General features: G+C 66.4%; 104 protein-coding genes, 4 tRNA genes and 2 pseudogenes. 58 read left to right on the plus strand and 52 right to left on the minus strand.

From position 1 onward, the window contains the following. Positions 1–138: 138 nt before the first annotated feature. From rnt to BW38_RS14055, 16 genes are all read right to left on the minus strand, one after another. Positions 139–723, minus strand: coding sequence for a ribonuclease T (gene rnt, locus BW38_RS14125; RefSeq protein WP_032951815.1), 585 nt, complete (start codon positions 721–723; stop codon positions 139–141). Between the two features lie 291 nt (positions 724–1,014). Then, positions 1,015–1,536 (minus strand): DoxX family protein, encoded by a 522-nt coding sequence (locus tag BW38_RS14120; RefSeq protein WP_032975651.1) that lies wholly within the window; start codon positions 1,534–1,536, stop codon positions 1,015–1,017. Positions 1,537–1,559: 23 nt separating this feature from the next. Then, positions 1,560–2,315, minus strand: coding sequence for a putative DNA-binding domain-containing protein (locus tag BW38_RS14115; RefSeq protein ID WP_032975729.1), 756 nt, complete (start codon positions 2,313–2,315; stop codon positions 1,560–1,562). Further along, entirely contained in the window at positions 2,308–3,183 is an 876-nt protein-coding gene (locus BW38_RS14110; RefSeq protein ID WP_032975652.1) for a DUF692 domain-containing protein, read from the minus strand. Before BW38_RS14110 ends, BW38_RS14115 begins: the two co-directional genes overlap by 8 nt. Then, positions 3,170–3,520 (minus strand): hypothetical protein, encoded by a 351-nt coding sequence (locus BW38_RS14105; RefSeq protein ID WP_025875386.1) that lies wholly within the window; start codon positions 3,518–3,520, stop codon positions 3,170–3,172. Before BW38_RS14105 ends, BW38_RS14110 begins: the two co-directional genes overlap by 14 nt. Positions 3,521–3,700: 180 nt before the next feature. Beyond that, complete coding sequence (phoU, locus tag BW38_RS14100; RefSeq protein ID WP_025875384.1) at positions 3,701–4,408, minus strand: phosphate signaling complex protein PhoU; 708 nt, start codon at positions 4,406–4,408, stop codon at positions 3,701–3,703. Positions 4,409–4,472: 64 nt separating this feature from the next. Next, positions 4,473–5,303 carry a phosphate ABC transporter ATP-binding protein PstB gene (gene pstB / locus BW38_RS14095; protein WP_025875381.1) on the minus strand — a complete coding sequence of 277 codons (831 nt, stop codon included), beginning with the start codon at positions 5,301–5,303 and terminating at the stop codon, positions 4,473–4,475. Between the two features lie 19 nt (positions 5,304–5,322). Further along, positions 5,323–6,186, minus strand: coding sequence for a phosphate ABC transporter permease PstA (gene pstA / locus BW38_RS14090; protein ID WP_032951813.1), 864 nt, complete (start codon positions 6,184–6,186; stop codon positions 5,323–5,325). Further along, entirely contained in the window at positions 6,186–7,154 is a 969-nt protein-coding gene (pstC, locus tag BW38_RS14085) for a phosphate ABC transporter permease subunit PstC (RefSeq protein WP_025875378.1), read from the minus strand. Before pstC ends, pstA begins: the two co-directional genes overlap by 1 nt. Before the next feature lie 82 nt (positions 7,155–7,236). Next, entirely contained in the window at positions 7,237–8,325 is a 1,089-nt protein-coding gene (gene pstS / locus BW38_RS14080) for a phosphate ABC transporter substrate-binding protein PstS (protein ID WP_025875376.1), read from the minus strand. Positions 8,326–8,806: 481 nt separating this feature from the next. Next, entirely contained in the window at positions 8,807–9,826 is a 1,020-nt protein-coding gene (gene pstS, locus BW38_RS14075) for a phosphate ABC transporter substrate-binding protein PstS (RefSeq protein ID WP_025875374.1), read from the minus strand. Between the two features lie 136 nt (positions 9,827–9,962). Beyond that, entirely contained in the window at positions 9,963–10,742 is a 780-nt protein-coding gene (locus BW38_RS0120590) for a hypothetical protein (RefSeq protein ID WP_051584949.1), read from the minus strand. Positions 10,743–10,852: 110 nt separating this feature from the next. Further along, the gene (locus tag BW38_RS14070) at positions 10,853–12,064 is read right to left on the minus strand and encodes an OprO/OprP family phosphate-selective porin (protein ID WP_025875370.1); all 1,212 of its coding nucleotides are present in this window, start codon (positions 12,062–12,064) and stop codon (positions 10,853–10,855) included. A 196-nt stretch (positions 12,065–12,260) separates the two neighbouring features. Beyond that, the gene (gene nth, locus BW38_RS14065) at positions 12,261–12,950 is read right to left on the minus strand and encodes an endonuclease III (protein WP_032975653.1); all 690 of its coding nucleotides are present in this window, start codon (positions 12,948–12,950) and stop codon (positions 12,261–12,263) included. Next, a complete protein-coding gene (locus BW38_RS14060) occupies positions 12,950–13,303 on the minus strand; it encodes a hypothetical protein (RefSeq protein WP_032975654.1) in 354 nt (117 codons plus the stop codon). The genes nth and BW38_RS14060 overlap by 1 nt, the downstream gene beginning before the upstream one ends. 4 nt (positions 13,304–13,307) lie before the next feature. Next, positions 13,308–14,102: an enoyl-CoA hydratase-related protein gene (locus tag BW38_RS14055; protein WP_032975656.1), complete on the minus strand. Its 795-nt coding sequence runs from the start codon at positions 14,100–14,102 to the stop codon at positions 13,308–13,310. Positions 14,103–14,268: 166 nt separating this feature from the next. Here BW38_RS14055 and BW38_RS14050 point away from each other — a divergent pair, with 166 nt between their 5' ends. From BW38_RS14050 to BW38_RS14040, 3 genes are all read left to right on the plus strand, one after another. Further along, the gene (locus BW38_RS14050) at positions 14,269–14,970 is read left to right on the plus strand and encodes an FKBP-type peptidyl-prolyl cis-trans isomerase N-terminal domain-containing protein (RefSeq protein ID WP_025875366.1); all 702 of its coding nucleotides are present in this window, start codon (positions 14,269–14,271) and stop codon (positions 14,968–14,970) included. Between the two features lie 129 nt (positions 14,971–15,099). After that, entirely contained in the window at positions 15,100–15,903 is an 804-nt protein-coding gene (locus BW38_RS14045; protein WP_032975658.1) for a CoA pyrophosphatase, read from the plus strand. After that, a complete protein-coding gene (locus tag BW38_RS14040) occupies positions 15,900–16,799 on the plus strand; it encodes a sulfurtransferase (RefSeq protein WP_032975659.1) in 900 nt (299 codons plus the stop codon). The genes BW38_RS14045 and BW38_RS14040 overlap by 4 nt, the downstream gene beginning before the upstream one ends. 175 nt (positions 16,800–16,974) lie before the next feature. Here BW38_RS14040 and BW38_RS14035 read toward each other — a convergent pair whose 3' ends face one another. Next, on the minus strand, positions 16,975–17,541 hold the full coding sequence (locus BW38_RS14035; protein WP_032975661.1) for an N-acetylmuramoyl-L-alanine amidase: 567 nt from the start codon (positions 17,539–17,541) through the stop codon (positions 16,975–16,977). A gap of 72 nt (positions 17,542–17,613) precedes the next feature. Here BW38_RS14035 and BW38_RS14030 point away from each other — a divergent pair, with 72 nt between their 5' ends. Both BW38_RS14030 and rlmKL read left to right on the plus strand, forming a co-directional pair. After that, the gene (locus tag BW38_RS14030) at positions 17,614–18,141 is read left to right on the plus strand and encodes an alpha/beta hydrolase (RefSeq protein WP_025875362.1); all 528 of its coding nucleotides are present in this window, start codon (positions 17,614–17,616) and stop codon (positions 18,139–18,141) included. Positions 18,142–18,285: 144 nt separating this feature from the next. After that, entirely contained in the window at positions 18,286–20,424 is a 2,139-nt protein-coding gene (gene rlmKL, locus BW38_RS14025; RefSeq protein WP_032975732.1) for a bifunctional 23S rRNA (guanine(2069)-N(7))-methyltransferase RlmK/23S rRNA (guanine(2445)-N(2))-methyltransferase RlmL, read from the plus strand. A gap of 121 nt (positions 20,425–20,545) precedes the next feature. Here the strand turns inward: rlmKL and BW38_RS14020 are convergent, their stop codons facing one another. The 7 genes from BW38_RS14020 to BW38_RS13990 all read right to left on the minus strand — a co-directional run bounded on the left by BW38_RS14020 (position 20,546) and on the right by BW38_RS13990 (position 29,346). Further along, positions 20,546–20,875, minus strand: coding sequence for a DUF3325 domain-containing protein (locus tag BW38_RS14020; protein WP_032975662.1), 330 nt, complete (start codon positions 20,873–20,875; stop codon positions 20,546–20,548). Continuing rightward, positions 20,872–22,500 carry a PepSY-associated TM helix domain-containing protein gene (locus BW38_RS14015; protein WP_032975663.1) on the minus strand — a complete coding sequence of 543 codons (1,629 nt, stop codon included), beginning with the start codon at positions 22,498–22,500 and terminating at the stop codon, positions 20,872–20,874. Before BW38_RS14015 ends, BW38_RS14020 begins: the two co-directional genes overlap by 4 nt. Next, positions 22,497–22,817 carry a DUF3649 domain-containing protein gene (locus tag BW38_RS14010; protein WP_032975664.1) on the minus strand — a complete coding sequence of 107 codons (321 nt, stop codon included), beginning with the start codon at positions 22,815–22,817 and terminating at the stop codon, positions 22,497–22,499. Before BW38_RS14010 ends, BW38_RS14015 begins: the two co-directional genes overlap by 4 nt. A gap of 108 nt (positions 22,818–22,925) precedes the next feature. Further along, positions 22,926–25,151 carry a TonB-dependent siderophore receptor gene (locus BW38_RS14005; RefSeq protein ID WP_032975665.1) on the minus strand — a complete coding sequence of 742 codons (2,226 nt, stop codon included), beginning with the start codon at positions 25,149–25,151 and terminating at the stop codon, positions 22,926–22,928. A gap of 488 nt (positions 25,152–25,639) precedes the next feature. Further along, positions 25,640–26,926 (minus strand): DUF445 family protein, encoded by a 1,287-nt coding sequence (locus BW38_RS14000; RefSeq protein WP_025875354.1) that lies wholly within the window; start codon positions 26,924–26,926, stop codon positions 25,640–25,642. Between the two features lie 119 nt (positions 26,927–27,045). Next, complete coding sequence (locus BW38_RS13995; RefSeq protein WP_032975668.1) at positions 27,046–27,930, minus strand: hypothetical protein; 885 nt, start codon at positions 27,928–27,930, stop codon at positions 27,046–27,048. Positions 27,931–27,993: 63 nt separating this feature from the next. After that, positions 27,994–29,346: an aspartate aminotransferase family protein gene (locus BW38_RS13990; RefSeq protein WP_032975670.1), complete on the minus strand. Its 1,353-nt coding sequence runs from the start codon at positions 29,344–29,346 to the stop codon at positions 27,994–27,996. A 154-nt stretch (positions 29,347–29,500) separates the two neighbouring features. Here BW38_RS13990 and BW38_RS13985 point away from each other — a divergent pair, with 154 nt between their 5' ends. Continuing rightward, the gene (locus BW38_RS13985; RefSeq protein WP_032975672.1) at positions 29,501–30,997 is read left to right on the plus strand and encodes an aldehyde dehydrogenase; all 1,497 of its coding nucleotides are present in this window, start codon (positions 29,501–29,503) and stop codon (positions 30,995–30,997) included. A gap of 6 nt (positions 30,998–31,003) precedes the next feature. Here BW38_RS13985 and BW38_RS13980 read toward each other — a convergent pair whose 3' ends face one another. Further along, a complete protein-coding gene (locus tag BW38_RS13980; RefSeq protein WP_235189913.1) occupies positions 31,004–31,657 on the minus strand; it encodes a hypothetical protein in 654 nt (217 codons plus the stop codon). A 147-nt stretch (positions 31,658–31,804) separates the two neighbouring features. Between BW38_RS13980 and BW38_RS13975 the strand changes: the two genes are divergently transcribed. Beyond that, a complete protein-coding gene (locus BW38_RS13975; protein ID WP_025875343.1) occupies positions 31,805–33,085 on the plus strand; it encodes an MFS transporter in 1,281 nt (426 codons plus the stop codon). Here BW38_RS13975 and BW38_RS13970 read toward each other — a convergent pair whose 3' ends face one another. Then, a complete protein-coding gene (locus tag BW38_RS13970) occupies positions 33,086–33,547 on the minus strand; it encodes a bacteriohemerythrin (protein WP_025875341.1) in 462 nt (153 codons plus the stop codon). 85 nt (positions 33,548–33,632) lie between these two features. After that, positions 33,633–34,976 carry a diguanylate cyclase gene (locus tag BW38_RS13965; RefSeq protein ID WP_032975733.1) on the minus strand — a complete coding sequence of 448 codons (1,344 nt, stop codon included), beginning with the start codon at positions 34,974–34,976 and terminating at the stop codon, positions 33,633–33,635. Positions 34,977–35,234: 258 nt separating this feature from the next. On the opposite strand from BW38_RS13965, the gene BW38_RS13960 reads away from it, so the two are divergent. After that, positions 35,235–35,564 (plus strand): hypothetical protein, encoded by a 330-nt coding sequence (locus tag BW38_RS13960; protein WP_235189914.1) that lies wholly within the window; start codon positions 35,235–35,237, stop codon positions 35,562–35,564. 82 nt (positions 35,565–35,646) lie between these two features. On the opposite strand, the gene BW38_RS13955 is transcribed toward BW38_RS13960, so the two are convergent. Continuing rightward, complete coding sequence (locus BW38_RS13955) at positions 35,647–37,257, minus strand: MASE1 domain-containing protein (RefSeq protein ID WP_235189915.1); 1,611 nt, start codon at positions 37,255–37,257, stop codon at positions 35,647–35,649. Between the two features lie 198 nt (positions 37,258–37,455). Beyond that, positions 37,456–38,694 carry an FAD-binding oxidoreductase gene (locus tag BW38_RS13950; RefSeq protein ID WP_235189919.1) on the minus strand — a complete coding sequence of 413 codons (1,239 nt, stop codon included), beginning with the start codon at positions 38,692–38,694 and terminating at the stop codon, positions 37,456–37,458. A 200-nt stretch (positions 38,695–38,894) separates the two neighbouring features. Between BW38_RS13950 and BW38_RS13945 the strand changes: the two genes are divergently transcribed. The 3 genes from BW38_RS13945 (at position 38,895) to BW38_RS13935 (ending at position 42,248) form a co-directional block, all read left to right on the plus strand. Then, a complete protein-coding gene (locus BW38_RS13945) occupies positions 38,895–39,656 on the plus strand; it encodes a gamma-glutamyl-gamma-aminobutyrate hydrolase family protein (RefSeq protein WP_032975676.1) in 762 nt (253 codons plus the stop codon). Next, the gene (locus BW38_RS13940) at positions 39,653–41,047 is read left to right on the plus strand and encodes a glutamine synthetase family protein (protein ID WP_025875326.1); all 1,395 of its coding nucleotides are present in this window, start codon (positions 39,653–39,655) and stop codon (positions 41,045–41,047) included. The genes BW38_RS13945 and BW38_RS13940 overlap by 4 nt, the downstream gene beginning before the upstream one ends. A 91-nt stretch (positions 41,048–41,138) precedes the next feature. Beyond that, positions 41,139–42,248 carry a polyamine ABC transporter substrate-binding protein gene (locus tag BW38_RS13935; RefSeq protein ID WP_032975677.1) on the plus strand — a complete coding sequence of 370 codons (1,110 nt, stop codon included), beginning with the start codon at positions 41,139–41,141 and terminating at the stop codon, positions 42,246–42,248. On the opposite strand, the pseudogene BW38_RS13930 reads toward BW38_RS13935, so the two are convergent. Then, positions 42,245–43,582 (minus strand): annotated as a pseudogene (locus tag BW38_RS13930) (NAD(P)/FAD-dependent oxidoreductase); the annotation flags it as partial. The gene BW38_RS13935 and the pseudogene BW38_RS13930 overlap by 4 nt on opposite strands. 399 nt (positions 43,583–43,981) lie before the next feature. On the opposite strand from BW38_RS13930, the pseudogene BW38_RS13925 reads away from it, so the two are divergent. From BW38_RS13925 to BW38_RS13895, 7 genes and pseudogenes are all read left to right on the plus strand, one after another. Continuing rightward, positions 43,982–45,088 (plus strand): annotated as a pseudogene (locus BW38_RS13925) (HlyD family secretion protein); the annotation flags it as partial. Continuing rightward, positions 45,085–46,641: a DHA2 family efflux MFS transporter permease subunit gene (locus BW38_RS13920; protein WP_032975680.1), complete on the plus strand. Its 1,557-nt coding sequence runs from the start codon at positions 45,085–45,087 to the stop codon at positions 46,639–46,641. The pseudogene BW38_RS13925 and the gene BW38_RS13920, both read left to right, overlap by 4 nt. Next, positions 46,641–48,194 carry an efflux transporter outer membrane subunit gene (locus BW38_RS13915; RefSeq protein ID WP_051584955.1) on the plus strand — a complete coding sequence of 518 codons (1,554 nt, stop codon included), beginning with the start codon at positions 46,641–46,643 and terminating at the stop codon, positions 48,192–48,194. Before BW38_RS13920 ends, BW38_RS13915 begins: the two co-directional genes overlap by 1 nt. A 110-nt stretch (positions 48,195–48,304) precedes the next feature. After that, on the plus strand, positions 48,305–49,441 hold the full coding sequence (potA, locus tag BW38_RS13910) for a polyamine ABC transporter ATP-binding protein (RefSeq protein ID WP_032975681.1): 1,137 nt from the start codon (positions 48,305–48,307) through the stop codon (positions 49,439–49,441). Next, complete coding sequence (locus BW38_RS13905; RefSeq protein ID WP_032975682.1) at positions 49,438–50,370, plus strand: ABC transporter permease subunit; 933 nt, start codon at positions 49,438–49,440, stop codon at positions 50,368–50,370. The genes potA and BW38_RS13905 overlap by 4 nt, the downstream gene beginning before the upstream one ends. Then, positions 50,367–51,209 (plus strand): ABC transporter permease subunit, encoded by an 843-nt coding sequence (locus BW38_RS13900; protein WP_025875316.1) that lies wholly within the window; start codon positions 50,367–50,369, stop codon positions 51,207–51,209. The genes BW38_RS13905 and BW38_RS13900 overlap by 4 nt, the downstream gene beginning before the upstream one ends. A 63-nt stretch (positions 51,210–51,272) precedes the next feature. After that, a complete protein-coding gene (locus tag BW38_RS13895; RefSeq protein ID WP_032975683.1) occupies positions 51,273–52,637 on the plus strand; it encodes an NAD-dependent succinate-semialdehyde dehydrogenase in 1,365 nt (454 codons plus the stop codon). An 89-nt stretch (positions 52,638–52,726) separates the two neighbouring features. Here BW38_RS13895 and BW38_RS13890 read toward each other — a convergent pair whose 3' ends face one another. The 7 genes from BW38_RS13890 to BW38_RS13865 all read right to left on the minus strand — a co-directional run bounded on the left by BW38_RS13890 (position 52,727) and on the right by BW38_RS13865 (position 59,051). Then, on the minus strand, positions 52,727–53,761 hold the full coding sequence (locus BW38_RS13890) for a magnesium and cobalt transport protein CorA (protein WP_051501564.1): 1,035 nt from the start codon (positions 53,759–53,761) through the stop codon (positions 52,727–52,729). A gap of 6 nt (positions 53,762–53,767) precedes the next feature. Further along, positions 53,768–55,009 carry a DUF4105 domain-containing protein gene (locus tag BW38_RS13885; protein WP_032975684.1) on the minus strand — a complete coding sequence of 414 codons (1,242 nt, stop codon included), beginning with the start codon at positions 55,007–55,009 and terminating at the stop codon, positions 53,768–53,770. Further along, a complete protein-coding gene (locus tag BW38_RS13880; protein ID WP_032975685.1) occupies positions 55,006–55,887 on the minus strand; it encodes a transporter associated domain-containing protein in 882 nt (293 codons plus the stop codon). Before BW38_RS13880 ends, BW38_RS13885 begins: the two co-directional genes overlap by 4 nt. 64 nt (positions 55,888–55,951) lie before the next feature. Continuing rightward, the gene (locus BW38_RS13875; RefSeq protein ID WP_032975686.1) at positions 55,952–56,503 is read right to left on the minus strand and encodes a hypothetical protein; all 552 of its coding nucleotides are present in this window, start codon (positions 56,501–56,503) and stop codon (positions 55,952–55,954) included. Positions 56,504–56,620: 117 nt separating this feature from the next. Continuing rightward, complete coding sequence (ybeY, locus tag BW38_RS13870; RefSeq protein ID WP_032975687.1) at positions 56,621–57,106, minus strand: rRNA maturation RNase YbeY; 486 nt, start codon at positions 57,104–57,106, stop codon at positions 56,621–56,623. A gap of 56 nt (positions 57,107–57,162) precedes the next feature. Further along, positions 57,163–58,029, minus strand: a complete 867-nt coding sequence (locus BW38_RS0120595) for a hypothetical protein (protein WP_235189917.1) — start codon at positions 58,027–58,029, stop codon at positions 57,163–57,165. Positions 58,030–58,067: 38 nt separating this feature from the next. Next, positions 58,068–59,051, minus strand: a complete 984-nt coding sequence (locus BW38_RS13865) for a PhoH family protein (RefSeq protein ID WP_032975688.1) — start codon at positions 59,049–59,051, stop codon at positions 58,068–58,070. 364 nt (positions 59,052–59,415) lie between these two features. On the opposite strand from BW38_RS13865, the gene BW38_RS13860 reads away from it, so the two are divergent. Genes BW38_RS13860 through BW38_RS13850 form a run of 3 tightly spaced genes read left to right on the plus strand, consistent with a single transcriptional unit; the run spans position 59,416 to position 62,425 of the window. Continuing rightward, complete coding sequence (locus BW38_RS13860; RefSeq protein ID WP_032975689.1) at positions 59,416–60,372, plus strand: HlyD family efflux transporter periplasmic adaptor subunit; 957 nt, start codon at positions 59,416–59,418, stop codon at positions 60,370–60,372. A gap of 20 nt (positions 60,373–60,392) precedes the next feature. Further along, positions 60,393–61,316 (plus strand): ABC transporter ATP-binding protein, encoded by a 924-nt coding sequence (locus BW38_RS13855; protein WP_032975691.1) that lies wholly within the window; start codon positions 60,393–60,395, stop codon positions 61,314–61,316. Further along, a complete protein-coding gene (locus BW38_RS13850) occupies positions 61,313–62,425 on the plus strand; it encodes an ABC transporter permease (RefSeq protein ID WP_032975692.1) in 1,113 nt (370 codons plus the stop codon). The genes BW38_RS13855 and BW38_RS13850 overlap by 4 nt, the downstream gene beginning before the upstream one ends. Positions 62,426–62,518: 93 nt before the next feature. On the opposite strand, the gene miaB is transcribed toward BW38_RS13850, so the two are convergent. Beyond that, complete coding sequence (gene miaB, locus BW38_RS13845; RefSeq protein ID WP_032975693.1) at positions 62,519–63,937, minus strand: tRNA (N6-isopentenyl adenosine(37)-C2)-methylthiotransferase MiaB; 1,419 nt, start codon at positions 63,935–63,937, stop codon at positions 62,519–62,521. Positions 63,938–64,097: 160 nt separating this feature from the next. After that, a complete protein-coding gene (locus BW38_RS13840; protein ID WP_032975694.1) occupies positions 64,098–64,718 on the minus strand; it encodes a glutathione S-transferase in 621 nt (206 codons plus the stop codon). A gap of 80 nt (positions 64,719–64,798) precedes the next feature. Here BW38_RS13840 and BW38_RS13835 point away from each other — a divergent pair, with 80 nt between their 5' ends. The 7 genes from BW38_RS13835 to BW38_RS13805 all read left to right on the plus strand — a co-directional run bounded on the left by BW38_RS13835 (position 64,799) and on the right by BW38_RS13805 (position 70,915). Further along, the gene (locus tag BW38_RS13835) at positions 64,799–65,767 is read left to right on the plus strand and encodes a WYL domain-containing protein (protein ID WP_032975695.1); all 969 of its coding nucleotides are present in this window, start codon (positions 64,799–64,801) and stop codon (positions 65,765–65,767) included. Between the two features lie 46 nt (positions 65,768–65,813). Continuing rightward, positions 65,814–66,752 carry a lytic transglycosylase domain-containing protein gene (locus BW38_RS13830; RefSeq protein ID WP_032975696.1) on the plus strand — a complete coding sequence of 313 codons (939 nt, stop codon included), beginning with the start codon at positions 65,814–65,816 and terminating at the stop codon, positions 66,750–66,752. A gap of 231 nt (positions 66,753–66,983) precedes the next feature. Next, the gene (gene petA, locus BW38_RS13825; protein WP_025875286.1) at positions 66,984–67,604 is read left to right on the plus strand and encodes a ubiquinol-cytochrome c reductase iron-sulfur subunit; all 621 of its coding nucleotides are present in this window, start codon (positions 66,984–66,986) and stop codon (positions 67,602–67,604) included. Beyond that, positions 67,604–68,863, plus strand: coding sequence for a cytochrome bc complex cytochrome b subunit (locus BW38_RS13820; protein WP_025875284.1), 1,260 nt, complete (start codon positions 67,604–67,606; stop codon positions 68,861–68,863). The genes petA and BW38_RS13820 overlap by 1 nt, the downstream gene beginning before the upstream one ends. Further along, the gene (locus BW38_RS13815; protein ID WP_025875282.1) at positions 68,856–69,605 is read left to right on the plus strand and encodes a cytochrome c1; all 750 of its coding nucleotides are present in this window, start codon (positions 68,856–68,858) and stop codon (positions 69,603–69,605) included. Before BW38_RS13820 ends, BW38_RS13815 begins: the two co-directional genes overlap by 8 nt. A 134-nt stretch (positions 69,606–69,739) precedes the next feature. Then, positions 69,740–70,375 carry a glutathione S-transferase N-terminal domain-containing protein gene (locus BW38_RS13810; protein WP_025875280.1) on the plus strand — a complete coding sequence of 212 codons (636 nt, stop codon included), beginning with the start codon at positions 69,740–69,742 and terminating at the stop codon, positions 70,373–70,375. An 84-nt stretch (positions 70,376–70,459) separates the two neighbouring features. Continuing rightward, complete coding sequence (locus BW38_RS13805) at positions 70,460–70,915, plus strand: ClpXP protease specificity-enhancing factor (protein ID WP_032975698.1); 456 nt, start codon at positions 70,460–70,462, stop codon at positions 70,913–70,915. 37 nt (positions 70,916–70,952) lie between these two features. Here the strand turns inward: BW38_RS13805 and BW38_RS13800 are convergent, their stop codons facing one another. From BW38_RS13800 to BW38_RS13785, 4 genes are all read right to left on the minus strand, one after another. Further along, the gene (locus BW38_RS13800) at positions 70,953–71,303 is read right to left on the minus strand and encodes a DUF3301 domain-containing protein (RefSeq protein ID WP_025875275.1); all 351 of its coding nucleotides are present in this window, start codon (positions 71,301–71,303) and stop codon (positions 70,953–70,955) included. 69 nt (positions 71,304–71,372) lie between these two features. After that, complete coding sequence (locus BW38_RS13795; protein WP_032975700.1) at positions 71,373–72,353, minus strand: DUF2272 domain-containing protein; 981 nt, start codon at positions 72,351–72,353, stop codon at positions 71,373–71,375. A gap of 112 nt (positions 72,354–72,465) precedes the next feature. After that, positions 72,466–73,317: a carboxylating nicotinate-nucleotide diphosphorylase gene (gene nadC / locus BW38_RS13790; protein ID WP_032975701.1), complete on the minus strand. Its 852-nt coding sequence runs from the start codon at positions 73,315–73,317 to the stop codon at positions 72,466–72,468. Beyond that, the gene (locus BW38_RS13785; RefSeq protein WP_025875269.1) at positions 73,314–73,583 is read right to left on the minus strand and encodes a Trm112 family protein; all 270 of its coding nucleotides are present in this window, start codon (positions 73,581–73,583) and stop codon (positions 73,314–73,316) included. Before BW38_RS13785 ends, nadC begins: the two co-directional genes overlap by 4 nt. 58 nt (positions 73,584–73,641) lie before the next feature. Here BW38_RS13785 and purE point away from each other — a divergent pair, with 58 nt between their 5' ends. Continuing rightward, positions 73,642–74,145: a 5-(carboxyamino)imidazole ribonucleotide mutase gene (gene purE, locus BW38_RS13780; RefSeq protein WP_025875268.1), complete on the plus strand. Its 504-nt coding sequence runs from the start codon at positions 73,642–73,644 to the stop codon at positions 74,143–74,145. After that, positions 74,142–75,290, plus strand: a complete 1,149-nt coding sequence (locus BW38_RS13775; RefSeq protein ID WP_032975702.1) for a 5-(carboxyamino)imidazole ribonucleotide synthase — start codon at positions 74,142–74,144, stop codon at positions 75,288–75,290. The genes purE and BW38_RS13775 overlap by 4 nt, the downstream gene beginning before the upstream one ends. Positions 75,291–75,506: 216 nt before the next feature. On the opposite strand, the gene BW38_RS13770 is transcribed toward BW38_RS13775, so the two are convergent. Beyond that, positions 75,507–76,085 carry a superoxide dismutase gene (locus tag BW38_RS13770; protein ID WP_032975704.1) on the minus strand — a complete coding sequence of 193 codons (579 nt, stop codon included), beginning with the start codon at positions 76,083–76,085 and terminating at the stop codon, positions 75,507–75,509. A 119-nt stretch (positions 76,086–76,204) separates the two neighbouring features. Between BW38_RS13770 and grxD the strand changes: the two genes are divergently transcribed. The 11 genes from grxD (at position 76,205) to BW38_RS13715 (ending at position 89,608) form a co-directional block, all read left to right on the plus strand. Further along, complete coding sequence (gene grxD, locus BW38_RS13765; RefSeq protein WP_025875264.1) at positions 76,205–76,525, plus strand: Grx4 family monothiol glutaredoxin; 321 nt, start codon at positions 76,205–76,207, stop codon at positions 76,523–76,525. Then, positions 76,522–77,319: an SDR family NAD(P)-dependent oxidoreductase gene (locus BW38_RS13760; RefSeq protein WP_025875262.1), complete on the plus strand. Its 798-nt coding sequence runs from the start codon at positions 76,522–76,524 to the stop codon at positions 77,317–77,319. The genes grxD and BW38_RS13760 overlap by 4 nt, the downstream gene beginning before the upstream one ends. 208 nt (positions 77,320–77,527) lie before the next feature. Continuing rightward, positions 77,528–80,764 (plus strand): TonB-dependent receptor, encoded by a 3,237-nt coding sequence (locus BW38_RS13755; RefSeq protein WP_032975706.1) that lies wholly within the window; start codon positions 77,528–77,530, stop codon positions 80,762–80,764. Positions 80,765–81,016: 252 nt separating this feature from the next. Next, positions 81,017–82,405 carry a nucleotide 5'-monophosphate nucleosidase PpnN gene (gene ppnN / locus BW38_RS13750; protein WP_025875258.1) on the plus strand — a complete coding sequence of 463 codons (1,389 nt, stop codon included), beginning with the start codon at positions 81,017–81,019 and terminating at the stop codon, positions 82,403–82,405. 172 nt (positions 82,406–82,577) lie between these two features. Continuing rightward, the gene (locus BW38_RS13745; protein ID WP_032975708.1) at positions 82,578–83,093 is read left to right on the plus strand and encodes a GspH/FimT family pseudopilin; all 516 of its coding nucleotides are present in this window, start codon (positions 82,578–82,580) and stop codon (positions 83,091–83,093) included. Next, entirely contained in the window at positions 83,090–83,587 is a 498-nt protein-coding gene (pilV, locus tag BW38_RS13740; protein ID WP_025875254.1) for a type IV pilus modification protein PilV, read from the plus strand. The genes BW38_RS13745 and pilV overlap by 4 nt, the downstream gene beginning before the upstream one ends. Positions 83,588–83,595: 8 nt before the next feature. After that, entirely contained in the window at positions 83,596–84,753 is a 1,158-nt protein-coding gene (locus BW38_RS13735) for a PilW family protein (protein WP_032975709.1), read from the plus strand. A 5-nt stretch (positions 84,754–84,758) separates the two neighbouring features. Next, complete coding sequence (locus BW38_RS13730) at positions 84,759–85,280, plus strand: PilX N-terminal domain-containing pilus assembly protein (protein WP_032975710.1); 522 nt, start codon at positions 84,759–84,761, stop codon at positions 85,278–85,280. A gap of 13 nt (positions 85,281–85,293) precedes the next feature. Then, on the plus strand, positions 85,294–89,055 hold the full coding sequence (locus tag BW38_RS13725) for a PilC/PilY family type IV pilus protein (RefSeq protein ID WP_032975711.1): 3,762 nt from the start codon (positions 85,294–85,296) through the stop codon (positions 89,053–89,055). Positions 89,056–89,078: 23 nt separating this feature from the next. Continuing rightward, positions 89,079–89,486 carry a type IV pilin protein gene (locus tag BW38_RS13720; protein ID WP_032975712.1) on the plus strand — a complete coding sequence of 136 codons (408 nt, stop codon included), beginning with the start codon at positions 89,079–89,081 and terminating at the stop codon, positions 89,484–89,486. A gap of 45 nt (positions 89,487–89,531) precedes the next feature. Next, a tRNA-Asn gene (locus BW38_RS13715) sits at positions 89,532–89,608 on the plus strand. Between the two features lie 52 nt (positions 89,609–89,660). On the opposite strand, the gene BW38_RS13710 is transcribed toward BW38_RS13715, so the two are convergent. Beyond that, on the minus strand, positions 89,661–90,155 hold the full coding sequence (locus BW38_RS13710; protein ID WP_032975713.1) for a GspH/FimT family protein: 495 nt from the start codon (positions 90,153–90,155) through the stop codon (positions 89,661–89,663). 176 nt (positions 90,156–90,331) lie between these two features. Between BW38_RS13710 and uvrB the strand changes: the two genes are divergently transcribed. The 3 genes from uvrB (at position 90,332) to BW38_RS13695 (ending at position 92,710) form a co-directional block, all read left to right on the plus strand. Next, complete coding sequence (uvrB, locus tag BW38_RS13705) at positions 90,332–92,356, plus strand: excinuclease ABC subunit UvrB (protein ID WP_032975714.1); 2,025 nt, start codon at positions 90,332–90,334, stop codon at positions 92,354–92,356. A gap of 107 nt (positions 92,357–92,463) precedes the next feature. Beyond that, a tRNA-Val gene (locus tag BW38_RS13700) sits at positions 92,464–92,538 on the plus strand. Between the two features lie 97 nt (positions 92,539–92,635). Further along, positions 92,636–92,710 (plus strand) — tRNA-Val (locus tag BW38_RS13695). A 112-nt stretch (positions 92,711–92,822) separates the two neighbouring features. On the opposite strand, the gene BW38_RS13690 is transcribed toward BW38_RS13695, so the two are convergent. The 5 genes from BW38_RS13690 to BW38_RS13670 form a co-directional block, all read right to left on the minus strand. Next, positions 92,823–93,155: a hypothetical protein gene (locus BW38_RS13690; RefSeq protein ID WP_032975715.1), complete on the minus strand. Its 333-nt coding sequence runs from the start codon at positions 93,153–93,155 to the stop codon at positions 92,823–92,825. Positions 93,156–93,417: 262 nt separating this feature from the next. Further along, positions 93,418–93,612, minus strand: coding sequence for a hypothetical protein (locus BW38_RS13685; RefSeq protein WP_032975716.1), 195 nt, complete (start codon positions 93,610–93,612; stop codon positions 93,418–93,420). Between the two features lie 31 nt (positions 93,613–93,643). Next, positions 93,644–93,835: a hypothetical protein gene (locus tag BW38_RS13680; RefSeq protein WP_032975717.1), complete on the minus strand. Its 192-nt coding sequence runs from the start codon at positions 93,833–93,835 to the stop codon at positions 93,644–93,646. A gap of 65 nt (positions 93,836–93,900) precedes the next feature. Next, positions 93,901–94,095, minus strand: a complete 195-nt coding sequence (locus tag BW38_RS13675; RefSeq protein WP_025875233.1) for a hypothetical protein — start codon at positions 94,093–94,095, stop codon at positions 93,901–93,903. Between the two features lie 11 nt (positions 94,096–94,106). Then, complete coding sequence (locus tag BW38_RS13670) at positions 94,107–94,676, minus strand: TlpA disulfide reductase family protein (RefSeq protein WP_025875231.1); 570 nt, start codon at positions 94,674–94,676, stop codon at positions 94,107–94,109. Positions 94,677–94,783: 107 nt separating this feature from the next. Here BW38_RS13670 and BW38_RS21995 point away from each other — a divergent pair, with 107 nt between their 5' ends. Then, positions 94,784–94,924: a hypothetical protein gene (locus BW38_RS21995; protein ID WP_162887621.1), complete on the plus strand. Its 141-nt coding sequence runs from the start codon at positions 94,784–94,786 to the stop codon at positions 94,922–94,924. Between the two features lie 8 nt (positions 94,925–94,932). Here the strand turns inward: BW38_RS21995 and BW38_RS13665 are convergent, their stop codons facing one another. Beyond that, positions 94,933–95,220 carry a hypothetical protein gene (locus tag BW38_RS13665; RefSeq protein WP_025875229.1) on the minus strand — a complete coding sequence of 96 codons (288 nt, stop codon included), beginning with the start codon at positions 95,218–95,220 and terminating at the stop codon, positions 94,933–94,935. Between the two features lie 39 nt (positions 95,221–95,259). After that, positions 95,260–96,027 carry a MipA/OmpV family protein gene (locus BW38_RS13660; RefSeq protein WP_025875227.1) on the minus strand — a complete coding sequence of 256 codons (768 nt, stop codon included), beginning with the start codon at positions 96,025–96,027 and terminating at the stop codon, positions 95,260–95,262. Between the two features lie 144 nt (positions 96,028–96,171). Here BW38_RS13660 and BW38_RS13655 point away from each other — a divergent pair, with 144 nt between their 5' ends. From BW38_RS13655 to BW38_RS13595, 13 genes are all read left to right on the plus strand, one after another. Continuing rightward, positions 96,172–96,843, plus strand: a complete 672-nt coding sequence (locus tag BW38_RS13655) for a response regulator transcription factor (RefSeq protein ID WP_032975718.1) — start codon at positions 96,172–96,174, stop codon at positions 96,841–96,843. A gap of 1 nt (position 96,844) precedes the next feature. Further along, positions 96,845–98,188 (plus strand): HAMP domain-containing sensor histidine kinase, encoded by a 1,344-nt coding sequence (locus BW38_RS13650; protein WP_032975720.1) that lies wholly within the window; start codon positions 96,845–96,847, stop codon positions 98,186–98,188. Between the two features lie 70 nt (positions 98,189–98,258). Next, positions 98,259–100,676: a DNA internalization-related competence protein ComEC/Rec2 gene (locus tag BW38_RS13645; protein WP_032975721.1), complete on the plus strand. Its 2,418-nt coding sequence runs from the start codon at positions 98,259–98,261 to the stop codon at positions 100,674–100,676. A gap of 3 nt (positions 100,677–100,679) precedes the next feature. Further along, positions 100,680–101,342: a MotA/TolQ/ExbB proton channel family protein gene (locus BW38_RS13640; protein WP_025875219.1), complete on the plus strand. Its 663-nt coding sequence runs from the start codon at positions 100,680–100,682 to the stop codon at positions 101,340–101,342. A gap of 3 nt (positions 101,343–101,345) precedes the next feature. Further along, a complete protein-coding gene (locus BW38_RS13635) occupies positions 101,346–101,768 on the plus strand; it encodes a biopolymer transporter ExbD (RefSeq protein ID WP_025875217.1) in 423 nt (140 codons plus the stop codon). Further along, positions 101,765–103,513 carry a lipid A export permease/ATP-binding protein MsbA gene (gene msbA / locus BW38_RS13630; RefSeq protein WP_025875215.1) on the plus strand — a complete coding sequence of 583 codons (1,749 nt, stop codon included), beginning with the start codon at positions 101,765–101,767 and terminating at the stop codon, positions 103,511–103,513. Before BW38_RS13635 ends, msbA begins: the two co-directional genes overlap by 4 nt. Then, complete coding sequence (lpxK, locus tag BW38_RS13625) at positions 103,513–104,532, plus strand: tetraacyldisaccharide 4'-kinase (RefSeq protein WP_032975722.1); 1,020 nt, start codon at positions 103,513–103,515, stop codon at positions 104,530–104,532. The genes msbA and lpxK overlap by 1 nt, the downstream gene beginning before the upstream one ends. A 75-nt stretch (positions 104,533–104,607) precedes the next feature. After that, positions 104,608–105,381 (plus strand): 3-deoxy-manno-octulosonate cytidylyltransferase, encoded by a 774-nt coding sequence (gene kdsB / locus BW38_RS13620; RefSeq protein ID WP_025875212.1) that lies wholly within the window; start codon positions 104,608–104,610, stop codon positions 105,379–105,381. After that, the gene (locus BW38_RS13615; protein WP_032975723.1) at positions 105,378–105,866 is read left to right on the plus strand and encodes a low molecular weight protein-tyrosine-phosphatase; all 489 of its coding nucleotides are present in this window, start codon (positions 105,378–105,380) and stop codon (positions 105,864–105,866) included. Before kdsB ends, BW38_RS13615 begins: the two co-directional genes overlap by 4 nt. Further along, on the plus strand, positions 105,863–107,275 hold the full coding sequence (locus tag BW38_RS13610; protein WP_032975725.1) for a nhl repeat protein: 1,413 nt from the start codon (positions 105,863–105,865) through the stop codon (positions 107,273–107,275). Before BW38_RS13615 ends, BW38_RS13610 begins: the two co-directional genes overlap by 4 nt. Further along, the gene (gene uvrC, locus BW38_RS13605) at positions 107,272–109,116 is read left to right on the plus strand and encodes an excinuclease ABC subunit UvrC (protein ID WP_032975728.1); all 1,845 of its coding nucleotides are present in this window, start codon (positions 107,272–107,274) and stop codon (positions 109,114–109,116) included. Before BW38_RS13610 ends, uvrC begins: the two co-directional genes overlap by 4 nt. 17 nt (positions 109,117–109,133) lie before the next feature. Then, positions 109,134–109,760, plus strand: coding sequence for a CDP-diacylglycerol--glycerol-3-phosphate 3-phosphatidyltransferase (pgsA, locus tag BW38_RS13600; RefSeq protein ID WP_025875200.1), 627 nt, complete (start codon positions 109,134–109,136; stop codon positions 109,758–109,760). 262 nt (positions 109,761–110,022) lie between these two features. Then, a tRNA-Gly gene (locus BW38_RS13595) sits at positions 110,023–110,098 on the plus strand. Positions 110,099–110,133: the final 35 nt, after the last annotated feature.

Genomic DNA, 110,133 nt, shown 5'->3' on the forward strand with positions numbered 1-110,133 from the left:
GCACAGGGGCGTGAGCCGCATGGATGCGGCGACCGAGCTTACAGGGATGTACTTGCAGCGTCCCCTGCGCAGTCCACCCGCCCGGCCCGCCCAGGAATCGCTGTCAGCCCGCCACGAGGGGCTCCGCCGTTGGCTGCTTCACCGCGGCCAGGCGTTGGCGATCGTGCAGAACAACCGCGCCGTCTGCTCGGTGTCATACACCGCGCTGTGCGCCTCGTTGGCATCCCAGCCCAGCCCGGCCGCCGTGGCCGCGCGTGCCAGCACCGTCTGGCCATAGGCAATGCCCGCCAGGGTGACCGTGTCGAACACGCTGAAGGGGTGGAAAGGGTTGCGCTTGTGCCCGGTACGGGCCACCGCGGCGTTGACGAAGCCGAGATCGAAATGCGCGTTGTGGCCGACCAGGATCGCGCGCTGGCAGCCGTACTTCTTCATCGCTGCACGCACCGGAGTGAAGACGTGGTCCAACGCCGCCTTCTCTTCCTTGGCCAGCCGGAACGGGTGGTCGAGGATGATGCCGGTCACTTCCAGCGACTTCGGGTCGATCTCCAGTCCCTCGGCCGGCACCACGTGGGCGCTGGCGGTCTGGCCGGGGTAGAGCAGGCCGTTCTCGTCCATCTCGATCGGCACGGCGGCGATTTCCAGCAGCGCGTTGCGCTGGCTGTCGAAGCCGCCGGTTTCAACATCCACCACCACCGGCAGGAAGCCGCGGAAGCGTTGTGACATCGCGCGCTGCGCCTGGGGTACGTCGGAAACAGGGAGGGCGGCAGGTGCGGAAGTGGGGTCGGTCATGTACGGATTCTAGCAGAGCGACCCTGAGCGCCCGGGATCCCGGTAGGTGCCAGCCTTGGTTGGCACCCTGCGCGCCGACCAAGGTCGGCATCTACCGGACCGCGCGGCGTGCGCCGACCAAGGACGGCATTTACCGGACGGCGCGGCGTGCGCCGACCACGGCGCCCGGGATCCTGGTAGGTGCCAACCTTGGTTGGCACCCTGCGCGCCGACCAAGGACGGCGTCTACCGGAGCACAGGCCGCGCCGTGGGGCCCGACGGATACCACCGCGCCAGCACCGCATCCACGCTCAGGCGCCCAGCACCGGTGAACAGCAGCGGCAACAGCATCGCCATGAACAGCACCGGCAGTTTGAAGTTGCCAAAGCCCTGATCGCTGATCGCATAGCCCATCGCCAGATCGCCCAGCGAGCTCCATTCGGCCGGCCAGTGCACCGCGTACGTTGCCACAGCCGTCAGCACCAGCAGGCTGGCGGCGGCAAAGCGGGTGCCGAAGCCCAACAGCAGGCACGCTGCGCCCACCAGTTCGAACCAAGTGGCCAATTGCCAGTTCAGCGCAGCGGGCAGCTGGTCGAACGGAAACGGGAAGGCATCCTGCAGATCGGCGAACCAGTTCTGCCCGTGCAGCTTCTCGCGCCCGGATTCGAAGAATTCCCAGGCAAGCAGCAGGCGCAGGCCAAGCGGGGCCAACCACGGGGCGAAACGGTCCAGCTGGCCGCGTGCGGCGGCCAGGGTCGGGGTCTTCATCGGTGTATCTCCTGGAAGGGGCGTCAGGGTGAAGCGGGGAGCGGACCGATCACGCCAGCACGCAGGAACTGCTGCAGCAGGTGCGCGCCAGGGGCGGCCAATGTCCCAGGATCGAGGTGGTGCAGGGCGGCCAGTTGCTGCAGCTGTTGTTGGCCGGTGGCCCCGGGGGACTCGCCGATCAGGGTCAGCAGATGCACCGCCAGGCTGGTCAGTGTGGCAAAGCGCACCGCTCCATCGGCATCACGCCGTACCAGCAGGCCGGTGGGCTCTGCCGGTGGTTGCGACGGTGCATATTCGCTACCCAGCTGATGCACCGGCCAGCGGTACAGCAGTGGCCAGGCCAGCGGTGAGCGGCGCAGCGGCACCTGCAGCGGATCGATGTCGCCCGGTTCCGGCAGCGGATCGGCCTGCAGCTGGTACAGCGCGGTCTCCACCCACTCGTAGTGGGCCAGTTCGGCAAGCGCCGGATGCGGCAGCTCCGGTTGCACCTGCAGCCACTGCACGAACTCGGCAGCCAGCTCGGTGAACAACGGGGTGTGGCAATGGTGGCTGGCGAAATAGTGGCGCACCAGTGCACGCCAGTCCGGTTCGCCCAGCAGGCGCACGCAGACCGGGAAGCCATTGCTCAACAATCCCAGCAGATTGTTGAACAGCAGGCGTTCGTACACAGCCACCCGACGCGGATCCATGCCGGGCGGCGCCGGTACCTGCGCCGGGTCGCGCAGGTGCGCGGTGAACGCGTGCTGCTGCGCACGCAGGCGTTCGGAGGCGTCAGCCATGGGCGGCTCCGGCATGCGCGGCCTGCAGGCGGTGGATGGTCTGCAGTTCGCCCCGCAGCTCGGCGTAGGGCGGGAAATTGAAGTCGCGTTCGAGCAGGGTAGGGCGTGGGCCGATGCGGGCGTAGGTGCGTGCCAGCAGGTCCCACACCGGGTCGATCACCGGGCTGCCGTGGGTGTCGATCTTCAGGTCCGGCGCCTCGTCCAAGTGCCCGGCCACGTGCAGGCAGACGATGCGTTGTGCGGGCAGGCCGGCGATGAAGGCATCGGCGTCGTAGCCATGGTTGCAGGCATTGACGTAGACGTTGTTGACGTCCAGCAGCAGATCGCAGTCGGCCTCGGCCAGCACGGCAGTGGTGAAGGTCAGTTCGTCCATCGTCGGGTCCGGCGCCAGGTAGTACGACACGTTTTCCACGGCGATGCGGCGGCCGAGAATGTCCTGCACCCGCGCGATGCGGGCAGCGGTGTGGCGTACCGCTTCATCGGTGAATGGAATCGGCAGCAGGTCGTACAGGTGGCCCTCGTCGCTGCAGTAGCTCAGGTGTTCGCTGTACAGCGGCACTTGATGCTGGTGCAGAAACGCACCCACCTGCGCCAGCAGCTGGGTATCCAGGGGCGCACTGCCGCCCAGCGACAACGACAGGCCGTGGCAGCTCAGCGGATGGCGCGCCGCCAGTTCGGCCAACGCGTCACCTGCGGGACCACCGACAGCGATCCAGTTCTCCGGCGCGCATTCGAGGAAATCGAAATCGCCGGCCGGTGCATCGCGCAGGTCCTGCAGCAGGGCACGGCGCAGGCCCAGGCCCACGGCCGCCGCAGGAAGCGGCGACCGCGGGTGGACGACGCCGGCGCGGACGTCAGTGCTTGCCACCGCACTTGCCTTCGCCGCACTTGCCTTCGGCCGACTTCTTGTCACCGCCGGTCTTGGCCTTGGTGTCCGCACCGGCCGCTGCCTTGCCCTTGTCGCCGCCGCACTTGCCTTCAGCACTCTTGCCATCGGCGCCACACTTGCCTTCGGCATGCTTGGCCGCATCGGCGGATTTTGCATCGGTCGCCTTCGCATCGGTGGCCTTGGCCGCCTGGCCGGCCACCAGGTAGCCCTGGGCGAGGTCGGTCATGCTCAGTGCCGAGGCGGAGGCGGTCATGCCGAGGCCTGCGGCCAGGGCGGTGGCGGTCAGCAGGGACAGCGTCTTGTTGGAGGTGCTCATCGGTCGTGCTCCTGGGTGGTGGGCGGGTGCCCGTGGTGAAGCGATGGTGCAGCGATCCTACTCAACGAATCCTCGCCGGGAATTCAAATTTTCGTGAGAAGTATTGCAGCGCCAACAAAAAGGCCGCTGTCACGAGGACAGCGGCCACCCTGGAGTCGAATCCGGTGTTGCAGTGCAGTATCAGATATCGCCCGCGCTGGAGGTCTCGTCCCGCTTCTGGCGCGGCGGCAGCGGCTGTTCGCCGTGCACCAGGAACCACACGTTCTCGGCGATGTTGGTGGCATGGTCGCCCACGCGCTCCAGGTTCTTGGCCATGAACAGCAGGTGGGTGCACGGGGTGATGTTGCGCGGGTCTTCCATCATGTAGGTCAGCAGCTCGCGGAACAGCGCGGTGTACTGCGCATCCAGGCGGGCGTCGTCCTCGCGCAGTTCCAGCGCGGCATCGGCGTCGTTGTCGCGGTAGGCGGCGATGGCGCGGCGGACCTGCTGTGCGGCCAGGCGGCCGAGGGCGCGCAGGCCCTGGATCTGCGGCAGCGGCGGCACCTTGCCCAGCGCGATCGAGCGCTTGGCGACGTTGGCCGCGTAGTCGCCGATGCGTTCGATATCGGCCGGAATGCGCAGGCCGGCGAGGATCTCGCGCAGGTCGCGGGCCATCGGGCCACGCAGCGCCAGACGCATCACGTCGTGGCTGATCTGCTGTTCCAGCGAATCGATCGCTTCGTCGTTGGCGATGATGCGATGGGCGGCGTTCTCATCGCGCTTTTCGATGACGTCCATCGACGCCTCCAGCTGGGCGACGGCCATCTCGCCCATGCGCACGATCTCGGCCACCAGGCGCTGCTGCTCTTCGTCGTAGCTTTTGACGATGTGGTCGTTGGGAAGGTTCATGTTCTGCAATCCAGGTAGAGCCAGGCGCGCCTGGCTGGGACAGGTGGCGAAGCGTCAGCGTCGATCAGCCGAACCGGCCGGTGATGTAATCCTCGGTCTGCTGCTTGGACGGCTGCGAGAAGATCACTTCGGTGCGGTCGTGTTCGATCAGGTCGCCCAGGTACATGAAGGCGGTGTAATCGGACACGCGCGCGGCCTGCTGCATGTTGTGGGTGACGATCACGATGGTGTACTCGTGCTTGAGCTCTTCCACCAGCTGCTCGATGCGGCTGGTGGAAATCGGGTCCAGCGCCGAGGTCGGCTCGTCCAGCAGCAGCACCGACGGGCGCAGGGCCACGGCACGGGCGATGCACAGACGCTGCTGCTGGCCACCGGACAGGCCCAGCGCGCTCTGGTTGAGCTTGTCCTTCACTTCGTCCCACAGCGCGCCCTGGCGCAGCGCGTGCTCGACACGGTCGGCCATGTCCGCCTTGGACAGCTTCTCGTGGTGGCGGATGCCGTAGGCCACGTTCTCGAAGATGGTCATCGGGAACGGCACCGGCTTCTGGAACACCATGCCGACCTTGCTGCGCAGGCGGTTCATCGGGTACTTCGGCGACAGGATGTTCTCGCCGTCGAGGATCACCTCACCGCGCGCTTCCAGCTTCGGATACAGCGCGTAGATGCGGTTGAAGATGCGCAGCAGGGTCGACTTGCCGCAACCGGAGGGACCGATCAGCGCGGTCACGCGCTTTTCCGGGATCTCCAGGTTGATGCCCTTCAGGGCGTGGAACTTGTCGTAGTAGAAGTCCAGTCCACGCGCGGCGAGCTTGACCGGGGCCGGAGCGTGCAGGTTCTCGTGCGAGGCCGGCACGACGATGCGCTGCATCGGCACGGCGTTGGAAAGGTCGTTCATGGCGGTATCCACGGAAAGGTCAGTCATGGGAGATACGGTTGCGCAGCAGGATGCCGCGCGCAGAGAGGCTGACCAGCAGCACGAACACGGTCAGCACCAGCGCGCCGGCCCAGGCCAGCACCTGCCAGGATTCGTACGGGCTGCCGGCGAACTGGTTCATCACCACCGGCACCGAGGCCATCGGCTGGAACACGTTGCTGTTCCAGTACTGGTTGCCGAAGGCGGTGAACAGCAGCGGTGCGGTCTCGCCGGAAATGCGGGCCAGCGCCAGCAGGATGCCGGTGATGATGCCGGCCGAGGCACTGCGGTACAGCACCTGCACGATCACCTTCCACTGCGGAATGCCCAGCGAAAGCGCGGCTTCGCGCATCTGCGAAGGCACCAGGCGCAGCATCTCGTCGGTGGTACGCACCACCACCGGCAGCACGATGAAGGCCAGCGACAGTGCACCGGCGAAGGCGGAGAAGCTGCCGCCGGTCTGCATCACGTACAGGGTGTAGACGAACAGGCCCAGCACGATGGACGGGGCCGACAGCAGGATGTCGTTGACGAAGCGGACCACGGTGCCGGCCTTGCGGGCGTTGCCGTACTCGGCCAGCCAGGTGCCGGCCAGCACACCCAGCGGGGTGCCGATGCCGATCGCCAGCGCACACATCACCGCACTGCCGAAGAAGGCGTTGGCCAGGCCGCCTTCCTGCATCGGCGGCGGTGTCATCTTGGTGAACAGATCCAGGTTGATGCCGGCCAGGCCCTTGGAGGCCAGGGTGAACAGGATCCAGCCGAGGAAGAACAGGCCGAACAGCGCGGTGGCGCAGGACATCGCGATGGCGATGACATTGCCGATGCGGCGGCGCAGGTACAGGGAGTCAGCGGTGCTGGACATCAGTTGCCCTCCTTGCGGGACAGGCGCATCAGCATCAGGCGGGCGATGGCGAGCACCACGAAGGTGACGATGAAGAGGACGAAGCCGAGCAGCAGCAACGCCGAGCGGTAGGTTTCAGTGGCTTCGCCGAAGTCGTTGGCGATCAGTGCGGCGATGGTGGTGCCCGGTTCCAGCAGCGACGGCGACAGGCGCACGCTGTTGCCGATCACGAAGGCCACCGCCATCGTCTCGCCCAGTGCGCGGCCGAGGCCGAGGAACACGCCACCGATCACCGCCGAGCGGGTGTAGGGCAGCACGATGTCCCAGCTCACCTCCCATTTGGTGGAGCCCAGCGCGTAGGCCGATTCCTTCAGGCGGGTCGGCACGGTCAGGAACACTTCGCGCATCACCGAGGAGATGAACGGGATGACCATGATCGCCAGCACGAAGCCGGCGGTGAGCATGCCGATGCCCAGCGGCGGGCCCTGGAACACCGGGCCGATGATCGGCCATTCGCCCAGGGTTTCGTTGAGGAACGGGGTGACGTACTCGGTCATCACCGGCACCAGCACGAACAGGCCCCACATGCCGTAGATGATCGAGGGAATGCCCGCCAGCAGTTCGATGGCGGTACCGACCGGGCCACGCAGCCAGCGCGGTGCCACTTCGGTGAGGAAGAAGGCGATGCCGAAGCTGACCGGCACGGCGATGACCATCGCGATCAGCGCGGTGACCAGGGTGCCGTAGATCGGGGCGAGGGCGCCGAACTTGTTTTCGACCGGATTCCAGTCGGAGGAGAAGAAGAAGCTCAGGCCCTGCATCTGCAGAGCGTGGCGACCACCCCACAGCATCGACAGTGCGGCGCAGGCCAGCGCGATCAGGACGAAGATGACGGTGCCGACCAGCACCCATCGGAACAGTTTGTCGTTGCGGGCATCACGCGTGTCACGCGTGGACGGGGCGGCTACAGGCTGGGCGATGGCATTCATGGGGACGGCAGGGCCAGGAAGGGGCGGGGCAGCACGATGTGCAGGAGACGGTGCCCGCACGTGGCGGGCACCGTCGGGTCCATCACTTCAGTTCGGTCGCCCAGTAGGCTTCGATCTGCTTGACCAGCTCGGCCGGCAGCGGCACGTAGTGCAGTTCGTTGGCCTGGGTCTGGCCGCTTTCGAAGGCCCACTTGAAGAAGGCCAGCGCATCCTGGTTGCGCTTGGCATCCTTCGGCTTCTTCTGCATCAGCATGAAGTTGGTGGCGGTGATCGGCCACGCCTGCTCGCCCGGGGCGTTGGTGATGACCAGGTTGAAGTCCTTGGCGCTGGCCCAGTCGGCGCTGGCGGCAGCGGCGGCGAAGGTTTCAGCGTTCGGCTGCACCCAGGTGCCGGCCGCGTTCTGCAGCGAGGTGTACGGCATCGCGTTCTGCAGGGCATAGGCCAGTTCGACGTAGCCGATCGAGCCCTTGATCTGCTTCACGTAGGAAGCAACGCCTTCATTGCCCTTGCCACCCACACCGTCCGGCCACTGCACCGAGGTGCCTTCGCCGACCTTGCTCTTCCACTCCGGGCTGACCTTGGACAGGTAGTTGGAGAAGTTGAAGGTGGTGCCCGAACCATCCGAACGGTGGACGATGGTGATCTTGCCGTCCGGCAGGGTCACGCCCGGGTTGGCGGCGACGATGGCCGGGTCGTTCCAGGTCTTGACCTTGCCCAGGAAGATGTCGGCGAGCAGGGCGCCACTGAGGCGCAGCTTGCCGGCTTCCAGGCCGTCGATGTTGACCACCGGCACCACGCCGCCGATGGCCGACGGGAACTGGGCCAGGCCGGCCTGGGCCAGCTCGTCGCTGCTCAGCGGCTTGTCGGACGAACCGAAATCAACGGTGCCGGCCTTGATCTGGGCGATGCCACCACCGGAACCGATCGACTGGTAGTTGATCTTCGCGCCGGTGGCGGTGTTGTAGTCGGCCGACCACTTGGACACCAGCGGGAAGATGAAGGAGGCGCCGGCACCGGAGACCTCAGCGGTCACCTTGTCGCCGGCAGCGGCCGGAGCAGCGGCGCCGTCAGCGGCCGGCTGCTGTGCGGCCTGCTTGTCGCCACCGCAGGCAGACAGGCCCAGGGCGATGGCCAGGGAAAGGGCGGCAAGGCTGGCCGAGTGCAGTTTCATGGTCACTCCATAGCGGGGTAGAGCCGACGGTGTCGGCGGATGCGGCTATGAAATGATGTTTTTGTTACAGCCGTATGACGTCCATGACAGAGGTGTCCTGGATCACGTTCTGGCAAGGGTTTCGCGGGATTCACGGTTGGCTGCCGGGTCGGCTGACAGCCCCAACTGCGCTTCTGCGCGGTCCCCAGCGCGGCGGAGGGCCGGGTAACCGTTGCCCCCGCTCCTGCCTTCCATGACCCCACCGCGCCCCGATGAACCATCAGGCGGCGATGGGCCGAGCCTACAAGGACGTACTTGCGGCCGTCCTGCGCAGCCCGGCCCATCGCCGCAGCAACTCATCAACGGAAGCGCAGCGCCTTTCACGACCAACCCTACAAAGAAGAAGAGCGCCGGACCCCGAAGGATCCAGCGCCCGGTGGGGCCGGCGGGGGAGAGAGGACCCGCCGGCCCCGTTCCTGCGGGGGAACGCCTTGCAACGAACTCAGTACTTCAGGTTCTGCGTCCAGTAGGTCTCGATCTGGCGCACCAGCGCGTCCGGCAGCGGCACGTAGTCCAGCTGCTTGGCCTGCGCATCGCCATTCTTGTAGACCCAGCGGAAGAACTCCTGCGTGGCCTTGGCGCCCGCCACGTTCTTCGGCTGCTTGCGCACCAGGATGAAGTTGGTGGCGGTGATCGGCCACGCATCAGCGCCCGGGGCGTTGGTCATCACCAGGTAGAAGTCACGGGCGTTGGCCCAGTCGGCGCTGGCCGCAGCGGCCGAGAACGAGGCGTCCGACGGCTGCACGATCTTGCCGGCCGCATTCTTCATCGCCGCGTAGGACATCTTGTTCTGCAGCGCGTAGGACAGTTCGACATAGCCGATGCCGCCCTTGATCTGCTTCACGTAGGCAGCAACGCCTTCGTTGCCCTTGCCGCCGATGCCGGCCGGCCACTGTACCGAAGTGCCTTCACCGACCTTGCTCTTCCACTCCGGGCTGACCTTGGACAGGTAGTTGACGAAGTTGAAGGTGGTGCCCGAGCCGTCCGAACGATGAACGATCGTGATCTTGCCGCTGGGCAGGGTCAGGCCACTGTTGAGGGCGGCGATGGCCGGGTCGTTCCAGGTGGTGATCTTGCCCAGGAAGATGTTGGCCAGGGTCGGGCCGTCCAGCTTCAGCGCGCCGGGGGCGACGCCAGCAACGTTGATCACCGGCACCACGCCACCGATCACCGACGGGAACTGGGCCAGGCCGGCGGCAGCCAGCTCTTCCGGCTTCAGCGGCGCGTCGGACGAACCGAAGTCCACGGTCGCTGCCTTGATCTGGGCGATACCACCGCCGGAACCGATCGACTGGTAGTTGACCTTCTTGCCGGTAGCGGTGCTGTAGTCGGCCGACCACTTGGACATCACCGGGTAGATGAACGAGGCGCCCGCGCCGGTGACATCGGCGGCGTTGGCGGCGAACACGGACGACGCGGCCAGAATGGCGACGGCGGCGCGCGACTTGAAGGCGTGGATCACGGGAGAGACTCCTGGGGTGGTCGAGGGGCGGCTGCCCGACGTTTCGGTGCACATTCCATAACGGTTCCATGACACGCCCGCGTCTGTCATATGACGCGAACGTGACAGCCGTCATGGCGGTGCCCAAGCCCGCCCTTCAGAGCCCGCGCAGCGCCTCCGGAACGGCATAGCGACCGTCGCGGGGCTGCAGTGTCCAGCGCTGTACGGGTGCCGTGGTGTCGGTGGCATGGCAGTCGTCACCGGCGGCGACGCTGATCGTATCGGTGCGTTTTTCGCGCACCACGATCGGCGCCAGGCCAGCGGCATTGGCACTGCCCATCTCCAGCGTGCGCTCGAAGCGGCTGAACTCGCCGGCGCAACGCGTATCCCATTCGCCGCGACTGCCACTGACGGCCAGCGGGGCAAGCACCCGGCGCAGCTGCCGGCCCTCGCGTACGAACAACTGCAGTTCGGTCTGCGCGAACGGGTTGGGTCCTGAGCTGCCGCTGTAGTCCATGCGCACGCCGAACGCGCGGGTGGCGGGGTCCAACTGCCAGCGTGCTGTGTCCAGGCGCAGGCCGGTAAAGCGCAGCGCATCACTGCTGACCGCATCGGCCACGCGGGTCCAGGCCAGCGGCTGGCCACTGGCGGTATCGATCAGCAACAGGTCCAGGTCGCCACCGCGCACGTCTTCCGAGGCGGGGGCGGTCCATTGGGCGACGGCCAGCAGGGTCGTGCCGGGCTGCGCGGGCCACGCGCGGCAGGCCGTGCTGTCCGCATCGGTGAAACGTGCCGTGACCGGCAGCGCGCCGGCCGGCAACTGCCGATACGCGGCCTCACGCACGGTATCCGCATCGTCACAGGCAAACGCAGTGGCGGGCAGGGCAGCGAGCAGGACACCGCAAAGCAGGCGGCGCAGGCGGAGCGAAGAAGGCATCCCGAAGGTCCTTGTCGACAGGGCAGGGCATCATCGCGCGGCCACCGCCTGCCCACAACGACGAAGGCACGGCCTGGGCCGTGCCTTCGTTCGAACGCGTGCTTCCGGTATTACCAGAAGAACTGCGCGCGGGCTTCCAGGATGTTCGGATCGTCGTTGACGAAGCCGCGGGCGGTCGAGCTGTACTTCTTGCTGTCGACCATCACGTAGTTGAGCATCAGCTTGAAGTTCGAGCGCCAGTACCAGTTCGCGCCGACAGTCCAAATGTCCATCTTGCCGCCGAGCACGCCATCGACGATCGGCGGACGGCCGGCCACCGGATTGGCGGCGAGGTTGCCGTCGTTCAGATCCATGTGGTCATAGCGCACGCCCAGCTGCCACTGGCCGCCGGCCGGGTTGTTCGGCAGGCCGGTGCCCGGGGTGCCGCCCTTGTAGCTCCAGCTTTCGCCGGTGACATTCCACACGCCGCTGACGTAGTAGCCGTCGGTGGTGTAGTTGTCATGGGCGTAACGCTTGGCCTTGCTGGTGTAGTACTCGGCCTGGGCCTTGAACGGGCCCTGGAAGTACATCGCCTCGGCGCCGATGGTGCTGACGCGGTCGGTGTCGGTCATGTTGCCGCCATCGACCAGGCGCGCGGTGGCCAGGTCGGCGTTCGGGCGGGCACGCACGCGCAGGGTGTCTGCGTCGGTGTCGTAGTCGACGTAGCTCAGGCCGAAGTGCAGGACCTGGCCCTTCTCGTTGATCGGGGCCCAGGTGCCACGCGCGCCGTAGCCGCTGCCGTGGGCCAGGTTGCGGGTCAGTTCGCGGCCGAAGGCGCTGGCGGTGACCGACCAGTTGTCCTGGCCGTAGCTGTAGGCACCGCCCAGGCGACGGGCGACAGCGTAGGTGTTGGTGACCGCAGCCTTGGAGATGAAGTCGTTGTTCTTGGTGCTGGACAGTTCTTCCAGGCTGTTGGGCTGCTTGAACTGGCCGACCTGGATGAAGTGGTTGGCGTTGCCCAGCAGCTTGTACTTCACGTTGGTGTCGAGGAACTTGTCGGCCTTGGCGTCGTAGCCCACGACCCATTCCACGTTGCCCGGGCCCTTGCCCTTCAGCACCAGCTCGGCGCGACGCAGTTCGAATTCGCTGTTCTTGCCGTTGCCGGCGTCACCGCCGTTGAGGTCCACGACGTCATTGTCGTACCAGTTGCCGTCGGCCTGGACCAGGCCTTCGAAGGTGATTTCCGAACCGCCGATCACATCGATGGCGACTTCGGCGTGGGCGGCCGGCACGTACAGCGCAGCAGCCACGGCGATCGTCAGGAGCTGGTGATGCAGTTTCATGGAGAGGAGCCTTGCAGGCAGGTGGGAAGATGCGCGCAGGCTAAAACGTGAAGATTGCGTAAATGTGACAGTTCGCGCACGGCGGCGATCCGCCGCAGGCCCCGTCACGGCTGGGCCTGCCATTGAAACCGGTTACGTATGACGCGCGGATTGCGCCCCGGTTGCAGTAGATCCACGCCATGCGTGGATGGCGCCGTCACTCCGCGGGGGTCTTGTCCTTGAACCGGCACAGGTCGGCAATCACGCAGCCCGGGCAATCCGGTTTGCGCGCTTTGCACACGTACCGGCCGTGCAGGATCAGCCAGTGGTGCGCGTCGAGCAGGAACTCGGCGGGAATCGCTTTGACCAGTCGATCTTCGACTTCGCGCACGTTCTTTCCGGGCGCAAGTCCAGTGCGGTTGGCGACACGGAATATGTGCGTGTCCACCGCCATCACCGGTTCGCCGAAGGCGGTGTTGAGCACCACGTTGGCGGTCTTGCGGCCGACACCGGGCAGGGCTTCCAGTGCGTCGCGATCGCGTGGCACTTCGCCATCGTGCTTCTCAAGAAGCAGCGCGCAGGTGGCGATCACGTTCTTCGCCTTGGCGTTGAACAGACCGATGGTGGCGATGTACTTCTTCAGTCCCTCTTCGCCCAGCGCGAGGATCTTCGCCGGCGTGTTGGCAACCGGGAACAGGCGTCGGGTGGCCTTGTTGACGCCGACGTCGGTGGCCTGTGCAGACAGCGCGACCGCCACCAGCAGTTCGAACGGCGAGCTGTATTCCAGCTCGGTCTTCGGATGCGGATTGAGCTCGCGCAGGCGGGTGAACATTTCCACCACGTCGGCACGCGGCATCGTACCGCCGCGGCGCGCAGGTGCGCGCGCGGTCTTCTTCGCGGTCGCCATTACTGCTCCTTGCCGGCGGCGCGGGCCTTGGCCCGGGCGAGGATGGCGGCCGCGGCGGCAGGCAGGGCGGGTTTGACGTCCGGTGCCGGCGCGGGCGTCCGGCGCGCATCACGCTCGGCCTCGCGGCGGGCCAAGCGCACGGCGCGTGCGCGGAAGCGTTCGCGCGCCGCCCATGCACGCTGCAGTTGCAACTGCATCTGGCACAGGCGGTCGGGCAGGTCCGGATGATCGGGCAGCAGCCGCTCATCGCCAGCGCGCACGACGTAGTCCATCAGTCCAGCCTGCAGCGCACCATCGGGATCGTCTGCCTGGACCCGGGCGAACAGCAGCACGGGGTTGGGTCGGGATGCCATGGCGTCAGCGGTTCTGGAAGGCGGGGGGGCGGCGCTGCAGGAAGGCGCTGGTGCCTTCGCGCATGTCCTCGGTGGCGAACAGCAGGCCGAACTGCGTACTTTCGTATTCCAGGCCGGCTTCCAGGCTGCATTCGCCGCCCACGTGCACCGCGTCGAGCAGGCCACGCAGCGCCAGCGGCGCCGACTGTGCCAGTTGCCGGGCCAGGGCCTGCACGCGGGCGTCGAGCTCGGTGGCGGGCACCACTTCGTTGACGATGCCCAGGGCCAGCGCGCGTGCGGCGTCGATCGGGGTGCCCAGCAGGCACAGTTCCAGCGTGGCCGCACGGCCACACAGGCGCAGCAGGCGCTGGCTGCCGCCGAAGCCGGGAATCAGGCCGAGGTTGATCTCCGGCTGGCCGACTTTGGCCGAATCGGCGGCGATGCGCAGATGGCAGGCCATGGCCAGTTCCAGCCCGCCGCCCAGCGCAAATCCGTTCACCCGGGCGATCACCGGCTTGGGCATGCGTTCGATGCGGCGCATCAGGGCCTGGCCGAGCAGGGAGAAATCACGTCCCTGAACCGCGCTCAAGGTGTTCATTTCCGCGATGTCGGCCCCGGCCACGAACGCCTTGGGGCCAGCCCCGGTCAGTACCACCACCCGTACCGCCGGGTCGGCGGCGGCGTCGCCAAACGCCTCGGCCAGCGCCTGCAGGGTGGCGGCATTGAGGGCGTTGAGCTTGTCCGGGCGTTGCACGGTAATGGTGCGGACGGCGCCATCATCGCTGACGTCGACCGGGTGGGGAGCGGGGGCCTCGACCACGGGAAACTCCTGGAACGTTAAAAAAAAGTGAGATTGAACTCTGTAAACGCAGACAGGTCATAGCCTGCGTGGTGAGTAGCGGTTACACGTTGTGGCCGTTATCCTAACCCGTCGCCTCAGGGCGGCGCAGAACGTCCCTGAGTTACCACCCCTGGAGAACTGTTTGATGAAGTTGCGTTCTATCGCGGTCGCCGTCGCGGCCCTGGCCCTGACGGGCAATGCCTTCGCCCAGGACATCGCGTCCGAGAAGGGCAAGCTGAGCTACTACTTCGGTTACGACTACGGCAACAACCTGGCGGAGCTGACCGGTCGCGGTGAGCAGCTGGACATCAACTCGGTGGTGAAGGGCCTGCAGGACGCCTACGCCAAGAAGCAGCCGGCCATTACCGCCGAGCAGCTGAAGCCGGCCGTTGAAGCGTTCCAGAAGCGCGAGCAGGGCCGTGCCCAGGCCGCCAAGGCCGAGTACGAAAAGGCTGCTGCCGAAAACAAGACCAAGAGCGATCAGTTCATGGCGCAGAACAAGGCAAAGGCGGGCGTGCAGACCCTGCCGAGCGGCGTTCAGTACCGTGTGATCGAAGCCGGCAAGGGTGCCAAGCCGACCCAGGCCAGCACCGTGCAGCTGGAAGTGGCCGGTCCGTTCCCGTACGGCCAGCGCCCGACCGAAGCCCGCCCGGCCCAGCAGATTCCGTCGATCAAGGTCAGCGAAGTCGAAATGAAGGCCATGCGTGAGACCCTGCTGCAGATGCCGGCAGGCTCGAAGTGGGAAGTCTCGCTGCCGCCGGATCAGGCCTACGGCGCCGACCCGCGCACCCCGTTCCCGCCGAACGTGGCTGTGCAGTTCGAGATCAAGCTGATCAGCGTCAAGTAAGAAGAAACAGCGTCAACATCAACGCGCCGGTGAACCCACCGGCGCGTTTTTGTTTCTGCACCACGCTGCAGCCGTGCGGGGCCCATCCCAAATTCAGCCCATTCGCGCTACTGTTGACCGGTGCAAATAATGGAAGAAACGGCGCGTGCTGTCGCAAGCCCCTGCATCAACGTCTGCAAGCTGGATCGCAACCGGCTCTGCGCCGGGTGCGGGCGGCATATCGACGAAATCGCACGGTGGTCGTCGATGAGCGACAGCGAACGCGGCCACATCCTGCAGCGTGTGCTGCCCCTGCGCCAACAGCTGCAGCAGTCGCTGCGAGGGTCGTTGGCCGATCATGAGCGGCTGCTGCGCGCGCTGCATCCGCTGGCCGAACCGCCGGCAGGTGACGGCTGGAACCGCAGTGAACTGGATGACCTGCTGCCTCCGGGCCCACCGGTCGAGGCGGCGGTGTTGGCTGGCATCGTGCCGCGCGCCAACGGTGCGCAGGTGATCCTGACCCGGCGTACCGAAACCCTGCGGCAACATGGTGGCCAGGTTGGCTTCCCCGGTGGCCGTACCGAGCCCGATGATCGCGATGCGCTGGCTGCCGCACTGCGCGAAAGCCAGGAAGAAATCGCGTTGGCGCCGACACAGGTGCAGGCATTGGGATATCTCGATCCGTTCGTGACCATCACCGGCTACCGGGTGACCCCGGTGGTGGCAGTGATCGATCCGGATTTCGTGGCGGTCCCGCAGCCCAGCGAAGTGGCCGAGGTGTTCGAAGTGCCGCTGGACTATCTGATGGCCGCCGACAACCTGCGCCAGGTCGAAATCAACCATCGCGGCCGCGTCCGCCATGTCCTTGAATATGGCTGGCCCGGCCAGCGCATCTGGGGCGCCACCGCGGCCATCCTGTACAACCTGCGTCGCCGCCTGGAGCAAGTGCAATGAAGCCGATCGACCCGCCGTGGACCACCCTTGTCGATGTTGCGACCCTGGCTGCGGCCTTGGGCGATGGGGTACGCGTGGTCGATGCCCGCGCGACCGCAAGTACCGTGCGCGTGGTCGACGCGCGTGCATCGCTGGCCGACCCGCAGGCGGGCAACAGCCTCTACGCGCAGGGACACATTCCCGGCGCAGTGCATGCCGATCTCAACCGCGACCTGTCCGATCTGACGCGGGTGGGCCATGGCCGCCACCCGTTGCCCGACAGCGATGCGTTCGCCGCACGACTGGGGCAATGGGGCATCGGCACCGACACGCAGGTGGTGGTGTATGACGGCAGCGATGGCAGCATGGCCGCCGCGCGCCTGTGGTGGCTGCTGCGCCTGATCGGGCATGCGAACGTGGCCGTACTCGATGGCGGCATCGCCGCGTGGCAGGCCGCCGGCCAGCCGCTGGCGACCGGCAGCAGCCAGGTCATCGCGTTGCCCGCGTATCCGGGGCGCTTCGATGGCAGCCAGGTTGCCAGCGCGGACGAGATCGAATCACGCCTCAAGCATGCGCCGGGCTGGCTGGTCGATGCCCGCGCGGGCGAGCGGTTCCGCGGTGAGGTGGAGCCGCTGGACCCGGTCGCCGGCCATGTACCGGGCGCGGTCAATCGCCCGTTTGCGTTGAACGTGCTGGACGGCCGCCTGCGCGATGCACAGGAACTGCGTGCCGAACTGCAGGGCGTGATCGGTAACCAGGACCCGCAACGCGTGGTGCTGATGTGCGGCTCGGGCGTGACCGCCTGCCACCTGCTGCTGGCGATGGAAAGCGCGGGCCTGTCCGGCGCACGCATCTACGCGGACTCATGGAGTGGCTGGGTCAGCGACAGCAGCCGCCCGGTCGCCACCGGCGCCTGAGCAAAGCGGGTTGGTCGATTTGACGTTCATCCACGCATGGCGTGGATCCACGTGTCGACCAAGGTCGACACCTACCAACAGCCGCGGGACCCACCCCGCCATCCCACCGAATGCCAGCTTTTGACGTTGACGTTGACGTTGCCTGTGCGGGTGCAGGGCGCAGCCCTGCCGGCGCTTACTCCAACCCCTGCAACGGCACCTTCGCCAGCACCCGCGCCCACGGGAACAACGGGCCCGGATCACGCTTGCGCGCCACGGTCACCGCCGGGTCATCACTGGCCGGCACCTGCTCCAGGTCCAACTGGTCATGTCCGGCAATCCGCCGCAGCGACGGGTAACGAGCCACCAGTGCCTGCAGCAACCGTTCCAGCGCCAGCAGCTGCGCTTCGGTGTACGGCTCGTCCATCGCCTGGTGGCGGCTGTCGAGCCAGTGCGGGTAGCGCCCCGAATTGACCAGTTCGATGCCCACGGTATCGGCATTCATGCCGCGCACGTGGTGGGCGATGCGCTCCGGCGCCACGTACTGCACCACGCTGCCGTCGCGGTCGATGTAGAAATGCCCGCTGTTGCCGGCGCCGCTGTCGTACAGCACGCGCTCGCCGTACTCCCGGGCGGTCGCCAGGTCGGGCAGTTCGGTGCAGTGGATCACCACCATTGCCAGGCTGGATGGATCGCGCAGTGGCAGGCGGTCGTGGTAGGGCAACGGCTGCAGCTGCAGGCCGGGCAGGAGCGGTTTGGGCATGCGGCGATGCTAGCATTGCCGGATGAAACTGCCTTCCCTTCTGCTGTCGATCCGCTCCGTGGGAGCGCACGCATGAGCCGCGGTCACTGCATCCTGTCCCACGGCTTCGAGAGCGGCCCGGAGGCGACCAAGGTCACCGCGCTGGCCGAAGTCGCCGAGCGACTTGGCTGGACCCATGAGCGCCCCGATTACACCGACCTGGACGCGATGAGCCAGGTGAGCCGCGTTGGCGATGTGCGCACCCGCCTGCAACGCCTGATCGAGCGCACGGCCGCTGCCGCTGCGCAGGGGCCGGTGGTGCTGGCCGGCTCCAGCCTGGGCGCCTACATCTCTGCCATCGCCTCGCTGCAGGTGCCGGTGGCCGGCCTGTTCCTGATGGTGCCGCCCACCACCATGGGCCCGATGCCGGCGCTGGATGCCGCGCCGGTGCCGACCACGGTGGTGCAGGCCTGGCATGACGAGGTGGTGCCGGCCGCCGGAGTCATCGCCTGGGCGCAGGCGCGCTCGGCGCAGCTGCTGCTGGTGGACGATGGCCATCGCCTGGAGCACCACGTGGAAGCCTCTGCGCAGGCCTTCGAGCGCCTGCTGCGGCAGCTGTGAAGCCCGGGCGCACGGCGCGCCCGCCCGCATTGACTACAATGGCAGCCCCGCCGCCCCCGGCGCGGGCCTGCCGGCCGTGTCCACGGCCCTCCCTTCCGAATGGCCCGGCCCCCTGCCGTGCCTGACCACCTGCGAACCGATCCCGTGAAATTTTTTGTCTCCTGCGCCAAGGGCCTGGAATACCTGCTTGCCGATGAGCTGTCGGCCCTGGGCCTGGAAAAGGCCACCGCCACCATCGCCGGCGTCAACGCCGATGGCGAACTGGAGCAGGCGCTGCGGATCGTGATGTGGTCGCGGCTGGCCAGCCGCGTGCTGTGGCCGATCGACGAATTCGAATGCCTGGACGAGCAGGCGCTGTACGACGGCGTGCGTGCCCTGCCGTGGCACGAACACATCAAGCCGGAGATGACCCTGGCGGTGGACGCGCATGTGTCCGGCGACAAGATCACCCATGCCCGTTTCGCCGCGCAGCGGATCAAGGACGCCATCGTCGACCGCATGCGTGACGAAGGCCTGGAGCGCCCTTCGGTCAACACCGACCTGCCGGACGTGCGCGTCAACCTGTCGCTGCGCAAGGGCCGCGCCTCGCTGTCGATCGACCTCGGCGGCGGCCCGCTGCATCGCCGCGGCTGGCGCGGTGCGGCGCATGACGCGCCGTTGAAGGAAAACCTGGCTGCCGCGCTGCTGATGCGCGCGCAGTGGCCGCGCCTGCACGCTGCCGGTGGCGGCCTGCTGGACCCGATGTGCGGCAGCGGCACCCTGCTGATCGAAGGCGCGCTGATGGCGGCCGATGTCGCCCCCGGCCTGATGCGCCATGGCAGCCTGCCGCCGAGCCGCTGGCTGGGCTTCGACAAGGCTGCCTGGAAAACCATCCAGAGCGAAGCGCGTGATCGCGAAGCGGCCGGCCTTGCCGCGCTGAAGCCGGTCATCCACGGCAGCGACATCGACCCGGTGGCGATCCAGGCCGCGCGCGAGAACGCCGAAGTTGCCGGCGTCGCCCATGCCATCCGCTTCACCCGCGCCGATGTGGCTGACCTGCCCACCCCGGAGCAGGAGATCGGCGCGGTGGTCTGCAACCCGCCGTATGACGAGCGCCTGGCCGCCGATCCGGCGCTGTACCGCAAGCTGGGCAATGCCCTGCAGAAGGCCGTGCCGCAGTGGCGCGCCAGCCTGCTGTGCGGCAATGACGAACTGGCCTTCGCCACCGGCCTGCGTGCGAGCAAGAAGTACCAGATGTTCAATGGTGCGCTGGAATGCGCACTGATCGTCTGCGATCCGATCGCGGTGCCGGGCCGCGACCCGGCACAGGTGCGCGAGCTGAGCGAAGGCGCGCAGATGGTGGCCAACCGCCTGCGCAAGAACCTGAAGAAGTTCAAGAGCTGGCGCGCGCGCGAAGGCATCACCTGTTTCCGTGCCTACGATGCCGATCTGCCGGAATACGCAGCGGCCATCGACGTGTACGAGGAAGATGGCGGCCAGCGCCGCACGTTCCTGCATGTGCAGGAATACGCTGCACCGGCCGCGATTCCCGAGAACGACGTGCGCCGCCGCCGCAATGAACTGCTGGCCGCTGCGCGCGAGGTGTTCGGTGTGCCGCCGGAACAGGTATCGATGAAATCGCGTGAACGTGGCAAGGGCGGCAGCAAGTACGGCCGTTTCGAGCAGCGCGAGGAGTTCCTCGTGGTGCGCGAGAACAACGCGCTGCTGCAGGTGAACCTGTTCGATTACCTGGATACCGGCCTGTTCCTCGACCATCGCCCGCTGCGCCGGCTGATGGCCGAGCAGGCGCGCGGCAAGCGCTTCCTCAACCTGTTCTGCTACACCGGCGTGGCCAGCGTGCAGGCGGCGGTGGCCGGTGCGGCCAGCACCACCAGCGTCGACCTGTCGGCCACCTACCTGCAGTGGTGCTACGACAACTTGGCCCTGAACGGGCAGGGCGGCAATCAGCACCTGCTGGTGCAGGCCGATGCGATGGCCTGGCTGGAAGGCGATCGCGGCCAGTACGACGTGATCTTCTGCGACCCGCCGACGTTCTCCAACTCGGCCCGCGCCGAGGACTTCGACGTACAGCGCGAGCAGGTGAAGATGCTGCGTGCGGCCGTCGCGCGACTGGCGCCGGGTGGCGTGCTGTACTTCTCCAACAACTTCCGCCGCTTCAAGCTGGAAGAGAACGCCATCGCCGAATTCGCCCAGTGCCGCGAGATCAGCGCCAGCACCATCGGCCCGGATTTCGAGCGCAATGCGCGCATCCATCGTGCGTGGGAGCTGAAGCGCCTGGCGTGACGCGTCGCCGGGCATGGCCCGGCGCTACCCACGTGCGCGCAGAACGGTAGCGCCGGGCCATGCCCGGCGAGCGTGGGTCCGGTAGATCCACGCCATGCGTGGATGCGGTACACCGCACGGGTTACAACAGCGCCACCACCAGCCCGATCACCGGCAACGCGATCGCCAGCGGCGCGATCCATTTCGGCCGGTACGGGTACAGCGCGAACGCCAGCACGATTCCACCCAGGGTGAGTGCGCCGAGCCACAGCACCGGGCCCATCGCCCAGCCGTGGTCGACCACGCACAGTGCGAAAGCCACCGTCAGCAGCACCCAGCCCAGCACCCGCCATTGCGTGCGCCGTGCCGGTGATGCCGCGGATTTGCCGTGCAGTTCCTGCTGATGCTTTTCCATCGCCAGCGACAGCGCGGTGAACGCCGTGAACGACAACCCCAGTACCAGCAGCATCATGCGCTGGCCTCCGCTTCCACTGCATCGGCCGGTGCCTTCGTCGCTGCAGCGGCCGCCGCGCGTTTCTTCTTCTCGGCGGCAGTCAGCGGCGGCGTCCAGCGTTGCATGCGCCAGCCGCACAGGGCCAGCATGACGCCGAAGGCGATCATCGACAGGTCGAAACCGGCCAATGCCCAGTCACCGTTGAACAGCGTCACGCCCAGGTGCGCGTGGGTGGTCAATGCGTTGACCACCGGAATCAGCGCGAACGCGGCCGCGCCGATGTACAGCTGCCACGCCCACATCATCCGCTTGGGCCAGATGAAGGCTGCCAGCAGCGAGGCGCCCCACGCGTAGAAGAACACGTTCGCTTCGGCGTTGGAGCGCTCGGCCAAGCCCAGCGGCAGCAGGCGGTTGCCCCAGAAATAGGCGGCGAAGGCGATCGGCAGACCGGCCACGGCGCCGATGTTCAGTGCATCGACCAGGCGCAGGCCGAAGCCGGTGCGACCGCTCTTGGCATGCTTCGGCCGCTCCTTCACCGCCCACAGCACCACGCCGCTGGCCACCATCAGGCAGCCGGTCAGGCCGGACAGGAAGAACAACGCGCGCAGGCCCCAATCGGCAAAGCGGGCCAGGTGCAGGCCATACAGCACGCCACGGGTGGCGGTGGCGCCACCGGAAGGCGGCGTTTCCTGCAGCAGCGCGCCAGTGACCATGTCATAGCGCAGCGCCGGGGTATCGATGGACAGGCGTTTGCCATCGCGCTGGCGGATGTCGATCACCGCATTGGCGGCACCGGGATTGGCAACGCTGAAACCGGCGACCTCGGTGCCGTGCCAATGCGTGCGGGCACTGTCCAGCAGCTGCCGCAGCGGCAGGGGGGCAGCCTTGCCTTCGGCGGGCGCGGTGACCTCGGGCAGGCCACCAAAGGCCTCCGCGTAGAACGCATCCTGGTCGGTGCCGTAGGCCACGTTCACTCCCCACGGCAGGTACATGATCATCAACGTGACGATGCCGGTGTAGGTGATCATCGCGTGGTAAGGCAGGGCCATCACCGCGCTGACGTTGTGGAAGTCCAGCCAGGAGCGCAGGCCCTTGTCCTTCCGGAAGGTGAAGAAGTCCTTGAAGATCTTCTTGTGGGTGATCACGCCGGTGATGATGGCCACCAGCATGAACATCGCGCAGAAGCCCACCAGGTAGCGCGCCCACAGCACGGGAATGTAGTGCAGGTCGAAATGCAGGCGGTAGAAGAAGTCGCCGCCACGGGTCTCGCGGGCCTTCAGCTCGGTGCCGGTGTTCGGGTCCAGGGTGGCATCACCGAAGGCGCCGCGTCGGCCCTTGCTGGGGTCGGCCAGCTCGGCCGGCAACCGCCAGAACATCTGCATGGCCGGATTGCGTGGCTGCGGCAGGGTGACGAACCAGCTCTCGGCCTGTGGTGCGTTGGCCAGCAGGTAGTCGGCCGCGCGCTGCGCCGCTTCGTCGGTGCTTACCGTGCTGCGCGGCAGCTCCGGGCGCATCCAGCGGCTGATTTCCTCGCGGTAGTAGCTGGCGGTGCCGGCCATGAAGATCAGCAGCAGCAGCCAGCCGACCAGCAGGCCGGTCCAGGTATGCAGCCAGGCCATGGATTGGCGGAATCCATTCTTCATGCCCACGCTCCCAGCAGGCGCGAAATGCCGGCCAACAGCAGGGTGGGGGCAAGAATGCCGACCCAGGCACGCAGCGCACTGCGCGTGGCGAACGCCCACAGCGCGGCGCAGGCGGCGACCAGGATCGCCAGCAGCATGCCGGTCAGCACGGCCTGGCCGCGCGCGCCCGGCAGCGCCAGCGCACAGAACACCGTGGTCATCGAGGCAAGCGCGTAGCCGCCGAAGATGGCGGCAAGGGATCGGGACAGCACGCCCCATCGCGGGTTGGCGAAGAAGGTGCTGAGGCGGGGGCTGGCGGTTGCGGGCGAGCGGTCCACGGCGGTCCTGCAGGTTGAATGAAGAGAAGGCCGGCGCACCGAAGCACGCCAGGGTTGGCCATCCGTGGCCGGGTGCCGGTCGCAGAACCGGCACCATCCATCAGGTCATCAGAGTTTCCAGCGCAGCGTCACGCTGACGTTGCGGGGTTCGCCCCAGTACACGCCCTGGTAGAAGCCGACGTTGTTGTAGTACTTCTTGTCCAGCAGGTTGCTGATGTTGAGCTGGGCGCTGAAGTTCTCGTTGAAGCGGTAGCCACCGGCCAGGTTCAGCAGGTAGAACGCGTCCTGGGTGATGCGCGCACTTTCGGTGCGGCCGGTGGTCAGGTAGTCGGCCGTCGGCTTGGTGCTGTTGTTCCAGATGCGGCTCTGCCAGGTCACGCCACCGCCCAGCCAGAAGCGGCCTTCGATGCCGCCCGGCCGCCAGCTGGTGTTGAGGCGGAAGGTTTCCTGCGGGGTGGTGGTCCGTTGCAGCACACCCGCGGCGTTGCGGATCCGGGTACGGGCGAAACCGGCCGAGATGTTCCACTGCTCGCCGATGCTGCCCTGGGTTTCCAGTTCCCAACCCTTCACCTTGTTGCCCTTGCCGGTCGAGCGATAGGCCTGGCCGCCATCGGGCAGCGAGTTCAGCGGCACCGAATCATCGATCTCGGCCACGTTGTCCTGCTTGCCTTCAAACACGGCGGCCGAGGCGTTCAGCAGGCCACCGAAGAATTCAGCCTTGACGCCCGCCTCGTACATGTCGCCGACCACCGGCTCAAGGTAGTTGCCGTTGCGGTCGCGGTAGTTCTGCGGCTTGAAGATGTCGGTGTAGCTGACATAACCGCTGAACATCGAATTGAAGTCGTAGACCAGGCCGGCGTACGGGGTCAGCGTGTCGTCGGGCTTGTAGCCGGTGCGGGTGGTGCGGTTGCGGTTGCCGTTGGCGTCGTAGCCGTAGCCCCACTGTCGGGTTTCCCAGCTGCCATAGCGGGCGCCGACCACGGCCAGCAGCGGGTCGGCCAGGCGCAGGCGCGCGGCGATGTAGGCGGCGCGCTGGCGCAGCTCGTTTTCCGAGGAAAGACGGCCGTAGCGTGTCACCGGCAGGACCGGCACCTTGCCGGTCCAGTTGCGCCAGTCGGGAACCTGCATGTAGCCCGGTGCGCTGGTGTCGAAGCTGGTCGCTTCGGATTCGCCCTTGCGCACGGACTGGCCCAGCCCGAACACCAGCTCATGCTCGCGGCCGAACAGCTGGAACGGGCCGCCGACGTTGACGTCGAACACGTCCATCGTGCTGTGTTCGTTGAAGTGCGAGACGTAGGCGGTGACGCCGGTGCCGTCCGCGCGCGGGTAGCCGGCTGCGCCGTACCAGACGCTGCCATCGGTATCACGCACGGCATGGCTGACGTTGCCCTTCAGCGACCAGCCGCTGCCCAGCTGCTGTTCGAGGCGGGCGAAGGTGGTCTTTTCAATGATCGGCCATTCGCTCCACGACGCCGACAGATTGGTCGAGCGCGGCAGGTTGGCCGGGTTGCCGTCAGCACCCCAGTAAGGCACCACGCCCCAAGTCACGCCCGTGGTGTGCGGTGACTGGTATTCATAGCCCAGCTCGAACAGGGTGCTGCCGGTCAAGTCGGCCTGGACGATGCCGTAGAACACGTCCTTGTCGAGCTTGTAGACATCGCGGAACGAATCGCTCTGCTGCTTGGCCGCGACCACGCGTGCGCGGATGCGCCCGTCCCACGCCACGGGACCGCCCAGGTCGGCTTCCAGGCGCTGGTTGCCCCAGCGCCCCACGGTCAGGTTGCTGCTCATCTGGAAGGTGTCGGTGGGGCGCTTGCGCACCATGCTGATGGTGCCGGACGGATCACCGGCGCCCGTGGTCAGGCCGGTGGCGCCGCGGATCACTTCGATGCGTTCGTAGATGACGTTGTCGGTGTTGGTCTTGATCGACCCACCGAAGGTGTTGAGCATCCCGTCGATCTGGAAGTTCTCGATCGTGTAGCCACGCGAAACATAGCTGATGCGCTCGCTGTCGGTGACCGACACGCTGACCCCGGTGACCTGGCCCATCACGTCGGACAACGAGAACAGCCCCATGTCATCCAGCCGTTGCCGGGTGATGACGGTGACCGACTGCGGCGTCTCGCGCAGCGACAGATCCAGCTTGGTCGCGCTGCGGGTGTTCTTCACCGTGTAGCCGTTTGCGATCTCGCCGTCAGCGGTCACCTTCACCGTGTCCAGCGTGCGCGCATCGGCAGCGAGCGGTGCATCGGCGTGGGCCAGCGGAGCGATCATCACAGCGGTCAGGGCCAGGGCCAGCAGGGTTGGGCGGGGAGTATTCAGGGGAGAAGCCATCGGTGCGATTCCATGCAGGACAAAAAACAGGCGATGGCAAACGCACCCATGGCAGCCATGCGCTCCGCGCACGTCACCCAGCGTGATTCCCATCGACGGCGCGCCACCTGCGGCAGGCAGGCGACCCAGTGGTCGGGGGATGTACACGGGCGAAGGGGCGGGTGGGCGCGTGCTTCCGTGCCCCGCTTGGCTAAGCGTACAACCGATCAGTAAATGATAGGCATTCGCATTTCGTTAAGCAAGTGTGACAGCCCCATTCGTCCCCCGAACATGTGGATCCAGGCAGATCGAGGGGAAACGGTCGAAGGCGGGGCGCTGTGGGTTTGCGGGGTGTGAGCCGCATGGATGCGGCGACCAAGCCCCCAGGGATGGGTTCACGGCGGCCCCGCAAACCCACAGCGCCCTGCCATCCCGCAGGAAACCAGCTGTGGCTGTTGCTCTGGCTCCCGCCTCTGCGGGTGCCGGGCGCAGCCCGGCCGGGAACCCCCTCAGAACCGGAACAGCACCGTAGCCGCATGCAGCAGCAGCCCGATCAGCCCACCCACCAGGGTGCCGTTGAAGCGGATGAACTGCAGGTCGCGGCCCACGCTCAGTTCCAGCTGCTCGACCAGATGACGCTCGTCCCAGCTCTTCACCGTCTGCGCGATATGGGTGGTGACGCCCTCGCGCAGGCGCCCGGTGAGCCGCTGCGCGCCTTCCAGCAGGTGCTGGTTCAATGCCTCGCGCAACGCCGGGTCCGATTGCAGGCTGTCACCCAGCGAGGCCAGGCTGCGCTGCAGATGACCGACCAGTGCCGAATCCTCGCGCTGCAGATCGCCGCGCAGGCTGGCATGGATGCGCGACCACAGGCCCTGCACGTAGTCCTGCAGGGCAGGGTGGTCGATCATTTCCTGCTTGAGCTGTTCGATGCGCTCGGCCAGTGCCGGGTCTTCGCGCAGGCGCTGCACGTAGTTGCCCAGCCATTGTTCGTAGTCCTGGCGCAGCGGGTGCTGCGGCTCGGCCAGCACCTGCTGCAGCTCCTCAAGCACCGCGCGCGCCAGGCGTTCGGCAAGGCTGTCGCCGATCTCATCGATCGGCTTGACCCAGTTCACCGTGCTCGACAGCGTCGGCCATTCGCGCTGGATGTAGCGCACGATCAGCTGCGAGGCGCGCTCCTTCACTTCCGGTTGCTCCAGCCAACGCCCCAGCCGTTGCAGGCCTTCGTCCAGCACGCGCTGGTGGCGGCCATCGGCGGTCAGCAGGCCCAGCAGTTCGCCGGCGGTGGCAGCGGCGTTCCACTGCCTCAGCTGCTGCACCACGAAGCTGTGCAGCTGCCGCCGCACCGCAGCTTCATCGAAGAAGTCCAGCGCCTGCAGCGCCCAGCCACGGGCCATGTCGGCCAGCATCCGTGAACGCGCGGGATCGGCCAGCCAGCTGCCGAGGCGGCTGGCTGGATCGAATACCTGCAGCTTGGCCAGCAGCACCGTCGGTTCCAGGAACTGGTCACGCACGAACAAGGCCAGGCTGTCGCCGATGCGTTCCTTGCTACGCGGAATGATCGCCGTATGCGGAATCGGCAGGCCCATCGGCCGCCGGAACAGGGCAACCACCGCGAACCAATCGGCGAGCGCGCCAACCGCGGCGGCCTCGCAGAAGGCCGAGACCCAGGCCCAGATGCCGCGCTCGCCCTGCCAGTGGCTGACCGCGAAACCGGCCAGCATCAGCAGCAGCAGGCCAAGGGCGAGGGTTTTCAGGCGCCGCAGCTGGGCGCGGCGCGGATCGATGGCAGACGTCATGCCCGAAGTCTACCCGCAGGCCGGTGAGTACCCGGTAGTGCAGGCCGCTGGCCGGCAACCCATGAACGTTGGAAGCACCTTGCAGCTGCCGGCCAGCGGCCGGCACTACCGGGGGATGCTCAGAGCGTTTCCTGCTGCCTGCGCAGATGGGCCAGCTGCGCGCGCAGGGTGTCGTTCTCGCGGGTCAGGGCAACCACGCGGCGGCGCAGCGCCGGGGCATCCTCGCCAAGCTGCTCCAGCGCGGCCAGCACCTCGGCATCGCGGCTGGCGATCTCATCCTCGTTGGCCTCTTCGAAGTCCATTTCCGCCGACTCCGGTTCAGGCTTCGGCGCACGCGGCTTGCGCTTGGACTCACGCACGCGCTTTGCAGCCTGCTTCAGTTCATCCTTGCCACCGGCAGCCGCCGCGCGCTGCTCTTCTTCCGGCAGGTCGGCCACGGCGGCGGCGGCGCTGATCGAGATCATGCCGGCCTTCACCGCTTCCACCACCTCGGCCGCAGCCTGGGCGTGGATGCGCTCGATCATCCCCACCTGGCTGGTGCTCAGCTTGGCTTCGCGGGCCAGTTCGGCGCGGCTGATCTTCGGCGCCGGTTCCCACGGCGGGCTGTCTTCACCGGCCTCGTCGGCGGGCTCGGCGGTGCCGTCGCTTTCGCGCTGCAGCTGCGCCTGTTCGACCTGCTTGCGCGCGGACAGGATGTCGCGCTTGCGCAAGGCCAGCACGCCGCGCTGGAAATCGGAAACGCTGCGCCGGCCCAGGTGCTGCTCGATCATCCATAGGTGCACGTCTTCCATGCTCTGGAAGCGGGTGTTCTGCACGGTGTTGAACGGCAGTCCATGCTTCTGGCAGATGCCGAAGCGGTTGTGTCCATCCACCAGTACGTCGCCCCACAGTACCAGCGCATCGCGGCAGCCTTCGGCGAGGATGCTGCGCTCCAGCGCCTCGTGTTCGTCGGCGGTGAGCGGGTCGATGTAGGCCTTGAGTTCTTCTTTGACGACGATGTTCATGGGCACGGCAACAGGCAGGAGCGGAACCGCCCATTGTACCCGCTCGCCAGCACCTCCCTGGCCTCAGGCGGTGGCCCGGATCATCTCGCCCAGGGTGCCGGTGATCCGGTCGATCTGTGCCTTGTCCACGATCAGCGGCGGTGACAACGCGATGATGTCGCCGGTGCAGCGGACCAGCAGGCGCCCGTCGTGGAAGCAGCGGCGGAACACCTCGTAGCCACGGCTGCCGGGGGCATCCTTGCGCGGTGCCAGCTCCACCGCACCGACAAGGCCGAAGTTGCGGATGTCGATCACGTTCGGCAACCCCTGCAGGGCGTGCAGGCGCTCCTGCCAGTATTCGCCCAGCTCGATCGCGCGCTCGAACAACCGTTCCTCGGCGTAGATGTCCAGCGTGGCCAACGCCGCCGCGCAGGCCAAGGGGTGGCCCGAATACGTATAGCCATGGAACAGCTCGATGGCCTGTGGCGGACCCTGCATGAAGCTGGCATGCACGCTGTCGCCGACCAGCACGCCTCCCAGCGGCACCGCGCCGTTGCTGGCGCCCTTGGCGAAGGTCAACAGGTCCGGGGTGACCCCGAAACGCTGTGCGGCGAACGCCATGCCAACCCGGCCGAAGCCGGTGATGACCTCATCGAACACCAGCAGGATGCCGTGCTGGTCGCAGATCTCGCGCAGTCGTTGCAGATAGCCCGGCGCCGGCAGGATCACCCCGGCCGAGCCGGCGATGGGTTCAACGAACACCGCGGCAATGGTGGACGGATCGTGCAGGGCGATCAGCCGTTCCAGATCGTCGGCCAGCTCTGCGCCCTGGCGTGGCAGGCCCTTGCTGAACGCATTGCGTGACAGGTCCAGGGTATGCCGCAGGTAGTCCACGCCGCCGAGCTGCAGGCCGAACTGGCGGCGGTTGTTGGGCAGCCCGCCCAGTGCCATGCCGCCGAAGCCGACCCCGTGGTAGGCCTTCTCACGGCTGATGAAACGCGTGCGATGTCCCTCGCCGCGCAGGCGGTGGTGGGCCAGCACGATCTTCATCGCTGAATCCACCGCCTCCGAACCCGAGCTGGTGAAGAACACGTGGTTCAGCCCGGCCGGGGCCAGTGCCGCCAATCGCTGCGCCAGGGCGAAGGCCGGCGGCGAACCCATCTGGAAGGCCGGCGAGTAATCGAGGGTGGCGGCCTGCTCGGCGATCGCTTCGACGATGCGTCGGCGCGCGTGCCCTGCATTGCAGCACCACAGGCCAGCGGTGCCATCGAGGATGGCGCGCCCATCGACGTCCTCGTAGTGCATGCCCTCGGCACGTACCAGCATGCGCGGCGCGCCCTTGTACTGGCGGTTGGCAGTGAACGGCATCCAGTACGCGTCCAGTGAATCGGGGCGCTGGGTGGCCAGGTCGTGCAGGTCGCTTGCAGGGGTTTTCATGCCGGCTCCGTCGGGTCCGATGGGTGCGACTCTAGCGCAGCCGCGTCACGGTTCTGTCGGCAGGCATGGCCCGGCGAGCGCGCAGCGCGGTCGATCACGGTGGGGTCGCGGCCGCGCCGGTATAAACAAGGAACGTTGATTGCTGGAGCGACCCATGGCCGACTTCCCCGACCGCAGCCACTGGCAGGCCCTGCGCAGCCGCGTGGCGATTCCTGCGCAAGCGTTCATCGATGGCCGCTACGTGGATGCCGCCAGCGGCGCGCGCTTTGATTGCATCAGCCCGATCGACGGGCGTGTACTGGGTGCGGTGGCCGACTGTGATGCACAGGACGTCGAGCGTGCGGTGGCCTCGGCGCGCTGCGCGTTCGAGGCAGGCCACTGGTCGCAGGCCAGCCCCGCCCATCGCAAGCGCGTGCTGCTGGCGCTGGCCGCGCTGGTGGAGACGCACGCCGATGAGCTGGCCCTGCTGGAAACGCTGGACATGGGCAAGCCGATCCGCGATGCGCGTCGCATCGATCTTCCCGGCGTGGTGCGCTGCCTGACCTGGACCGCTGAAGCGGTGGACAAGCTGTACGGTGAAATCGCCCCCACCGGTCCGCACGAGCTGGGCCTGGTCACGCGCGAGGCCGCAGGCGTGGTGGCGGCCATCGTGCCGTGGAATTTTCCGCTGCTGATGGCGTGCTGGAAGATCGCGCCGGCATTGGCGATGGGAAATTCAGTAGTGCTGAAACCCTCCGAGCGCTCGCCACTGAGTGCGTTGCGGCTGGCCGCACTGGCGGCCGAAGCGGGATTGCCGGACGGCGTGCTCAACGTGCTGCCCGGTCACGGCTCACGCGTGGGCGAGCCGCTGGCCCTGCACATGGACGTGGACGTGCTGGCCTTCACCGGCTCCACCGCTACCGGCGCCAGGCTGCTCGAATACGCGGGGCGCTCCAACCTCAAGCGGGTCTGGCTGGAATGCGGTGGCAAGAGCCCGCACGTGGTGTTCGCCGACGCGCCGGACCTGGATGCAGCCGCCAAGGGCGTGGCGCAGGGCATCTTCTTCAACCAGGGCGAAGTCTGCACCGCCGGTTCGCGGTTGCTGGTGCAGCGTTCGATCCGCGATGACTTCGTGCACCAGGTGATCGCCTACGGCCAACGCATGCAGCCCCGCCATCCGCTGGAGGCCGATGCACCGATGGGGGCGCTGGTCGATGCCGCGCACGTGGACAAGGTACTGGCCGACATCGCCCGGGCCGAAGCCGATGGCGCGCGCCTGCTGCTGGGCGGCCAGAGAGCCGAAGTGGAGGCGGGCGGTTGCTACGTGCAGCCGACGGTGTTCGACCAGGTACGCCCGGAACAGGCATTGGCCCGCGAGGAAGTGTTCGGCCCGGTGCTGGCGGTGCTCGGCTTCGATGACGAAGCCGAGGCCGTGCGCTTGGCCAACGACAGTCGCTATGGACTGGCCGCCGGCCTGTGGACGCGGGATCTTGGACGCGCCCATCGCGTAGCCCGCCAACTGCGCGCGGGCAGCGTGTGGGTGAACGGCTGGGATGGCGGTGACATGACGGCACCGTTCGGTGGCTACAAGCAGTCCGGCAACGGTCGTGACAAGTCGCTGCACGCCTTCGACAAGTACAGCGAGATCAAGGCCACCTGGATCCAGCTGTAGACCGCGCTACCGGCAGCTTGCACTGACCTGCAGCACCGCCTCGCGCAGCAACTGCCGGTCCACTTCCTCCACTGCGTTCTGGAAGTAGTGCATGTCCTGCTGGCCCAGCGTGCACGGGTCAACCATGTAGCCCGGTGGCCAGGTGCCGAGCATCTGGGCAACACCCTGCAGGATCTGCTCGGGCGTCATTTGCCGGTGGATCCGGAAAGGTGGGCGACGGGGGGCGAACGCCGCATGCACCTCACGGCGGCCGATCAGCTTTGCGGCCACACCCTCGGCAGTGATGCCATCGCCACCATCGATGCTGCCAGCCGGCAGCCTCAGATTCAGTGGTTGGTTGCGCGCAGCCGCGCTGCGTTGCCGATCGACATGCGCTGAGCGCTGCTCGGCCTGCGCAGTAGGAAGCGCGGGGGCGTGCGGAATCTGGTGCGGCGCAGCCGACGGCCGTGATGCATCGACAACCTGAGGGCTCATCGGCGGCGCTTCCGGCGGCAGCCAACGCAGGCTGATCCGCGAATTGTCGTGTGCGATCAAGGCGATGCGCCCCGCATGCAACAGCCACCACAGCATCAGCAGATGCACCAGCAGCACCGCCAGCCATGCAGCCAGGCGAGGCAGCAGCGGGGAATCGGAGCATGACTGCGGGGCGGCAGAACTCATCGGTGAAGCATCCATGCAGGGACCGGTGGTGCAGCGTAGCGGCCCCCCGGAAAGAATTCGTTGGCGTCGGTGTCGCCTGAAACCATTGCCCCGGCGGGGCGGCCAAGCGTGGCAGAATCGGTCGATCCGCCGTTACCCGCCTTGCCGATGTCGACGATCACCGCTGCCGCGCCACCCGTGAATTCTCCCCGCCGTGTCCTGCTGGCCAGCCTGATCGGCACTACCATCGAGTTCTTCGACTTCTACATCTACGCCACCGCCGCGGTGCTGGTGTTCCCGCACCTGTTCTTCCCGGAAAGCAGCGACCAGGCCGCCTTGCTGCAGTCCCTGGCCACCTTCGCGGTGGCGTTCATCGCACGCCCGGTGGGCTCGGCGGTGTTTGGTCACTTCGGGGACCGTATCGGCCGCAAGGCCACCCTGGTGGCCGCGCTGCTGACCATGGGCCTGTCCACGGTCGCCATCGGCCTGCTGCCCACCCATGCGCAGATCGGCCTGTGGGCGCCGGCACTGCTGGCGCTGTGCCGCTTCGGCCAGGGGCTGGGCCTGGGCGGCGAATGGGGTGGGGCGGTGCTGCTGGCCACCGAGAACGCACCACCGGGCAAGCGCGCCTGGTACGGCATGTTCCCGCAGCTGGGTGCACCGATCGGCTTCCTTCTGTCAGCCGGCATCTTTCTGCTGCTCGGCCGCTTTCTGGGCCAGGACGATTTCCTGCAATGGGGCTGGCGCATTCCGTTCGTTGCCAGCGCGCTGCTGGTCGGCCTTGGCCTGTGGGTGCGGCTGAACATCCACGAGACACCGGATTTCAAGCGCGCGCTGGAGCGCAAGGCGCCGGTGCGCCTGCCGATGTGGACGGTGCTGCGCGACCATCCGCTGCCGATGCTGCTGGGCACGCTGGGTGCGTTCGCCACCTTCGTGCTGTTCTACCTGATGACGGTATTCAGCCTCGGCCATGGCACCGCCGTGCTCGGCTACAGCCGCGAGCAGTTCCTGCTGATGCAGATGGTGGCGATGCTTTTCTTCGCCGCCGGCATTCCGCTGTCGGCACGCTACGGTGATCGCTGGGGAACGCGCCGCACGATGGCCATCGCCAGCCTGCTGATCATCGGCTTCGGTGTGCTGTTCGCGCCGTTGTTCCAGGCCGGCAGCCCGTGGCTGGTACTGACGTTCCTGTGCCTGGGCCTGTTCCTGATGGGGCTGACCTACGGCCCGTGCGGCACGTTCCTGGCCGAAATCTATCCGGTGGAAGTGCGCTACACCGGTGCCTCGCTGTCGTTCAACCTGGCCGGCATTCTGGGCGCAGCCCCGGCGCCGTACCTGGCGACCTGGCTGGCCGAGCGTTATGGGCTGGTCGCGGTCGGCTACTACCTGTGCCTGACCGCAGTGATCACCCTGTGCGCGCTGCTCGCCCTGCAACGCCGCCAGCGCTGATCAGCCGAAGAAGCGCTTGAGCGTGCGGCCCAGCCAGCCGCCGCTCTGGTGCTCGCGGGCAAACTGGTTCAGGTGCTGCTTGACCTGTTCGGCATAGGCCTGGTCGTCGCCGCGGATGTGGTTGAACAGCCAGCGCGAGAGCATGGTGCGCAACTCGTCACTGATGTCCTCACCGGCCTGGAAGCGCATGCGGTATTCCGATACCCGCTTGATGAAGACCTCATGCACACGCTTGTGCGCGGCACAGAACGGGTAGCCTGCCTCCTCCATCAGCTCTTCTTCGAATGCGAAGTGCGACATGGTGTAGTCCACCACCTCGTCGATCACTTCGCCCACCGCTGCCCGCTGCAGGCTGGTCTGCGCCACGTGCAGGTGGTTGAGCATTTCGATGATGCGGCGGTGTTGCTGATCGATCACATCGATGCCGATGTTCAGATCGTCCTGCCAGACCAGTAGTGCCATCCCCGGCTCCCCTTCATGCTGATGTCGGGGCCGACTGTAGAGGCGCCGCCCACGGGCGGCGTTGATCTGGATCAAGGCATGCCTGTCAGGACAGCGCAGCCTCGCGCGGGCGCAGCGGGCTGGCCACCGTGGTGCAGCTGACCCGGTTGCGGCCTCCGGCCTTGGCCAGGTACAGCTGGCGATCGGCCTCGGAAATCAGCCGGTGCAGCGCATCACGCTGCGGCCGCAGGCAGCACAGGCCGATGCTGACCGTCATGCGCAGCGTGGCACTGCCGATGTCCACTTCCAGCGCGGCGATGCGCTGGCGCAGCTCCTCGAAATAGAGCAGGGCTTCGTCCTGTTCCATGTCCGGCACCAGCAGGCAGAACTCCTCGCCGCCGAAGCGCGCGATCAGGTCCTGGCCGCGCGCGTGGTCGCCGACAGCACGGGCTACCGCACGCAGCGCATCGTCACCCGCTTCGTGGCCGTGGGTGTCGTTGATGTGCTTGAAATGGTCGATGTCGATCATCGCCACCGCCACGCACTGGCCATGCAGCTGCAGTTGCGGCAGCTGGCGCTGGCTCTGTTCCAGGAAGCAGCGGCGGTTGGGCAGGCCGGTGAGGAAATCGCGGGTAGCGAGGTCCTGCAGCGTGCCGATCAGTTCCAGCTGGTCCACATTCTGCGAGACGCGGCAGAAGAACTCTTCACGCGAGAAGGGTTTGCGCAGGAAGTCATTGGCGCCGTTCTTCAGGAAGCGCGGAATGAGCGACGCATCGGTATTGCCGGAAATGCCGATCACCGCCACCTTGTCGCGCGAGCGCAGGGTACGCAGGCGGCGGGTGAACTCCACGCCCTGCATGCCCGGCATCTCCTGGTCGACCACGGCCAGGCGGATCGCCGGGTGCGCCTCGATCGCCGCCAGGCCTTCGCTGCCATCGGCCGCCTCGTACACCTCATGACCGTACATGCGCAGCAGGGCGGCGGCATAGCCGCGTGCGGACGGCGAGTCGTCCACCACCAGCGCGGCGATGCGCCGGTTGCGTTCCAGGCGCTGCACCAGCCAGACCAGATAGTCGATGCTGCCCGGAGTGTTCTTCAGCACGTAATCGATGATCTGCTGCTGCAGCACGCGCTTGCGCAGGTCCTCGTCGTACACGCCGCTGACCACCACGGTCGGCAGGTTGCGCTTGAGGAAGAACTCGACCACCGCGTCGCGGTCGCCATCGGCCAGCACCAGCCCGGTCAGCACCAGGAACCAGCCGCCTTCTTCACTGAGCAGGCGATCGGCTTCGGCCAGCGAGCTGGCCACCACCACCGGCAGCTCCAGGCGCTGTTCGATGGCTTCGCGCAGCATGCCGGTGAAGGCACGGGAATTTTCCACCAGCAGGATGCGCTGCGGCAGCGGATCGGCCAGGTCGCCATCGACAGCGGCCTGCGGCAGGACGGGCATGATGCGGTGGCTCACGTGGGAGGGCTCGGCACCGATAGCGGCGGTTTCAGGTGCAACTTTAGGACAAAAACGTCCGTACCCGCTGCCTGGCACATTGATTGGATGGGAAGCGGTTAGTATCTGCTGGAGGTTCCTGACGTTAACTTCGACCTGGAGGTCACTGTGCGATTTTCATGTTTTGGTGCGACCACTGCATTTTTGATTCTCGCCGCTGCCCCGGCATTCGCGGGCGGTCCGTCGGACTTCCATGGAAAGCCGTTGGCAACTGCTGGACTGGGTCAGGCAAGTCCTGCCGCGATCAATCTCAGTCAAGACCCCAGCTGGCAGCTGTTTGGATTCCAGCGCGATGGGATCACCTATCTACAGGTGAATGACCTGCTCGGAAACGTGCAGTTGATCATCGGCAATGCTGGAGGCACATACTGGGTGCTGCCGGCAGGCAACAACGCGGCCCGGGTTTCGCTGCCCCAGCAGCAGATCCAGATACCGGCAGGTGCCACCCGCTCGCAGATCTACAGCGCCAGTGATTTCTCGCTGGTGCGTTACCGCAGCGGCAGCGACGTTATCTGGTCGGTCGAAACACCGTAAAGACAGTGAGGAGCGCAGCGGCGTCGGGGTCTCCGCGCCGCTGCGATTGCCACGATGGACGCGGCCGAGCAGACCCCGGGCGTCAGGTCTGGGTCTGCGAGTTTCCCTGCCCGAAGGCCGTTACGTGATCCATCGCGTTGAACGATGCCATGCCGAGGGCGGCGGAATCATCCGTTTCCACCATCGCCATCCGTATCCGGTTCCGATGGCACTGCACTGTCCCGCCATACGCAATCGTCCGGCCAGCCAAGCGCTCGACCGTGGCGGTAACGGTGGACGGTGACAGGTTGCGGTATGAATCCAGTAGTGCGACCGTCATCAGGATGCCGCGGCGTCCGCCTGTCTGGCCGCAACGTACGCGGATGCGGATCTGGCCTGATTCACTGTTGATCAACAGCGAAACAGCATCGGTGAGTGCGCGATAGGCGGCTAGCTGCAGGCCGACGCTGAGCTGGCAGGGATCGCCGAGCAGGCGAGGGCGCATCACCCGATGGCTCAGGTCCCAGCTTTCACGTACGCCGCCGGCCTGGAGGGCGACATAGAGCCCGAGATGTTCCAACGCGGCCGGATAGACCATGCTGGTCTGTTCCCTGAACTGTCGCGAATGGACCGAAGCCATGTGCAGAAGGCTGTTCGCTATAGTGGGATGGCCCTGAGCATTGAGCCAGTTCACCACCTCGCTGAGCGAGGTGTCGATACCGTCCCCCAGTTTCCTCAGGTGCCGCGCGCGCTCGCGGAGATCTAGCTCGCTTGCCACCAGTGAATTTCGCGCATGCTTGAGCGCATCCCTTTCACCCACTTCGCCCAATCGCGAACGGTGGTAGTAGTGGGTAATGCGCGACCCCAGCACCAACAGTGCAGCGCCGGTGACCGCCATTATCTGCTGGGTCGCGAAGGCGGCTGGATCGAATGCTCCCGTGTAGGGACTGGGCGTGGTGAGGCCGATGATCAGGTTGAGCGAGGGCACTCCGATCGCCGCACCTCGCCAGCCGTACAGGCAGGTAAGCACGACGACTGGCAGCGCCATCAGCAGCTGCATCGACGTCTTGGCATTGACTTCGTCCAGGGGCAGCTGTGCGGCATACAGACCAATCATCGCCATCATCGTCAGGGCGGCGAGTGCAGGCGGGGCAAAGCCTGACGTCCACCGGGCGTTGCTGGTCCGTCGTGTCCACAGCAACGCGAGCGGCGCAAGGGTCAGAATGCCGATGAAGTCGCCAACCACCAAGCGTGCGATGCTGGCAATCACCGGCATCTCGGGGGGTGTCGGCCAGAGAAGGTGTGCCAGCATCAGATTGAGCGCGGTGACCACCAGCGCCGAAGCCGCCGCGACTGAAATCAGCCACGCATTCTTCGTGGTCACCATCATCTTCCGGTGGAGATGCACGATCAGCATCACGGCAGGCATCAGCAGTGCCGAACCAAGTACGATCCAGGCCAGCCCATACTTCTCGATCATTGGCACGCGCATCTGCGCAAAGTAGGCGTATTCGCCCAGCAGCAGGTATGGCCACCAACGCGGGGGGAACAACAGCACTGCAGCGACGCGGACGCCGGCCGGCAGATAGAACTGGTCGAGCGACAACTGGCGCGACGCCCAGCATGCAATGGCGTACAGCAGCGCAAGGACCAGCCCCGCCGGGCGGATACGCAACTTCAGCTGCAGGCCTTCACTCCACCAGTTCAATCGCACTACCCCTTCACAGTACGTTCCCTGTCAGCATCCATTCGCCGCGGGACCCGGTTCTTAGCGACGGTATCGACACGCGTTCGATTATGCAATCGCCTCAGCGCTCGGCCCGGCAAGTGAGAAAGTCATCACAGGAATGCCGGCGGCGACGAGTTTCACAGTTTTCGGGGGGCGGTAGATTCAGCTCGCTTCCTGATCAGCTCACCACAACGCATCCCGCAGCTTGTACCAGGACATGGCCGCCACCAGCAGCGGCATGCGCAGCAGGCGTCCGCCGGGGAAGGGGCCATGGCGCAGGCGCTGGAACACGTCCAGCCGCTCGCTCTGGCCAACGATGGCTTCGGCGATCACTTCACCGGCCAGCCCGGCCGCTGCCACGCCGTGGCCGGAGAAGCCCTGCGCGAAGTACACATTCCCATCCAGCCGGCCCCAGTGCGGGGCACGGTTGCGGGTGATGTCCACATAACCGCCCCAGACCTGCTGCAGCGGGATGTCGGCCAGTTGCGGGAACACCTCGTGCATGCGCCGCTGCATCACCCGGTGCAGGCCCGGCGGCGGCAGCGCGGAATAGCTGGCGCGGCCACCGAACAGCAGGCGGTGGTCATGGCTGAGCCGGAAATAGTCCAGCGCCCAGGCCGTGTCGGAGACCGCCATGTTGTTCCCGATCAGGGCGCGGGCGCGTTCGGCCCCCAGCGGTGCACTGGCGCCGATATACGTACCGACCGGCATGATGCGCCGCTCAAGCTCGGGCACCAGCCCCTGCAGCAGGGCGTTGCCGGCCACCACCAGCTGCGGCGCGCGCACGCTTCCGTGGTCGGTATGCAGCACCGCATGTGCGCCGCGTTGAATGCGCGTCACCGGCGATTGTTCGTGGATGACCACCCCGGCTGCGCGCGCGGCATCGGCCAGCCCGCGGGCGTAGGCCAGCGGATGCAGGTGGGCGCTGAGTGGGTCGAACATCGCCGCGCGGTAGCGCGGGCTGTCCAGTTGCCCACGCAGGGTATCGCGCTCCCACCACTGCATCGGGTAATCGTAATGTCGCTGCAGGTGTTCGCAGTTGGCGCGCAGGTCGCGCTCGTGGCGTGCGCGGATGGCAACGCTGGCGTGGCCCTCCACCCAATGGCACTCGATGCCATGCCGGTCGATGCGCGCGCGCATCGCCTGTACCGCCTCGCGCGACCAGTCGAACAGGCGGCGCGCATCCTCGTGGCCGAGCTGGCGTTCCAGCTCGTCCACTTCGCAGCCGTAGCCGACCAGCGCCTGGCCACCATTGCGGCCTGAGGCTCCCCAGCCGATCCGCTGCGCTTCCAGCACCACCACCCGCTGGCCGCGCAGGGCCAGTTCCAGTGCGGCGGTGAGGCCGGTATAGCCGGCGCCCAGTATCGCCACATCGGCACGCAGTTCACCGCGCAACGGCGGCAATGCGGGCGGTTCGGGCAGGCTGCTGGCGTACCAGCTGGGCGGGAAGGCGGCGCTCACCGGCGGCCTCGCAGGAGCGGGAAAGGGCGTCGGAGCGGGGGAGGACGGTCGGGCTTCACGCCGATAGTTTGGCCCAAGCCGGGCGCCCGTGGTGTGAGGGCAGCGGCTTGCCGATGCCGATGCCGGGCGCGTACCTTGATGCCACGCCAAGGAGTTTCCCCATGCGCCGCCTGCCCTGGGTGGGCCTGCCCACCGACAGCACCGTGCTCGGCCATCATCGTTTCGCGGTGGCCGGGGAAAAATATGTGCGTGCGTTGATTGACGCTGCGCAGGCAACACCGCTGGTGCTGCCGAGTCTGCAGCCGCCGCTGCCGGCGCGCGATTGGCTGCAGGGCCTGGATGGCCTGCTGCTGACCGGCGCGGTCAGCAACATCGAGCCGCAGCATTACGAAGGGGGTCGCACCTGGAACGGCAACCGGCATGACCCGGCGCGCGACGCCACTGCGTTCGCGCTGCTGCACGAGGCGCTGGCGTTGGATCTACCCGTGCTGGCGATCTGCCGCGGATTCCAGGAGTTGAATGTGGCGCTCGGTGGCACGCTGCATCCGCAGGTGCATGCAGTGCCCGGCCTGGCCGACCATCGCGAAGACCCGCAGGCGCCGGTGGAGGAGCAGTATGGGCCGGCCCATGCGATCACCCTGGCCGATGGGGGGTGGCTGGCGCAGTGGTGTGCCGCCGATCGGGTGCAGGTCAATTCCGTGCACGGGCAGGGCATCGCACAGGTCGCCGAAGGCCTGCAGATCGAGGCCTGGGCCGATGATGGCCTGGTCGAAGCAGCGCGCAGCCCGCGCCATCGATTCGTGCTCGGCGTACAGTGGCACCCGGAGTGGCGTGTCATGCAGACGCCGTTCTATCACGCTATTTTCCGTGCGTTCGGCCAAGCTTGCCGGCAGCACCAACAGAATCGACTGGAATCCCCATGAGTTCCCGAACGCGCCCGCGCAAGACGGCCACGCCCCCGCCCCCGCAGGAAAGCAGCCTGCTGCGCTGGCTGAAGGAGCGGCGCATCACCGAGGTCGAATGCCTGGTTCCGGACATCACCGGCAATGCGCGCGGCAAGATCATCCCGGCCGACAAGTTCTCGCACGATTACGGCACGCGCCTGCCCGAAGGCATCTTCGCGACCACCGTCACCGGCGAATTTCCGGACGATTACTACGACCTGACCTCGCCGTCGGACTCGGACATGATCCTGCGCCCCGACCCGGACACCGTGCGAATGGTGCCGTGGGCGACCGACCCGACCGCGCAGGTCATCCATGACTGCTACACCAAGAACGGCGAGCCGCATGAGCTGGCGCCGCGCAACGTGCTGCGCCGGGTGCTGGATGCGTATACCGAGCTCGGCCTGCGGCCAGTGGTCGCGCCCGAGCTGGAATTCTTCCTGGTGCAGAAGAACACCGATCCGGATTTTCCGCTGCTGCCCCCGGCGGGCCGCTCCGGCCGCCCGGAAACGGCGCGGCAGTCGTACTCGATCGACGCGGTCAACGAGTTCGATCCGATCCTCGACCTGATGTACGACTACTGCGACGCGATGAAGCTGGACGTGGATACGCTGATCCACGAATCCGGCGCGGCGCAGCTGGAGGTCAACTTCACCCACGCCAATGCGATGGATCTGGCCGACCAGGTGTTCCTGTTCAAGCGCACCATGCGCGAATCGGCGATGCGCCATGGGGTGTACGCGACCTTCCTGGCCAAGCCGATGGAGAACGAGCCGGGCAGTGCGATGCACATCCACCAGAGCCTGCTGCGCATCAGCGATGGTCAGAACGTGTTCACCGGCGAGCACGGTGGTGAGGATTTCAGTCCGCTGTTCGCCCATTACCTGGCCGGCCTGCAGAAATATGTGCCGATGGCCATGGCGTTCTTCGCGCCGAACGTGAATTCCTACCGGCGCCTGGTGTTCGGTGAGGTCTCGCCGAGCAACGTGCACTGGGGCTTCGACAACCGCACCTGCGGCCTGCGGGTGCCGCTGGATACGCCGGAGAACATGCGGGTGGAAAGCCGCTTTGCCGGCTCCGACGCCAACCCTTACCTGGCGATGGCCGCGACCCTGGCCTGCGGGCTGCTCGGCATCCGTGAGCGCCTGGCGCCGGATGCGCCGGTGACCGGCAGCGCCAAGGAACTGGGCTATGACCTGCCGCGTTCGCTGGGTGAAGCGCTGGACGGGCTGGAGCAGTGCAGCGAGCTGCAGGCGCTGCTCGGCGAGCGCTTCTGCCGCGCCTACACCTCGGTCAAGCGCAAGGAATACGAGACCTTCTTCCGCGTGATCAGTTCGTGGGAGCGCGAGTTCCTGCTGCTGAACGTGTGAAGACCGCGAATAGAAAAATCCGTCGCCGGGGGGTAGGCTGGCACCCGTCGCCGGCCCGGCCGGCCCCCCTTTCCGCATTCTGGAGCACCCGATGAAGCTGCGTATCCTCACGCTCGGCCTGGCCTCCGCCATGCTTTCCGCCTGTGGCGGCGGCAACGGCGGCGGACAGGACAGCCAGGTCCTGAACGTCTACAACTACAGCGACTACATCGCCGAAGACACCATCCCCAACTTCGAGAAGCAGAGCGGGATCAAGGTCACCTACGATGTGTTCGACAGTGACGAGATGGTCGAGACCAAGCTGCTGGCCGGCAACAGCGGCTACGACGTGGTGGTGCCGACGCTGAACTTCTTCGGCCGGCAGATCCAGGCCGGCGTGTTCCTGCCGCTGGACAAGTCGAAGATCCCGAACCTGGCCAATCTCGACCCGGCGGTGATGAAGCGCATCGCTACCCAGGATCCGGGCAACCAGTACGGTGTGCCCTACATGATCGGCACCACCGGCATCGGCTACAACGTGGACATGCTGAAGGAGCGCTTCGGTGGCAGCACCGACATCGCCAACAGCTGGGACCTGGTGTTCAAGCCGGAAAACATCAGCAAGATGAAGGACTGCGGCGTGACCATCCTGGACACGCCGGCGGACATGATTCCGATCGCGCTGCACTACCTGGGCCTGGACCCGCACAGCGGCGATCCGGCCGACCTGCAGAAGGCGGCGGACCTGCTGAAGTCGATCCGCCCGTACGTGCAGAATTTCCACTCCTCGCAGTACGTGGGCTCGCTGGCCAACGGTGGCACCTGCCTGGTGGTGGGCTGGTCGGGTGACATCATCCAGGCCCGCGACCGTGCGGCCGAGGCCAGCAATGGCGTGCACGTGGCCTATTCGATCCCGAAGGAAGGCGCGCCGCAGTGGTTCGACATGCTGGCCATCCCGAAGGATGCCAAGCATCCGGAAGCGGCCTACGCGTTCATCAACTATCTGCTGGAACCGAAGGTGGCCGCGGCCAACACCAACTTCATCCACTACGGCAACCCGGTGCCGACCGCGACCCCGCTGGTGGACGAGGCGATCCGCACCGACCCGACCATCTACCCGCCGGCCGACGTGGCCGCGAAGATGTTCACCTATTCGATCAACACGCCGGAGACCGACAAGCTCTACACCCGGCTGTGGACCGAGGTGAAGACCGGTCGCTAAGCGTTTCCGGTAGCGCCGGGCCTTGCCCGGCAGCTGCCTTGCCCTGCGCCGGAGCCGGTACTGCCGGCCCGGCCAAGGTGCCGCTGGATGGCGGGCAACAGGTCGCGCGCATCGCGACCGCCGTTGCACAGGAATGATGAGCTCATCCGCTGCAGGTTGTGCATCCCGATGAAGAACAGGCCAGGCTGCGGGGAGACACCGAACTCGCCGAGCGGATAACCGTGTTCGTCCAGCACGCCGTCCACATGCAGCCACGGCCATTCGGCGACGAAGCCCGTGGCGAGGACAACCGAGCGGATGCCGGCAGCGTTCAGATCAAGTTCGCGCGGCGAGGCGTCCGGCTCCCAGTGCAGGTACACCTCTTCGGGAATGTAGCGGGCATCATCGGTGCGCGGTTCGGGCCGCGTGGCGTAGTACCCGCTTGCCAGTGAATCGAGATAGGCGTACTCGGCCCGCGTTGCTTCGACCGCAGTGCGCAGCTGTGGGCGGACATCGGCGAAGCGCGCGATGTCCGCGTCGAAGCCCTGCAGGCGGCCCAGCAGCGTGATGCCCTCGCGATGCATCGACAGCAGGCTGATCGAGCTGCCCAGGCCTGCGCGTCCCTTGCCGGAAATCAGCGGGAACTCTGCGGTCCGGGCCTTGCGCAGCGCGTCCGGCTCCCCGGCGAGTACCCCGGCCGATTCACTCACATGCTGGTGGATGCGTCCGGCCATGTCCCACCAGGTCATCGAATCCTTGCCGCGCAGCCGGCGCGTATGCGAATGGCGCTCGGCCAGCGACCAATACACGGTGCGGCCGCTGGCGCGGAGATCCTGGGCGATCTGCGCGCCGGACTGGCCGCCGCCGATGACCAGCACAGCGCCGTCGGGAAGCTGCCGGCAATTGCGGTAGTTGCTGGAGTGCAGTACCGCCAGCGCCGGCCCGGGCGCAAAGGGAACGCGGGGCATCCGGGGACGGCCGTATTCGCCGGTGGCCACCACCACCGCAGCGGCCTGGATCGGCCCGCGGCTGGATTCGATGGCGTAGCCGCCCGCCTTGGGCGTGACACGCAGGACCGCGCAGCCTTCGTGGATCGGCAGTGACCTTTCGCAGGCGTAGTCGCGGAGCCGCTGGATCACTTCCGGTGCAGCCATGAAGCCCTCCGGGTCGTCGCCCGCATAGGCGTGGCCATGCAGGGCCATCGTCGCGTTGGCGGTGTTGGTCTGGAAGGAATCCCAGCGCCGCCGCCAGCTGGCGCCCACGGTTTCCGCCTCCAGTACGCGATGCGCGAGGCCGGCCTCCTGCAGGACCGCGCTGAGTGACAGCCCGGCCTGGCCGGCGCCGATGATCACGACGTCACGCGGCGTAGATGCGGACGGGCAGCAGGGGAGAACCGGTGATGATTTGGAGTGGGCCATGTCGGATTCACTGGAGGGTCGAGGTGATTCCCCAATGACAGCGCGTGCCGGGTCAATGATTTCTGCTCTGAAAAACGTTGCATCTGCATGGATTGGCCGCGGACCAAGGCGAAGGCGTTGGTCGCCGGGCGTCGGTGCCGTTGCACCAACGGGCCATTGGCGACAAGCCGGTGGTCGGGTCTCACGCTGATGCGATCGCCACGTTCACTCCGCGTCGGCGCCGCCTGCCCTACCTTCCCGTACGGCACTGACCACCGCCACGAGACGATGACCGAACAGCCCCAGCGCGACGACAGCGCCCACGATGATGAAAACGAGCGGCGGAAGGAGCACGCCAAGCCCTCACCGCTGAAGAACCCCAAGGTCCGGTGGATGCTGGCGATCATCGGCATCCTCGTCGTGCTGGTGCTGATCGCTTGGCTGGCCTATCACCTCCTGGTCGGCCGCTACCTGCAGGACACCAACAACGCCTACCTGCAGGCCGACGCGGTGGCGGTCGCCCCGCGCATCAACGGCTACGTCACCGAGGTGCTGGTGCAGGACAACCAGTGGGTCAAGGCCGGCGAACCGCTGCTGCGCATCGACCCGCGCACCTACCGCGCCACCCTGGACCAGGCCGAGGCGGTGATCGCCGTGCGCGAGGCCGATATCGCGGCCGCCGCCGCCGGCGTGCAGGGCCAGCAGTCCAGCCTGCTGCAGGCCCGCACCCAACTCACCGCTGCCACCGCCTCGCTGCGATTCGGCAAGGCCGAGCTGGCCCGCTTCACCCCGTTGGCTGCCAGCGGTGCCGACACCCACGAACACGTGGAAAGCCTGCGCCACGACGTCGAACGTGCACAGGCCCAGTACGATGCGGCCAGGGCGCAGATCCAAGGCGCGCAGAGCCAGATCGAAGCCAGCCAGGCGCAACTGGAACAGGCCCAGGCCGGCCTGAAGCAGGCCCAGGCCGATGCCGCGCAGGCGCGGGTCGCCTTCGAGGACACCGAGCTTCGCGCGCGCATCGACGGCCGGGTCGGCAACAAGACCGTACAGGTGGGACAGTTCGTCGCTGCCGGCACCCGCACCATGACCATCGTGCCGGTCGAGTCGCTGTACCTGAGCGCCAATTTCAAGGAAACCCAGGTGGGTCTGATGCGTGCCGGACAGCCGGCCGAGATCAAGGTCGATGCACTGCCGGGCACTACCCTGCACGGCACTGTGGAGAGCATCTCGCCCGGCACCGGCTCGCAGTTCGCGCTGCTGCCGCCGCAGAACGCCACCGGCAACTTCACCAAGGTCGTGCAGCGCGTGCCGGTGCGCATCCGGGTGGATGCCGGTGCCGAGGCGCGCAAGGTGCTGGTGCCGGGCATGTCGGTGGAAGTGACCGTGGACACCCGCAACGCCAGGGACGCGCGTGAGCGCACCCGGGACGAGGCAGGGGCCACGGCCGCGCCGGCGCGATGAATGCCACCACTGCCTCCGCAGCGCCCGCCGCCGAGGGCAAGGCCGATGCCGGTGCGTGGCTGGCCGTGGCGGCCGGCACCATCGGCTCGTTCATGGCCACGCTGGACATCTCCATCGTCAACGCGGCACTGCCCACCATCCAGGGCGAGGTCGGCGCCAGCGGCACCGAAGGCACCTGGATCTCCACTGCCTTCCTGGTCTCGGAAATCGTCATGATTCCGCTGACCGGCTGGTTCGTGCGCACGCTGGGCCTGCGCACCTTCCTGCTGATCTGCGCCACGCTGTTCACCGCATTCTCGGTGATGTGCGGCCTGGCCGATTCGCTGCCGATGATGATCGCCGGCCGGGTAGGGCAGGGCTTTGCCGGCGGTGCGCTGATCCCTACTGCGCTGACCATCGTCGGCACGCGCTTGCCGCCGAAACAGCAGCCGCTGGGCACTGCGCTGTTCGGCATGACCGTCATTCTCGGCCCGGTGATCGGCCCGCTGCTGGGCGGCTGGTTGACCGAGAACGTCAGCTGGCACTACGCCTTCTTCATCAACGTGCCCATCTGCGCTGGCCTGGTTGCCTTGCTTCTGCTGGGCCTGCCGCATGAGAAATCGAACTGGGTCGGGCTGCTGCGCGCCGACTGGCTGGGCATCGTCGGCATGACCGCCGGCCTGTCCGCGCTTACCGTGGTACTGGAAGACGGCCAGCGCGAGCGCTGGTTCGAATCGAGCATGATCGTAGTGCTCAGCATCGTTTCGCTGCTGGGGTTCGCGCTGCTGGCGCTCTCGCAGTTCATCAGCAAGGAGCCGGTCATCCGCCTCAACATCCTTTTCCAGCGCAGTTTCGGCGCGGTGTTCGTGATGGTGATGGCGGTGGGCATGATCCTGTTCGGGGTCATGTACATGATCCCGCAGTTCCTGGCGATCATCGCCGGCTACAACACCGAACAGGCCGGTTACGTGCTGCTGCTGGCCGGCCTGCCGACCATCCTGCTGATGCCGTTGATGCCGAAGATGCTGGAAACGGTGGACGTGCGCATCATGGTGTTTGGCGGGATGCTGTGCTTTGCCGCCGCCTGCTTCGTCAATCTGGGCCTGACCCCGGACAGCATCGGCCCGCACTTTATCATCGGCCAGCTGTTGCAGGGCTGCGGGCTAGCGCTGGCGATGATGGCGCTGAACCAGGCCGCCATCACCTCGGTGCCGCGCGAATACACCAGCGATGCCTCGGGCCTGTTCAACGCCGCGCGCAATCTGGGTGGTTCGATCGGCCTGGCCATCATCTCCACCTTCCAGGAGCGCCGCACCACATTGCACGTCGATGCCATCGGCAGCAGCGTCACCGCCAATTCGACCGTGGCCCAGGATGCGCTGCATGCTTGCGGCCAACAGCTCGGCGACGCCACGCAGGCGCTGGCGGTGCTGGCGCAGACCGTGCAGATGCAGGCAATGGTGATGGCCTACAACGACCTGTTCTGGATCTTCGGCCTGATCGTGGTGGCGACCCTGCCACTGGTTTTCCTGCTCAAGCCCCTGCCCAAGGGCGTTCCATTGGCGATGCACTGATGACTTCGACGACCTTGCCCCTTCTCCCGGCCCTGTCCCTTCGCCTGCGCCGCCTGTGGCCAGCCACGGTGCCGCTGCTGCTGGCCAGTTGCATGCTGGGGCCGGATTACGTGAAGCCGGACGTTGCCGGCAATGCCACCGCACAGGCACGGCTGCCGCGCGCCGCGCAGGCTGACGTGCAGCCGGCCACGCCACCCAGCCAGTGGTGGCGCGCGCTGAATGATCCGCTGCTGGACCAGCTGGTGGACGAGGCGCTGCGCAACAGCCCCAACCTGCGTGCGGCCCAGGCCAAGCTGCTGGCCTCGCGCGCGCTGCAGCGCCAGCGTCGCGCCGAGCAGCTGCCCAAGGTGGGGGCAGTGGCCGGCTACGCCAACGTCACGGCGCCCGATTCCCTGGAAAACAGCGTACGTGGCCTTGGCGAGAACATCGCCGGCGTGGCCGAGGCCAACGGCCGCCCTCAGGAAGCCGCGCAGCTGCGCCAGCAGTTCGCTGATATCGATCTTGATACCGAACTGTACGTGGCCGGCTTCGACGCCAGCTGGGAACTGGACCTGTTCGGGCGCCGGCGCCGCGCAGCCGAGCAGGCCGCCGCCGAGGCCGAGGCCAACGCGGCAGCACTGGCCGACGCACAGGTGCAACTGGCCGCCGAGTTGACCCAGGTCTACCTGGGCTACCGCAGCAGCCGCGAGCGTATCGCCCTGGCCGAACACAACCTCCGCGCCGCCGATGAAAGCCTGCAGCTGACCCGCCAGCGCCGCCAGCGCGGCGCAGATTCGGACCTTCAGGTGGAACGGGCGCAGGCCCAGCTGCAACAGCAGCAGGCCGCGCTGCCGTCACTGCAGGCACAGGCCGATGAGGCGCGCGATGTGCTGGCCCTGATGGTTGGCCGCGAGCCCGGTGCACTGGATGCGCGGCTGGCGGCGGACCAGCCGCTGCCAGCGCTGCCGGCCCGCGTGCCGGTGGATGATGCGGGCGCGCTTATCCAGCGCCGGCCGGATGTACGCAAGGCCGAGCGCGAGCTGGCAGCTTCGTCGGCGCAGATCGGCCAGGCTCTCTCGGCGTACTTTCCGCAGGTGACGCTGTTGGGCAGCATCGGCGCCGGAGCCACCTCGCTGTCCGACCTGGGGCGGGATTCGGCGGCCACGATCGTTGCTCCGTTCCTGCGCTGGTCGCTGTTGGATTTCGGCGTGAACAAGGCCCGTGTAGCGCAGGCCCGGGCCGGCAACGAGGCCAGGCTGGCGGCCTACGAGGGCACGGTGCTGGCGGCGCTGCAGGATGCGAACACGGCGCTGGCGCGGTTCGGCGCTGCGCGGCAGCAGTTGCAGGCCAGTGTCCGCGCCGAGGCCTCGGCCGACCGCTCGCTGCGCCTTATGCGCCAGCGTCGGCAGGCTGGGGCGACCTCGCAGATCGACCTGCTGGACGTGCAGCGCCAGCGCCTGCAGGCCCAGGATGCCGCCGCACAGGCGCGCCTGCAGCTGCTGGTGCGCTATGTGGCCCTGCAGAAGAGCTTGGGCCTGGGCTGGCAGGAGGCGCCGCCGGTGGCCATCCGCTGATTGCCCCGATGGCATGGCGAGGCGGCCGCCCGCCACAGCCCGTCATATCCCCATCGGCCCCCGGCCGGTAGAATGGCGGCCGCTGTCCACCGCCCGCTCCCGGAGCCCCCATGCCCGTTGAAGCCCAGCCGGAAGCCGCCGTCGTCGAAGCGAGCGGTGTGCCCGGCTATCTCTCCATTCGTGATCTGCGCAAGGAATTCGATGGCTTCGTCGCCGTCGACGACGTCAACCTGGACGTCCGCAAGGGCGAGATATTTGCGCTGCTCGGTGGCTCCGGCAGCGGCAAGTCGACCCTGCTGCGCTGCCTGGGCGGCTTCGAGACACCCACCAAGGGCAGCATCACCGTCGATGGCCAGCAGATGGACGCGCTGCCGCCGTACCAGCGGCCGGTCAACATGATGTTCCAGTCCTATGCGCTGTTCCCGCACATGACCGTGGAGCAGAACATTGCCTTCGGCCTGAAGCAGGACGGACTCGGCCGCGAGACCATCGCCAAGCGCGTGGGCGAGATGCTCGACCTGGTGCAGATGGGCCATCTTGGCAAGCGCAAGCCGCACCAGCTGTCCGGCGGCCAGCAGCAGCGCGTAGCGCTCGCGCGGTCGCTGGCCAAGGGGCCCAAGCTGCTGCTGCTGGACGAACCGATGGGCGCGCTGGACAAGAAGCTGCGCTCGCAGATGCAGCTGGAGCTGGTCAGCATCATCGAGTCGTCGGGCGTGACCTGCGTGATGGTCACCCACGACCAGGAAGAGGCGATGACCATGGCCACCCGCATCGCGGTGATGGACGCCGGCTGGATCCAGCAGGTCGGCAAGCCCGACGAGGTCTACGAGCAGCCGGCCAACCGCTTCGTCGCCGAGTTCATAGGCTCGGTCAACCTGTTCGACGGGGTGATCGACGAGGACCTGCCCGAATACGTGACCGTGCGTTCGCCGCTGTTCCCGGCGCCGGTCTACATCGCCCACGGCATCACCTGCTATGAAGGGCAGCCGGTCGCGTTCGCGCTGCGCCCGGAGAAGGTGATGATCGGCAAGGATGAGCCGGAAGGGCACACCAACAAGGCGCAGGGCGTGATCGAGGACATTGCCTATTTCGGCAGCCATTCGGTCTACCACGTGCGCCTGCCCAGCGGCGCCAAGGTGCTGGCCAACTTCGCCAACTCGCAGCGCTGGGCCAGCGATGGCCTGACCTGGGGTGACGAGGTGTGGGTGCACTGGCGCGACAACGACGGCGTGGTGCTGACCTCATGAGCGCCGCCGGCCTGAAGCGCTGGCTGCCGGGGCTGCGTGCCACGGTGATCGGCATTCCGTACCTGTGGCTGCTGCTGTTCTTCGCGGTGCCGTTCCTGATCGTGCTGATGATCAGTTTCTCGCACAGCCGGGTCGGCTCGCCGCCGTACACCTGGCTGCTGCAGTACGTCGATGGCGGGCTCTCGCTCAAGCTCAACCTCGAGAACTACCTGGCGCTGTTCCGCGATTCGATCTATGCGCAGGCGTTCCTGAGCTCGATCAAGATCGCCGCGATCTCGACCTTCCTCACCCTGCTGATCGGCTATCCGATGGCCTATGCCATCGCCCGCCTGTCGCCGGCCGCGCGCAACGTGGCGATGATGCTGGTGGTGCTGCCGTCCTGGACCTCGTTCCTGATCCGCGTCTATGCATGGAAAGCGATCCTGGACCGCAACGGCCTGCTCGACCAGTTCCTGCAGTACACCGGCCTGCAGTCGCTGATGACCTCGATGGGCCTGCCGAAACTGCAGCTGATCGACACCCCGACCGCGGCCTACATCGGCATCGTGTACTGCTATCTGCCGTTCATGGTGCTGCCGCTGTACGCCAACCTGGTCAAGCATGACCACCGACTGCTGGAAGCAGCCTACGACCTCGGCGCCAAGCCGTGGCAGGCGTTCCTGCGCATCACCCTGCCGCTGTCGAAGGCGGGCATCATCGCCGGCTGCATGCTGGTGATGATCCCGGCGATCGGCGAATTCGTGATCCCGGAAATGCTGGGTGGCTCGGAAACCCTGATGGTCGGTCGCCAGCTGTGGAACGAGTTCTTCAACAACCGCAACTGGCCCGGTGCCTCGGCAATGGCGGCGGCGATGATCCTGTTGCTGCTGGTGCCGATCCTGCTGTTCAACCGATCCCAGCAGCGGTTGCTGGAAGGGAAGCAGGCATGAGCCCGCGTTCTGCCAAGGGCCTGGGCCTGGGCGTGCTGCTGCTCGGCTTCGCTTTCCTGTACCTGCCGATCCTGCTGTTGATGTTCTATTCGTTCAACAGCTCGCGGTTGGCCATGGTCTGGGCCGGGTTCTCCACCCGTGCCTACAGCGACCTGTTTGCCGACCGCGCGCTGATGGATGCGATGTGGACCAGCCTGGTGGTCGCGTTCTGGACCGCCTGTACCGCCACCGTGCTCGGCACGCTGGCGGCGATGGTGATGACCCGCTTCAAGCGTTTCCGCGGCAAGCCGTTCTTCGGTGCGCTGGTGACCGCGCCGCTGGTGATGCCGGACGTGATCCTCGGCTTCTCGCTGATGGCGCTGCTGGCCTCGATGGGCGCGATACCGGGCTTCCCGGCGCGTGGCCTGGCCACCATCTGGATCGCCCACGTCACCTTCACCCTGTGCTTCGTCACCGTGGTGGTGTCCTCGCGCCTGCAGGAGATGGACCTGTCGCTGGAAGAAGCGGCGATGGATCTCGGCGCGAGCCGGCTGACCGTGTTCACCCGCATCACCCTGCCGATCATCGCCCCGGCGCTGGTGGCCGGTTGGCTGCTGGCGTTCACCCTGTCGCTGGATGACGTGGTGGTGGCCAGCTTCGTTGCCACGCCGGGCTCGACCACGCTGCCGATGAAGGTGTTCGCCTCGGTTCGCATGGGCATCAGCCCGAAGATCAATGCGCTGGCCACGCTGCTGGTGTCTGCAGTGTCCATTGCTGCGGTGATCGGCTGGTACATCAATGCGCGTGCGGAGAAGCGGCGCCAGCGCGACCTGCAGCTGGCCCGCCAGGACAACGGCTGAGCCGGCAACATCCGGCTCACGGCGGCCGGCGCACAATGGGGGTCTACCTGATGGAGACCCCCCATGACCGTCGAGATCATCAACCCGGCCACCGGCCAGGTGACCTACCGCCATGAGCTGATGGATGCCGCTGCCATCGAGCAGCGCCTGCAGGCCGCAGCCGAGGCGTTCCCACGCTGGGCCGAGCGCTCGCTGCAGGATCGCGGGGCGATCCTCAAGCAGATTGCCGGCCAGCTGCGTGCGCGCCGCGATGACCTGCAGCAGGCCATGACCAGCGAGATGGGCAAGCTGAAGGCCGAGGCCCTGGCCGAAGTGGAAAAGTGCGCGACCACCTGTGAGTTCTATGCCGACCATGCCGCCGACTATCTGAAGCCGCAGCTGATCGACACCGAGGCCCAGCGCAGCTACGTGCGCTATGAACCGATCGGCTGCGTGTTCGCGGTGATGCCGTGGAATTTCCCGATCTGGCAGGTGTTCCGCTTCCTGGCCCCGGCGTTCATGGCCGGCAACGTGGCGCTGCTCAAGCATGCCAGCAACGTGCCGCAGTGCGCCGACCTGATCCTGGCGGTGTGCCGCGATGGTGGCCTGCCGGACGGTGTGTTCGACGTGCTGCACATCGACAACGACCAGGCTGCCGACGTACTGCGCGATGCACGGGTGAAGGCAGTCACCCTGACCGGCAGCGAGCGGGCAGGGCGCTCCATCGCGTCCAATGCTGGCAGCCAGTTGAAGAAGTCGGTGATGGAGCTGGGCGGCAGCGACGCCTTCGTGGTGCTCGATGATGCCGACCTGGACAAGGCGGTTGCCGCCGCGGTGAAGTCGCGCTTCGACAACAGTGGCCAGACCTGCATTGCCGCCAAGCGCTTCATTGTGGTTGAAGCGGTGGCCGATGAATTCACCCGGCGCTTCGTCGAAGCTGCAGGCGAGCGTCAGTACGGCGACCCGAACGAGCGCGGCACCACGCTGGCACCGATGGCCCGTGCCGACCTGCGCGACGAACTGCACAAGCAGGTGCAGGCCAGCGTCGCCAAAGGCGCGCGGGTGCTGATCGGCGGCGAACCGATCGCCGGTTCGCATGCGGGCTACCCGGCCAGCGTGCTCGACCAGGTGGGGCCGGGCATGCCCGCCTATGACGAAGAACTGTTCGGGCCGGTCGCTGCGGTCATCCGGGTCAAGGATGAAGCCGAGGCACTGCGCGTGGCCAACGACACCCGCTTCGGCCTCGGCGGCAGCGTATGGACGCGTGACCCGGTGCGTGGCGAGTCCTTTGCCCAGCGCATGGAATGCGGCGCGGCCTTCGTCAACGCCATCGTCAAGAGCGATGCGCGGTTGCCGTTCGGCGGCAGCAAGGAATCAGGTTTTGGCCGTGAACTGGCCGACCACGGCATCCATGAGTTCATGAACATCAAGACCATCTACGTGGCTTGATGTTCACCCAATGCGCCACGACAGGTACGCTAGGTGTCGACCGTCGTGGCCTACCGGTCCGGTGGGTATCGACCGTTGGTCGATACGTCCTACAACCACTTCACCCGCTTGAACAGCCGGTACAGTCCAACGCAGATGCCACCGACAGCGACGATCATCAGCGGGTAGGCCCACGGCTGGTTCAATTCCGGCATGTGGCTGAAATTCATTCCATACCAGCTGGTGATCAGCGTCGGTGCGGCCAGCAGCGCGGCCCATGCACCCAGCCGCTTCACCGTCTCCCCTTGGGCCAGCGTCACCAGTGACAGGTTCACGCTCAGGGCCGTGCCCAGCATCTCGCGCAGCGTATCGATGACATCGCTGATGCGCACCGCGTGGTCGTGCACATCGCGGATATACAGCTTCACTTCGTCCGGGAACAGCTCGCCCTGGTAGCGGCGCAGCTGTGCCAGTACATCCTGCAGAGGCGCCACCGCCATCCGCATCTTGTTCAACTCGCGCTTGAGCTCATACAGGCGCACCACCGTGCTGCGCTTGTAGCTGTCGGCGAAGATGTCCTTCTCCAGCAGTTCCAGGGTGTCGCGGAAGCGGTTGGTGATGGGCAGGTAATTGTCGACCACGAAGTCGGCCACGGCGTACAGGCAGTACGAGGGGCCCATTTTCAGCAGCTGTGGTTCGCGCTCCACGCGCGCACGCACCGGCGCGTACGAGAGCGAGGCGCCATGGCGAACGGTCACCAGGAACCGTGGGCCGAGAAAGGCGTGGGTCTCGCCGTACTGGATGCGCTCGTCAACCATCTGCGCGGTGGTCACCACCACGAACAACGAGTTGCCGTAGGCCTCCACCTTGGGGCGCTGGTGCGCGTTGCGCGCATCTTCGACGGCCAGGTCGTGCAGGCAGAATTCTTCCTGCAGCTTCAGCAGTACATCTTCGTTCGGATCGTACAGGCCGACCCAGACGAAACCATTGTTGCTGGCGATGACATCGCTGATGGCATCCAGGCTGATGTCGTGGCGTTTGCCGTCGTCATCGTAGTGGACGCAGTTGATGACGCAGGTGGGATTGGCTGCGGCGGAGGCGGCAGCAGGGGCGGGCAGTGGGGCGGGCAATGACATGCCCGCCATCGTGCGTCAGTGCTGCGTTTCCGACAAGTGAGGACGGCGCCCCAGCACCCAGGCCAGCGCCGCGTGGACCGGCAGCAGCAGCACGATCCACTGCACGTTGTACTGCGCCTGCAGGCTCAGCCAGTGCAGCACCAGGGCAGCCACCGCCTGCACCGCCACCAGCCACAGCACGATCCTGAACATGCGGCCGGGCACGCGCCGCCGCAGCAGGCTGATCGCCCCCGGCAACAGCAGCACGCACAGCGGCGACAGCAGTAGCAGGTTGCGGTTGGCCCAGGCAGCGTAGTGCGTGCTGAAGCCCCACAGGAACACCAGCAGGCCACCGGCGATGGTGCACAGCAGCCACAGCGGCAAGGCCAGGCCGGCCAGAAGGCGCGTACGCCTGCGCAGCGCCAGCACGCCCGCCGCAATCACCAGGCCACACAGCAGCCACGGCCACCAGTGGCGCGCGAATTCCTTCGGTTCGGGATCGATGCGGTGCGGCAGCAGTTCCTGCTCGGACTGCACCAGCGGGCGGCCGTCGCTGTTGCGGGCCTGCCGCAGGGCATCGGCCAGGCGCATCGGCACGAAGGCTTCCTGCCAGCGCGACAGCGGTTGGTCGGCAAACGGACCCAGGCCGATATCGAAGCCCAGCCACATCCACGGGGCCGGGGACGCCAGGCGTACCGACTCGCTGCGATAGGTGTTGCCACGCGAACGGCCCGACAGCTGTGAATGCAGGCCGCCGCCCAGTGCCTTGTCCAGCGTGTCGCGCACCATCGTCGCGCAGTTGGCGGTGTAGTAATCGTAGTGGTAGCGCGCATTTTCCGGCTTGGCCCGTTCGGCCAGGTCGGCGGCCAGCGAGCGTGCCTGGTCAGGGGTGATATCCAGCCACTGCACGCTGGCACCGCGGCCGGTCTCGTCGTAGTACGACAGGTCCTGCTGCAGTGGCAGCGCCACCAGGTAATACATCATGTCGCCACGCACGAAGCGGCCGATGAAATCCTGTTCGGACGGATCGAAGTAGCCGAAGTTGTACGAGATCGCCTCGCCGCTCACCGGGTCCAGCACGACGATGGCATCGTGGCCGAAGCGCTCGAAGAACACGGTGCCGGGCTGCATGGTGACCACACCAACGCGCGGGGCAGGGGCATCACTGGCCGTCGAAACGACCGGCGCCGCCGCCTGCGCGAACGCGGTCAGTGGCAGGGTCGTGGCCAGCACGCAAAGTGCCAGCCACACCGTCAGGATCAGGCCACGGTGCTTCAAGCGTCGTCCTGCGCGTCCGGTGCCAGCACCGTTACATGGAAGGCCTGGACCCGGCGCGCATCGGCGCGGGCTACGCGGAACATGAAGCGGTCCAGCGCCAGTTCGTCACCGACTTCCGGCAGATGGCCCACCGCTTCGGTTACCAGGCCACCGATGGTGTCGTAGTCCTCATCGGAGAAGGTGGCACCGAAGCGCTCGTTGAAATCGCCGATCGGCGTGAGCGCATCCACCACGTACTGGCCATCGGCCTGGATGGCGATCTGCGCCGAGAAGTCCTCGGCCTCGTCGTGTTCGTCGTCGATCTCGCCGACGATCTGCTCCAGCACGTCCTCGATGGTGACCAGGCCGGCGACACCGCCGTACTCGTCCACCACGATCGCCATGTGGTTGCGCGACAGGCGGAATTCCTTCAGCAGCACGTTGAGCTTCTTCGCTTCCGGAATCAGCACCGCCGGGCGCAGCAGCTCACGCACGTTGCCCGGACCGTTGTCGGCAACCACGCCGCGCAGCAGGTCCTTGGCCAGCAACACGCCAAGGATGTCGTCCTTGTTCTCGCCATGCACCGGAAAGCGCGAATGGCCGGACTCGACGACCTGCTTCATCAACTCCAGGAAGGGCGCCTCGACCGGCAGCGAGACCATCTGCGAACGCGAGATCATCACGTCGCCCACGGTCAGCTCGGCCACCGAAATGGCACCTTCCATCATCTTCAGGGTATCTGCGGCGATCAACCCTTCTTCCTGCGCGGTGTGCAGGACAGCGACCAGCTCGTCGCGGGTGTGGGGTTCGCCGGAAAAAGCAGACGTCAGGCGTTCAAGCCAGCCGCGCTTCTTTTCGCTGTGCTCCACGAAGGAGCTACTACTGTCGTCTTCTGACATCTCTGGAAAAAAGGCACCCGGCAGGCCGGGCGATGACCCAAGTCTAGCAGGATGTGGGGGCCTGTCAGTGACCGTCGGCCGCCGGGGCGGTGGCGGCCGGGCCCTCGTCCTCGGCCGGCAGGTCCAGGCTGTAGGTGCAGCCGGCCAGAGTCCTGCCGGGGTGGCTGGCGACGGTGGATACGCTGAGGATGATCGACTCGATCTGCGCCTCCCCGGTCTTCGGGTCCGTCACATCGCGGCTGACCAGCTCGCGCCCGGCCATGAACTTGCCGTCCTGGTCGTAGCCGATCTCCAGGGCCAGCTGCTTGGCCAGCGGCCGCGGATCGGCCTGGTCGAGCACGGCCATGATGCTGGCGCCGGCCACGGCCACACGCTCGGTCTGCTGGCCGAACACGGTGATCGGGCTGGCCAGGCGGTACTCGCTCATGAACTGGTTGCCCTGCGGCAGCGGCTGCAGGCCATGCGCCACGGCCTTCAGCGGATCGGCCAGCAGCGGTGCCAGCGCGGCGTGCTCGGCCACGCCCTGGCGGCATTCGATCAGCGCAGGGAGGTCCAGTGGCGCGGCGGAAGCGGTGGAGGCAACGAGTAGCAGGGGCAGGGCAGTACGCAGCAGCACAGGCGAGGTTCCGTGGTAGAGCCGAGCCCATGCTCGGCTGCATTCTGGTCGGTTCTGCGGGGCGCATGGCCCACTGCGCCCGAGCATGGGCTCGGTCACGCAGGGGCTGGCCCGGTTTCAGCGCTCGCCCGCGTACGGGTCGTCGATGCCGAGCTCGGCCAGGATCTCGCGCTCCAGCTGTTCCATCGCCTCGGCTTCCTTGTCGTCCTCGTGGTCCCAGCCGAGCAGGTGCAGCACGCCGTGCACGGTCAGGTGCGCGTAGTGGGCGTTGAGCACTTTGCCCTGCTCCCCGGCTTCACGCGCCACCACCGGTGCGCAGATCACCAGGTCGCCCAGCAGCGGGAACTTGACGCCCTTGGGCAGGCCCTCCGGCACGTCGGCCGGGAAGCTCAGCACGTTGGTGGCGTAGTCCTTGCCCCGGTAGTGCCGGTTCAACGACTGCCCTTCCTTGCTGTCGACCACGCGGATGGCCAGGTCGGCCTCGCGGATGCGGCCCTTCAGCGCAGCCGCCACCCATTTGCGGAAGCTGACGGCCGAGGGCAGCCCGGCACGGGGCAGGGCGTAGTTGACGGCTACATCGAGGCGGACGGGACCCTTGGTCATGGCAACACCGGCATTTCAGATCGAACAGGAGGTCACAGTATCGCGCGTGTCGCCGTTCACTGCGACTTCCAGTCGCCGGCTTCGTAGGCGATTTCGATCACCGACGCCTTGGCCGCACGCGCCTGGATATCGGCATTGCCGGTCGATGCGTGGCAGTTGTAGCCGTTCTGCAGGGTCACCTGTCTGGCCAACTGGATTGCCCCCTGCTCCGGCGCTGCATCGGGATCCACATACAGGGTAGTGTTGGCACAGCCGCCTACGTTGGCCACTTCCAGTGCCGGAATCAGCCTGCGCGTGGCGCGATCAGCGAGGACATCGAATGCCTCGCGTGGGAGGACGGACTGGTTGGCCGAGATGCGCAGCTTGAAGAAATGCAGCTGTTTATAGAACAGATAGCCATTGGAATGCAGCGGCTGGTTGCTGGACACCTGCAGCAGGCCCAGGCGCAGCTTCTCGCCTCGGACCTGCTCTGCCTTGGCAATGGCCTGGATCACCGCCGCGTCGATGCCATTGGCACCTTTCGCAGGAACTGCTTCGGCCGACAGCGGGAAGGGCTCCTGTCCCAGCTCCTGCAGGTCCGCGTAGATGCCGGACGCAACCGCCTGCCTGAGGTCCGCCTGCAAGGCCTGCATGCCGCGGTCCACGGCAACCTGCGGGTCCAACCGGCCCGCCGGATACACGAAAACACTGATCGCCGCCTCCGGGTTCAGGCGGCTGCGGTAACTGAATCCGGCCCCCGCCAATCTGTCGTCCGGGTTGTAACTGCTGCGCACCAGCGTGAAATCCTCCACCTGGTAGGGAGCAATCACATAACTGGATTCAACGTACGCCCGCGCTTCGGCGGCGGGCGGGGGAGAGGCGAGTGCAGGGACCGGCCCGAGGGCCAGCAGGCACAACGACAGCAGCAGACCCGGGCGAACCATGACACGTCCTTATGTGCACAGGAGCCCGGAGTGTAGTGTCATTCCGCTCCAGGTTGAATCTGGTGCAGGTCGCGGCGGTCGTAGGCACTGACGATGCGCGCCACCAGCGGGTGGCGGACCACGTCGCGGGCTTCGAAGAAGGTGAAGCTGACGCCCTCCACGTCGCGCAGCACGTCGATCGCATCGCGCAGGCCGGACTTCACATGCTTGGGCAGGTCGGTCTGGGTCAGGTCGCCGGTGACCACGGCGGTGGAACCGAAGCCCAGACGGGTCAGGAACATCTTCATCTGTTCGATGGTGGTGTTCTGCGCTTCGTCCAGGATCACGAACGCATCGTTGAGCGTGCGGCCGCGCATGTAGGCCAGCGGCGCGATCTCGATGACGTTCTTTTCCAGCAGCTTGAGCACCTTTTCCACGCCCAGCATTTCATACAGGGCGTCGTACAGTGGGCGCAGGTACGGGTCGACCTTCTGGCTGAGGTCGCCGGGCAGGAAGCCCAGCTTCTCGCCGGCCTCGACCGCCGGACGCACCAGGATCAGGCGCTGCACGCGCGATTCGTTCAGTGCTTCCACCGCGCTTGCCACGGCCAGGAAGGTCTTGCCGGTACCGGCCGGGCCGATGCCGAAGTTGATGTCGTGGCTGACGATCTGGTGCAGGTAGCGGCTCTGGTTGGAACCCCGGCCGCGCACGGTTCCGCGCTTGACCTTGATCGCCACGTCCTGTGCTTCGTAGGAGCGGTCGGCGATCTGTTCGATGTTGGCCGCGTTCAGCCGCAAGTGAATGGCGTGGTTGTCGAAGGTGGTCTCTGCGGCTTCTTCGTACAACGCCTCGATCAGTTTCTGCGCCTCGGCGCTGGCCTCGGCCGGGCCGCTGATGCGGAACACGAAGCCGCGGTTGGCGATTTCCACGCCAAGCTTCAGTTCGATCTGGCGAAGGTGGCCGTCGAACGGGCCGCACAGGTTGGCCAGCTGCGCGTTGTCTTCCGGCGACAGGGTGAAGTCTCGATGCTCGATGCTTTTCATTGCTTGGGGTGGGGCGGGGTCGCCGTCCACCGCGATGGAGTCAGGGACGACAAGGGTAACGCGCAAGCCGGCATGACGACAGTTCTCCACACCGGGTGTGGACCGGCGCCGAAGAAACCTGTGGATAGACCTTCGCAGTGCTTGTGCCACAAGGAAGATGATGCGGTGGTGAAAATTGTGCCAGTGCCTGCAGGGTTTTCCACATGCGGTGTGGACGGTGTTGCCACGAACCTGTGGATAGGTGGCAGCGAGCCTTGCGGCAGTGGCGTTGGGAGCGGCTGATCAATTATTGGCCAGCGCTGATCTGGATCATTGCGGGTGCACAGGGAGCATGGCACCGTGGCGCCATCGCAGGAGGTGGCGCATGGCCGTGGGCACGTGGGTGCGCAGGATGGGGTTGCTGGGCAGCTGCCTGCTGGCGGGGTGCGGCGAAGCACCACCAGCAGCACTGGGTACGCTTGAATGGGACCGGATCAGCGTGCCCGCACCGGCGGCTGAAGTGATCAGTACCGTTGACGTGCGCGAGGGGCAGGCGGTCAAGGCGGGCGCGCTGCTGATGCGCCTGGACCCTGTCCGTGGCGCAGCCCAGCTCGACGCCGCACAGGCCGAAACGGCACGCGCGCAGGCACAGCTCGAGGAACTGCAGGTGGGCCCGCGTCCGGAGCAGATCGCCCAGGCGCAGGCACAGCTCACCGCGCTGCGCGCGCAGGCGGCGGAAGCCACCGCTTACTACCGCCGGGTGCAACCGTTGGCCCGTCAGCGGTTGGTGGCTGCCGCTGATCTGGACCGGGCCCGCGCGGCCGCCGACAACGCCGTGGCCAGCGTGCGTGCTGCCGAACAGGCATGGCTGCAGCTGCAGCGCGGCAACCGTCGTGAGGACATCGCCCAGGGCCAGGCCGCCTCCAGGGCGACACAGGCACAGGAGGTCGTGCAGGCCGTCAACCTGCAGAAGCTGCAGCTGCGCGCGCCGCGCGATGGCGTGGTCGATGCGTTGCCCTACAGGCAAGGCGACCAGGCACCGATCGGTGCACCGTTGGTGGTGATGCTGGTGGGCGAACGGCCGTATGCGCGCGTGTACCTGCCGCAGCCGTTGCGCCTGCAGGTGAAGGTCGGGCAGGCCGCGCTGGTGCAGCTGGACGGCGCGAATACCGTATTGAAAGGGCATGTGCGGTCGATCCGCAGCGAACCTTCCTTTACCCCCTATTACGCGTTGACTGGTGATGACGTCTCGCGGCTGAGCTACCTGGCCGAGATCGAGATCGACGACAGTGCCGACATGCAGGCGCTGCCCGCCGGGCTGCCGGTGCAGGTGCGCTTCTGAACCCGGTCGATGACATCGCCGTGCGTGCGCGGGGCCTGAGCCGCCGTTTCGGCGACCTGCTGGCGGTGGACAACGTCGATCTGCAGGTGCCGCGTGGGCAGGTATACGGTTTCCTCGGCCCGAACGGCTCGGGCAAATCGACCACCATCCGCATGCTGTGCGGGCTGCTTGAGCCGAGCGCGGGCGAGATCGACGTGCTGGGCCTGGCGATCCCGGCGCAAGCCGAGGCGTTGCGCCGCCGCATCGGCTACATGACCCAGCGTTTTTCGTTGTACGAAGACCTGTCGGTGCGGGAGAACCTGGAATTCCTTGCCGCCATCCAGGATCTGCCACGCGCGCAGGCGCGGCAACGGGTCGATGCGCTGCTGCTGGAGTATCGCCTGCAGGACCGCCAGGTGCAGTTGGCCGGCACCCTCAGTGGTGGGCAGAAGCAGCGGCTGGCGCTGGCCGGTGCGGTGATCCATGCGCCGGAACTGCTGTTCCTGGATGAGCCGACCAGTGCGGTCGATCCCGAGTCGCGTCGCGATTTCTGGGAGGCGCTGTTCGAACTCGCCGATGCCGGCACCACGGTGCTGGTGTCCACCCATTACATGGACGAGGCCGAACGCTGCCACCGGCTGGCGATCCTTGATCGCGGTGCCCTGGTAGCCGATGGCACGCCGGCCGAACTGTGCGCGCAGCTGCAGGGTCGCACCCTGGCCGTCACCACTGCGCAGCCCCGGCAGGCCAGCCGCGCGCTGGCGGCGCTGCCGGGCGTGCTCAGCGTGGCGCAGATCGGCACCGAGCTGCGTATGCTGTGCAGCGAGGGCGCGGCCGATACCGCCGTGCTGGCGCAGGCCCTTGCCACCGCCGATCCGCAGGCCAGCATCGAACCGGTGGCGCCCAACCTGGAAGACGTCTTCGTTTCCGCTACCCGTGGCCGCGGCCGGGAGCCGGCGGCATGAGCCTGCGACGGCTGTGGGCGATCATGCTCAAGGAGCTGCGCCAGCTGCGCCGCGACCGGATCACCCTGGCGATGATCATCGGCATCCCGGTGATGCAGCTGCTGCTGTTCGGCTATGCGATCAACCTCAACCTGCGGCACCTGGATGCAGGCATCGCCGACCAGGTCAACAGTGCGGCTTCTCGCGCGCTGGTGCAGGACATGGTTGCCACCGGTGTGATCGCCCCGCGCGCACAGGCCTATACGCCCGACCAGCTGATGGAGGCGTTGCGACGGGGCCGGATCAGCGTGGGCATCGTGATTCCCGCCGATTTCGAACGACGCCGCTACGAAGGCCGCGAGGCGGTGCAGGTGCTGGTCGACGGCAGCGACACGGTGGTGCAGAGTGCGGCGATCCAGTTGGCGCAGGTACCGCTGGACACGCGCCCGACCAGCAACACGCGGCCGCTGCGCGAGGGCAGTATTGCCAGCGGGCCGGTAAGCGTCATCAGCTTCTACAATCCGCAACGACGGTCAGCGGTGAACATCGTGCCCGGCCTGATCGGGGTGATCCTGACCATGACCCTGGTGATGTTCACTGCAGTGGCGGTGGTACGCGAGCGCGAACGCGGCAACATGGAGCTGCTGATCGCCACGCCGGTATCGCGCAGCGAACTGATGGTCGGCAAGGTATTGCCATACGCAGCGATCGGTCTGCTGCAGACCACCCTGGTGCTGCTGCTGGGCACGTGGTTGTTCGAGGTCCCGATCCGCGGCAGCCTGCTGGATGTCTATCTGGCCGCCGTGCTGCTGGTGCTGGCCAACCTGGCGCTGGGCCTGTTGATTTCAACCCGGGCGCGTTCGCAGTTCCAGGCCATGCAGATGACCCTGTTCCTGTTTCTGCCCTCCATCCTGTTGTCGGGCTTCATGTTCCCGTTCGCCGGCATGCCCCGGCCGGTGCAGTGGCTGGCTGAAGTATTGCCGCTGACCCATTTCCTGCGCCTGGTACGCGGCATCATGCTGCGCGGGGCTTCGCTGTGGGAGCTGTGGCCGGACGCGCTGGCACTGCTGGTGTTCATCGTGGCGATGATGACCCTGGCCATCCTGCGCTTCCGCAAACGCCTGGATTGAAGCACGCCGACCAACGGTCGGCATCCACCCCGGGAGGTGCCGACCGCTGGCCGGCATCAATTGCGGTGGGTGCCGACCGTTGGTCGGCACACCTTATTCCGTCACCACGCGCCCGCGCAGTGAGTTGGTCATCGCTTCGGTGATCACCACGTCCACGAACTGGCCGATCAGGCGCGGGTGCGCCGGGAAGTTCACCGAACGCATGTTCTCGGTCTTGCCGGTCAGCTCGTTGGGGTTCTTGCGCGAAGGGCCTTCCACCAGCACGGTCTGTACGCTGCCGACCATCTTTTCGGAGATCTGCGCGGCATGCGCGTTGATCCGTTCCTGCAGCCGCGACAGGCGCGCATGCTTTTCCGCGTCGCTGATCGTGTCTTCCAGGTCTGCAGCCGGCGTGCCCGGGCGACGCGAATAGATGAAGGAGAAGCTGTGGTCGAAGCCGATATCCTCGATCAGCTTCATGGTCTTCTCGAAATCAGCATCGGTCTCGCCGGGAAAACCGACGATGAAGTCCGAACTGATCGAGATATCGGGGCGCACCGCACGCAGCTTGCGGATCTTCGACTTGAATTCCAGCGAGGTGTAACCGCGCTTCATCGCCGACAGCACGCGGTCGCTGCCTGCCTGCACCGGCAGGTGCAGGAAGTTGGCCAGCTGCGGCACGTCGCGGAACGCGTCGATCAACGAATCGCTGAACTCCAGTGGATGCGAGGTGGTGAAGCGGATGCGACCGATGCCGTCGATCTCGGCGATGGTGCGGATCAGCAGGCCGAGGTCGGCGAGCTCGCCGTCACCATAGGGGCCACGGTAGGCGTTGACGTTCTGGCCGAGCAGGTTGATCTCGCGCACGCCCTGTGCCGCAAGCTGTGCCACTTCCACCACCACGTCTTCGAACGGGCGGCTGACTTCGGTACCACGCGTGTAGGGCACCACGCAGAACGAACAGTACTTGGAGCAGCCTTCCATGATCGACACGAACGCCGATGCGCCATCGGCACGCGGTTCGGGCATGCGATCGAACTTCTCGATTTCCGGGAAGCTGATGTCCACCTGCGGGCGCTGCTGCTCGCGACGGGCGCGGATCAGTTCCGGCAGGCGGTGCAGCGTCTGCGGGCCGAACACCAGGTCGACGAACGGCGCACGCTTGATGATCGCCTCGCCTTCCTGCGACGCCACGCAACCGCCTACGCCGATGATGACCTCGCGGCCCTGGTTCTTCAGGCTCTTCCAGATGCCCAGCTGGCTGAACACCTTCTCCTGCGCCTTTTCGCGGATCGAGCAGGTGTTGACCAGGATGACGTCGGCGTCTTCCGGGCGATCGGTCAGTTCCAGACCATCGCTGGCGGCGAGCACGTCGGCCATCTTGGCCGAGTCGTACTCGTTCATCTGGCAACCGTGGGTCTTGATGTACAGCTTGCCCTTCACCTGGTCGGGCTTGCGCGGACCAGAGGGCAGGGCAACGAGCGGAGTGCCGCCCTGGGCGGCGGGCGGAAAGACGTCTGGCGTCCCGGTCATGGCGCTTAATCCATTCGGGTGGCGGGAAAGGGGGCGATTCTACCCGCATCCCAGGGCGTGCGCCCGGCGCAACGCCAGCGGCGCCGCACTGGGCGCTCGCGGGGCATGGCCCCGCGCTGCCTGCATCCCGTCCCGTTCGGTAGCGCCGGGCCGGGTGCCCTCACGCCGCGATCAGCTCCGCATCGATCTGCCGCGAACGATCAAACGCGGTCATCGCGCTCATTCGATCGATGTAGGCGGCCGTCGCCGGTGCTGGCTGCACCAGGCCGAACGCACTGGTCCATGCCAGCGCATTGCCCCACAGCACGTCGGCCGCACTCATCACCTCGCCCAGCAGGTACGGTCCCTGCGTGAGCTGCGCTTCGATCACCTGCAGCACCGTATCGGCATCGTTATAGGGCGACATCGCATGCGGCGGCGGATCGCGGCGCATCGCCCGGTCGATCATCGCCGGCTCGAAACAGGCGCCATAGAAGGCCATCCAGCGCAGGTAAGGGCCGCGCAGGGTGTCGCCGATCGGCGGTGCCAGCCCGGCTTCCGGGTACAGGTCGGCCAGGTACAGGTAGATCGCCACCTGCTCGGTCACCAGGGCGCCGTTGTGGACGATGGCCGGCACCTTGCCCATCGGGTTGATAGCCAGATAGGCCGGGGCCAGGTTGGCACCGGCCTTCAGGTCCAGCACCTGCATGCGGTAGTCGGCGCCCAGCGCTTCGAGCAGGGCGACAGCGCCGCTCGAGCGTGAACGGGCGGCGTGGTAGAGGGTGATCTGGCGTGACGTCATGGCATTGCTCCCTGCAGGTGGTGGTGAAGTGGGGCCCATGCTGGGGCACAATTGCGGACGACTTCTGTCCGCGATCCGTCATGCGCCATACCGCCCATCGCCTGCTTCGCCTGATTTCCCTGCTGCAGGCCCGCCGTCACTGGTCCGGCGCCGAGCTGGCCGAGCGCATGGGCGTGGACCGGCGCAGCATCCGTCGCGATGTCGAGCGCCTGCGTGAGCTGGGGTATCCGGTACAGGCCTCGGCCGGTGTAGGTGGCGGCTACCGGCTGGGCGCCGGTGCGCCGGTGCTGCCGATGCTGCTGGATGAGGAGGAGGCCACCACACTGGCGATTGCCCTGCGCGCGGCGTCGGCCACGGTGTCCGGCATCGACGACACCGCACGCGGCCTGCTGTCCAAGCTCGACCCGCTGGTGCCCGCGCGTCGCCGCCAGCAGGCCGGCGAAGTACATGCCGCCACCGCAACCCTGTCCGACCTGCCGTCCACCGACGCGCGCCTGCTCGGGCGACTGGCCCAGCATTGCCGGCAGGCCGCGCGGCTGGCCTTCGAATACCGCAGCGCGCAGGACGCGGTGACGCAACGCGAAGTCGAGGCCCAGCACCTGGTCAACTACGGACGGCGCTGGTATCTGCTGGCCTGGGACCTGGGGCGGCAGGACTGGCGCACGCTGCGCGTGGACCGGATGGGCGCAGTGCGTTCGCTGCCAGAGCCTGGCCTGCATCGGCGCACTCCGGCGCCACCGGATGTGATGGTGCGGCAGGCGGTCAGCCAGGCGCCGTTCGCGCTGCAGGCCGTCCTGCGCCTGGCTGGCAGCGAGGCGGAGCTGACCGGGCGCATTCCGCCCTGGTGCGGTGTGCTGGAGGCCGACGGGCCAGAACATTGCCTGTTGCGGATGGGCGCGGAGAGCCGCGGCATGATGCTGGCGCAGATCCTCAGCCTGGATCGCCTGCCGGTGGCGGTGTGGACCACGCCGGACGAGCTGCGCGAGGAGCTGGCCCAGCGCCTGGCCGGGCTTGGCCAGGTCCTGGCCGTGCCCGCCGTCACGGTCTGAGCCAGCGCCCTTGGCAAGCCGCAGCGAAGCTGGGACACTCGCGGCCATGAAGGGGAGACTGGGGATAACGGCGATCATCATCGCTGCGCTGACCGCTGCGCCGGCCAGCGCCGGTACCCTGTACAAGTGCCTCGGCGCCGACGGTGTCACCAGCTATGTCAGCAAGCGGGTGGCCGGTGCCCAATGCAGCACCATCAGCTACACCCGCAGCGCGGGCAGGGCAGCGCGCGCTCCCGTTGCCACGCCGGCGCCGGCGCCGCTACCAGCACCTGCGGCACCTGCTGCAGTGGTGGCCAGCGCCGAGCGCAATCCGGTCGCGGTCGCCGCCGCTGCGGCCAGTCCCGCTGTCGCAGCGACCCCGGCACCCGCAACGACCTCTACGCCGGCCAGTCCACGCGGCGGCAGGATGGTCAGCGGACAGGTCTATTCGTACATGCAGGACGGGGTGCGCCACTACACCAGCGCACGCCCGACCCAGGTCGCCAACCTCGGCCCGGTGCGGACCATCCGCTACAGCTTCATGGAGCGCTGTTACGCCTGCGGGGTCAATCCGCGCGTCGATTTCGGCAGCGTGCGCCTGAACACCACGGCCTTCCAGAGCGAGATCACCTCGGCCGCACGCGAATTCGGGGTGGAAGAGGCCGTGGTACGCGCGATCATCCATGCCGAGTCGGCCTACAACCCGACCGCACTCAGCCGTGCCGGCGCCCAGGGCCTGATGCAGCTGATGCCGCCCACCGCCGCGCGCTTCGGCGTCAGCGATTCCTACGACGCGGGGCAGAACATCCGTGGCGGTGTGCAGTATCTGGCGTGGCTGTTGAAGCGTTTCAATGGAGACCTGACCCTGGCCGCTGCCGGCTACAACGCGGGCGAGGGCGCGGTCGATCGCCATCGCGGCGTGCCGCCCTACAGCGAGACCCAGTATTACGTGCGCCGGGTCGGCCAGCTGGCCGAGCGCTATCGCACGGTGCTGAGCAAGCAGTAGGTGCCGATCGTTGGTCGGGCCACCGTTAACAGGTAGGTGCCGACTGTCAGTCGGCACACCTTTGAACAGGTAGTGCCGGCCGCTGGCCGGCAACCCCGCAAACTATGTTGTTGCAATGCGTTGTGTGGCGCGCAACGGTTCCGCTACACTCGACCGAGATTCAATGCGGCTCTGGCCCCCACCGGAACCGCTGGCAGCCCTAAAGCTACCTAATCAATATCGGAGTGCCGGATGGCCAACGATGGGGTACACGATCCAGTCAACACCGGACGTCGGCGTTTTCTTACTGCCACCACAGCCGTGGTGGGCGCCGTCGGCGTCGGATTCACCGCAGTTCCTTTCATCAAATCCTGGAACCCCAGTGCCCGCGCCAAGCTTGCCGGCGCACCGGTGGTGGCCGACATCAGCGCCCTGCAGGAAGGCCAACGCCTGATCGTGGAATGGCGTGGCCAGCCGATCTGGATCGTCAAACGGTCCAAGGCGATCCTTGACGCGCTGCATGGGCTGGATGGCCGCTTGAAGGACCCCGAGTCCGGCGAGAAGGACCAGCAGCCGGAGTACGTGCTCAAGCAGAACCCGGAGCTGCGCTCGATCAAGCCCGAGATCTCGGTGCTGGTCGGTCTCTGCACGCACCTGGGCTGTTCGCCGGAAATGGTGGGTGAAATCCGCCCCGAGCCCTACGACCCCCAATGGAAGGGCGGCTATTTCTGCCCCTGCCACAAGTCGCGCTTCGACATGTCCGGCCGCGTCTTCAAGGACGTGCCCGCACCCATCAACCTGAAGGTGCCCGCGCACCACTACCAGGACGACAACACCATCATCATCGGTGTCGATCCGCAGGGGGCTGCCTGATGTCCAACATCCTCAGCCGTACCGCCACCGGCGTGGCCGACTGGGTCAATGCCCGCGCGCCGGGGTTGATGCCGATCTATCGCAAGCACGTCAGCGAGTACTACGCGCCGAAGAACTTCAACATCTGGTACTACTTCGGCTCGCTGGCGCTGCTGGTGCTGGTCAACCAGATCGTCACCGGCATCTTCCTGACCATGCACTACAAGACGAATGCCGCCGAAGCATTCGCCTCCATCGAATACATCATGCGTGACGTGGAGTGGGGCTGGCTGATCCGCTACATGCACTCCACCGGTGCCTCGCTGTTCTTCATCGTGGTCTACCTGCACATGTTCCGCGGGCTGCTGTATGGCAGTTACCAGAAGCCACGCGAACTGGTGTGGATCCTGGGCATGCTGATCTACCTGGTGTTGATGGCCGAAGCCTTCATGGGTTACGTGCTGCCGTGGGGCCAGATGTCGTTCTGGGGCGCCAAGGTGATCATCTCGCTGTTCGGCGCCATTCCGGTGATCGGCAACGGCCTGACCGAATGGATCATGGGCGATTACCTGCCCAGCGACGCCACGCTCAACCGGTTCTTCGCACTGCATGTGATCGCGCTGCCGCTGGTCCTGCTGCTGCTGGTGGTGCTGCACCTGGGCGCGCTGCATGAAGTGGGATCGAACAATCCCGATGGCGTGGAGATCAAGAAGGGCCCGAAGGGCAACCGCTGGTCGCCGAACGCGCCGACCGACGGCATCCCGTTCCATCCCTACTACACACTCAAGGACGGCGTCGGTGCGGGCTTCCTGCTGATCATCGCGGCCTTCATCATCTTCTTCGCACCGGCCTTCGGTGGCCTGTTCCTGGAACACGACAACTTCACCGAAGCCAATCGCCTGGTTACCCCCGAGCACATCAAGCCGGTCTGGTACTACACGCCGTACTACGCGATGCTGCGGGTGGTGCCCAACAAGCTGGGTGGCGTGATCGTGATGTTCTCGGCCATCGCCATCCTGTTCCTGGTGCCCTGGCTGGACCGGGCCAAGGTCAAGTCCTACCGCTACCGCGGCTGGCTGTCGCGCGGCCTGCTGGGCATGTTCGTGGTGTGCTTTGCGTGGCTGATGGTGATCGGTTCCGGTCCTGGTACCGATGCACACGAGACCTATGTCGGGCGGGTGCTGACCTTCCTGTACTTCGCCTTCTTCATCACCATGCCGATATGGACAAGGCTGGACAAGACCAAGCCGGTACCGGAAAGGGTGACCACGCATGACTGAGCGCTGGATGGTCCGGCTGGCCCTGGCGGCCGCCCTGATGCTGGGCAGTACCCTGGCCATGGCCGCCGAGGGCGGCACCAAGCTCCTGCAGGCCGGTAACGACCTGGGTGACCGGGCGTCGCTGCAGCGCGGCGCCCAGTTGTACATGAACTACTGCAGTGGCTGTCATGCACTGAAGTACCTGCGCTATTCGCGGATGGGCGAGGACCTGGGGCTGAGCGAGGAAGAGGTGATGAACAACCTCAACTTCACCGGCTCGGCGATCGGCGATCCGGTGCCTGTGGCGATGCCCAAGGAGCAGGCCGAAAAGTGGTTCGGCAAGATGCCGCCGGACCTGAGCCTGATTTCCCGGGTGCGCGGCAGCGACTGGATCTACACCTACCTGAAGTCGTTCTACCTGGACAGCAGCCGCCCGCTGGGCTGGAACAATGCGCTGTTCGCCAACGCATCCATGCCCAATCCGTTGTGGGAGATGCAGGGCCTGCAGCATGCGGTACATGGCAAGGCCGAAGCAGCGGGCATGGACCCGCCGGTGACGGGCCTGCGCATCGAAAGCCCGGGTTCGGTCGATGCGGCGCAGTACGACCAGGCCGTGCGCGACATCACCAACTTCCTTGAATACGCCGGCGAGCCGGCCGCGCTGAAGCGGCAGCAGCTCGGTGTCTGGGTGATCCTGTTCCTGGCCCTGCTGACCTTCCTGGTGTACCTGTTGAAGAAGGAATACTGGAAGGACGTGCACTGATCCAGGGCCGGCCATCGCAACGGGCCTATTGGCTTTTGTGATGGTCGGTTGCACACTCGGGGAGGAGTCGACCGTCAGCACGGTGCTGGCGGCGCCGATACGGCAGGCGGTCTCCTGTCGTAGGAGAGCCTTTGATGGCGGCGAGCGTACGCATGCGCAATACACTGACGCTGTTTTCCTCGAACGACGATGTACTGTGCCACCGTGTGCGCCTGGTGCTGGCGGCCAAGGGCGTGAGTTTCGACTTCGTACCGGTGGATCCACAGAACCCGCCGGAAGATCTGATCGATCTCAATCCGTACCACTCGGTGCCGACCCTGGTCGAGCGCGAGCTGGTGCTGTATGCCGCGTCGGTGGTCAGCGAGTATCTGGACGAGCGCTATCCGCATCCGCCGCTGATGCCGGTTGACCCGCTGTCGCGCGCGCGGATCCGCCTGGCCATGCTGCGTATCGAACACGACTGGGTGCCGCAGGTGCAGGCGATCCAGCTGGGCAACAAGACCCAGGCCGAGGCAGGGCGAAAGCGGCTGAAGGAACTGTTGACGGCCTCGCTGCCGTTGTTCAAGGCCAGCAAGTTCTTCCTCAACCCGGAAATGAGCCTGGCCGACTGCGCGATGGCGCCGATCATCTGGCGCCTGCAGTCGCTTGATGTGCCGTTGCCGAAGGACGGCAAGGCGATCGAGGACTATGGCAACCGGATCTTCCGCCACCCCGGTTTCGTCCGCAGTCTGACCGATCAGGAAAAGAAACTGCGCGATCTGCCGGGCTGATCCGCCATCCGCTTTCCCGTCTGCACGCCGACCGGCGTGCAGGCGATCCGCCCCGGCCGGGGCGTCGGGCGCTACACTTCACGCATGACCGAAGACTTCTTCCACATGACCAGCCACCGACCGTACCTGTTGCGGGCCCTGGTGGAATGGATCAATGACAACCAGCTGACGCCGCACATCCTGGTCGACGCCGGCGTTCCCGGCGTGCAGGTTCCGCCTTCAGCCATCAAGGATGGCCGGGTGGTGCTCAACATCGCCGAACGCGCGGTGGTACGGCTGGTGATCGACAACGAGTCGGTGAGCTTCTCGGCGCGCTTCTCCGGCACCAGCTATCCGGTGCAGGTGCCGATCAGCGCCGTACTGGCGGTATATGCCCGCGAAACCGGGCAGGGCATGGCCCTGCCGGATGACATTCCCGGTGGCGATCCGGCGCCGGCCAGTGATGAGCTGCTGCACGACGATGAGCAGGCGCCGCCGGACGACACGCCGCCCGCTGGTCCGCCGCCGAAAGGCCGTCCGACCCTGCGCGTGGTCAAGTAATGGTGGGGCCGACCGTTGGTCGGCACACCTTCAGCCCCTACACATCCTCGGCCTCTTCGTTGTCCGCACGGATCTGGCTGATCCGTGCCGCGCCCGGGCCGGTAAATGAAACCAGCTGGTCGCCGCGCAGCACCATGCGGCCGACATGGCGATCGATGCCGTCGTAGGAATACTCGAACTTGAAGGTGCGCTCGAAGCCGAGGCGTCCGTCTTCCCCGCGCGACAAGCGCAGGCCCGTGGCGTGCACCGCCTGGTCCAGCCACTGCACATCGGCGGCACGGCAGGCGTTGCGGCCCAGCTCGATCGCACGTTCGGCGGCCGAACGCGCTGCGTTCCAGAAGAAGTAGACGATACCGCCGGCAATGAGCAGGAACAGCAGGGTGGGCATGGCATCAGCCGTCAGGTGTCGATCCGCCAAAGATGGCGACGAATGGCGACCGGATCAAGCGGCATCTGCTCAGCGATTGTTGCCAGGCTCCGTTGTCGGCTGCAGCGGCACCGGTGTCGGCGCAGCGGGTATCGCCGGCGGAAGCGGTGCGACCCGCGGCGCAGTGGCATTCAACTGCAGCAGCGCGGCCCAATCCTGCCGGTTGAAGCTGCATTCGTCCTCACGGCCCGGGGTGCAGGTCGGGTCGATGCCGGTGGTGTCGCGCTCGCGCGGCGGCGGCAGCTTGATCGTGCCGGTGCGATCCAGTTGCAGCAGGCGCATCGCCACGGTGTTCATGACATTGCCGCCCACCAGGTAGAGCGTCTGGTCGCCACCGAGGTTGGCCGCCACCACCACTTCGCAATGCGACTTCCAATGGCCGACCGAGCCGTTGCCCAGGGCCTGCACCAATCCGCTGTAACTGAGCGTGCTGCTGCGGTCGCGCAGGAAGCACAGCAGATCGCCCGGCGCAGGCTTGGCGGTGGCAGGGTCCACCAGGCGGTAGGGCACGCCGGAAGGGCCCGCCTGGTAGGCGGCGCGGATGTAGTCGATATGGCGTGGGGAAGTATTGAAGCCGGGTACGCCGGCACGCACCATCACCCAGGAAATGAAGGCCGCCGACCACGGATTGTCGATCAGGAAGGCGCGGCAATCGCTGTCGGTGTAACGCGTGCCCAGCGGCGCCAAGCAGCTGCTGGCGCCGGGCTGGCTGCCCAGCGCGTTGAGCGTGCCGCTTTCGCGCCAGTAGCTGGTGACCCGTTGCCAGGCGATCAGGCCGTTGTCGGCCAGATGATCGCCTTCGGCCTCGGTGACACTGAGGCTGGCGGCGCGGCCGTCACGGTCGATGAAGGGGCGATACCAGAGCCGATGCTCGTTGCAGGCGGTGTTGCGGATGGCGACCGCCAATGGGCTCAGGCCGAAACGCGGTGGGACATCGCAGGCTTCGACAGCGGCGGCCGAGAAAGGCGTCGCGGCCAGCAGCAGGCAGGCAGGCAAGAACATCCGGCGCATGCGCGGCTCCTGTGGGGGATGGCCGCAGCGTCGCAGCGCCGTTGTGAACGCCGGGTGTGAGAACGGTGGTGCCGGCCGTTGGCCGGCAACATCACGATCCGCGAATCCACCCTCAACCCGGTGGCGGACCCAGTTTCAACGACAGGTCGATTGCCTGCACGTGTTTGGTCAGGCCGCCGATGGAAATGCAGTCCACGCCATCTTCGGCGATCGAGCGCAGGCCGCCGAGGCCGACGCTGCCGGACACCTCCAGTGGAATGCGGCCTTCGGTGATGCGCACCGCTTCGCGCCGCAGTTCCGGGCTGAAGTCGTCCAGGAGGATGCGTTCACAGCCGGCTTCCAGCGCCTGCCGCAGCTGTTCCAGGTCCTCGACCTCGACCACCAGCGGCAGCTGTGGCCATTGCTGGCGGGCGGCCGACACAGCGGCAGCCAGTGAACCGGCCGCGCGGATGTGGTTCTCCTTCAGCATCACCGTGTCGTACAGGCCGAAGCGGTGGTTGTCGCCACCCCCGCACCGCACCGCGTATTTCTGGGCCAGGCGCAGGCCGGGCAGGGTCTTGCGGGTATCAAGAATGCGCGTGCCTGTACCTTCCACCGCAGCAACGTAGCGGGCCGTGGTGGTGGCAGTGCCGGACAGGGTCTGCAGGAAATTCAGCGAGGTGCGTTCGGCGCTGACCAGACTGCGGCTGCGCCCATGCAGCAGGGCCAGCACGGTGCCGGCGCTGACGCTGTCGCCTTCGGCCACCCGCCACTCGATCTGCACGTCCGCATCGAGTGCGCGATGGGTGGCATCGAACCACGCACGGCCCGCGATCACCGCATCCTGCTTGCATAGCAGGTAGGCGCTGTCGGGCTGGTCGGGCAGCAGGGCGGCGGTGACGTCACCGCTGCCCAGGTCCTCGGCCAACGCGCGGGCGACATCGGCCGCGACGACGGCTGGATCCGGCGTCGGCAGCGCGCTCATGCGGCCGGGAAGTCGGCGATCTGTGCGGTCGGGATGGCTTCTTCGGCCAGCAGCACCGGGATGCCGTCGTCGACGCGGAACACCTGCTTGCGGTCGCGGGTGACCAGGGCTTCGCGCAGCGGCTGCGCCAGCGGGTTGCCATCGGCGCGGTTGACGGAACCGGCGGCGATCGCCCGGTTGAGGGCTTCCAGGCCCTTGCCATCCAGCAGGGACAGGGGCTGGCGGGTGTCGGGCGACACCAGCAGGTCGAGCAGCTTGCGATCCATGGTTCTTCGTCTTGCGTGGAAGATGGCTAGAATACGTCTTTAAGGCAGGTGACGGCCAATGACCCCCAACCCGATCGCGCCGCTTGTCGGCATCGTCATGGGTTCCCGCTCCGACTGGGAAACCATGCAGCACGCCGCCCAGAAGCTTGAAGCTCTGGGTGTTCCGTTCGAAGTGAAGGTGGTGTCCGCGCATCGGACGCCGGATGTGTTGTTCAGTTATGCCGAGCAGGCCGGTTCGCGCGGGCTGCGCGCGATCATCGCCGGCGCCGGCGGTGCCGCGCATCTGCCGGGCATGATCGCGGCCAAGACCGCGGTGCCGGTGCTGGGCGTGCCGGTGCAGTCCAAGGCCCTCAACGGCATGGATTCGCTGCTGTCGATCGTGCAGATGCCGGCCGGCATCCCGGTCGCCACCTTCGCCATCGGCAATGCCGGCGCGTCCAATGCCGCACTGTTTGCCGCCGCGATGCTGGCCAGCGACCAGCCGGCCATCGGCCAGGCGCTGGACAGCTTCCGCGCGCGCCAGACCGAAGACGTGATGGCTCACGACGATCCGCGCCAATGAGCCTGACCGTCGGCATCCTCGGCGGCGGCCAGCTCGCCCGCATGATGGTCCTGGCCGGTGCGCCGCTGGGACTGCGCTTCGAACTGTATGATCCGGCGGCCGACGCCTGCAGTGGCCCGCTGGCACCGCTCACCGTGGGGGCCTTCGATGATCGCCAGGCACTGGCGGACTTCGCCGCCAAAGTCGATGTGATCACCTTCGATTTCGAGAACGTGCCGGCGGACAGCGCGCAATGGCTGGCCGACCGCGTGCCGGTCTACCCGCCGCCGTCGGCGCTGGCGGTGGCCCAGGACCGGTTGAGCGAGAAGACCCTGTTCCAGCAGCTCGGCATTCCGCTGCCGGCCTTCGCCGATATCCGCAGCCGCGACGAGCTGGCTGCCAGGGCCGCCGAATTCGGCCTGCCGTGCATCCTCAAGACCCGCCGCCTGGGCTACGACGGCAAGGGTCAGTTCCGCCTGCGCAGCGAAGCGGACATCGATGCGGCATGGCAGGCCCTGGGGGCGCAGGTCGAGCGCACCGGCCTGATCCTCGAGGGCTTTGTCGCCTTCCAGCGCGAAGTCAGCGTGGTTGCCGTGCGCGGCCGCGATGGCAGCTTCCAGGCTTGGCCGGTCACCGGCAACTGGCATGTCGACGGCGTGCTGTCGGCCAGCGTGGCACCGGCGGTGCTGTCCGCTGCCGAGCACGAAGCAGCGATCGGCTATGCCCGTCGTGTTGCCGAACACCTGCAGTACGTGGGTGTGTTCGCGCTGGAACTGTTCTGCCGCGACGGTGAACTGCTGGCCAACGAGATGGCGCCGCGCGTGCACAATTCCGGGCACTGGACCATCGAAGGCAGCGAAACCTCCCAGTTCGAGAACCACCTGCGTGCGGTGCTCGGCCTGCCGCTGGGCAGTACCCGCATGCTCGGCCATGCCTGCATGCTGAACTGGCTGGGGGCAATGCCCGACCCGACGCCGGTGCTGCAGCAGGCCAGTGGCCATTGGCACGATTACGGCAAGGAATCGCGTGACGGCCGCAAGGTGGGTCACGCCACCCTGCGTGATGATGATGCCGATGCACTGGCCGATGCGCTGGAGCAGGTAGGCCTGGAGCTCGACCGCCAGGCCCAGGTGGCCCCCGCGGTACACGCGTTGCGTAACGGCTGACCAAGGTGATGCCGGCCGTCGGCCGGCAGGCGCCGCTGAACCCGGTAGTGCCGGCCGCTGGCCGGCGACGCCCACCAAGGTGGGCATCTACCAGAGCAGGGCCCACCAAGGTGGGCATCTACCAGAGCGGGGCCGACCAGGATGGGCATCCACCACGGCCAGGCGTGATGCCGGTAGCGCCGGGCCATGCCCGGCGGATACGGATGCCCGTCGGTCTCAGCGCAGCTGGCTCTCGGCGAATTCCCAGTTCACCAGTTGCCAGAATGCTTCCAGATAGCGTGCACGATCATTCTGGTAGTCGGTGTAGTACGCGTGCTCCCAGACATCGCAGCAGAGCAGCGGCGTGCTGTCGCCGGTCAGCGGCGTACCCGCATTGCGGGTGGCCTGCAGGCCGAGCTGCCCGCCGGGGTGCTGCACCAGCCACACCCAGCCGGAGCCGAACAGGCCAAGCGCGGTTCGATTGAACTCTTCGCGCAGACGCTGGCCGTCGCCGAACTGGCGCTTGACCAGTTCGCCCAGGCGGCCCTGCGGCTCGCCACCGCCGCGCGGGCGCAGGCACTGCCAGTAGAAGCCGTGGTTCCACGCTTGGGCGGCGGCATCGAACAGCGCGCCCTGGGCGTGGCGGACAATGTCCTCCAGTGTGGCTTCTTCCCATTCGGTGCCGACAATGGCGGCATTGACCGCCTCGATGTAGGCGCGATGGTGGCGACCGTGATGCAGTTCCACGGTCTGTGCCGACAGGTGCGGCTGCAGGGACGAGGGCAGGTAGGGCAGGGCGGGCAGTTCGACGGGCATGGACAGGTTCGTGGCCAGGGGGCGGCGGCAGCCGGTACCATCGGCTTACAATGGCAGCTACCGTGGGCAGTCTAGCCGACCATCACGGTTGGTTTGTCCGGCGAAGCAAGGAGTGAGGTGTGGCGGTAATGCAGCAAATCCAGGCCGAGGTGGATCGTTACCCGCTCGTGCTGTTCATGAAGGGCACCCCGCAATACCCCATGTGCGGCTACTCCAGCCGCGCCGTGCAGGCCTTGATGGCCGCAGGCGCCGTCGCGCTGCGCACGGTCAATGTGCTGGAAGAGCCGGAGATCCGCGCCAATCTGCCGCGCTTCTCCAATCTGCCCACCTTCCCGCAGCTGTTCATCAACGGCGAGTTGATTGGCGGCTGCGACATCGTCATGGAACTGTTCGAAGCCGGCGAGCTCAAGCGCATCGTCGAAGAGGCTGCGCAGGGATGAGCGCCTGGCCATCGACGTCACCGGCAGACGGGGCGCTTGATGGCCGCCCATTGCAGGACCGTGTGGTGCTCATTGCCGGTGCGGGCGGCGGGCTCGGCAGCGCTGCCGCTGTTGCAGCCGCTGAGGCGGGGGCGACCGTGGTCCTGCTGGGGCGCAAGCCACGAAGGCTGGACCGGGTCTACGCCCAGGTGCAGGCGGTTGGGCCGGAGCCCCTGTTGTACCCGTTGGACCTGGAAGGTGCCGGTCCCGACGACTATGCCGAACTGGCCCAGGCGGTGGCGCAGGAGCTGGGGCGCCTTGATGGCCTGCTGGTCTGCGCGGCCCACTTTCCCGGCCTGACCCCGTTCGAGCTGGCCGACCCGGCCAGCTTCGCCCGCGCCGTGCACGTCACCCTGACCGCTCCGGCTTGGCTGGCCCAGGCCTGCCTGCCGTTGCTGCGCCAGCGTGAAGATGCGGCGCTGGTATTCACCGTGGATGCCCCTGAGCGGGTGGGGCAGGCGTACTGGGGCGGCTACGGTGTCGCCCAGCACGGCCTGCGCGGGCTGATCGGCAGCCTGCATGACGAGCTGGCCCGCAGCCCGGTGCGGGTGAGTGGCCTGTATCCTGGCCCCTTGCGTACCGCCCTGCGTGCGCGGGCCTATTCGATCGACCAGGACCCGGCCGCATGCGGCCCCGAGGCCGCCGCGGCAGCGGCCGTGACCCTGTTGTCCGCTGCCGGACTGGCGTGGCGCGGGCAGGTGCTCGATGCGGGCAATCCGCCATCGACGAGTGAAGACGTTCGTAAAGCGGAATGAAGATTCCGTCACGATAGCGTTGCGATCCGGTGCCGTTTGTCGCACAACCGTCACATTGAAAGCGTAGCGTGTTAATCTAGTGTTAACCGTTGCGGCAGCTGCCGTTCACGGTAGGGAACCCCAGATAAATGTCCGAACAGCCGCCCGCAAGGCTGCTTGGATGCGCTTTTTTTCCGCCATCGCCAACTCGCATCGAGGCTACCGAACAATGACTCACCCATTCCGGATGTCCAAGCTCACCCTTGGTCTCGTGGCTGCGCTCGCCGCCGCTCCCGCCTTCGCCCAGAGCACCTCTGCCGGTGTCGGCGGCCAGGTCGTGTCCAATGCGGGCGCGCCTGTTGCTGGTGCTGAAGTCACCATCACCCACACCGAATCGGGCACCGTTTCGCGTGCGACCACCGATGCGTCGGGTCGTTACAACGCGCGCGGCCTGCGCGTGGGTGGTCCGTACACCATCACCATCACCAAGCCGGGTGAGGGCACCAAGACCGAAGAGGGCGTGTACCTCAACCTGAACCAGGTCAACACGGTCAACGCCAACCTGGCCGGCGATGTTGCCGCCACCAATCTGGATGCCGTCCAGGTCGTGGCTGCCGCAGTGGGCAGCGACCTGTTCAGCGCCTACAAGATGGGCACCGGCACCAACGTCAACCGCGAAACGCTGGAGTCGCTGCCGTCGGTGAACCGCAACATCCAGGATTACATCCGCCTCGATCCGCGCATCTCGCAGGTCAGCAAGGCCGACGGTGCCATCTCGGTCGGTGGTCAGAACACCCGTTACAACGCGATCCGCATCGATGGCATCGGTGCCGGCGATCCGTTCGGCCTGGAATCCAACAACCTGCCGACCGAGCGTCAGCCGGTGTCGATGGATGCGATCCAGGAAATCAACATCGACATCGCCAACTACGACACCACCATTGCCGGCGGTACGGGCGCGGTGATCAATGCGGTGACCAAGTCGGGTACCAACAACTTCGGCGGCACCGTGTATTACGCGTACCGCGACAAGGACATGGTCCGCAAGAACCTGGACGATGTCCGCTTCAACGGTTTTGATGACGAAAAGACCTACGGCATGACCTTCGGCGGCCCGATCGTCAAGGACAAGCTGTTCTTCTTCGCCAACTACGAAAAGATGGAGCGTTCGGCCCCGGGCGTCAGCCTGACCGATTCGCCGTACGGCAAGGGCACCATCACCGATGCCGACATCACCCGCGCGCAGCAGATCGCGACCGGTTACGGCTTCGACGCAGGTTCGCTCAACGCCCCGGCCAACAAGACCGAGGTCGAAGAGTACGCGCTGAAGATCGACTGGAACATCAACGAGAACCACCGTGCCGCGGTGCGTTACAACAAGCTCGAGCAGAATGTTGTCCGCTTCCCGCAGATCAGCAACAGCGCGGTTTCGCTGAGCACCTTCTGGTACCAGCAGCCGAAGACCTACGAATCCTGGATGGGCGAGCTGTTCAGCGACTGGTCCGAGAATTTCTCGACCGAGTTCAAGATCTCGCACAAGGAATACACCTCGGTCCGTACCACGCCGTCGAGCCTGCCGCAGATCCAGATCCGTGGTTTTGGCGCCAGCGGCAATGACTCGCTGTACTTCGGTACCGAGCAGAACTCGCACGTCAACGCGGTCGAGAGCAAGGAGCTGAGCGCCTTCGGTGCCGCCACCTGGTACGTCGGCGACCACACCGTCAAGTTCGGCTTCGACTACTCCGACAACGACCTGCTGAACTACTACGGTCGTAACGTCAACGGCGCGTATGTGTTCAACAACCTCAGCGATTTCGCTGCAGGTCGCGTCAACCAGTACGTTGTGCGTGCGCCGCGCGCCGGCGGCAGCTACGACGACATCCCGGCCAAGTACACGCTGAAGAACACCGGCCTGTTCATCCAGGACAGCTGGGCCATCAACAGCAACCTGACCGTGCAGGCCGGCGTCCGCGTCGACATGCCGGACTTCGGCACGCAGAAGCTGTACAACCCGCGCATCATGGAACTGTACGGCTACGACAACACCCAGCTGCCCGACAGCAAGCTGGTGCAGCCGCGCTTCGGCTTCAACTACACCTTCGACAGCGATCGTCCGACCCAGCTGCGCGGCGGCGTGGGCCTGTTCGGTGGCGCGGCCCCGAACGTGTGGCTGGCAGGTGCCTACCAGAACACCGGCCTGAACTACACCGAGTACACCGTTCGTAACCAGACCGGCATTTTCACCCCGAACACCAATCCGCCGTACATCCCGGCTGCGGGTGCCGGTGCTCGTCAGAACGTGGACATCGCTGCGCCTGACCTGAAGCTGCCGTCGGTGTGGAAGTCCAACATCGCCTTCGATCACGAGCTGCCGTGGTATGGCATCGTTGCGTCGGCTGAGTTCCTGTACACCAAGGTCAAGAGCGCGATCTACTTCGAGCGACTGGACCTGTACAACGCTTCGGGCGTTGCAGCGACCCGCATCGGCCAGGATGGTCGCGAGCTGTACTGGAATGACGCAGGCTACGTGCCGTGCGCCGGCGCCAACTGCTCCATCCGTGAAGGCAGCAACGGTGCGGGCGGCAAGTTCAATCGTCCCTCTGACATGGGCGACGTGCTGCTCATGAAGAACACCGACAAGGGCAGCAGCCGCCAGTTCACCGCCGGTCTGAACAAGCCGCTGACCGAGAACTGGGGCTGGTCGCTGGCCTACACCTACACCGCCGCGAAGGAAGTCAGCCCGCTGACCAGCTCGCAGAACACCTCCAACTGGGGCAGCACCCTGATCGGTACCGCCAACGAGAACGTGGCCTATGATTCGCGCTACGCGATCAAGGACCGCGTGACCGGTTCGATCAACTGGAAGAAGGCGTTCTTCGGCAACTACAACACCACCGTGGGCCTGTTCTACGAAGGTCGTTCGGGTCGTCCGTTCAGCTACATCTACTACAACGACATGAACGGCGATGCCGCCGCCACCACTGGCGCCGGTTACTTCAACGACCTGTTCTACGTGCCGAATGGCCCGGGCGACGTCAAGTTCACCGGCGGTGCGGCGATGGAGAAGGCCTTCTTCGACTGGCTTGCCGCCAACCCGCAGCTGGAGAAGTACCGCGGCGAGATTGCTCCGGCAAACGCCTTCCGTACCAAGTGGGTGAACAGCTTCGACCTGCACATCGCCCAGGAATTCCCGGGCTTCGTGAAGGAGCACAAGGGTGAGCTGGCGCTGGACATCATGAATGTCGGCAACCTGCTCAACAAGAAGTGGGGCCGTATTGAAGATTACGGTTTCAACTCCACCTCCCGCGTGGCCAGCTACGCAGGTATCGATCCGGCAACCGGCAAGTACATCTACAACTTCACCGGCGCCACCGATACCCCGACCATCCAGGAAAACAACAACGACAAGGGCAACACCGGTGTGTCGCGCTGGTCGATGCAGCTGACCCTGAAGTACAAGTTCTGATCCGTCAGAGCCTGATGCAGTAAAGGGAAACGGCCGGGGAAACCCGGCCGTTTTCCGTTCAGGCGAAAGTCCTTGCGGGAGGTGGTGCATCGGCGTAGCATCCAGACACGTGCGCGGCGCAGATGCCGCCGAAGCGGTCCCGGAGCGGCGAACGCGGGACGCACCTATCCAACGGTCGGGCTTCCCGGCCGTTTTGCTTTTTAAGGGGGCGGCAGTACAGTCGGACACCTTAAAGGAAGCAGAAAAGTGGATATGACAACGAATGAAAAGGCAGCGCGGACGCTGCCGGTGCAGGACGCGCGGATCTACCCGCGTGGTGGCCTGGATGTGCTGTCGCGGGCCGAGGTTGCGCGCCTGCGCGACGCCTCCAGTGGTGGCATGCACGAGCTGCTGCGCCGCTGCGCGCTGGCGGTGCTGACCAGTGGCAGTGCCTCCGATGATCCGCGCGCCGCGCGCGATCTTTACCCCGATTTTGACATCCAGGTCGCACAGCAGGATCGCGGCGTGCGCATCGACCTGGCCAATGCGCCGGCGATGGCGTTCGTCGATGGCGAGATCATCCGCGGCGTGGCCGAGCTGCTGTTCGCGGTGGTCCGTGACCTGGCGTACATGGCCATCGAGATGGGCCCGGCCTACGCGGCCGAGCTGGAGTCGTCCGAGGGCATCACCAATGCGGTGTTCGGGCTGCTGCGCAATGCGCGCATCCTCAACCCGGGTGACCCGAACCTGGTGGTCTGCTGGGGCGGCCACTCGATTTCGCGCGACGAGTACCTGTATACCAAGCAGGTCGGTTACGAGCTGGGCCTGCGCGGCCTGGACATCTGTACCGGCTGCGGCCCGGGCGCGATGAAGGGCCCGATGAAGGGCGCCACCATCGCCCACGCCAAGCAGCGCCGGACCGTGACGCGCTACATCGGCCTGACCGAGCCGGGCATCATCGCCGCCGAGTCGCCGAACCCGATCGTCAACCACCTGGTGATCATGCCGGACATCGAGAAGCGCCTTGAAGCCTTCGTCCGCATCGGCCACGGCATCATCGTGTTCGCCGGTGGCGTGGGTACCGCCGAAGAGATCCTGTACCTGCTCGGCATCCTGCTGCGCGAGGAGAACAAGGACCTGCCGTTCCCGCTGATCCTGACCGGCCCGACCGTCGCTGCGCCGTACTTCGAGCAGATCGACCGTTTCATCCGCCTGACCCTGGGCGACGCCGCGGCCGAGCGCTACGAAATCGTCATCGGCGACCCGGTGGCGGTGGCCAAGAAGATGTCGGCCGGCATCAAGCGCGTGCGCGAGCATCGCCTGGCGCAGAAGGATTCGTTCTTCTTCAACTGGTCCATCGAGATTCCGTGGGAATACCAGCAGCCGTTCGTGCCGACCCACGAGGCGATGGCGGCGCTGGACCTGCACCACGGGCGTGCGCCGCACGCGCTGGCAGCCGACCTGCGCCGGGCCTTCTCGGGCATCGTCGCCGGCAACGTGAAGGAAGACGGCATGCGCCGCATCGAGGAGTTCGGGCCGTTCCAGATCCATGGCGACCCCGACATGATGCAGGCCCTGGACGCGCTGCTGCGTGCCTTCGTCGAGCAGCGCCGGATGAAGATCTCCGGCGAATACCAGCCCTGCTACCAGGTGCTGGCGTAAGCGAGGCGAGGGGGGCTGGACGGCGCGGCGGGGACCGCGCCGGACCGGTGGGGGAGGGCGGGATGTCAAGGCTTTGACGCCCGTCGCCCGGATCTGACCGTTCATCCTGCCGCCGCTTGCCGGCGGCAGGCCGGTGCGCCATCGTGGCCACCAACACGCTGGGGAGCGTCCAATGTCTTTGCGCCGGCAAAACGGCTTCACGCTGATTGAGTTGATGGTCACCCTGACCGTCTTCGTGATCCTGTCGTCGATCGCCTATCCGAGCTTCCGCAGCATGATTCGTTCGAACCGGCTGGCAACTGCCAACAACGAAGTAATCGCGTTGACCAACCTTGCGCGCAGCGAGGCCATCCGCAACAACCGTGGTGGTGGCCTCTGTGGCAGTACCGATGGCCTGGCGTGTGACGGTGAATGGTCAAAGGGGCTGTTGGCCTGGTCCGATCTCGACGCTGATGGCGTGCTGGGCAGCAATGACAGCGTGCTGCGTTTTTCCCTGGGCAACCCGCAATTGAGCGTGGTTGGTCCCCCGGGAGCGACCATCGCCTTTGATGGCCGTGGCCGTCGCAAGGCCGCGGACGATCAGACGGTGGTCCTGTCCCCGGCGTCCTGCAAGGCCGGCGAACAGCGCAGCACATTGACGATCAACAAGTCCGGCCAGGTCCGGGTGACCAAGGGAACCTGCTCATGAATCGCCGCAACCTTGCCTCTCCGCGTTCGTCCCAGGGTGGCTTCAGCCTGATCGAAGTGATGGTTGCGTTGTTGATCCTTGCGTTCGGGCTGCTCGGCTTTGCCTTGCTGCAGACCACGAGCGTGCGATTCGTACAGAGTGCCAATTACCGGACCCAGGCGACCAACCTGGCCAACGACCTGATCGAACTGATGCGCGCCCAGCGCACCGATACGCTTGCCGGCGGGGCCTACTCTTCGGCCTCGTTCGCTGCCGGAGCGGTGACGGCCAATGGTGCTTGTGCCTGGCCGACCGGCGCGGCGGTGACGCCGAAGACCAACGTGGCACGCTGGCAATGTGAGGTTGTGAAGACACTCGGTGAAAAGGCCAGTGCAGAGGTCCAGTTTACCCAGAGCACCGGCCGGGTCAGCGTGGCCATTACCTGGGGTGATCAGCGTTGGGATCCGAAGGAGCCCGACAGCCTCACCACCTTCGGCCTGACCACTTTCCTGTGAGCGCGTCCATGAGTCCGTCTTCACGAGCCCGCGGCCTGTCGCTGATCGAACTGATGATCGCCATGGTCATCGGTCTGGTCCTTCTGCTGGGCATCACGCAGATCTTCATCGCGTCCCGCGCGGCTTCACGCCTGTCCGAGGGGGCTGCCCGGACCCAGGAGAATGCACGTTTCGCATTGGACTTCCTGCAGCGTGACCTGCGCATGGCGGGTCACTTTGGCTGCGTGAACGACCAGGCGCATGTGATCAAGAACACCGGCGATGTCCGCTACAACCTCGGTATCGCCGCGGGCAGTGGAGATCCGCTGGATTTCTCGGTGCCGGTGCAGGGGTATGAGGCCGCAGGCACCGCCCCGACCAATACACTGACCCTGGGGCGCACGTGGAGCGCGGCGATATCCGTGCCCAAGAGCATCATCAACCTGAAGCCGGCGCCACTGCCCGGCAGTGATGTGCTTGTGCTCCGCCTGTTGAGCCCGGAAGGGGCGGTTGTGACAGGCGTCGGTGTGGATGGCACTACAACCACGGTGACGGTGTCCGGTGACGGCATGGCGCGCCTGAAGGCGGGTGCTGCCGGCACTCCGACCGTGTTCGCGCTGGCCGATTGCACCCGCGCCGATGTGTTCCCGGCCACCATCAGTGGATCCACCGTCAAGATCGAGAAGCTGGATCTGACCGGCTATTCGGTCAACAACGCGATGACGATGCTGTATCGCGCCGATGGCCTGGTGTATTACATCGCGAGCAACGGCAACAATGAGCCTGCCCTGTACCGCGCCCGCGCCAACGGAGCCGGTGGCTACGGTGACGGTGAGGAGCTGGTGGAGGGCATCGAGAGCATGCAGCTCCTGTACGGCCTTGACGCAACGCCGGATATTTCGCTTTCCACTCCGCCCAGTGGCCGCATCGTCGACCAGCGTGTTGCCAGTGCCGTCAGCACCGCGACGGATGCGACCGCTGTTGGCGCATGGCGCCGCGTCGGCATGGTGCAGGTGGGGCTGCTTGCGCGCAGCCCGCAGCGGGCGTCGGCGCAGGCTCCGGGTTCGGCAGCCACCTACCTGGGGGTGCTTGGTGTGACCATCGCGCCGGGCGATCCCTATGACCAGCGCCACCGTGGCGCCTATGAAGTTTCCGTTGCGTTGCGCAACCGCCTGTTCGGGAATTGACGACCATGCGCTCCATCAAGCTGTCTTCGCGCCGCACCTTCTCTGCCCCTGTCCGGCAGCGTGGTGCCGTGCTCTACGTCGCGCTGATTCTGCTGATCATGCTGGCGCTGCTGGGCGTGATAGGCATGCAGGTGGCCGGCATGCAGGAGCGCATGGCATCGGGCTACCGTGCCGGCAACGTAGCCTTCCAGAGTGCCGAGGGCGCCGCCCGCAGTGCCGAGAATGCCGTGGAGAAGATTGCCAATCGCCAGTCGCCGGGTGACAGCCCGACGGTTACCTCGGCCGACATCGATCAACGCTGCGACGATGGCTTCGATCCATCGGACTGGGTCGCCAAGACCAAGCTGGGCAGCAAGCCGGCAGTGAAGGTCCGGCAGATCCAGGGCTGCATCCAGGGAGAAGGGGCGCTGGACATGGGCAAGCCGTTGGAGGCCGCAACACCGGTCTACCAGATCACGACATACGCCGGCGACACGGCCACCGACGCGACATCGCGCTCGGCGGTCGACACCGTATTCAAGCTGTGAGGGTGGGGAACCCATGAACACGCGAAATCGCAGGATCCTGGCGGGCGTAGGCCTTGCCGTTGTCGCCGCTGGCGGCTATCTGGTGCATACCCTGATGGCCGCGCAGGCGCAGGGTGTGTTGGCGCAGGAGCCCTTGAACGTGCAGGTGCAGACACCGCCTGCGTTCATCATGGCCGTGGATGACTCGAATTCGATGACCTTCGAGCGCATGTTCCCGGGCGGTGACGGGCGCTTGATCTTCAGCACGTCGACTGGCAGCTTCTTCAACAACAATGGCAGCTTCTACAGCGTTGGGCAGGACTGCAACTCCGGTTCAGCCGATTGCTATCTTTACCTTTACGCGCACAACAACTACAACGAGCGCTATTCGTATGGTCGTGCGATCCCGCCGCTGGATATCTTCGGCTTCGCCCGCTCGCACGTCTACAACGCCAGCTACTACAACCCGTCAGTCAGCTACAAGCCGTGGCTGAGGGCCGATGGAACCCGCTGGAACCCTGCCAGTACCACGGCGGCGCGTGTCGACCCGCGCTCCGGATTTGCGGGGTACGACATCACGTACAACATGACCAGTGTGCGTTCAAGCAGCGGTGAGGGATTCCAGTTCGTCGACGGGATGAAGATTCCCGATCTGACGGGAACCGACAATGCGTATTATCGCAACAACGCCTGGCGCACCGCTTCGCGTGACATCGGCTCTGCGGTGCAATATGGCGTGCAGTACTTCCCGGCGACCTTCTACCTGCCGGAGAATTCCCCGGCGCCCTACGGATACAAGTCGGACGATGCGAATCGACCGGTGATCCAGGGGGCCTGTGGGCCCAAGTGCAATCTGCGCCGCTATCAGATCAAGAAGGACAACTACAGCATCGATGGTGCCTACGACACTGCGGTGCAGAACTTCGCCAATTGGTTCCAGTATCACCGCAGCCGCACGCTGGCCATTGTCGGTGCGTCCACCGAGGCGTTGTACGGCGTCGACAACATGCGGGTGGGTTACTTCACGATCAATGACCTGAAGAACGTGAAGATGCATGATCTGGTGACCAACCGCGCCGATCTCTATCAGCAGATCTACGGATTGAAGCCGATCAGCGGCACGCCCAACCGTCGTGCTGTGGAGTATCTGGCCGAACAGTTCCGCCGTACCGACGACGGCGCGCCCGTCATCCGCGCCTGCCAGCGCAATGGCGGCATGTTGTTCACGGATGGCTACACGAATTCCAAGAACTATCCGAATGGCTCGTTCGCCAACGCGGACGCGGTCAATACCGTGAACCTGCCGACACTGCCCTTCGCCGACAATTACAGCAATACGATGGCCGACGTCACTGCGGCCTATTACTCGGGCAGCAAGACGCCGCTTCGTTCCGATACCGGCTTCCCCAAGGGGCAGGTGCCGGTGGACGAGCGCTGCGGCACGTTGTCCCAAGGCAGCGCGGAGTGGAAGCGACTGGACTGCCAGGCCGATCTGCACATGAATTTCTACGGTGTCACGCTTGGTGCTCAGGGGCGGATTTACGGCGTGGATGCTGCCGCCACGGCGGATCCGTACAAGAATCCGCCGAACTGGAACGGCAGCCCTGATCCATCGACGGTGGACGATGGAACGGTCATCGATGAGATCTGGCACGCCGCGCTCAACAGCCGTGGTGAATTCATCAATGCGCAGACGCCTGCCGATGTAACCGAGGCGATGCGACGTGTGTTGGCCTCGATTTCCGGCGGCAAGTCGTCGTCGGGAACCATTGGCATGACCGGCGCCCGCATTGGTGCAGGTTCGCTGTCGGTGACGCCAAGCTATGACATCCGCAATGGTGCGACCGACTGGTCGAGCAAGCTGAAGGCGTCGACCGTGAAGATCAACAGTGACCAGGTCGCTGTGTTCAGCGAGGCCTGGGAGGCGTCAACGAAACTCGCTTCAACGGGTCGCCGCATCGTGGCCAACAAAGCGGGTACGCTGGTTGACTTCGGTTCGGCCGACATCAGCCTGGCCGATCTTTGCAGCAAGCCGGATGGCAAGTACGCAGAGATGCTGGTGTGCTCGACTGACAAGCTGAAGTCCATTGATGCTGATATCGACACGGCCATCCGCTATCTGAAAGCGGATACGACGATGGAAAAGCGCAGCGGCGGCAAGTACCGCGACCGCACCACGCCGCTGGGCGATATCGTCAATTCGGCGCCGGTGGTCAGTTCGCCTACCGATGACTACGGCTATCGCCAGCTCGGCGAAGATTATGCCGCCAGCTATGCCAAGTACCTGGACACCAAGGCGAAGAGTGGTCGTTACACGGTGTACGTCGGTGCCAATGACGGCATGCTGCATGCCTTCGATGGTGGCATGGGGGCATCGGGTGAGATGGACAGTACGGGAGGGACCGAGCGCTTTGCGTACATTCCCTCAACCTCGCTGGGCCATATGGCCAACCTGCTGTTCCCGTACAAACCGGATACCGCTGATCAGACCTTCCGCCATCGCTATTTCGTCGACGGTGCAATCACCATCTCGGACATGCTCGTCGGCAGCACCTGGCAGACGGGACTGGTCGGTACGGCTGGCGCTGGTGGTCGCTCGGTATTTGCGCTGGACGTGAGTGACCCGGCAGCGTTTACCACGCGTCAAGCGCTCTGGGAGATCAGCGACCTGAACATGTCGTTGGCCGAGGGCGTGCGCAACAACATCGGCTTCGTGCTGGGCAAGCCGGTGATCGTACCGGTGAAGGAAGGCAAGACGGTTGCATGGAAGGCGATCTTCGGCAACGGCTATAACAGTGCCAGCCGCAAGGCCGTACTGTTCGTCGTGGATATGGCGTCGGGCGCCACGCGGATGATCGAGGCGGTAGAGAGCAATGCCTCGGGAGCCAACATCTCCGGAGACAATGGGTTGGGCAACGTGGTGGTGGTGGATCGCTGGCGTGGCGACAGCCAGGACCTGCGCGGTCGCGATGGTCTTGCCGATACCGTCTACGCTGCCGATCAGCGTGGCGCCATCTGGAAATTCGACCTCACCGATAGTTCCAACACGGCGCTGACCGTTCCCGTATTCACCACCCAGGTCAGCCAGGACACCAGCGCGCGGAACTTCCGCCAGCCGATCACGGGCGGCATGACCGCTGCGACCGGTCCATCGGGTGGCGTGATGCTGTATTTCGGTACGGGCAGCTTCTCGTTCTACAGTGACAAGGACGACACCTCGCGACAGGCGTTGTATGCGGTCAATGACATTGGCGGGAAGAGGGTCACATCGACCTTGACCTCGGCCAATCTGGCGCCCTATACCGCGGATGCTCCGGCGACGGGCGCCGAGGCGCGCAGGATTGTGGCAGGGACTGCGCCGGCCAATGCGCGAGGGTGGATGATCAACCTGCCTGCGAGCAACGGTGAACGGTTCGTTGGTAATCCACTGCTGGTCAGCGGCATCATGTTCATGCCGACCTATGTCCCCAATCTGGAAACCGTTGGCTGTTCGACGAGTGGTTCGAACTGGCTGTTTGGTCTTTCCTCGCTGACCGGTGCGCCTGCCCTGGAGAATGTCCGGACCGGTTCACCCACGGGTGTCAAGCCGGCGTCGGGTACAGCGGGCCTGTCGTTGAAGACCGAGGGAACCGCGCCGGTCAAGGACGTATCCCTGTCGGTCATACCGCGTCTGGGTAGTGGCAAGGAAGGTCCGCCCGGGGGCAGCTCTTGCTGGATGGTGGTAGGCGCCGCCGGCAGCCAGTCGCTGTATCTGCCTTATCCCTGCGGTCGCCAGTCCTGGCGGCAGCTCCAGTGACCCCTGTGCGAGGATCCACATCCATGCAGTCTTTCCGTGCGCCTCATCGCTCAGCGGGCTTTACGTTGATCGAATTGATGATCGTGGTGATCGTCATCGGCATCCTGGCGGCCATCGCCATTCCTTCGTACCAGCAGTACGTACTTCGATCACATCGTGCAGTAGCCAAAGCGGACCTGGCCGAGTACGCGCAACGTGCGGAGCGCTATCACTCCAGCAACAATTCCTACTCGGGCTACACCCTGCCCAGCAAGGTCTCGCCACGCGAGGGCGGGGCGACGCGATACGACCTGAGTTACAAGGGCGATGGTTCCACGTTCACGATCACGGCGTCTCCTTCGGGTACGCAGGTCAAGGACAGCTGCGGCAAGCTGACCCTCGACCAGGCCAACCGGAAGACCTCGGGAGGAGCGGTTTCCGATTGTTGGTAGTGGGTGTTGATCTTCCAGGATTCGACCAGTACAATGCGCCTCCCCGCCCGAATAGCTCAGCCGGTTAGAGCACTTGACTGTTAATCAGGGGGTCGTTGGTTCGAGTCCAACTTCGGGCGCCAGATACTGCAGAAGCCGCGAGAAATCGCGGCTTTTTGCTTTTCTTTGCTCTGTTCAGCACGGCAGATCGCGGTTGCTGCGTTCACTGCGGGTACGCCCGCCATTGTTGACCACCAGCTTGCCGTGCAGGTGTCTGCCAGCGCAGATGCGCAGGGTCAGATTGGCGCCGGGGCTTCGCCCATCCGCCTGGAAAAACAGGAGCGGCCGTCCGCTGCTGGCGTGTGCCAGGATCGAGACATCGTCGCGGCCACGGTGATGGGCCAGGATGGCTTCCGGCGTTGCTGGTGAGCCCCGCCGCAGGCCACTGCGATAGATGATCCAGCCGGCACTCCAGTCGTCCGTGCACTGATGCCCGTCTTCGCTGGCGCACACGCCGATCAGTTCACGCCGGATCAGCGCTTGGCTGCGCGCGCTGGAGAGACTGGCATGCAGCGTCAGCTGCAGTGCGTCGGCGCGGTGGCGCAGCAGTGTTGACTGCAGCGTCGGCCATCCTGCCGCCAGCAACACGGAAAGGACGGCAATAATCGTCACCAGTTCAATCAGTTGCATGCCAAGGGCGGGGCCGGGGACAGGGGGGCGTTTCAAGGGCGGGGTCATGGAGCGAGCGTCGCCCCTTTCAATGGGGGGCGCCATCGGGCATCCCCCTGCCGGTCTCCCCGGCTTCCCCTCAGCCGACCGTCACCGGACGCCCCCTATACTTACCTTCCCCGAGACCTGGCAACACCATGAGCGACAGTTTTCAACTTGTCTCGCCGTATTCGCCGGCGGGAGACCAGCCCGATGCCATCGCCAAGCTGACCAGTAATTTCGAGGCCGGCGTCGCCAAGCAGACCCTGCTGGGCGTCACCGGCTCGGGCAAGACCTACACCATCGCCAACGTCATCCAGCAGGTGCAGAAGCCGACGCTGATCATGGCGCCGAACAAGACCCTGGCAGCGCAGCTGTACGGTGAGTTCAAGGCGTTCTTCCCGCACAACGCGGTGGAGTACTTCGTCAGCTATTACGATTACTACCAGCCGGAAGCCTACGTGCCGTCGTCGGACACCTTCATCGAGAAGGACAGTTCGATCAACGAACACATCGAACAGATGCGGCTGGCGGCGACCAAGACCCTGCTGTCACGACCGGATGCGATCGTGGTGGCGACCGTGTCGGCCATCTACGGCCTGGGTGCGCCGGAAGACTACCTGTCGCTGCGCCTGATCCTGTCCAAGGGCGAGCGCATCGACCAGCGCGACCTGATCAATCACCTGACCCAGCTGCAGTACACGCGCAACGAATACGAGCTGCAGCGCGGTACCTTCCGCGTGCGCGGTGAAGTGATCGACGTGTTCCCGGCGGAGTCGGACAGTGAGGCCCTGCGCATCGAACTGTTCGATGGCGAGGTGGAAAAGATCACGATGTTCGATCCGCTCACCGGCGAGACCATGCGCAACCTCATGCGCTTCACCGTGTACCCGAAGACCCACTACGCGACTACGCGTGAACGGGTTCTGGCGGCGGTGGAGACCATCAAGGTCGAGCTGAAGGAGCGGTTGGAGCAGCTGTACGCGCAGAACAAGCTGGTCGAGGCGCAGCGCCTGGCCCAGCGCACCCAGTTCGACCTCGAAATGATGGCCGAAGTCGGTTTCTGCAACGGCATCGAGAACTACTCGCGGCATTTGACCGGCAAGAACGCGGGCGAGCCGCCGCCGACCCTGTTCGATTACCTGCCGGCTGATGCGCTGCTGGTGATCGACGAATCGCACGTGACCATTCCGCAGATCGGTGCCATGTTCAAGGGTGACCGGTCGCGCAAGGAAACCCTGGTCGAGTTCGGCTTCCGCCTGCCGTCAGCGCTGGACAACCGTCCGCTGCGCTTCGAGGAGTGGGAGGCGCGCTGCCCCCGCAGCATCTATGTGTCGGCGACACCGGGTCCGTATGAATTCCGCGAGGCCGGAGAGGACATGGCCGAGCTGGTCGTGCGCCCGACCGGGCTGATCGACCCCGTGGTGGAGATCCGCCCGGTCGGCACCCAGGTCGATGACCTGATGAGCGAGGCCAACGAGCGGATCAAGGCCGGTGACCGCGTGCTGGTCACCACCCTGACCAAGCGCATGGCCGAAAACCTCACCGAGTACCTGACCGAGCACGGCATCCGCGTGCGCTACCTGCACTCGGACATCGATACCGTTGAACGCGTGGAGATCATCCGTGACCTGCGTCTGGGCAAGTTCGATGTGCTGGTCGGCATCAACCTGCTGCGCGAGGGGCTGGACATGCCCGAGGTCTCGCTGGTGGCGATCCTGGATGCGGACAAGGAGGGCTTCCTGCGCTCGACCGGCTCGTTGATCCAGACCATCGGCCGTGCGGCCCGCAACGTGCGCGGCAAGGCGATCCTGTATGCGGACAAGATCACCCGTTCGATGCAGGCAGCGATCGATGAGACCGACCGCCGCCGCACCAAGCAGGTCGAGTACAACCTGGAGCACGGCATCACTCCGCGCTCCGTGGCGCGGCCGATCGTCGACGTGCTGGAGGGCGCACGCTCGGACGCCGCCGAGAAGGAGTCCCGCAAGGGCAAGGGCAAAGGCCGTTCCGGGGTGGCAGAGGACACGGTCGACTACCGTTCGCTCAGTCCGGCGCAGCTGGCCGCTCGCCTCAAGGCCCTGGAGCAGCGGATGTACCAGCATGCCAAGGACCTGGAATTCGAGGATGCCGCCCGGGTGCGCGACCAGATCAGGCAGCTGAAGGAAGCCAGCCTGGGCTGAACGCGGTAAAGCGGCTTTTCTTCACAAAAGTATTGCGCTTGCCGGTCGTCGTCCGTAATATACGCGGCCTGCACCGACGCAATCGCGGCGCTGCAGAAGCAACAAACGGGCGGTTAGCTCAGCGGTAGAGCACTACCTTGACATGGTAGGGGTCACAGGTTCGAACCCTGTACCGCCCACCACGAAGTCCCCCAGAGGGCTGTCGTGAGCATGAAAAGCCCGGCCCTGGCGCCGGGTTTTTACGTAGAAGCACCAGCCTGCGGGCTGCACGGAATATTTGGGCGGTTAGCTCAGCGGTAGAGCACTACCTTGACATGGTAGGGGTCACAGGTTCGAACCCTGTACCGCCCACCACCGGTTCCCGGCATGGCCGGAGCAGCGGTGGCAACGATGAAAGCCGGCCCTGGGCCGGTTTTTTTGTGCCTGCGATCCGCGCTCGTTCCAGCCTGGCCGGCTGCTGCCAGCGTCAACCGCGTTGCTCGACACTGGCGCTGCGCTGCAGCTGCCAATGACCATCCACGCGCTGCCACAGTTGCAGCATTCCCCGGGCGTGCGATTGCCCGCGCTGTATACCGTCGGCATCACCGTGCACGCGAGCGTGGGCCACCTGCAGTACGCGATCCGCACTCAGGCGCAGGATCTGCACGCTCTGGCTGTCCGTCTGGCCGTACGTCGCAGGCGCGCGGACGGCACGTTGGGCATCGGCCTGCAGGATCTGCATCCGCAGCGAATCGCTTCCGGTACCGCCGTCGCGGTTGCACAGACCGGCCATCAACAGCAGCAGGGCAAGCATCGGCATGGCACGGTGCTCCGGAGAAGGGAGCCCAGCGTTGCACTGCGGCCTGCGCTGTGAAACCGGTATCCGACGAAGACCGGAAAAGTGCGCGCCAACCAGAGCCAGCAAGGATGAATCCGTGCCAGACCGGGGCGGCGGCAGAACACGATCATGAAAAAGGGCCGGGCCACCCGTGAAGGCAGTCCGGCCCGTTTGCCCGGAAGTGACCCCGTTGGCCGGGAAGCCTGGGCTCAGGTCACGACGTGGCTGGAACCATCAGGCGGGCTCAGAGCGGATCGCAGCACAGGCGAGGGCCGGACCAATGCCCTGAGCCGCCATACGGGCAGCCCGGGGTGAATTCACAGCCCGGTGCGAACCCGGCCTTGGCCGGAGTGGCGAAGGCCTGCGCGGCACCGAATGACATGGCGGCCACCACGACGAGGCCGGCAATGGACGAGAACAGCTTCTTCTTTCCGATCATCTGTATCTCCTTTGCAGAGCTTCGAGGCGGGTTACATGGGGTCGCAGCAGACCAGCAGGCCGTGGGAGCCTGCGTTGCCATAGGGGCAGCTCGGATGTTCCTTGCAGCCCGGCGCGAAGCCGGTCTTCACCGGAGTGGCGAAGGCCTGCGCGGCGCCGAATGACATGGCGGCCACGACGACGATGCCGGCAATGGACGAGAACAGCTTCTTCTTTCCGATCATGTGTATCTCCTTGGAATGGCGATGGAACATGAAGTCACCGCGTGCGGGGCGGTGTCGAAGCGGGATCAGTTGGCGACGCAGCAGATGCGCGTGCCGCCGGCGCGGCCATTGCCGCCGAACATGCATCCGGGGGTATCCACGCAACCCGGTGCAAAGCCGGTCTTCACCGGTGTGGCGAAGGCCTGTGCGGCCCCGAATGACATTGCAGCAACGATGACGATACCGGCGACGGACGAGAACAGCGTTTTCTTCCCGATCATGTGTATCTCCTTCAGTTGGTGTGGCTTCCCGGATTCATTGCGTTGGCGACGGCCTGCACCGTCCCGGTGTCGAGCTGGCCGACATGCTTGTAGGCGATGCTGCCATCTGCGGCCAGCACCATCAGCATCGGTGTCAGCGTGGCGCGGTAGCGCTTGGAGACTTCGCCCTGATCGTCGACGGCGATCGGAAACGCCAGCGCGTGCTTGCCTGCGTAGTCGGCAAGCTGGTCGTACGGTGGCAGGCCCACGCCCACCAGCTCGGCACTGCCTCGCGCAGCCGCGATCTGCTGCAGTTGTGGCACCGAGGCCAGGCAGTAACGGCAGGCGGTAGAGAAGAAGTAGAGGATCTGCGGCACGCCGCGCGCGCCACCGATATCGACATGGGTCTGCTGCGTCGTCCGCAGGGTCAACAGTTCAGGCCGGGTGCCGGTGGCAAGACCATGCGCGTCCAGCTGCGTCTGCTGCAGCTGCGCCGCCATCTGTTCGTTGACCTGCCGCAACTGGCGGTTCTGCCAGGAGAGCATGATGACCAGTGCGGCCAGCAGCAGGGCGACTACGGGAAACAGTGCACGCTTGAGCATCGATCATCCTTGAACGCCGCGTTGCATCGACCATACCGGAAACAGCAACAGGAATGTCAAGCTTTTGTATCATCGGTGACGCAGTTCCCAAACCTCAGGACGCCACCATGAGTGACCATGCTCCCGTTTCCCGGCCTAACCCGATCATCGAACTGCTGTTCGGCGGCAACATGCTGGAAGGCACCTTCAAGGCCGTGATCTGGGTCGCACTGCTATCTGCGGTGCTGGCCTGGACGACCTTCCGCTGACGGGACGCTCAGGCCGCAGTGAAGGCCTGGCGCAGGCTGCGCAGCGTCGCCTGACGATATTCGGCTGCACACGGCTCGCCCATTTCCAGCTCCTGCAGGCGCAGGCCGACCAGGGTCATCGACAGTGCGTATCCGCGCGCAGCATCGGCAGCGCGTGACAGGCCAAGTGCACGTCGGGTCAACGCGTCCACATGATCCATGTCCGGCAGCAGGCCCAGGTAGGCGCGCTCGGCGCTGTCCAGATCCGGCGCGCGCAGGATCGCGTTGGCATCGGCGGTGGGGGTGACAGCGGCCATGCGGGATCCTTGTTGTCCGTGGGGCGGATGCAGGTTCGGTCAGAACGCGCGCATCAGCGAGATGAAAGCGGAGGTCTGGCTGCTGCGCCGTGCCATCGGGCTGTCTTCGACGGCATCACCGAACCACTGGTTGGCGACGACGCCGGTCGCGCGCCATTTCGTACCCAGGGGCGTGCTGACCGCGATCTGCAGGCTCGGCGAGGTGGCACTGCCGGGCTTGTAGGCCGCCAGCCCGGAGCGCAGCGCTTCTTCGTCACTGATGCCGTAGTAGTAGTCGAGCAGGCGGGCGCTGGAATGCACCACGCCCACGCGCGGCACCCAGGTGAAACGGCCGGCCTGGATCGGATAGCTGTAATGCAGGCTGGATTCAACACCGCCGCCGTGCCCGCTTACTTCGCGCTTCACGCTGGCCGCCACCGCGCCCCAGTCGGCGCTGTAGTCGGCATTGATGCCGACCATCGCCGACATCTGCCGGCTGTGCAGGCGGCGCAGCTGCGGATCGTTCACGTCGTCGGTCTTGAAGCGCAACGTGTAGGGCGTCGCCACCGCCGACAGGCGCAGGCCGTCGGCCTTGTAGAGGTTCATGCCAAGCGAGCCGGGGCTGGCGAAGAAGCGCTTGCCCTGCCAGGACAGCGCCGGCAGCACCAGCGGCTTGTCGTCATAGTGCGCGTAGGCGCCAGTGGTCGCGCCGAAGGTGATGCCGGCCTGTACCCCCGGAGCCTGTTCCTGCGCGGTGGCCAGCAGCGGCGTGGAGAGAGCGACGGTGCACAGCAGGGGGCGCAGCAGGGCGGGGGACAGTGAGGTCATCGATGTAGTGCGTTGCAGGGATGGCGATGCATGCTGCGCGCGCAACATTGTCGGAACATTGCGCAGGCGCAATCTGCTGGCATCGCCGCCACCTGCACGCCGAAGGCACTATGATCGGCACCGTTTCCGGTTGCCGAGCCCCCGATGCGCATTCTCCTGGTCGAAGATGACCCCGATCTCTCGCGAGCCCTGCAGTCCGGGCTTGAGCGCCAGGGTGTGGTCGCCGACGTGGTCGGCAGCCTGGCCGAGGCTGCGCTCGCCCTGCGTGAGCCAGTGCATCAGCTGATGCTGCTCGATCGGCAGCTGCCCGATGGTGATGGCGTGGGCTTCGTGGCGACTGCCCGTGCGCTGCGGCCGAACCTGGCGGTGATCATGCTCACTGCCAAGGGTGGGCTGTCGGACAAGGTGGAGGGGCTGGATGTCGGTGCCGATGACTATCTGGTCAAGCCGGTGGCGATCGAAGAGCTGATGGCGCGCATCCGCGCCGTCTCGCGTCGACCGTCGGCGATGGTGACCCCCCGGTTGCGGCTGGGCCGGCTGGAGTTTGATTTCGAATCGCTGCAGGCGCAGGTGGACGGCCAACCGGTTGCACTGCCGCGGCGGCAGGTGCTGGTGCTGCAGGCGCTGGCGATGCGGCAGGGGCGCACGGTCACCCGCAGCGCGCTGGAATCGGCGGTGTACGGATTCGATGATGAGATCCAGTCCAATGCGCTCGATGCGCATATTTCAAAACTGCGCAAGGCGCTGCAGCAGGCCGGGGCAGGCGTGGAGATCCACGTGATCCGCGGCGTCGGCTATCTGCTGGCGGAGGCCTGAGATGGCACGACCGATTCGTTCGATCACCCTTGGACTGGCGTGGCGGCTGTTCCTGGCGCAGGCCTTCACGGTGTTGTTCGCCGTCGTCGCGCTGATCCTGACCTGGGGCGACAAGGACACCTGGGGCATGGACATGTTCATGGCCGAGAGCGCGGCCAACGCGGTGCACAGCGAAGGCGGCCGTCTGGTGCTGGACGAAGCACGCTGGCAGAAGCTCGATGCGCGTGCCGGTGGCAACCTGTGGTTCGCGGCGGTGGACGATCGCGGTGCATGGCTGCAGCGCGGTACGCTGCCTGCCATCCACGCGCCGCTGCTGGCCCGCCTGCCGACACTGGGTGCCACCGAGCTGGGTTCGCTGGTGCCGCCGTACCTGGATGTGGCGCGGGTGATGATCCGCAACGAAGACGGCCGCCGCATCACGGTGATGGTGGGCGGGGCGCCGAAGGGCGGCCTGCTGGATGGCGCATTGATGGTGCTGCGGTTGATCGGCCTGTGGTTCTTCCTGCCGTTGATCGTGGTCACGCTGCTGGTGATGCCGACGGTGATCCATCGCGCCATGCGTGGCGTGCGCCGGTCCGCGCAGCAGGCCAAGGAGCTGGATATCGGCCAGCCCGGTGCGCGCCTGGACGCGCAGCTGGTATCGACCGAGGTCGCGCCTCTGGTCGAAGCGTTCAACGATGCGATCGACAAGGTGCAGCAGGGCTACGCAGCACGCGATAAATTCCTGGCCGACGCCGCCCATGAACTGCGGGTACCGATTGCGGTGGTACAGGCGCGCTTGTCGCAGTTGCCGCAGGGGGAGCTCAAATCGCAGCTGTTGACCGATGTCGCCCGTCTCGGCAACGTCGCCGAGCACCTGCTCGACCTGCAGCGCCTGGACCGGAACGTCGCAGCGCTGCAGCGCCTGGACCTTGCGCATGTCGTGCGCGAAGCGGCCGCCGACCTTGCGCCTCTGGTGGTTGGCGCCGGCTACGGCTTTGAAGTGGATGCGCCGGAGACGCCAGTATGGATCCATGGCGATGGCCTCGCCCTGGGGCGGGTGATCGCCAACCTGGTGCACAACGCCATCGTCCATGGCGGCGGGCGCGGCACCATCTGCGTGCGTCTGGACCGGCAGGGCCTGCTGGAAGTCAGCGACCAGGGCGCCGGCGTGCCGGTCGGTGACCGCGAGGCGATCTTCGAGCCGTTCCACCGCCTGCGTGCTGCTGGCAGTGGCAGCGGCCTCGGCCTGCATCTGGTCAAGGAGATCGTGCAGCACCACGGCGGCACGGTGAGCGTGGGCGAGGCCGTTGGGGGTGGGGCGAGCTTCCGGGTCAACTTCCACCGCGGCAGCGTGCGTCGCTAGCCGGGCGCTGACAACGCCACACGGTGTTGCCTGATGGCTGGGTGAGGCCGCGCCTCGGCACGCTGTGTCGATGGCAGCCGATCGGACCTTGTCGCCCTTGTTTGGCCCCGCGTGCGCTGCCGCTCTGGTTGCCGGTGCGTTGGTCTGCGTGCTGCTGCCGGTGTTGCCACCGCTGTGGGCTTCTGTTGCGGCGACCGTCGTGGCCGCGTTGGGCTGGGTGTTGCGCTGGCGCGGACGCGCGGCGGCTGCGTTGTTGTTCGGCTTGGCCTGGACTTGCTGCCACGGGTATTGGGCAATGCAGACGCAGCTGCCGGCCGGTTCTGCTGCGCAGGATGTGCTCGTCCGGGGGCAGGTCATCGATCTGCCGAAGGAAACGCCTGCACACACCCGCTTCGAATTCCGGGTGGATGCGTCCGATGCGATGCCGACGCTGCGTGGAAAGCGGCTGCAGGTGCTCTGGCACGCGCCACGGGGTGGGCCGACCGACGCCGGGCTTGATCAGAGACGTCTCCTGCACGCCGGGGCGGATTGGCAGTTGTCGCTGCGCGTGCGACCACCACGTTCACGCATCAATCCGGGGGGCTTCGATGGCGAGCGGCAAGCGCTGCTGCGTGGGCTGGCAGGGAACGCCAGCGTGCGCGATTCGAATTCCACGCGACAGCTGCGCCCTGCGCATGGTCTACCTGCGTGGCGCGAGCGCACCAGTGCCGCCATTGCCAGGCAGATCGCACACCCGTCGGCGCGGTTCATCCAGGCCTTGGCACTGGGCGATACGCGTCGCCTGTCCGACGTCGATTGGGCGCAGCTGCGCGCGCTGGGCCTGACCCACCTGATCGCCATCTCCGGCTTCCATGTCGGCCTGGTCGCGGGCTTCGCCGCATTGCTGTGTTCTGCGCTCTGGCGATCCTGGCCGGGGCTTGCCCGGTTCTGGCCACGACCGCAGGCGGCGGCCTGTGCGGCGGCGGCGGCAGCAGCCGGCTATGCCGTTGTTGCAGGCAGCGAGCTGCCGACCGTGCGTACTGCGCTGATGATCGCGGTGCTGGCCCTGGCGCGCGTTGCCCGCCGTCCGGTGACGGTAGCGCAGGGGCTCGCGCTGGCCGCGCTGGCGATGCTGCTGCCGGCACCGCTGTCGGTGCTGTCTGCGGGCTTCTGGCTCAGTTTCGGTGGGGTGCTGTGGTTGCTGTGGTGCCTGCCGCAGGGGCGGCCGAAGGGGTTCGCCACGATGCTGCGCGGCGCTCTGGCAGGGCAGGGGGTGGCCAGCGTCGCTCTGCTGCCGTTGGCGGTGGCACTGTTCGGTGGCAGCGCACGGCTGGGGCCGCTGGTGAACCTGCCGATCATTCCACTGTGGAGCCTGCTGGTGGTGCCTCTGGCTCTGCTGGGAACCGCTCTGGAGGCCCTGCGCACCGGGGCAGGGCAGTGGCCTTGGCGCACGGCTGCCTGGGTGTTCGAGGCCAGTTGGCAGCTGCTGCAACCCTTGGCCGAGCACCCACAGGCGATGTGGTGGCTGGCGCAGGGGCCGGCCTGGGCGTTGCCGGCGGCCTTGCTGGGGGTGTTCTGGTGGCTGTTGCCACGCGGTGCCGGGGCCGGGCTTGCCGGTTCTTTGCTGTGCCTGCCGTTGCTGTGGCCGGCACGGTCGGGGCCGCAGCAGGGTGAGCTGGAACTGGTGGTGCACGATGTCGGCCAGGGCGCGGCGGTGCTGCTGCGGACCGCCCGGCACGCACTCTGGTATGACGTCGGCCCGCCAGCCGGCAGCGGCAGCGGGGCCGAGGAGCGGATGCTGCTGCCGACCTTGCGGGCGTTGGGACAGGAGCCGCCGGCACAGCTGATGATCAGTCACGACCACCTGGACCACAGCGGCAACCTCGCCGCGCTGCGCCGGCAATTGCCGGGTCTGCACGTACTGGCTCCACCGGGCAGTGCGATTGCCAAGGCCGGCAGCTGCCAACAGGGCCTGCGCTGGCAATGGGACGGGTTCGATTTCCAGGTGCTGCATCCGCCCGCCGCGTTCCCTGCCGTTGGCGGGAAGGGCGCCGACAACGAAGCCAGTTGCGTGCTGCGGGTTGCTGGCGCGCACGGGGTAGTGCTGCTGCCCGGTGACATCGGCCGGCAAGGCGAACAGGCGCTGCTGGCGGGCGCTGCCGATATGCTGCGTGCGGACGTGGTGCTGGTGCCCCATCACGGCAGCGGAGGCAGTTCCACGCCGGACTGGGTGAAGGCGGTGGCGCCGCGGCTGGCGCTGGTCTCGGCCGGGCACCGGAACCACTTTGGCCACCCGAAACGTGACGTGGTGCGGCGCTGGCAGGCGGCGGGCGCCGAAGTGCTGTCCACCGCCGAGTCCGGCGCGATCCGCGTATGGCTTGGCGCACAAGGCCTGCAGCTGCGTGAACAGCGTATCCACGCCGCCCGGTGGTGGGATGCCGCTGGGCGGGCGCGGTCGGCTGCTATCCTATCGCCGATCGAACAAGCGGCCGCTGGGCCGGAGGGTTGAAACGTGTGGGAACTGGTCAAGGCCGGTGGCTGGCCGATGGTGCCGCTGCTGCTGTTGGGCGTACTGGCTTTGGCGATCGTCCTGGAGCGTTTCTGGTCCTTGCGGCGTAACGAGGTGCTGCCGCCTGGCCTGGGCCAGGAGGTGCGCAACTGGGCCGCGCGCGGCAAGCTGGACCCGGCGCACCTGCAGACCCTGCGTGCCAATTCACCGTTGGGTGCCCTGCTGGCCGCCGCGCTGGAAGCGCGCAACCGCCCGCGCGACCAGATCCGCGAGCGCATCGAGGACACCGGTCGCCATCTGGTGCACCGCATGGAGCGTTTCCTCAACGCGCTGGGCACCATCGCCTCGGCCGGCCCGTTGCTGGGCCTGCTGGGCACCGTGGTCGGCATGATCCAGATGTTCCTGGGCATCCTCGACCACGGCGTGGGTGATGTGAACCAGCTTGCCGGCGGTATCGGCAAGGCACTGGTGTGCACCGCCACCGGCATGATCGTGGCGATCCCGGCGCTGATGTTCCACCGCTTCTTCAAGGGCCGCATCCACGGCTACGTGGTGGAGATGGAGCAGGAAGCCAGCGCGCTGCTGGATACGCTGGACGGTCGCCCCGGGGTGATGACCCCGGCCCCCGCTGCGCGCGCGTCTTCCGCCGCTACGGCAAAGGCCTGATCGATGCGTATCGGCAACGACCGGTCCCAGGATGAGCCGCATATCGACCTGGTGCCGCTGATCGACGTCATCCTGGTGCTGATCATCTTCTTCGTGGTCACCACCACCTTCGACGCGCGATCGACCCTGCAGGTGCAGCTGCCGACCGCCAGCCAGCAGCAGACCAACGAGCCGCCGCGCTCGCTGAGCGTGCTGATCAACGCTGACGGCCGCTACTTCGTCAACGATCAGGAAGTGCTGCGCAGCGACGTCGAGTCGGTCAAGCAGACCATTGCGGCCGTCGCCGGCAGCGACCGCGAACAGACCGTGCTGCTGCGTGCCGACGCGCGCACTCCCTACCAGGCCGTGGTCACCGCGCAGGACGCGCTGGGCCAGCTCGGCTTCCGTCGTATCGCCATTGCAACAGCGCCAGAGGTGCGTCCATGAGTTCCCATCACGCGCCAGTGTGGCCGATCTACAAACGACTGCTGGGCTATACCCGCACCTACTGGGTGTTCATGATCGGCGCGGTCATCGCGATGGTGGTCGAAGCCCTGGCCGGCTATCACTTCACCAAGCTGATGGAGCCGCTGGTCAACCGCGGGTTCGTCAACCCCGAGCCGCGCATGGCGGTGATCCTGCCGCTGACCATTCTCGGCCTGTTCCTGATGCGCAGCGTGGCCACCTGGGTCAGCGACTACACGCTGGCCAAGACCGGCCGCAGCGTGGTCCGCGACCTGCGTGAACAGGTGCTGCAGAAGTACCTGCACCTGCCGTCCTCGCATTTCGATGCCGAGGCGACGCCGGTGATGGTCAGCCGCCTGAACTTCGACACCGAACAGGTCACCCAGGCCAGTGCCGACGCGCTGAAGACCGTGGTGGCCGATACCCTGACCATCATCGCCATGCTGGCGGTGATGCTGCAGATGAGCGTCAAGGTGACCCTGGCGATGCTGGTGGTGGTGCCGCTGATCGGCGTGATCGTGTCCTACGTGGGCAAGCGCTACCGACGCATCAGCCGCGGCATCCAGGACGGCATGGGCACCATGGCGCAGACCGCCGAGCAGTCGCTGGCCGCGCAGCAGGAAGTGAAGGTGCACGGCACCCAGCAGCACGAGATCTCGCGCTACTCGCGCCTGGCCAACCGCATGCTGGCGCTGAACATGAAGGTGGAAGTGACCCGCGCGGCGGCTTCCAGCGTGGTCCAGTTCCTGGCGGCGCTGGCGCTGGCAGTCATCGTCTGGGTGTCCACCCGCGAGGCACTGGCCGGCAAGCTCAATGCGGGCCAGTTCATGGGCCTGATGACGTCGATGATGGCCATCATTCCGTCGCTGCGGCGGCTGACCAGCGTGCAGACTTCGATCTCGCGCGGTGTGGCTGCGGCCGAGCGCCTGTTCGGCATCATCGACATGCCGGTCGAGCGCGACGAGGGCAAGCACGCGGTGCAGCGCGTACGCGGCGAACTGGCCTTCGAGCACGTCATGCTGCGTTACCGTGAAGACAGTGGCATCGCCCTGGACGACATCAGCTTCGTTGCCAGGCCGGGCACGGTCACCGCCATCGTCGGTCGTTCCGGCAGCGGCAAGACCAGCCTGATCCGGCTGGTGCCGCGCTTCTACGAACCCAACGGTGGCCGCATCCTGCTCGACGGCGTTGCCCTGGATGAGTACCCGTTGGCCGATCTGCGCCGGCAGGTGGCCATCGTCGGCCAGAAGGTCATGCTGTTCGACGACACCATCGCGGCCAACATCGCCTACGGCATGGATGCCACCGACGAGCAGATCCGTGCAGCTGCCGAGGCGGCCAATGCCTGGGAGTTCATCGCGCGCATGCCGCAGCAGCTGCAGACGCCGGTGGGCGAGAATGGTGCGCTGCTGTCCGGCGGCCAGCGCCAGCGCCTGGCGATCGCCCGCGCCATCCTGCGCGACGCACCGATCCTGATCCTGGACGAGGCCACCGCGGCGCTGGACAACGAATCCGAGCGCCTGGTGCAGGATGCGCTGCAGCGCTTGATGCCCGAGCGCACCACGCTGGTGATCGCGCATCGCCTGTCGACCATCGAGCATGCCGACCAGGTGCTGGTGATGGACCATGGCCGCATCGTTGAACGCGGCACCCACCAGGAGCTGCTGTCGATGGGCGGTCTGTACCAGCACCTGCACAACATGCAGTTCCGCGAAAGGCAGGACTGATGGCGGGCAAAGGTACCCAGACCCCGCCGTACTGGTACGACGGCAGCCCGGCTCCGTGGCCGATGCGACTGCTGGCGCCGCTGTATGCCAGCGTCACCGCGCTGCGCCGGCGCCTGTACCGGCGTGGCTGGCGCAAGCGCCATGCGCTGGCGGTGCCGGTCATCGTGGTCGGCAACATCACCGCCGGCGGCACCGGCAAGACGCCGCTGACCATCGCCCTGGTCGAGCGCCTGCGGGCCGCGGGCTGGAAGCCCGGTGTCGCCAGCCGCGGCTACGGTCGTGAGCAAGCGGACAAGGCACGTTGGGTGGAAGCCGATACGCCGACTGCCCTGGGGGGCGACGAGCCGGTGCTGATCGCCTGGAAGACCGGCGTGCCCGTACGCGTGGACAGTGACCGCGTGGCAGCGGGCAAGGCGTTGATCGCCGCCGGCTGCGACGTGATCGTCTGCGATGACGGCCTGCAGCACTACCGGCTGGCGCGCGACATCGAGATCGAGGTGGTTGATGCCCAGCGCCGCTATGGCAATGGCCGGATGATTCCCGCCGGCCCGCTGCGCGAGCCGGTCAGCCGCGCAGCGGAATGCGATTTCCGGGTGGTCAACCTGGGCCAGGCGGATGGAGCGGCGGCTGCCCAGGCCTGTGGCTTCGGCCAATGGCCGATGGCCCTGCACATCGACAGTGCACAGCCGCTGGCCGGCGGGCGCGCACGTCCCCTTTCGTACTTCGCGGGCCAGCGCGTGCATGCCGTGGCCGGCATCGCCCATCCGCAACGCTTCTTCGACATGCTGCGCGCGCGTGCGATCGGCGTGGTGCCGCACGCCTTCGCCGACCATCATGCCTACCAGCCGCAGGATCTGTCCTTTGGCAGCCAGTTGCCGGTGCTGATGACCGAAAAGGATGCCGTGAAGTGCCGCGCGTTCGCCAATGACTGGCAGTACGCGGTGCCGCTGCGCGCCGAGATGCCTGCTGCTTTCTGGATCGCGTTGACCGATCGCCTGGACAAGCTGCGACCGAACTGAGGGGCCATGCGGCGCTTGCAAATGGACGCCGCCGGCCGCATTCCTGCTGTATCGCGCCTGCCGAGTACCGCCCGCATGACCGACTTCGTTGTTGCCATCCCGGCCCGCTATGCCGCTTCGCGGCTGCCGGGCAAGCCGCTGCGCCTGCTGGGCGGAGAACCCATGGTGCTGCATGTGGCCCGCCGCGCGCTGCAGGCCGGCGCAGGTGAGGTATGGGTCGCGACCGACGACCAGCGCATTGCCGACGCATTGTCCGGCCTGGCGGAAGTGAAAGTGGCGATGACCGCTGCCTCGCATGCCTCGGGTACCGATCGCCTGGCCGAGTGCGCGCGCATTGCGGGCTGGTCCGATGACACCGTGGTGGTAAACCTGCAGGGCGATGAACCGTTCGCGCCGGCTGCCGGCATCCGCGCCGTGGCCGAGGCACTGGTGGCGGGCAGCGCACCGATGTCGACCCTGGCCACGCCGGTCGAGGATGCCCACACGCTGTTCGATCCCAACGTGGTCAAGCTGGTGCGCAACGTGCGCAACGAGGCCCTGTACTTCAGCCGTGCGCCCATCGCCTGGCATCGCGATGGCTTCGCCCGCAGCCGCGACACCCTGCCCGAAGGCCATCAGTGGCTGCGCCACATCGGCATCTATGGCTACCGTGCCGGTTTCCTGCAGCAGTTCGCCTCGATGCGGCCGGGCACGCTGGAACAGGTGGAATCGCTGGAGCAGTTGCGCGTGCTGGAAGCGGGCTACCCGATTGCCGTGGCGATCTCGCCCGAACCCTTCCCGCCGGGCATCGACACCCCTGAAGACCTGCAGCGCGCCGAAACGCTGCTGCAGGCGATGGCCGCGCGATGAGGCTGCTGGTCGTCTGCCTCGGCAACATCTGCCGCTCGCCGATGGCCGAAGGCGCGCTGCGTGCCCGCCTGGATGCCTCGGCGCTGGCTGGGCGGGTACAGGTCGATTCGGCCGGTACCGGCGACTGGCACGTGGGCCAGCCACCCGACCGGCGTGCCATTGCATGCGCGGCCGGACACGGGGTGGACCTTGGCAGCCTGCGCGCGCGGCAGTTGCAGCGGCAGGACTTCGACGCTTTCGACTGGATCCTGTGCGCCGACGAGGCCAACCTGCGTGACGCCGCACGCCTCGCCATTGCCACCCAGCGCGAGCGCCTGGCGCTGTACCTGCCGTGGTCGGGCGGGCAGGGCGAACGTGCGATTCCCGATCCCTATACCGGTGGCAGCGATCATTTCGAACAGGTCTGGTCGCTGGTCGACGCTGCTGCCGAACGCACCGTGGCACGCCTGTTGCATCACGCCGACTCCGGCATAATCGGGTCATGAACATCCAGCCCGTCCCGGACCTGCCCGAGTTCGCCGCCTGGCTCAATGCCGCGCCCTGCACCCTGACCGAACTGCGTGGCCGGCCGGTCGCGCTGTTGTTCGTCAACGCGGCTTCCGCATGGAGCGCGCAACGGCTGGCCGAGTTCAGCCAGTGGCTGTCACGCCACCCCGGCAAGCTGCAACCTCTGGTGCTGCAGGTGCCGCGCTTCGACTTCGAGCGTGATGCCACGGCTGCGCTGAAACTGCTGCGCCGCCAGGGACTGACCATGCCGGTGCTGCTTGATGCCGATTGGGATGGCTGGCGCCGCTTCGGCGTCAGCGCCTGGCCGACGATGGTGCTGCTGGACGCGCAGGGTCGCGAACAGCAGCGCTTGATCGGCCAGGGCGTGCCCGGCGAGCTGGAGCGGGCCCTGAATGCCCTCTGCGAGGGTGCGCCGTCCGCCCCTTCGCGTGGCGGCAGCGAGCTGCACCCCGAACCGCGCCAGGCGCTGCGATTCCCGATGGGTCTGGCAGTGAACCAGGAACGGTTGTACATCGCCGACAGCGGCCACCACCGCATCCTGGAATGCAGTCATGGCGGCCGCGTGCTGCGTCAGTTCGGCTTGGGTACCGCCGACTTCATGGACGGCAACCTCGCCGAGGCCGCTTTCCACCGGCCGCAGGCGCTGGCGCTGGAGCGCGAGTCGCTGTACGTGGCCGACACCGGCAATCATGCGGTGCGCCGCATCAACCTGCTGACCGGCCTGGTCGACACCCTGTGTGGCAACGGCCGTCCGGGCGCCCCCGTGGAAGGGCCGGTGACGCAGCCACGGCAGGTGTCGCTGGATCATCCGGTTGGCCTGGCCATCGCCGAAAACCAGCTGCACATCGCCATGGCCGGCGACAACCGCATCTGGAGCTACCACCTCGGCCAGCGCAGCCTGCAGTGGCGCGCCGGCAGCGGCGCCATCGACGAGCGCGACGGTAGTGGCCATCTGGCCGCGTTCGCCCAGCCCACCGCCGTGGCCGTGGTCCAGCAGGTGCTGTACGTGGCCGATGCGCTGGGGTCTTCGATCCGTTCATTGCAGTTGCGCGGTGACCTGGTGCAGACCCTGGTCGGGCAGGGCACCTGGCGTTTCGGCGAGGACGATGGCCCGCGTGCGCAGGCCAGCCTGCAGTTCCCGCAGGCGATCGCATTGAGCCCGGATGCCCCGTTGTTGTGGATCGCCGACACCGGCAATGGCCGCCTGCGCACGTTGCGCCTGGGCGGCGGCGAACTGACCACCCAGCCCTTGCCGCGGCGCCTGCATGGCCCGGCCGGCCTGGCCGTCGGTGCCGGCGCGGTGTGGATCGCCGAAACCGATTCCCACACCGTACTGCGCCTGGACCCTGACAGCGGCGTGCTTAGCGAAGTGCCGATCAGCGAATGACCGTTGTTCCTGTCCCGACCTTCGATGGCAAGGCATTCGCGGCCCAGCTGAGTACCGCCCCGGGCGTGTACCGCATGTACGCGGCCGACGACACGCTGTTGTACGTCGGCAAGGCCCGCGCGCTGCGCAACCGCGTGGGCAGCTATTTCAACGGCAGTCCGAAGAACGCGCGCATCATGTCGATGCTCTCGCAGATCGTGCGCATGGACGTGACCGTAACGCGCTCGGAAGCCGAAGCGCTGCTGCTGGAAAACCAGCTGATCAAGTCGCTGTCGCCGCGCTACAACGTGTCCCTGCGCGACGACAAGACCTATCCGCATGTGCTGCTGACCCGCGAAGACTGGCCGCGCATCGCCCTGCATCGTGGCCCGCGTGCCATTCCCGGGCGCTATTTCGGGCCGTATCCCGGCGTCACCGCGGTGCGCGAGACGCTGAACCTGATGCACAAACTGTTCAAGCTGCGCAGCTGCGAAGACAGCGTGTTCCGCAACCGTTCGCGGCCCTGCCTGCAGTATCAGATCGGACGCTGCAGCGCGCCGTGCGTGGAACTGGTGCCGGCAGCGGACTACGCCGAGTCGGTGCGCCGCGCGGCGATGTTCCTGGAAGGCAAGAGCGATGAGCTGACCCGGGAGCTCGGCGAGCAGATGCAGGCGGCCAGCGAAGCGCTGGAATTCGAGCAGGCCGCGCGACTGCGCGACCTGACTACTTCATTGCGCAGCATGCAGACCCGCCAGTACGTGGACGGTCGCGCGGCCGACCTCGACGTGCTGGCGGTGGCCATGCAGGGCTCGCAGGCCTGCGTGATGCTGCTGGCCTTCCGTGATGGCCGCAACCTGGGCACCCGCCCGTTCTTTCCCCGCACCAATGGCGAGGAAAGCCCGGATGAAGTGCTGGCGGCCTTTGTCTCGCAGTACTACATCGAATTCGAGCCGCCGCGCGAGATCCTGCTTGACCGCGAAATTCCCGATGCCGATCTGATCGGTTCTGCGCTGTCGGCCTCGGCCGAGCGCAAGGTGCAGTTGAAATGGAACGTCCGCGGCGAGCGCGCCGGCTACCTGGAACTGGCCAGCCGCAACGCGCAGTTGACCCTGGCCACCGAGATCAACAGCCGCACCGCGCAGCACGCGCGCAGCGAAGCGCTGCGGGTGATGCTGGGGCTGGCCGAACCGGTAAAGCGGGTGGAGTGCTTCGACATCAGCCACACCATGGGCGAAGCCACCGTGGCCTCCTGTGTGGTGTTCGATGCGGCCGGCCCGGTGCGCGCGCAGTACCGCCGCTTCAACATCAGTGGCATCGAGCCGGGCGATGACTACGCCGCGATGCGCCAGGCGATCGACCGCCGCTTCCGCCGTGCAGTGGAAGAGCAGGGCGTGTTGCCGGATGTGCTGCTGATCGACGGTGGCGCCGGCCAGCTGGCACAGGCCCAGGCGGCGCTGGCCGATCTGGGCGTGGAAGACGTGCTGCTGGTGGGCGTGGCCAAAGGCGTGGAACGCCGTGCCGGCCACGAAGCGCTGGTGATGCCCGATGGCCGCGAACTGCGCCCGGGTGCGGCCGATCCCGCCCTGCAGTTCATCCAGCAGGTGCGCGATGAAGCACACCGCTTCGCCATCACTGGCCATCGCGGGCGCCGGCAGAAGGCCCGGATGACCAGCAAACTGGAAGACATCCCCGGCATCGGGCCGCGACGGCGCGCCAGCCTGCTGAAGCATTTTGGCGGTCTGGTCGGCCTGAAAGCGGCCGGAGAAGCGGAAATTGCCAAGGTGGAAGGCATCAATGACGCCCTCGCAGCGCGCATCTACGCTAACCTGCACGGGTTGGCCGCGCCGGATCCGGCCGAGTAGAGAGAGAATAAAGCCGCATGACGTTGACCCTGCCCACCTGGCTGACCCTGTTGCGGATCGTGATGATCCCGGTGCTGGTGCTGGTGTTCTACCTGCCCTACACCTGGACCAACTTCGCATCGGCGGCGATCTTCGGCCTGGCCGCGATCACCGACTGGCTCGATGGCTGGATCGCGCGTCGCTACGGCCTGGAGTCGGCGTTCGGCGCCTTCCTCGACCCGGTCGCGGACAAGCTGATGGTGGCGGTGGCGCTGTTCCTTATCGTGCAGGGGCATCCGACCCCGTGGATGGCGTTCTGGGCGGCGGTGATCGTCGGCCGCGAGATCGCGGTGTCGGCGCTGCGCGAGTGGATGGCCGAACTCGGCCAGCGTGCCAAGGTGCGGGTGGCGATGATCGGCAAGGTCAAGACCACCGCGCAGATGGTCGCGCTGCTGTGCCTGCTGTATTCGGTGGCGCCGAACGTGCCGGTCGACGACATCTGGATGGGCCCGCCGGTATTCCATATCGGTGACTGGACCCTGGCCATTGCCGCGGTGCTGACCCTGTGGTCGGGCCTGCAGTACCTGCACGCCGCCTGGCCCAGCCTGCGTGACGACGAGCGCGCCGCGCGCGAGCGTTCGCGGCAGAAGAAGCTGGGCAACTGAGCACCGGGGTCGGATCCCTTTCCGCAGGAAAGGGCTCTGACCCCGTCGCTGCTCTCATCCACGCATGGCGTGGATCTACTGGGCATGCATGCACTGTGTGGGCCTTCGCGGGATCCCTCATCCACGCATGGCGTGGATCGCCTGGAATGTGGCCTGCGGTAGATCCACGCCATGCGTGGATGACGCATTCCATGACCTCTCGATCTGCCTGAAAAAAAGGCCTTGACGCGTTGCGCAGAACAGGTAGAATTTCGCCTCCCAAGCGGGAATAGCTCAGTTGGTAGAGCGCAACCTTGCCAAGGTTGAGGTCGCGAGTTCGAGTCTCGTTTCCCGCTCCAGATTCAAGAAAAACGCTCCCGGAAGGGGGCGTTTT

Origin of the sequence: Stenotrophomonas sp. RIT309 (genome assembly GCF_000632045.1) — a bacterium.
Classification (GTDB): domain Bacteria; phylum Pseudomonadota; class Gammaproteobacteria; order Xanthomonadales; family Xanthomonadaceae; genus Stenotrophomonas; species Stenotrophomonas indicatrix.

What these genes read in the sequence shown, in the direction of transcription:
- BW38_RS14035 (WP_032975661.1), bottom strand. Translation starts at nt 17,541, where the DNA reads ATGCCCAAACCGCTCCTGCCCGGCCTGCAGCTGCAGCCGTTGCCCTAC.
- BW38_RS13720 (WP_032975712.1), top strand. Translation starts at nt 89,079, where the DNA reads ATGCAGTCTTTCCGTGCGCCTCATCGCTCAGCGGGCTTTACGTTGATC.
- BW38_RS13865 (WP_032975688.1), bottom strand. Translation starts at nt 59,051, where the DNA reads ATGAAAAGCATCGAGCATCGAGACTTCACCCTGTCGCCGGAAGACAAC.
- BW38_RS13975 (WP_025875343.1), top strand. Translation starts at nt 31,805, where the DNA reads ATGTCGACGATCACCGCTGCCGCGCCACCCGTGAATTCTCCCCGCCGT.
- BW38_RS0120590 (WP_051584949.1), bottom strand. Translation starts at nt 10,742, where the DNA reads ATGCCTTCTTCGCTCCGCCTGCGCCGCCTGCTTTGCGGTGTCCTGCTC.
- BW38_RS13670 (WP_025875231.1), bottom strand. Translation starts at nt 94,676, where the DNA reads ATGCTCAAGCGTGCACTGTTTCCCGTAGTCGCCCTGCTGCTGGCCGCA.
- BW38_RS13645 (WP_032975721.1), top strand. Translation starts at nt 98,259, where the DNA reads ATGGCAGCCGATCGGACCTTGTCGCCCTTGTTTGGCCCCGCGTGCGCT.
- BW38_RS13935 (WP_032975677.1), top strand. Translation starts at nt 41,139, where the DNA reads ATGAAGCTGCGTATCCTCACGCTCGGCCTGGCCTCCGCCATGCTTTCC.
- miaB (WP_032975693.1), bottom strand. Translation starts at nt 63,937, where the DNA reads ATGACCGGGACGCCAGACGTCTTTCCGCCCGCCGCCCAGGGCGGCACT.
- BW38_RS13970 (WP_025875341.1), bottom strand. Translation starts at nt 33,547, where the DNA reads ATGGCACTACTGGTCTGGCAGGACGATCTGAACATCGGCATCGATGTG.
- BW38_RS14120 (WP_032975651.1), bottom strand. Translation starts at nt 1,536, where the DNA reads ATGAAGACCCCGACCCTGGCCGCCGCACGCGGCCAGCTGGACCGTTTC.
- BW38_RS13810 (WP_025875280.1), top strand. Translation starts at nt 69,740, where the DNA reads ATGGCGGCGAGCGTACGCATGCGCAATACACTGACGCTGTTTTCCTCG.
- BW38_RS13650 (WP_032975720.1), top strand. Translation starts at nt 96,845, where the DNA reads ATGGCACGACCGATTCGTTCGATCACCCTTGGACTGGCGTGGCGGCTG.
- BW38_RS13980 (WP_235189913.1), bottom strand. Translation starts at nt 31,657, where the DNA reads ATGAGTTCTGCCGCCCCGCAGTCATGCTCCGATTCCCCGCTGCTGCCT.
- BW38_RS13760 (WP_025875262.1), top strand. Translation starts at nt 76,522, where the DNA reads ATGAGCGCCTGGCCATCGACGTCACCGGCAGACGGGGCGCTTGATGGC.
- BW38_RS14060 (WP_032975654.1), bottom strand. Translation starts at nt 13,303, where the DNA reads ATGGCATCCCGACCCAACCCCGTGCTGCTGTTCGCCCGGGTCCAGGCA.
- BW38_RS13830 (WP_032975696.1), top strand. Translation starts at nt 65,814, where the DNA reads ATGAAGGGGAGACTGGGGATAACGGCGATCATCATCGCTGCGCTGACC.
- ybeY (WP_032975687.1), bottom strand. Translation starts at nt 57,106, where the DNA reads ATGACCAAGGGTCCCGTCCGCCTCGATGTAGCCGTCAACTACGCCCTG.
- BW38_RS13675 (WP_025875233.1), bottom strand. Translation starts at nt 94,095, where the DNA reads ATGATCGGGAAGAAAACGCTGTTCTCGTCCGTCGCCGGTATCGTCATC.
- BW38_RS13900 (WP_025875316.1), top strand. Translation starts at nt 50,367, where the DNA reads ATGAGCCCGCGTTCTGCCAAGGGCCTGGGCCTGGGCGTGCTGCTGCTC.
- BW38_RS13880 (WP_032975685.1), bottom strand. Translation starts at nt 55,887, where the DNA reads ATGTCAGAAGACGACAGTAGTAGCTCCTTCGTGGAGCACAGCGAAAAG.
- BW38_RS13945 (WP_032975676.1), top strand. Translation starts at nt 38,895, where the DNA reads ATGCGCCGCCTGCCCTGGGTGGGCCTGCCCACCGACAGCACCGTGCTC.
- BW38_RS13895 (WP_032975683.1), top strand. Translation starts at nt 51,273, where the DNA reads ATGACCGTCGAGATCATCAACCCGGCCACCGGCCAGGTGACCTACCGC.
- msbA (WP_025875215.1), top strand. Translation starts at nt 101,765, where the DNA reads ATGAGTTCCCATCACGCGCCAGTGTGGCCGATCTACAAACGACTGCTG.
- BW38_RS13985 (WP_032975672.1), top strand. Translation starts at nt 29,501, where the DNA reads ATGGCCGACTTCCCCGACCGCAGCCACTGGCAGGCCCTGCGCAGCCGC.
- BW38_RS13655 (WP_032975718.1), top strand. Translation starts at nt 96,172, where the DNA reads ATGCGCATTCTCCTGGTCGAAGATGACCCCGATCTCTCGCGAGCCCTG.
- phoU (WP_025875384.1), bottom strand. Translation starts at nt 4,408, where the DNA reads ATGAACCTTCCCAACGACCACATCGTCAAAAGCTACGACGAAGAGCAG.
- uvrB (WP_032975714.1), top strand. Translation starts at nt 90,332, where the DNA reads ATGAGCGACAGTTTTCAACTTGTCTCGCCGTATTCGCCGGCGGGAGAC.
- BW38_RS14115 (WP_032975729.1), bottom strand. Translation starts at nt 2,315, where the DNA reads ATGGCTGACGCCTCCGAACGCCTGCGTGCGCAGCAGCACGCGTTCACC.
- BW38_RS13850 (WP_032975692.1), top strand. Translation starts at nt 61,313, where the DNA reads ATGAGCCTGCGACGGCTGTGGGCGATCATGCTCAAGGAGCTGCGCCAG.
- BW38_RS14105 (WP_025875386.1), bottom strand. Translation starts at nt 3,520, where the DNA reads ATGAGCACCTCCAACAAGACGCTGTCCCTGCTGACCGCCACCGCCCTG.
- nadC (WP_032975701.1), bottom strand. Translation starts at nt 73,317, where the DNA reads ATGAGCGCGCTGCCGACGCCGGATCCAGCCGTCGTCGCGGCCGATGTC.
- BW38_RS13995 (WP_032975668.1), bottom strand. Translation starts at nt 27,930, where the DNA reads ATGAACATCGTCGTCAAAGAAGAACTCAAGGCCTACATCGACCCGCTC.
- BW38_RS14020 (WP_032975662.1), bottom strand. Translation starts at nt 20,875, where the DNA reads ATGATGCTGCTGGTACTGGGGTTGTCGTTCACGGCGTTCACCGCGCTG.
- BW38_RS13730 (WP_032975710.1), top strand. Translation starts at nt 84,759, where the DNA reads ATGCGCTCCATCAAGCTGTCTTCGCGCCGCACCTTCTCTGCCCCTGTC.
- BW38_RS13915 (WP_051584955.1), top strand. Translation starts at nt 46,641, where the DNA reads ATGACTTCGACGACCTTGCCCCTTCTCCCGGCCCTGTCCCTTCGCCTG.
- BW38_RS0120595 (WP_235189917.1), bottom strand. Translation starts at nt 58,029, where the DNA reads ATGGTTCGCCCGGGTCTGCTGCTGTCGTTGTGCCTGCTGGCCCTCGGG.
- BW38_RS13660 (WP_025875227.1), bottom strand. Translation starts at nt 96,027, where the DNA reads ATGACCTCACTGTCCCCCGCCCTGCTGCGCCCCCTGCTGTGCACCGTC.
- ppnN (WP_025875258.1), top strand. Translation starts at nt 81,017, where the DNA reads ATGACAACGAATGAAAAGGCAGCGCGGACGCTGCCGGTGCAGGACGCG.
- pilV (WP_025875254.1), top strand. Translation starts at nt 83,090, where the DNA reads ATGAATCGCCGCAACCTTGCCTCTCCGCGTTCGTCCCAGGGTGGCTTC.
- potA (WP_032975681.1), top strand. Translation starts at nt 48,305, where the DNA reads ATGCCCGTTGAAGCCCAGCCGGAAGCCGCCGTCGTCGAAGCGAGCGGT.
- BW38_RS13805 (WP_032975698.1), top strand. Translation starts at nt 70,460, where the DNA reads ATGACCGAAGACTTCTTCCACATGACCAGCCACCGACCGTACCTGTTG.
- BW38_RS13635 (WP_025875217.1), top strand. Translation starts at nt 101,346, where the DNA reads ATGCGTATCGGCAACGACCGGTCCCAGGATGAGCCGCATATCGACCTG.
- BW38_RS13755 (WP_032975706.1), top strand. Translation starts at nt 77,528, where the DNA reads ATGACTCACCCATTCCGGATGTCCAAGCTCACCCTTGGTCTCGTGGCT.
- BW38_RS14050 (WP_025875366.1), top strand. Translation starts at nt 14,269, where the DNA reads ATGAAGTTGCGTTCTATCGCGGTCGCCGTCGCGGCCCTGGCCCTGACG.
- BW38_RS13735 (WP_032975709.1), top strand. Translation starts at nt 83,596, where the DNA reads ATGAGTCCGTCTTCACGAGCCCGCGGCCTGTCGCTGATCGAACTGATG.
- BW38_RS13745 (WP_032975708.1), top strand. Translation starts at nt 82,578, where the DNA reads ATGTCTTTGCGCCGGCAAAACGGCTTCACGCTGATTGAGTTGATGGTC.
- pstC (WP_025875378.1), bottom strand. Translation starts at nt 7,154, where the DNA reads ATGAATGCCATCGCCCAGCCTGTAGCCGCCCCGTCCACGCGTGACACG.
- BW38_RS14000 (WP_025875354.1), bottom strand. Translation starts at nt 26,926, where the DNA reads ATGACGTCTGCCATCGATCCGCGCCGCGCCCAGCTGCGGCGCCTGAAA.
- BW38_RS13665 (WP_025875229.1), bottom strand. Translation starts at nt 95,220, where the DNA reads ATGGCCGCTGTCACCCCCACCGCCGATGCCAACGCGATCCTGCGCGCG.
- nth (WP_032975653.1), bottom strand. Translation starts at nt 12,950, where the DNA reads ATGGCGACCGCGAAGAAGACCGCGCGCGCACCTGCGCGCCGCGGCGGT.
- pstB (WP_025875381.1), bottom strand. Translation starts at nt 5,303, where the DNA reads ATGAACGACCTTTCCAACGCCGTGCCGATGCAGCGCATCGTCGTGCCG.
- purE (WP_025875268.1), top strand. Translation starts at nt 73,642, where the DNA reads ATGACCCCCAACCCGATCGCGCCGCTTGTCGGCATCGTCATGGGTTCC.
- BW38_RS13770 (WP_032975704.1), bottom strand. Translation starts at nt 76,085, where the DNA reads ATGCCCGTCGAACTGCCCGCCCTGCCCTACCTGCCCTCGTCCCTGCAG.
- BW38_RS13860 (WP_032975689.1), top strand. Translation starts at nt 59,416, where the DNA reads ATGGCCGTGGGCACGTGGGTGCGCAGGATGGGGTTGCTGGGCAGCTGC.
- BW38_RS13965 (WP_032975733.1), bottom strand. Translation starts at nt 34,976, where the DNA reads ATGCCCGTCCTGCCGCAGGCCGCTGTCGATGGCGACCTGGCCGATCCG.
- BW38_RS13940 (WP_025875326.1), top strand. Translation starts at nt 39,653, where the DNA reads ATGAGTTCCCGAACGCGCCCGCGCAAGACGGCCACGCCCCCGCCCCCG.
- BW38_RS14070 (WP_025875370.1), bottom strand. Translation starts at nt 12,064, where the DNA reads ATGAAACTGCATCACCAGCTCCTGACGATCGCCGTGGCTGCTGCGCTG.
- petA (WP_025875286.1), top strand. Translation starts at nt 66,984, where the DNA reads ATGGCCAACGATGGGGTACACGATCCAGTCAACACCGGACGTCGGCGT.
- lpxK (WP_032975722.1), top strand. Translation starts at nt 103,513, where the DNA reads ATGGCGGGCAAAGGTACCCAGACCCCGCCGTACTGGTACGACGGCAGC.
- BW38_RS13775 (WP_032975702.1), top strand. Translation starts at nt 74,142, where the DNA reads ATGAGCCTGACCGTCGGCATCCTCGGCGGCGGCCAGCTCGCCCGCATG.
- BW38_RS13815 (WP_025875282.1), top strand. Translation starts at nt 68,856, where the DNA reads ATGACTGAGCGCTGGATGGTCCGGCTGGCCCTGGCGGCCGCCCTGATG.
- BW38_RS13990 (WP_032975670.1), bottom strand. Translation starts at nt 29,346, where the DNA reads ATGAAAACCCCTGCAAGCGACCTGCACGACCTGGCCACCCAGCGCCCC.
- BW38_RS14030 (WP_025875362.1), top strand. Translation starts at nt 17,614, where the DNA reads ATGAGCCGCGGTCACTGCATCCTGTCCCACGGCTTCGAGAGCGGCCCG.
- pstA (WP_032951813.1), bottom strand. Translation starts at nt 6,186, where the DNA reads ATGTCCAGCACCGCTGACTCCCTGTACCTGCGCCGCCGCATCGGCAAT.
- BW38_RS13685 (WP_032975716.1), bottom strand. Translation starts at nt 93,612, where the DNA reads ATGATCGGAAAGAAGAAGCTGTTCTCGTCCATTGCCGGCCTCGTCGTG.
- BW38_RS13795 (WP_032975700.1), bottom strand. Translation starts at nt 72,353, where the DNA reads ATGCGCCGGATGTTCTTGCCTGCCTGCCTGCTGCTGGCCGCGACGCCT.
- BW38_RS14040 (WP_032975659.1), top strand. Translation starts at nt 15,900, where the DNA reads ATGAAGCCGATCGACCCGCCGTGGACCACCCTTGTCGATGTTGCGACC.
- BW38_RS14005 (WP_032975665.1), bottom strand. Translation starts at nt 25,151, where the DNA reads ATGGCTTCTCCCCTGAATACTCCCCGCCCAACCCTGCTGGCCCTGGCC.
- BW38_RS13680 (WP_032975717.1), bottom strand. Translation starts at nt 93,835, where the DNA reads ATGATCGGAAAGAAGAAGCTGTTCTCGTCCATTGCCGGCATCGTCGTC.
- rnt (WP_032951815.1), bottom strand. Translation starts at nt 723, where the DNA reads ATGTCACAACGCTTCCGCGGCTTCCTGCCGGTGGTGGTGGATGTTGAA.
- BW38_RS14015 (WP_032975663.1), bottom strand. Translation starts at nt 22,500, where the DNA reads ATGAAGAATGGATTCCGCCAATCCATGGCCTGGCTGCATACCTGGACC.
- pgsA (WP_025875200.1), top strand. Translation starts at nt 109,134, where the DNA reads ATGACGTTGACCCTGCCCACCTGGCTGACCCTGTTGCGGATCGTGATG.
- BW38_RS21995 (WP_162887621.1), top strand. Translation starts at nt 94,784, where the DNA reads ATGAGTGACCATGCTCCCGTTTCCCGGCCTAACCCGATCATCGAACTG.
- BW38_RS13890 (WP_051501564.1), bottom strand. Translation starts at nt 53,761, where the DNA reads ATGGCGGGCATGTCATTGCCCGCCCCACTGCCCGCCCCTGCTGCCGCC.
- BW38_RS13835 (WP_032975695.1), top strand. Translation starts at nt 64,799, where the DNA reads ATGCGCCATACCGCCCATCGCCTGCTTCGCCTGATTTCCCTGCTGCAG.
- BW38_RS13725 (WP_032975711.1), top strand. Translation starts at nt 85,294, where the DNA reads ATGAACACGCGAAATCGCAGGATCCTGGCGGGCGTAGGCCTTGCCGTT.
- kdsB (WP_025875212.1), top strand. Translation starts at nt 104,608, where the DNA reads ATGACCGACTTCGTTGTTGCCATCCCGGCCCGCTATGCCGCTTCGCGG.
- BW38_RS13615 (WP_032975723.1), top strand. Translation starts at nt 105,378, where the DNA reads ATGAGGCTGCTGGTCGTCTGCCTCGGCAACATCTGCCGCTCGCCGATG.
- BW38_RS13710 (WP_032975713.1), bottom strand. Translation starts at nt 90,155, where the DNA reads ATGCAACTGATTGAACTGGTGACGATTATTGCCGTCCTTTCCGTGTTG.
- BW38_RS14045 (WP_032975658.1), top strand. Translation starts at nt 15,100, where the DNA reads ATGGAAGAAACGGCGCGTGCTGTCGCAAGCCCCTGCATCAACGTCTGC.
- BW38_RS13800 (WP_025875275.1), bottom strand. Translation starts at nt 71,303, where the DNA reads ATGCCCACCCTGCTGTTCCTGCTCATTGCCGGCGGTATCGTCTACTTC.
- BW38_RS13610 (WP_032975725.1), top strand. Translation starts at nt 105,863, where the DNA reads ATGAACATCCAGCCCGTCCCGGACCTGCCCGAGTTCGCCGCCTGGCTC.
- BW38_RS13840 (WP_032975694.1), bottom strand. Translation starts at nt 64,718, where the DNA reads ATGACGTCACGCCAGATCACCCTCTACCACGCCGCCCGTTCACGCTCG.
- uvrC (WP_032975728.1), top strand. Translation starts at nt 107,272, where the DNA reads ATGACCGTTGTTCCTGTCCCGACCTTCGATGGCAAGGCATTCGCGGCC.
- BW38_RS13785 (WP_025875269.1), bottom strand. Translation starts at nt 73,583, where the DNA reads ATGGATCGCAAGCTGCTCGACCTGCTGGTGTCGCCCGACACCCGCCAG.
- BW38_RS13690 (WP_032975715.1), bottom strand. Translation starts at nt 93,155, where the DNA reads ATGCCGATGCTTGCCCTGCTGCTGTTGATGGCCGGTCTGTGCAACCGC.
- BW38_RS13820 (WP_025875284.1), top strand. Translation starts at nt 67,604, where the DNA reads ATGTCCAACATCCTCAGCCGTACCGCCACCGGCGTGGCCGACTGGGTC.
- pstS (WP_025875376.1), bottom strand. Translation starts at nt 8,325, where the DNA reads ATGAAACTGCACTCGGCCAGCCTTGCCGCCCTTTCCCTGGCCATCGCC.
- BW38_RS13905 (WP_032975682.1), top strand. Translation starts at nt 49,438, where the DNA reads ATGAGCGCCGCCGGCCTGAAGCGCTGGCTGCCGGGGCTGCGTGCCACG.
- BW38_RS13920 (WP_032975680.1), top strand. Translation starts at nt 45,085, where the DNA reads ATGAATGCCACCACTGCCTCCGCAGCGCCCGCCGCCGAGGGCAAGGCC.